Annotated in this window: 111 protein-coding genes and 1 pseudogene (2 of these 112 cut by a window edge); 81 read left to right on the top strand and 31 right to left on the bottom strand. The window is 71.0% G+C overall.

Going from position 1 to position 112,361, the window contains the following annotated elements:
* The 3 genes from ACYVAQ_RS11870 to ACYVAQ_RS11860 form a co-directional block, all read left to right on the top strand.
* On the top strand, positions 1-477 hold the 3' end of the coding sequence (locus tag ACYVAQ_RS11870; RefSeq protein ID WP_460789673.1) for a hypothetical protein. 1,014 nt of this gene lie to the left of the window's left edge; the window shows 477 of its 1,491 coding nt (coding positions 1,015-1,491); its start codon lies beyond the left edge, outside the window; its stop codon occupies positions 475-477.
* Between the two features lie 69 nt (positions 478-546).
* Positions 547-993 carry an RrF2 family transcriptional regulator gene (locus ACYVAQ_RS11865; protein ID WP_460789671.1) on the top strand — a complete coding sequence of 149 codons (447 nt, stop codon included), beginning with the start codon at positions 547-549 and terminating at the stop codon, positions 991-993.
* A gap of 19 nt (positions 994-1,012) precedes the next feature.
* A complete protein-coding gene (locus tag ACYVAQ_RS11860) occupies positions 1,013-1,312 on the top strand; it encodes a GNAT family N-acetyltransferase (protein WP_460789668.1) in 300 nt (99 codons plus the stop codon).
* Here ACYVAQ_RS11860 and ACYVAQ_RS11855 read toward each other — a convergent pair whose 3' ends face one another.
* Entirely contained in the window at positions 1,313-2,083 is a 771-nt protein-coding gene (locus tag ACYVAQ_RS11855) for an SDR family NAD(P)-dependent oxidoreductase (RefSeq protein WP_460789665.1), read from the bottom strand.
* Positions 2,084-2,114: 31 nt separating this feature from the next.
* Between ACYVAQ_RS11855 and leuS the strand changes: the two genes are divergently transcribed.
* From leuS to holA, 5 genes are all read left to right on the top strand, one after another.
* Complete coding sequence (gene leuS / locus ACYVAQ_RS11850) at positions 2,115-4,544, top strand: leucine--tRNA ligase (RefSeq protein ID WP_460789662.1); 2,430 nt, start codon at positions 2,115-2,117, stop codon at positions 4,542-4,544.
* 28 nt (positions 4,545-4,572) lie between these two features.
* Positions 4,573-5,424 (top strand): DegV family protein, encoded by an 852-nt coding sequence (locus ACYVAQ_RS11845; RefSeq protein ID WP_460789660.1) that lies wholly within the window; start codon positions 4,573-4,575, stop codon positions 5,422-5,424.
* Positions 5,425-5,558: 134 nt separating this feature from the next.
* Positions 5,559-6,506 carry a helix-hairpin-helix domain-containing protein gene (locus ACYVAQ_RS11840; protein WP_460789657.1) on the top strand — a complete coding sequence of 316 codons (948 nt, stop codon included), beginning with the start codon at positions 5,559-5,561 and terminating at the stop codon, positions 6,504-6,506.
* Positions 6,506-8,794, top strand: coding sequence for a ComEC/Rec2 family competence protein (locus tag ACYVAQ_RS11835; protein WP_460789655.1), 2,289 nt, complete (start codon positions 6,506-6,508; stop codon positions 8,792-8,794). Before ACYVAQ_RS11840 ends, ACYVAQ_RS11835 begins: the two co-directional genes overlap by 1 nt.
* Before the next feature lie 28 nt (positions 8,795-8,822).
* A complete protein-coding gene (holA, locus tag ACYVAQ_RS11830; protein ID WP_460789652.1) occupies positions 8,823-9,797 on the top strand; it encodes a DNA polymerase III subunit delta in 975 nt (324 codons plus the stop codon).
* 63 nt (positions 9,798-9,860) lie between these two features.
* Here the strand turns inward: holA and rpsT are convergent, their stop codons facing one another.
* The 3 genes from rpsT to ACYVAQ_RS11815 form a co-directional block, all read right to left on the bottom strand.
* Positions 9,861-10,121 (bottom strand): 30S ribosomal protein S20, encoded by a 261-nt coding sequence (gene rpsT, locus ACYVAQ_RS11825; RefSeq protein WP_460789650.1) that lies wholly within the window; start codon positions 10,119-10,121, stop codon positions 9,861-9,863.
* A gap of 121 nt (positions 10,122-10,242) precedes the next feature.
* Positions 10,243-11,196, bottom strand: coding sequence for a phosphotransferase family protein (locus ACYVAQ_RS11820; protein ID WP_460789647.1), 954 nt, complete (start codon positions 11,194-11,196; stop codon positions 10,243-10,245).
* A 39-nt stretch (positions 11,197-11,235) separates the two neighbouring features.
* A complete protein-coding gene (locus tag ACYVAQ_RS11815) occupies positions 11,236-12,816 on the bottom strand; it encodes an alkaline phosphatase D family protein (RefSeq protein ID WP_460789645.1) in 1,581 nt (526 codons plus the stop codon).
* Positions 12,817-12,937: 121 nt separating this feature from the next.
* Between ACYVAQ_RS11815 and lepA the strand changes: the two genes are divergently transcribed.
* From lepA to hemW, 7 genes are all read left to right on the top strand, one after another.
* Complete coding sequence (gene lepA / locus ACYVAQ_RS11810; RefSeq protein ID WP_460789643.1) at positions 12,938-14,821, top strand: translation elongation factor 4; 1,884 nt, start codon at positions 12,938-12,940, stop codon at positions 14,819-14,821.
* Positions 14,818-15,627, top strand: coding sequence for an aminoglycoside phosphotransferase family protein (locus ACYVAQ_RS11805; RefSeq protein ID WP_460789641.1), 810 nt, complete (start codon positions 14,818-14,820; stop codon positions 15,625-15,627). Before lepA ends, ACYVAQ_RS11805 begins: the two co-directional genes overlap by 4 nt.
* 21 nt (positions 15,628-15,648) lie before the next feature.
* Positions 15,649-15,837, top strand: coding sequence for a DUF3099 domain-containing protein (locus ACYVAQ_RS11800; protein ID WP_460789639.1), 189 nt, complete (start codon positions 15,649-15,651; stop codon positions 15,835-15,837).
* An 85-nt stretch (positions 15,838-15,922) separates the two neighbouring features.
* Complete coding sequence (locus ACYVAQ_RS11795) at positions 15,923-16,567, top strand: hypothetical protein (RefSeq protein ID WP_460789637.1); 645 nt, start codon at positions 15,923-15,925, stop codon at positions 16,565-16,567.
* A gap of 56 nt (positions 16,568-16,623) precedes the next feature.
* Positions 16,624-17,271, top strand: coding sequence for an MOSC domain-containing protein (locus ACYVAQ_RS11790; protein ID WP_460789634.1), 648 nt, complete (start codon positions 16,624-16,626; stop codon positions 17,269-17,271).
* A gap of 85 nt (positions 17,272-17,356) precedes the next feature.
* Positions 17,357-19,180, top strand: a complete 1,824-nt coding sequence (locus tag ACYVAQ_RS11785) for an AMP-dependent synthetase/ligase (RefSeq protein ID WP_460789632.1) — start codon at positions 17,357-17,359, stop codon at positions 19,178-19,180.
* The gene (hemW, locus tag ACYVAQ_RS11780; RefSeq protein ID WP_460789630.1) at positions 19,180-20,304 is read left to right on the top strand and encodes a radical SAM family heme chaperone HemW; all 1,125 of its coding nucleotides are present in this window, start codon (positions 19,180-19,182) and stop codon (positions 20,302-20,304) included. Before ACYVAQ_RS11785 ends, hemW begins: the two co-directional genes overlap by 1 nt.
* A gap of 71 nt (positions 20,305-20,375) precedes the next feature.
* Here hemW and ACYVAQ_RS11775 read toward each other — a convergent pair whose 3' ends face one another.
* A complete protein-coding gene (locus ACYVAQ_RS11775; protein ID WP_460789628.1) occupies positions 20,376-21,215 on the bottom strand; it encodes a DUF3097 domain-containing protein in 840 nt (279 codons plus the stop codon).
* A gap of 62 nt (positions 21,216-21,277) precedes the next feature.
* Entirely contained in the window at positions 21,278-21,547 is a 270-nt protein-coding gene (locus ACYVAQ_RS11770; RefSeq protein WP_460789625.1) for a hypothetical protein, read from the bottom strand.
* Positions 21,548-21,664: 117 nt separating this feature from the next.
* Here ACYVAQ_RS11770 and hrcA point away from each other — a divergent pair, with 117 nt between their 5' ends.
* Genes hrcA through ACYVAQ_RS11755 form a run of 3 tightly spaced genes read left to right on the top strand, consistent with a single transcriptional unit; the run spans position 21,665 to position 24,616 of the window.
* Positions 21,665-22,687, top strand: a complete 1,023-nt coding sequence (gene hrcA, locus ACYVAQ_RS11765; protein WP_460789623.1) for a heat-inducible transcriptional repressor HrcA — start codon at positions 21,665-21,667, stop codon at positions 22,685-22,687.
* Between the two features lie 20 nt (positions 22,688-22,707).
* Positions 22,708-23,874, top strand: coding sequence for a molecular chaperone DnaJ (dnaJ, locus tag ACYVAQ_RS11760; RefSeq protein WP_460789620.1), 1,167 nt, complete (start codon positions 22,708-22,710; stop codon positions 23,872-23,874).
* Position 23,875: 1 nt separating this feature from the next.
* Positions 23,876-24,616 (top strand): 16S rRNA (uracil(1498)-N(3))-methyltransferase, encoded by a 741-nt coding sequence (locus tag ACYVAQ_RS11755; protein ID WP_460789618.1) that lies wholly within the window; start codon positions 23,876-23,878, stop codon positions 24,614-24,616.
* A gap of 66 nt (positions 24,617-24,682) precedes the next feature.
* Here ACYVAQ_RS11755 and ACYVAQ_RS11750 read toward each other — a convergent pair whose 3' ends face one another.
* The gene (locus ACYVAQ_RS11750) at positions 24,683-24,886 is read right to left on the bottom strand and encodes a cold-shock protein (protein WP_460789617.1); all 204 of its coding nucleotides are present in this window, start codon (positions 24,884-24,886) and stop codon (positions 24,683-24,685) included.
* A gap of 278 nt (positions 24,887-25,164) precedes the next feature.
* On the opposite strand from ACYVAQ_RS11750, the gene ACYVAQ_RS11745 reads away from it, so the two are divergent.
* Together ACYVAQ_RS11745 and ACYVAQ_RS11740 are read left to right on the top strand one after the other, a co-directional pair.
* The gene (locus ACYVAQ_RS11745) at positions 25,165-25,977 is read left to right on the top strand and encodes a matrixin family metalloprotease (RefSeq protein ID WP_460789615.1); all 813 of its coding nucleotides are present in this window, start codon (positions 25,165-25,167) and stop codon (positions 25,975-25,977) included.
* Entirely contained in the window at positions 25,974-26,318 is a 345-nt protein-coding gene (locus ACYVAQ_RS11740) for a DUF2200 domain-containing protein (protein ID WP_460789613.1), read from the top strand. Before ACYVAQ_RS11745 ends, ACYVAQ_RS11740 begins: the two co-directional genes overlap by 4 nt.
* Positions 26,319-26,344: 26 nt before the next feature.
* Here ACYVAQ_RS11740 and ACYVAQ_RS11735 read toward each other — a convergent pair whose 3' ends face one another.
* The 5 genes from ACYVAQ_RS11735 to ACYVAQ_RS11715 all read right to left on the bottom strand — a co-directional run bounded on the left by ACYVAQ_RS11735 (position 26,345) and on the right by ACYVAQ_RS11715 (position 33,786).
* Positions 26,345-27,385, bottom strand: coding sequence for an NAD(P)-dependent alcohol dehydrogenase (locus ACYVAQ_RS11735; protein ID WP_460789746.1), 1,041 nt, complete (start codon positions 27,383-27,385; stop codon positions 26,345-26,347).
* A gap of 20 nt (positions 27,386-27,405) precedes the next feature.
* Positions 27,406-27,855 carry a MerR family transcriptional regulator gene (locus ACYVAQ_RS11730; protein WP_460789611.1) on the bottom strand — a complete coding sequence of 150 codons (450 nt, stop codon included), beginning with the start codon at positions 27,853-27,855 and terminating at the stop codon, positions 27,406-27,408.
* A 54-nt stretch (positions 27,856-27,909) separates the two neighbouring features.
* Positions 27,910-31,695 carry an nSTAND1 domain-containing NTPase gene (locus ACYVAQ_RS11725; RefSeq protein ID WP_460789609.1) on the bottom strand — a complete coding sequence of 1,262 codons (3,786 nt, stop codon included), beginning with the start codon at positions 31,693-31,695 and terminating at the stop codon, positions 27,910-27,912.
* A 213-nt stretch (positions 31,696-31,908) separates the two neighbouring features.
* Positions 31,909-32,736 carry a helix-turn-helix transcriptional regulator gene (locus ACYVAQ_RS11720; protein WP_460789607.1) on the bottom strand — a complete coding sequence of 276 codons (828 nt, stop codon included), beginning with the start codon at positions 32,734-32,736 and terminating at the stop codon, positions 31,909-31,911.
* A 141-nt stretch (positions 32,737-32,877) separates the two neighbouring features.
* On the bottom strand, positions 32,878-33,786 hold the full coding sequence (locus ACYVAQ_RS11715) for a Gmad2 immunoglobulin-like domain-containing protein (protein WP_460789606.1): 909 nt from the start codon (positions 33,784-33,786) through the stop codon (positions 32,878-32,880).
* Between the two features lie 172 nt (positions 33,787-33,958).
* Between ACYVAQ_RS11715 and ACYVAQ_RS11710 the strand changes: the two genes are divergently transcribed.
* The 4 genes from ACYVAQ_RS11710 to fdhD all read left to right on the top strand — a co-directional run bounded on the left by ACYVAQ_RS11710 (position 33,959) and on the right by fdhD (position 36,873).
* Positions 33,959-34,303: a histidine triad nucleotide-binding protein gene (locus ACYVAQ_RS11710; protein WP_460789604.1), complete on the top strand. Its 345-nt coding sequence runs from the start codon at positions 33,959-33,961 to the stop codon at positions 34,301-34,303.
* A 61-nt stretch (positions 34,304-34,364) separates the two neighbouring features.
* Entirely contained in the window at positions 34,365-35,465 is a 1,101-nt protein-coding gene (locus ACYVAQ_RS11705; RefSeq protein ID WP_460789602.1) for an S-(hydroxymethyl)mycothiol dehydrogenase, read from the top strand.
* A complete protein-coding gene (locus ACYVAQ_RS11700; protein ID WP_460789600.1) occupies positions 35,465-36,073 on the top strand; it encodes an MBL fold metallo-hydrolase in 609 nt (202 codons plus the stop codon). Before ACYVAQ_RS11705 ends, ACYVAQ_RS11700 begins: the two co-directional genes overlap by 1 nt.
* Positions 36,073-36,873 carry a formate dehydrogenase accessory sulfurtransferase FdhD gene (gene fdhD / locus ACYVAQ_RS11695; RefSeq protein ID WP_460789598.1) on the top strand — a complete coding sequence of 267 codons (801 nt, stop codon included), beginning with the start codon at positions 36,073-36,075 and terminating at the stop codon, positions 36,871-36,873. Before ACYVAQ_RS11700 ends, fdhD begins: the two co-directional genes overlap by 1 nt.
* A 565-nt stretch (positions 36,874-37,438) precedes the next feature.
* On the opposite strand, the gene ACYVAQ_RS11690 is transcribed toward fdhD, so the two are convergent.
* Positions 37,439-38,749 carry a D-arabinono-1,4-lactone oxidase gene (locus tag ACYVAQ_RS11690; protein WP_460789596.1) on the bottom strand — a complete coding sequence of 437 codons (1,311 nt, stop codon included), beginning with the start codon at positions 38,747-38,749 and terminating at the stop codon, positions 37,439-37,441.
* Positions 38,724-39,926: an MFS transporter gene (locus ACYVAQ_RS11685; RefSeq protein WP_460789593.1), complete on the bottom strand. Its 1,203-nt coding sequence runs from the start codon at positions 39,924-39,926 to the stop codon at positions 38,724-38,726. Before ACYVAQ_RS11685 ends, ACYVAQ_RS11690 begins: the two co-directional genes overlap by 26 nt.
* Before the next feature lie 32 nt (positions 39,927-39,958).
* Here ACYVAQ_RS11685 and ACYVAQ_RS11680 point away from each other — a divergent pair, with 32 nt between their 5' ends.
* From ACYVAQ_RS11680 to ACYVAQ_RS11670, 3 genes are all read left to right on the top strand, one after another.
* Entirely contained in the window at positions 39,959-40,975 is a 1,017-nt protein-coding gene (locus tag ACYVAQ_RS11680) for a ferrochelatase (RefSeq protein ID WP_460789591.1), read from the top strand.
* On the top strand, positions 40,972-41,763 hold the full coding sequence (locus ACYVAQ_RS11675) for an inositol monophosphatase family protein (RefSeq protein ID WP_460789589.1): 792 nt from the start codon (positions 40,972-40,974) through the stop codon (positions 41,761-41,763). The genes ACYVAQ_RS11680 and ACYVAQ_RS11675 overlap by 4 nt, the downstream gene beginning before the upstream one ends.
* A gap of 123 nt (positions 41,764-41,886) precedes the next feature.
* Positions 41,887-42,177, top strand: a complete 291-nt coding sequence (locus ACYVAQ_RS11670) for a DUF4193 domain-containing protein (RefSeq protein WP_460789587.1) — start codon at positions 41,887-41,889, stop codon at positions 42,175-42,177.
* A gap of 55 nt (positions 42,178-42,232) precedes the next feature.
* On the opposite strand, the gene ACYVAQ_RS11665 is transcribed toward ACYVAQ_RS11670, so the two are convergent.
* Positions 42,233-42,538: a DUF4235 domain-containing protein gene (locus tag ACYVAQ_RS11665; protein ID WP_460789585.1), complete on the bottom strand. Its 306-nt coding sequence runs from the start codon at positions 42,536-42,538 to the stop codon at positions 42,233-42,235.
* 9 nt (positions 42,539-42,547) lie between these two features.
* Positions 42,548-43,012 (bottom strand): DUF3093 domain-containing protein, encoded by a 465-nt coding sequence (locus ACYVAQ_RS11660; protein WP_460789582.1) that lies wholly within the window; start codon positions 43,010-43,012, stop codon positions 42,548-42,550.
* A 61-nt stretch (positions 43,013-43,073) separates the two neighbouring features.
* Here ACYVAQ_RS11660 and dut point away from each other — a divergent pair, with 61 nt between their 5' ends.
* Genes dut through ACYVAQ_RS11640 form a run of 4 tightly spaced genes read left to right on the top strand, consistent with a single transcriptional unit; the run spans position 43,074 to position 45,184 of the window.
* Positions 43,074-43,556 (top strand): dUTP diphosphatase, encoded by a 483-nt coding sequence (gene dut / locus ACYVAQ_RS11655; RefSeq protein WP_460789744.1) that lies wholly within the window; start codon positions 43,074-43,076, stop codon positions 43,554-43,556.
* Positions 43,553-44,116 (top strand): DUF3710 domain-containing protein, encoded by a 564-nt coding sequence (locus tag ACYVAQ_RS11650; RefSeq protein WP_460789580.1) that lies wholly within the window; start codon positions 43,553-43,555, stop codon positions 44,114-44,116. Before dut ends, ACYVAQ_RS11650 begins: the two co-directional genes overlap by 4 nt.
* Before the next feature lie 4 nt (positions 44,117-44,120).
* Complete coding sequence (locus ACYVAQ_RS11645) at positions 44,121-44,480, top strand: OB-fold nucleic acid binding domain-containing protein (RefSeq protein WP_460789578.1); 360 nt, start codon at positions 44,121-44,123, stop codon at positions 44,478-44,480.
* Entirely contained in the window at positions 44,477-45,184 is a 708-nt protein-coding gene (locus tag ACYVAQ_RS11640; protein WP_460789576.1) for a DUF3159 domain-containing protein, read from the top strand. Before ACYVAQ_RS11645 ends, ACYVAQ_RS11640 begins: the two co-directional genes overlap by 4 nt.
* A gap of 1 nt (position 45,185) precedes the next feature.
* Here ACYVAQ_RS11640 and ACYVAQ_RS11635 read toward each other — a convergent pair whose 3' ends face one another.
* Together ACYVAQ_RS11635 and ACYVAQ_RS11630 are read right to left on the bottom strand one after the other, a co-directional pair.
* On the bottom strand, positions 45,186-45,860 hold the full coding sequence (locus ACYVAQ_RS11635) for a potassium channel family protein (RefSeq protein ID WP_460789574.1): 675 nt from the start codon (positions 45,858-45,860) through the stop codon (positions 45,186-45,188).
* A 1-nt stretch (position 45,861) separates the two neighbouring features.
* On the bottom strand, positions 45,862-46,524 hold the full coding sequence (locus ACYVAQ_RS11630; RefSeq protein ID WP_460789571.1) for a potassium channel family protein: 663 nt from the start codon (positions 46,522-46,524) through the stop codon (positions 45,862-45,864).
* Positions 46,525-46,577: 53 nt separating this feature from the next.
* Between ACYVAQ_RS11630 and ACYVAQ_RS11625 the strand changes: the two genes are divergently transcribed.
* From ACYVAQ_RS11625 to ACYVAQ_RS11595, 7 genes are all read left to right on the top strand, one after another.
* Entirely contained in the window at positions 46,578-48,602 is a 2,025-nt protein-coding gene (locus ACYVAQ_RS11625) for an APC family permease (RefSeq protein ID WP_460789569.1), read from the top strand.
* Positions 48,599-49,714, top strand: a complete 1,116-nt coding sequence (locus ACYVAQ_RS11620; RefSeq protein ID WP_460789568.1) for a class I SAM-dependent RNA methyltransferase — start codon at positions 48,599-48,601, stop codon at positions 49,712-49,714. The genes ACYVAQ_RS11625 and ACYVAQ_RS11620 overlap by 4 nt, the downstream gene beginning before the upstream one ends.
* A gap of 131 nt (positions 49,715-49,845) precedes the next feature.
* Positions 49,846-50,568 (top strand): helix-turn-helix domain-containing protein, encoded by a 723-nt coding sequence (locus ACYVAQ_RS11615; RefSeq protein ID WP_460789566.1) that lies wholly within the window; start codon positions 49,846-49,848, stop codon positions 50,566-50,568.
* A 110-nt stretch (positions 50,569-50,678) separates the two neighbouring features.
* A complete protein-coding gene (locus ACYVAQ_RS11610) occupies positions 50,679-51,299 on the top strand; it encodes a hypothetical protein (protein ID WP_460789565.1) in 621 nt (206 codons plus the stop codon).
* Between the two features lie 21 nt (positions 51,300-51,320).
* Complete coding sequence (locus tag ACYVAQ_RS11605) at positions 51,321-52,295, top strand: ERCC4 domain-containing protein (protein WP_460789563.1); 975 nt, start codon at positions 51,321-51,323, stop codon at positions 52,293-52,295.
* 77 nt (positions 52,296-52,372) lie between these two features.
* Positions 52,373-53,926 (top strand): acetolactate synthase large subunit, encoded by a 1,554-nt coding sequence (locus ACYVAQ_RS11600; RefSeq protein WP_460789561.1) that lies wholly within the window; start codon positions 52,373-52,375, stop codon positions 53,924-53,926.
* A 52-nt stretch (positions 53,927-53,978) separates the two neighbouring features.
* Complete coding sequence (locus ACYVAQ_RS11595; RefSeq protein ID WP_460789742.1) at positions 53,979-55,847, top strand: ABC transporter ATP-binding protein; 1,869 nt, start codon at positions 53,979-53,981, stop codon at positions 55,845-55,847.
* A gap of 22 nt (positions 55,848-55,869) precedes the next feature.
* Here the strand turns inward: ACYVAQ_RS11595 and ACYVAQ_RS11590 are convergent, their stop codons facing one another.
* The 5 genes and pseudogenes from ACYVAQ_RS11590 to ACYVAQ_RS11570 form a co-directional block, all read right to left on the bottom strand.
* The gene (locus tag ACYVAQ_RS11590; protein WP_460789558.1) at positions 55,870-56,634 is read right to left on the bottom strand and encodes a maleylpyruvate isomerase family mycothiol-dependent enzyme; all 765 of its coding nucleotides are present in this window, start codon (positions 56,632-56,634) and stop codon (positions 55,870-55,872) included.
* Positions 56,635-56,656: 22 nt separating this feature from the next.
* The gene (locus ACYVAQ_RS11585) at positions 56,657-57,262 is read right to left on the bottom strand and encodes a TetR/AcrR family transcriptional regulator (RefSeq protein WP_460789556.1); all 606 of its coding nucleotides are present in this window, start codon (positions 57,260-57,262) and stop codon (positions 56,657-56,659) included.
* Positions 57,263-57,323: 61 nt separating this feature from the next.
* Positions 57,324-58,733: a carboxypeptidase-like regulatory domain-containing protein gene (locus tag ACYVAQ_RS11580; protein ID WP_460789554.1), complete on the bottom strand. Its 1,410-nt coding sequence runs from the start codon at positions 58,731-58,733 to the stop codon at positions 57,324-57,326.
* The gene (locus ACYVAQ_RS11575) at positions 58,726-58,926 is read right to left on the bottom strand and encodes an RNA polymerase sigma factor (protein ID WP_460789552.1); all 201 of its coding nucleotides are present in this window, start codon (positions 58,924-58,926) and stop codon (positions 58,726-58,728) included. The genes ACYVAQ_RS11580 and ACYVAQ_RS11575 overlap by 8 nt, the downstream gene beginning before the upstream one ends.
* A 112-nt stretch (positions 58,927-59,038) precedes the next feature.
* Positions 59,039-59,218, bottom strand: a pseudogene (locus ACYVAQ_RS11570) (RNA polymerase sigma factor); the annotation flags it as partial.
* 95 nt (positions 59,219-59,313) lie between these two features.
* Here ACYVAQ_RS11570 and ACYVAQ_RS11565 point away from each other — a divergent pair.
* Complete coding sequence (locus ACYVAQ_RS11565) at positions 59,314-59,745, top strand: hypothetical protein (RefSeq protein WP_460789549.1); 432 nt, start codon at positions 59,314-59,316, stop codon at positions 59,743-59,745.
* 128 nt (positions 59,746-59,873) lie between these two features.
* Positions 59,874-62,549: an aconitate hydratase AcnA gene (gene acnA, locus ACYVAQ_RS11560; RefSeq protein WP_460789547.1), complete on the top strand. Its 2,676-nt coding sequence runs from the start codon at positions 59,874-59,876 to the stop codon at positions 62,547-62,549.
* Positions 62,550-62,687: 138 nt separating this feature from the next.
* Here acnA and ACYVAQ_RS11555 read toward each other — a convergent pair whose 3' ends face one another.
* A complete protein-coding gene (locus ACYVAQ_RS11555; protein WP_460789545.1) occupies positions 62,688-63,092 on the bottom strand; it encodes an ester cyclase in 405 nt (134 codons plus the stop codon).
* A 79-nt stretch (positions 63,093-63,171) separates the two neighbouring features.
* On the opposite strand from ACYVAQ_RS11555, the gene ACYVAQ_RS11550 reads away from it, so the two are divergent.
* Positions 63,172-64,440 (top strand): helix-turn-helix domain-containing protein, encoded by a 1,269-nt coding sequence (locus tag ACYVAQ_RS11550; RefSeq protein ID WP_460789541.1) that lies wholly within the window; start codon positions 63,172-63,174, stop codon positions 64,438-64,440.
* Between the two features lie 10 nt (positions 64,441-64,450).
* Here ACYVAQ_RS11550 and ACYVAQ_RS11545 read toward each other — a convergent pair whose 3' ends face one another.
* Positions 64,451-65,626: a CopD family protein gene (locus ACYVAQ_RS11545; protein WP_460789539.1), complete on the bottom strand. Its 1,176-nt coding sequence runs from the start codon at positions 65,624-65,626 to the stop codon at positions 64,451-64,453.
* Positions 65,627-65,741: 115 nt separating this feature from the next.
* On the opposite strand from ACYVAQ_RS11545, the gene ACYVAQ_RS11540 reads away from it, so the two are divergent.
* From ACYVAQ_RS11540 to ACYVAQ_RS11505, 8 genes are all read left to right on the top strand, one after another.
* Positions 65,742-66,437 carry a hypothetical protein gene (locus ACYVAQ_RS11540; RefSeq protein ID WP_460789537.1) on the top strand — a complete coding sequence of 232 codons (696 nt, stop codon included), beginning with the start codon at positions 65,742-65,744 and terminating at the stop codon, positions 66,435-66,437.
* A gap of 49 nt (positions 66,438-66,486) precedes the next feature.
* On the top strand, positions 66,487-67,533 hold the full coding sequence (locus ACYVAQ_RS11535; protein ID WP_460789535.1) for a polysaccharide deacetylase family protein: 1,047 nt from the start codon (positions 66,487-66,489) through the stop codon (positions 67,531-67,533).
* A 14-nt stretch (positions 67,534-67,547) separates the two neighbouring features.
* Positions 67,548-67,979: an NUDIX domain-containing protein gene (locus ACYVAQ_RS11530; RefSeq protein WP_460789533.1), complete on the top strand. Its 432-nt coding sequence runs from the start codon at positions 67,548-67,550 to the stop codon at positions 67,977-67,979.
* Complete coding sequence (locus tag ACYVAQ_RS11525; RefSeq protein ID WP_460789531.1) at positions 67,976-68,926, top strand: SMP-30/gluconolactonase/LRE family protein; 951 nt, start codon at positions 67,976-67,978, stop codon at positions 68,924-68,926. Before ACYVAQ_RS11530 ends, ACYVAQ_RS11525 begins: the two co-directional genes overlap by 4 nt.
* A gap of 10 nt (positions 68,927-68,936) precedes the next feature.
* Positions 68,937-70,859 carry a 1-deoxy-D-xylulose-5-phosphate synthase gene (gene dxs / locus ACYVAQ_RS11520; RefSeq protein WP_460789529.1) on the top strand — a complete coding sequence of 641 codons (1,923 nt, stop codon included), beginning with the start codon at positions 68,937-68,939 and terminating at the stop codon, positions 70,857-70,859.
* Between the two features lie 188 nt (positions 70,860-71,047).
* Positions 71,048-72,088, top strand: coding sequence for a hypothetical protein (locus ACYVAQ_RS11515; RefSeq protein WP_460789527.1), 1,041 nt, complete (start codon positions 71,048-71,050; stop codon positions 72,086-72,088).
* A gap of 28 nt (positions 72,089-72,116) precedes the next feature.
* Positions 72,117-73,064 (top strand): PAC2 family protein, encoded by a 948-nt coding sequence (locus ACYVAQ_RS11510; RefSeq protein WP_460789524.1) that lies wholly within the window; start codon positions 72,117-72,119, stop codon positions 73,062-73,064.
* Complete coding sequence (locus tag ACYVAQ_RS11505) at positions 73,061-73,921, top strand: acyl-CoA thioesterase (RefSeq protein WP_460789522.1); 861 nt, start codon at positions 73,061-73,063, stop codon at positions 73,919-73,921. The genes ACYVAQ_RS11510 and ACYVAQ_RS11505 overlap by 4 nt, the downstream gene beginning before the upstream one ends.
* Positions 73,922-74,052: 131 nt before the next feature.
* Here ACYVAQ_RS11505 and ACYVAQ_RS11500 read toward each other — a convergent pair whose 3' ends face one another.
* Positions 74,053-74,898, bottom strand: coding sequence for a MaoC family dehydratase (locus tag ACYVAQ_RS11500; protein WP_460789520.1), 846 nt, complete (start codon positions 74,896-74,898; stop codon positions 74,053-74,055).
* A gap of 1 nt (position 74,899) precedes the next feature.
* Positions 74,900-76,234, bottom strand: coding sequence for a 3-oxoacyl-ACP reductase (locus tag ACYVAQ_RS11495; protein WP_460789518.1), 1,335 nt, complete (start codon positions 76,232-76,234; stop codon positions 74,900-74,902).
* Between the two features lie 155 nt (positions 76,235-76,389).
* Here ACYVAQ_RS11495 and ACYVAQ_RS11490 point away from each other — a divergent pair, with 155 nt between their 5' ends.
* Positions 76,390-77,670: an acetyl-CoA C-acetyltransferase gene (locus tag ACYVAQ_RS11490; RefSeq protein WP_460789515.1), complete on the top strand. Its 1,281-nt coding sequence runs from the start codon at positions 76,390-76,392 to the stop codon at positions 77,668-77,670.
* A 195-nt stretch (positions 77,671-77,865) separates the two neighbouring features.
* Here ACYVAQ_RS11490 and ACYVAQ_RS11485 read toward each other — a convergent pair whose 3' ends face one another.
* The 3 genes from ACYVAQ_RS11485 to ACYVAQ_RS11475 all read right to left on the bottom strand — a co-directional run bounded on the left by ACYVAQ_RS11485 (position 77,866) and on the right by ACYVAQ_RS11475 (position 80,753).
* A complete protein-coding gene (locus ACYVAQ_RS11485; protein ID WP_460789513.1) occupies positions 77,866-78,552 on the bottom strand; it encodes a TetR/AcrR family transcriptional regulator in 687 nt (228 codons plus the stop codon).
* Between the two features lie 70 nt (positions 78,553-78,622).
* A complete protein-coding gene (locus ACYVAQ_RS11480) occupies positions 78,623-80,143 on the bottom strand; it encodes an ATP-dependent DNA ligase (protein ID WP_460789511.1) in 1,521 nt (506 codons plus the stop codon).
* Between the two features lie 4 nt (positions 80,144-80,147).
* A complete protein-coding gene (locus tag ACYVAQ_RS11475) occupies positions 80,148-80,753 on the bottom strand; it encodes a TetR/AcrR family transcriptional regulator (RefSeq protein ID WP_460789510.1) in 606 nt (201 codons plus the stop codon).
* 111 nt (positions 80,754-80,864) lie between these two features.
* On the opposite strand from ACYVAQ_RS11475, the gene ACYVAQ_RS11470 reads away from it, so the two are divergent.
* From ACYVAQ_RS11470 to ACYVAQ_RS11325, 30 genes are all read left to right on the top strand, one after another.
* Positions 80,865-81,803: a DNA-3-methyladenine glycosylase family protein gene (locus tag ACYVAQ_RS11470; protein WP_460789507.1), complete on the top strand. Its 939-nt coding sequence runs from the start codon at positions 80,865-80,867 to the stop codon at positions 81,801-81,803.
* 126 nt (positions 81,804-81,929) lie between these two features.
* Positions 81,930-82,754, top strand: coding sequence for an MlaE family ABC transporter permease (locus tag ACYVAQ_RS11465; protein ID WP_460789505.1), 825 nt, complete (start codon positions 81,930-81,932; stop codon positions 82,752-82,754).
* Positions 82,754-83,623 carry an MlaE family ABC transporter permease gene (locus tag ACYVAQ_RS11460; RefSeq protein WP_460789503.1) on the top strand — a complete coding sequence of 290 codons (870 nt, stop codon included), beginning with the start codon at positions 82,754-82,756 and terminating at the stop codon, positions 83,621-83,623. Before ACYVAQ_RS11465 ends, ACYVAQ_RS11460 begins: the two co-directional genes overlap by 1 nt.
* Positions 83,624-83,630: 7 nt before the next feature.
* Positions 83,631-84,689: an MCE family protein gene (locus tag ACYVAQ_RS11455; RefSeq protein WP_460789501.1), complete on the top strand. Its 1,059-nt coding sequence runs from the start codon at positions 83,631-83,633 to the stop codon at positions 84,687-84,689.
* The gene (locus tag ACYVAQ_RS11450) at positions 84,686-85,690 is read left to right on the top strand and encodes an MCE family protein (protein ID WP_460789499.1); all 1,005 of its coding nucleotides are present in this window, start codon (positions 84,686-84,688) and stop codon (positions 85,688-85,690) included. Before ACYVAQ_RS11455 ends, ACYVAQ_RS11450 begins: the two co-directional genes overlap by 4 nt.
* A complete protein-coding gene (locus tag ACYVAQ_RS11445; protein WP_460789497.1) occupies positions 85,687-86,643 on the top strand; it encodes an MCE family protein in 957 nt (318 codons plus the stop codon). Before ACYVAQ_RS11450 ends, ACYVAQ_RS11445 begins: the two co-directional genes overlap by 4 nt.
* Positions 86,644-86,647: 4 nt before the next feature.
* A complete protein-coding gene (locus ACYVAQ_RS11440; RefSeq protein WP_460789495.1) occupies positions 86,648-87,676 on the top strand; it encodes an MCE family protein in 1,029 nt (342 codons plus the stop codon).
* A complete protein-coding gene (locus tag ACYVAQ_RS11435) occupies positions 87,676-88,872 on the top strand; it encodes an MCE family protein (protein ID WP_460789493.1) in 1,197 nt (398 codons plus the stop codon). Before ACYVAQ_RS11440 ends, ACYVAQ_RS11435 begins: the two co-directional genes overlap by 1 nt.
* A 1-nt stretch (position 88,873) precedes the next feature.
* Positions 88,874-89,962, top strand: a complete 1,089-nt coding sequence (locus ACYVAQ_RS11430) for an MCE family protein (protein ID WP_460789491.1) — start codon at positions 88,874-88,876, stop codon at positions 89,960-89,962.
* Between the two features lie 174 nt (positions 89,963-90,136).
* Positions 90,137-90,685, top strand: a complete 549-nt coding sequence (locus tag ACYVAQ_RS11425) for a hypothetical protein (protein WP_460789489.1) — start codon at positions 90,137-90,139, stop codon at positions 90,683-90,685.
* A gap of 33 nt (positions 90,686-90,718) precedes the next feature.
* On the top strand, positions 90,719-91,954 hold the full coding sequence (locus ACYVAQ_RS11420) for a phospholipase D-like domain-containing protein (RefSeq protein ID WP_460789488.1): 1,236 nt from the start codon (positions 90,719-90,721) through the stop codon (positions 91,952-91,954).
* A gap of 94 nt (positions 91,955-92,048) precedes the next feature.
* Complete coding sequence (locus tag ACYVAQ_RS11415) at positions 92,049-92,912, top strand: SDR family oxidoreductase (RefSeq protein ID WP_460789486.1); 864 nt, start codon at positions 92,049-92,051, stop codon at positions 92,910-92,912.
* On the top strand, positions 92,909-93,463 hold the full coding sequence (locus ACYVAQ_RS11410; RefSeq protein WP_460789484.1) for a carboxymuconolactone decarboxylase family protein: 555 nt from the start codon (positions 92,909-92,911) through the stop codon (positions 93,461-93,463). Before ACYVAQ_RS11415 ends, ACYVAQ_RS11410 begins: the two co-directional genes overlap by 4 nt.
* A gap of 41 nt (positions 93,464-93,504) precedes the next feature.
* Complete coding sequence (uvrB, locus tag ACYVAQ_RS11405) at positions 93,505-95,604, top strand: excinuclease ABC subunit UvrB (protein ID WP_460789482.1); 2,100 nt, start codon at positions 93,505-93,507, stop codon at positions 95,602-95,604.
* Positions 95,605-95,798: 194 nt separating this feature from the next.
* Positions 95,799-96,572 (top strand): MlaE family ABC transporter permease, encoded by a 774-nt coding sequence (locus ACYVAQ_RS11400; protein WP_460789480.1) that lies wholly within the window; start codon positions 95,799-95,801, stop codon positions 96,570-96,572.
* Positions 96,572-97,411 carry an MlaE family ABC transporter permease gene (locus ACYVAQ_RS11395; RefSeq protein WP_460789479.1) on the top strand — a complete coding sequence of 280 codons (840 nt, stop codon included), beginning with the start codon at positions 96,572-96,574 and terminating at the stop codon, positions 97,409-97,411. Before ACYVAQ_RS11400 ends, ACYVAQ_RS11395 begins: the two co-directional genes overlap by 1 nt.
* Entirely contained in the window at positions 97,411-98,727 is a 1,317-nt protein-coding gene (locus tag ACYVAQ_RS11390; protein WP_460789477.1) for an MCE family protein, read from the top strand. Before ACYVAQ_RS11395 ends, ACYVAQ_RS11390 begins: the two co-directional genes overlap by 1 nt.
* Positions 98,724-99,800 carry an MCE family protein gene (locus ACYVAQ_RS11385; protein ID WP_460789475.1) on the top strand — a complete coding sequence of 359 codons (1,077 nt, stop codon included), beginning with the start codon at positions 98,724-98,726 and terminating at the stop codon, positions 99,798-99,800. The genes ACYVAQ_RS11390 and ACYVAQ_RS11385 overlap by 4 nt, the downstream gene beginning before the upstream one ends.
* Entirely contained in the window at positions 99,797-100,792 is a 996-nt protein-coding gene (locus tag ACYVAQ_RS11380) for an MCE family protein (protein WP_460789473.1), read from the top strand. The genes ACYVAQ_RS11385 and ACYVAQ_RS11380 overlap by 4 nt, the downstream gene beginning before the upstream one ends.
* 1 nt (position 100,793) lies before the next feature.
* Complete coding sequence (locus ACYVAQ_RS11375; protein ID WP_460789471.1) at positions 100,794-102,029, top strand: MCE family protein; 1,236 nt, start codon at positions 100,794-100,796, stop codon at positions 102,027-102,029.
* A complete protein-coding gene (locus ACYVAQ_RS11370; protein WP_460789469.1) occupies positions 102,026-103,360 on the top strand; it encodes an MCE family protein in 1,335 nt (444 codons plus the stop codon). The genes ACYVAQ_RS11375 and ACYVAQ_RS11370 overlap by 4 nt, the downstream gene beginning before the upstream one ends.
* Positions 103,357-104,652 (top strand): MlaD family protein, encoded by a 1,296-nt coding sequence (locus ACYVAQ_RS11365; protein ID WP_460789467.1) that lies wholly within the window; start codon positions 103,357-103,359, stop codon positions 104,650-104,652. The genes ACYVAQ_RS11370 and ACYVAQ_RS11365 overlap by 4 nt, the downstream gene beginning before the upstream one ends.
* Positions 104,653-104,672: 20 nt before the next feature.
* Positions 104,673-105,290 (top strand): hypothetical protein, encoded by a 618-nt coding sequence (locus ACYVAQ_RS11360; protein WP_460789465.1) that lies wholly within the window; start codon positions 104,673-104,675, stop codon positions 105,288-105,290.
* A gap of 7 nt (positions 105,291-105,297) precedes the next feature.
* On the top strand, positions 105,298-106,062 hold the full coding sequence (locus ACYVAQ_RS11355) for a hypothetical protein (RefSeq protein ID WP_460789463.1): 765 nt from the start codon (positions 105,298-105,300) through the stop codon (positions 106,060-106,062).
* A 60-nt stretch (positions 106,063-106,122) separates the two neighbouring features.
* A complete protein-coding gene (locus ACYVAQ_RS11350; protein ID WP_460789461.1) occupies positions 106,123-107,085 on the top strand; it encodes an NAD(P)/FAD-dependent oxidoreductase in 963 nt (320 codons plus the stop codon).
* A gap of 1 nt (position 107,086) precedes the next feature.
* Positions 107,087-107,554, top strand: a complete 468-nt coding sequence (locus ACYVAQ_RS11345) for a pyridoxamine 5'-phosphate oxidase family protein (RefSeq protein ID WP_460789459.1) — start codon at positions 107,087-107,089, stop codon at positions 107,552-107,554.
* Positions 107,555-107,565: 11 nt separating this feature from the next.
* On the top strand, positions 107,566-107,766 hold the full coding sequence (locus ACYVAQ_RS11340) for a ferredoxin (RefSeq protein WP_460789456.1): 201 nt from the start codon (positions 107,566-107,568) through the stop codon (positions 107,764-107,766).
* 2 nt (positions 107,767-107,768) lie between these two features.
* Positions 107,769-108,674: a 3-oxoacyl-ACP reductase gene (locus ACYVAQ_RS11335; protein ID WP_460789454.1), complete on the top strand. Its 906-nt coding sequence runs from the start codon at positions 107,769-107,771 to the stop codon at positions 108,672-108,674.
* Between the two features lie 2 nt (positions 108,675-108,676).
* The gene (locus ACYVAQ_RS11330) at positions 108,677-109,432 is read left to right on the top strand and encodes an SDR family NAD(P)-dependent oxidoreductase (RefSeq protein ID WP_460789451.1); all 756 of its coding nucleotides are present in this window, start codon (positions 108,677-108,679) and stop codon (positions 109,430-109,432) included.
* Positions 109,433-109,605: 173 nt separating this feature from the next.
* Entirely contained in the window at positions 109,606-110,556 is a 951-nt protein-coding gene (locus ACYVAQ_RS11325) for a type IV toxin-antitoxin system AbiEi family antitoxin domain-containing protein (protein WP_460789448.1), read from the top strand.
* Positions 110,557-110,613: 57 nt separating this feature from the next.
* Here the strand turns inward: ACYVAQ_RS11325 and ACYVAQ_RS11320 are convergent, their stop codons facing one another.
* Complete coding sequence (locus tag ACYVAQ_RS11320; protein ID WP_460789446.1) at positions 110,614-111,234, bottom strand: TetR family transcriptional regulator; 621 nt, start codon at positions 111,232-111,234, stop codon at positions 110,614-110,616.
* 169 nt (positions 111,235-111,403) lie between these two features.
* Here ACYVAQ_RS11320 and ACYVAQ_RS11315 point away from each other — a divergent pair, with 169 nt between their 5' ends.
* Positions 111,404-112,361, top strand: partial view of a glycosyltransferase family 4 protein gene (locus tag ACYVAQ_RS11315; RefSeq protein ID WP_460789444.1) — the 5' portion only. Its footprint extends 329 nt past the window's final position; 958 of the gene's 1,287 nt are visible here — the first part of the coding sequence; the start codon lies at positions 111,404-111,406; its stop codon lies off the right edge, out of view.

Raw genomic sequence — 112,361 nt, 5'->3', positions numbered from 1 at the left:
GTCCCCGGCAGCGTCCTGCTGCTGGCCGCCGCGCTGCGCACCCGCCGGGTGCGCCTGCGCTGGGTCCTCGCCGTGCTGGGGTACGTCGCCGCCACGACCCTCCCGGCCACGATCATCACCTCGCAGCTGGTCCAGTCGGCCGACGACGTGCAGGTCGCGCGCTACCTGCGGGCGCACGCCCACCCCGGTGAGACCGGTGTCGTGGCGTTCGGCCACACCAACGTCTTCGAGGGCACCGGCCTGACGGTCCCCTACGACAACCTCTGGAGCCTGCCGGTGCGAGTACGCGACCCGCACCTGGTCGACTTCACGCGCGTCCTGCGGGAGGATCGACCCACCTGGCTCGTCGTCGACGGGCCTCGGATCGACACCTGGGCGATCGACGCGCACAGCGCGAACGCCGTGATCGCCCGGGACTACCGCGTCGTGACGCAGTTGGGGGACTGGTATGTGTTCCGAGCCCGTAGCGTCGGTTGATCATCGGCGTTGTTCGCACGGACGCTCCGCCCACAGGAGTCTCTCAGTGAAGGGTGCGACGATCTCGCGATGAAGTTGACGGCCTACTCGGACTACGGGTTCCGGATGTTGGTGTACTTGGCGGTCGCCCCCGGGAACCGGGCCACGGTGCGCGAGATCGCGGCGGCGTACGACCTGTCCCAGCACCACCTCGCCAAGATCGCGCAGCGCCTCGTGCACGCCGGCCTGCTCACCAGCTACACCGGTCGCAACGGAGGGCTCGCGCTCAAGGCCGACCCCGCCACCCTGCGCGTCGGCGACATCGTCCGGGCCGTCGAGTCCGACTTCGCCGTCGTCGAGTGCCTCGCCGACCACGGCACCTGCGCGGTGAAGGACCACTGCGGCGGCCGGCCCCTGTTCGAGCGCGCCCTCGACGCTTTCTTCGCGGTCCTCGACTCCCAGACGCTGGCCGACGCCGTCCGTGCCCAGCCGCAGCTGCGCAAGGACCTCACGATCCTGTCGCTCACCCCGGTCTAGCAACCGCGTCCGTGCTTGGATGGGCGCCGTGATCGACTACGTCCACGCGCCCGAGCAGCACCGCTACGAGATCCGTGACGACGACGCCCTGATCGGGCTCACGCAGTACCGCCTGCCCGACGACGTCCACGTCGACTTCGTGCACACCGAGGTCGACGACGCGTACGGCGGTCAGGGGCTGGCCTCCAAGCTGGTCGCCTTCGCGCTCGCCGACGTGCGCACCCAGGGCAAGCGGATCGTCCCGCACTGCCCCTACGTCGCCGCCTGGATCAAGAAGCACCCCGGACAGTACGACGACCTCACCGACTGGCCGAGCTGATCAGGTGATCGTGAGGCCGCCGTCGACCGGGAGCGTCTGGCCGGTGATGTAGCCGGCTGCGTCCGAGGCCAGGAAGACCACGGTCGCCGCGAGCTCGCGCGGGTCGCCCTTGCGCGCCATCGGGATCCGCTGGCCCATCGCGTCGAGGTAGCCCTCCGGGTACTGGTCGGTCATCTCGGAGGTGAAGAACCCGGGCGCGATCGCGTTCACGCGGATGCCCTTGCGACCGGTCCACTGCTGGGCCAGATCGCGGGTGAGCCCGATCAGCCCGGCCTTCGAGGCGGCGTACGCCGCCTGGGGGAGCCCCGCCGTGGTGATGCCCAGGACGCTGGAGATGTTGATGATGCTCGAGCCGGGCTGCATGACCCGGCCGCACGCCTGCGCCATCCAGTAGCAGCCGTTGAGGTTGATGTCGATGACGCTGCGGAACTGCTCGGGCGTCTCGCGGGTCGCGGGCACCGCCGTACCGACCCCGGCGTTGTTGACGAGCACGTCGACCCGACCGAATTCGGCCATGGCGGCGTCCACCAGGGCCTGGCAGCTCGCCGGGTCCGCCACGTCCGTGGCCACGCTGACGGCACGTCGCCCGGCCGCCTCCACGAGGGCCGCGGTGTCGGCCAGCCGCTTGACCCGGCGGGCCCCGAGCGCCACGTCCGCGCCGGCCTCGGCGAGCGCCTGGGCGAAGGCGACGCCCAGGCCGGCGGAGGCCCCGGTGACCACGGCCACCTTGCCCTCGAGGGTGAACAGGTCAGCGATCGGTCCCGTGGTCATGGGCCGACGTTATCGCCACTAAACTTCGCGTGTGAGTGAGCAGCCCCAGGAGCAGGTGACCGAGTCCGGTGCGGCGTCGTACGACGTGCACGCCGTCGAGGAGAAGTGGCTGCCTGTCTGGGACCGGCTCGAGGCGTTCCGTGCCGACGACGCGGTGGTGCTGGCGGGGGAGAAGCCCAAGTTCTACGGGCTGACGATGTTCCCCTACCCGTCCGGCGACCTGCACATGGGCCACGCCGAGGTCATGGCGCTGCACGACGTCATGTGCCGCTACAAGAAGTTCCGTGGCTTCGAGGTGCTCAACCCGATGGGCTGGGACTCCTTCGGCCTGCCCGCCGAGAACGCCGCGATCAAGAACGACGAGCACCCGGCGACGTACACCTACGCCAACATCGAGACGCAGTACGGCTCGTTCAAGAAGTACGGACTGAGCTTCGACTGGTCGCGCCGGCTGCACACCTCCGACCCGGAGTACTACCGCTGGACGCAGTGGCTGTTCCTCAAGCTGCGCGAGCAGGGCCTGGCCTACCGCAAGAACTCCCCGGTCAACTGGTGCCCCAACGACCAGACCGTGCTCGCCAACGAGCAGGTCCTGGCCGACGGCACCTGCGAGCGCTGCGGCGCCGAGGTGACCAAGAAGGAGCTCACGCAGTGGTACTTCCGCACCACCGCGTACGCCCAGGAGCTCTACGACTGCCTCGACGAGCTGCAGGACACCTGGATCGGCAAGGTCGTCAATGCCCAGCGCAACTGGATCGGGCGCTCCGAGGGGGCGCACGTCGCCTTCGACGTCGAGGGGCACGAGCCGATCACGGTCTTCACCACGCGTCCCGACACGCTGGTCGGCGCGACCTTCATGGTGGTCGCGGCCGACGCGAAGCTGGCGCAGCAGCTGGTGGCGCCGGACCGGGCGCAGGCGCTGGAGGACTACCTGGCCGAGGTGCGCAAGGCTTCCGACATCGACCGGCTCGCCACCGACCGGCCGAAGACCGGCGTCGACCTGGGCGTCACCGCCACCAACCCGCTGACCGGTGAGCAGATCCCGGTCTGGGCCGCCGACTACGTGCTGGCCGACTACGGCACCGGCGCGATCATGGCCGTGCCGGCCCACGACGACCGCGACCGCGAGTTCGCCGAGAAGTTCGGCCTCCCGATCGTGCCCGTGTACGACGAGGACGAGGCCTACGACAAGGCGGCGGCCGTCTCGGCGGCGATCGCCAAGATCGAGGCGAGCGGCCACGGCGAGGGCACCGTCAACTTCCGACTGCGCGACTGGCTGCTGTCGCGGCAGCGCTACTGGGGTGCCCCGATCCCGATCATCCACTGCCCCGTGGACGGCGAGGTCGCCGTACCGGAGGACCAGCTGCCGGTGCTGCTGCCGGAGCTCAAGGGTGCGGACCTGAAGCCGAAGGGCACCTCCCCGCTCGGTGGCGCGCGGGAGTGGGTCGAGGTCACCTGCCCGACCTGCGGCGGCCCGGCCGAGCGGGACACCGACACCATGGACACCTTCGTGGACTCGTCCTGGTACTTCTTCCGCTACCTGTCGCCCCGGGACGACACCCAGGCGTTCGACCCGGCGCTGGCCAAGGCCTGGGGCCCGATCGACTTCTACCTGGGCGGCGACGAGCACGCGGTGCTGCACCTGCTCTACGCGCGGTTCTTCACCAAGGCGCTGCGCGACATGGGCCTGATCGACTGGGACGAGCCGTTCTCGGCGTACCTCTCGCAGGGCAAGGTCATCAACAACGGCCGCAAGATGAGCAAGTCGCTCGGCAACGGCGTGAACCTGGGCTCGCAGCTGGACGAGTTCGGTGTCGACGCGGTGCGCCTGACGCTGGTCTTCGCGAGCCCCCCGGAGGACAACATCGACTGGGCGGATGTGTCGCCTGCCGGCTCGCTGCGCTTCCTGCAGCGCGCGTGGCGGCTCGCCGGTGACGTGACCTCCTCCGCCGGCGTGGACCTCGCCGGCGGCGACGCCGCGCTGCGCCGCGTGACGGCCCGGACGGTCCACGACGCCGAGCAGCTCGTCGAGAGCTACCGCTTCAACGTCGTCGTCGCGCGCGTGATGGAGCTGGTCAACGCGACCCGCAAGGCGATCGACTCCGGCTGCGGTCCGGCCGACCCGGCGGTGCGGGAGGCGGCCGAGACCGTGGCGATCCTGCTGTCGCTGGTGGCGCCGTACACCGCGGAGGAGATGTGGCAGCTGCTCGGGCACGAGCCGTCGGTGGCGCAGGCCGCGTGGCCGGTCGTGGACCCCGCGCTGCTCGTCGAGGAGTCCGTCACCGCGGTCGTCCAGATCCAGGGCAAGGTCAAGGGTCGGCTCGAGGTGGCGCCGGACATCTCCGAGGCCGACCTCGAGGCGCTCGCGCTCGCGGACGCCGACGTGGTCAAGGCCATCGACGGGCGCGAGGTACGTCGCGTCATCGTGCGGGCCCCCAAGCTCGTCAACATCGTCGTCTGATCGCGGCGGCCGCGAGTAGCCTGAAACGGTGCGCATCGGGATCGTGACCGACTCGACCGCCGAGCTGTCGGCGGCGGAGACGGAGGCGCTCGGCATCACGGTGGTGCCGCTGCAGGTGGTCGTCGACGACACGTCGTACGACGCGGGCTCACCGGAGGTCGCTCCGGACCGGCTCGCCGAGGCGCTGCGCGCCAAGCGCGCGGTCAGCACGTCGCGCCCGGCTCCCGCGGCGTTCGCCGAGGTCTACGAGCGGCTGGCCGCCGAAGGGGCCGAGGCGATCGTGTCGGTGCACCTCTCGGCCGAGGTCAGTGGCACGTTCGAGTCCGCCGAGCTGGCCGCCCGGTCGGCACCCGTCCCCGTCACCTGCGTCGACACCCGCCAGGTCGGCTTCGCCACGGGGTACGCCGTCGCGGCCGCCGCCGCCGTGGTGATCGCCGGCGGTTCGGCCGAGGACGCCGCGAAGGCCGCCGTGCTGCGGGCCGAGGCGGCGCGCACGCTGCTCTACGTCGACACCCTGGAGTACCTGCGCCGCGGCGGGCGGATCGGCGGTGCCTCCGCGGTTTTCGGGGGCGTGCTCGCCGTGAAGCCGCTGCTGGAGATCGAGGACGGCGTGATCGTCCCCGTGGCGAAGGTGCGCACGGCCGCGAAGGCCATCGCGCGGCTCGAGGAGCTCGCAGTGGAGGCCGCGGGCTGTGCCGCGGTCGAGGTGGGGGTGGCCCACCTCGCGTCGGCCGAGCGGGCGGAGGCGTTCACGGAGCGGCTCACCGCCCGGCTGGGTGACCGGGTCGTCGGTGAGGTGCGCTGCGTGGAGCTCGGCGGCGTCATCGGGGCGCACGTCGGGCCCGGGATGCTCGCCGTCTGCGTGGCGCCGGTGCTCTGACCGGTCGTCCCACCTGTCCCTGCCGTCACAAGGCGGGCCGTTCGTGGGCTGCCGGGCTGGGGAGGGCCGCGGCCGTCCACAGGCAGATCGCCGGGCCGGCGCGTGGTGTCGTCGGGCCTTCCTAGCGTGCTGGCATGCGTATCTCGCAGGGGAGCAGCGGTGCCGACTCCGCCGACCGGGCCGATCGGGCTGACCGGGCCGCCCAGCGGCTGGCCCAGCTCGCGGCCGCGATCGAGGGGCGTCCTCCCGTCGCCGAGGACGCCGAGGCCCGGCACGGACCGGACCTGACCGCGCCGCGGTGGGACGACCTGACCCGGGTGCGTGCCGCACCCGAGGAGCAGGCGGCCGAGCCGACCGTCGTACCCGAGCCGGGGCGGCACGCCACCCGCCGCCGGGAGACCGATCTCCGGGGTGCGGTGCGCTCGCGGTGGCCGGGCATCGCGGTGGTCGGTGCCCAGCACCTGGCCGTCCTGGCGCTCGCGGTGGCCGTGGTCATCGGCGGCACGGCGTGGTGGCTGCTGCGCGACCACGGCTCGGTGGTGCCGGTCGCGATGGCGAGCTCGTCACCGCTGGCGCCGGCGGATGCCTCGCCTGCCGCGCTGGAGCCGGCCGCGCCGACGGGTGCGACGTCCACGGCCACCTCCGCCGCTTCGGTGACGGTCGACGTCGTCGGCAAGGTCCGGCACCCCGGCATCGCGGTGCTGCGCCCCGGTGCGCGGGTCGTCGACGCGATCCGGGCTGCGGGTGGCGCACGCCGCGGGGTGGACCTGTCGTCGCTGAACCTCGCCCGGCCGCTCGTCGACGGCGAGCAGATCGCCGTGGGTGTCGCGGGCGCCGGCCCGTCGCCGGGCGTCGGTGGTGGAGCGGCTGGCGCGTCGGCCGCACCCGGTGCCCTGGTCAACCTCAACACCGCGACCCAGGAGCAGCTCGAAGCACTGCCCGAGGTCGGTCCGGTGACGGCGCAGGCGATCCTGGCCTACCGCGAGCAGAACGGCGGCTTCACCAGCGTGGACCAGCTCCTGGACGTCCAGGGCATCGGGGACAAGACGATGGCCCAGCTCGAGCCCTACGTCACCGTCTGATGCCCGACCGCCACGACCTGCGGATGCCGCTGCTCGGTGTGGCGGCGTGGGCGTCCGCCCTGGGCGCGTACGTCGGTGGGCCGGCGCCGTGGGTCGTGCTGGCCGTGCTGGCGCTGCTCGCCGGCCGCACCCGCGCTCCGCTGGCGTGCGCGGCGCTGGTGGTCGCGCTCGCCGTGGGCGGGGGAGTCGCGCTGCGGCACAGGGCCGTCGACACCAGCCCGCTGGCCGAGCTCGCGGCCCGGCGCGCGTCCGCCGACCTCGAGGCGACCGTGGTGTCGGACCCGCGGATCATCCACGGGACCTGGGGCGACACGGCCGTGGTGCGGATCCGTGTCCACCGGATCGGCGTCGGCGGAACGACGTACGCCGTGGGGGCGGCGGCGGTCGTGTTCGGCGACACCGACTGGGCCCAGGTCGGCTGGGGCGAGGTGGTCCGGCTGCACGGCCACCTCGCCCCCGCCGACGACCCGGACACCTCGGCCGTGGTCACCGGGCCCGACCCGCCGGTGCGGATCCGCGCGCCGGACCCGTGGTGGCGCGGCGCCGCGGCGGTGCGGCACGGCATCCGCGACGCGGTCGCCGGCCGTCCCGACCAGCAGGCCGCGCTCGTGGCCGGTCTGGTCGACGGCGACGACGCCGGGCTGACCCCGATCACCCAGGCGGACTTCCGCACGACCGGTCTGACCCACCTCACTGCGGTCAGCGGTACGAACCTCACCCTCATCGTGGGCTTCCTGCTGGTGGTGGCCCGGTGGGCGGGCGTCCGCGGCCGGTGGCTGCACCTGCTCGGGGTGGTCGGGATCGCCGGGTTCGTGCTGCTGGCCCGCACCGAGCCGAGCGTCCTGCGCGCGGCGGCGATGGGCACGGTCGGGCTGTTCGCGCTCGGCTCCGACGGTCGACGCCGTGGTCTGCGCGCCCTCGGTGTCGCGGTGGTCGCCCTGATGCTGCTCCAGCCTTCCCTGGCGGTGTCGGCGGGCTTCGCGCTGTCCGCTCTGGCGACGGCCGGGATCGTGCTGCTCGGCCCGCCGTTCCTCCGCGCCCTGGCGCGCTGGCTCCCGGCCTTCGCGGCCGAAGCGATCGCCGTTCCGCTCGCCGCCCAGCTCGCGTGCACGCCGGTGATCGCGGCGCTCTCCGGTCAGGTCAGCCTGGTCGCGGTCGCCGCGAACCTGCTCGCCGCTCCCGTCGTCGGGCCTGCCACGGTGCTCGGCCTGATCGGTGGGCTCGTGGACCTCGTCTGGCCGTGGGCGGGCCGGCTGCTGGCGTTCCCCGCCTCCTGGTGCGCCGGCTGGCTGCTGACGGTCGCACGACACGGCGCCGCTCTTCCCGGCGCCGCCATCGGCTGGAGCGCCACCGCGCTCTCGCTGATCGTGCTGACGCTGCTCTGCCTCGCGGCGGCGCTGGGTCTTCCGGCCCTGCTCCGGCGCCGACGATGGGCGCTGACCGCGTTCGTCCTCGGTGCTGCGTTCCTGGTCGGTCTCCCCGGCCGGATCTGGTCGCTGCCCGGGGGCTGGCCCCCGAAGGACTGGGTGATGGTGGCCTGCGACGTGGGCCAGGGTGACGGGCTGGCCCTGGCCGCCGGCCCCCATGCCGCGATCCTCGTCGACACCGGCCCGGACCCGACGGTCGAGGACCGCTGCCTCGACCGGCTCGGGATCCGCCAGGTCCCGCTGCTGGTGCTGACCCACTTCCACGCCGACCACATCGACGGGTTGAGCGGCGTGCTGTCCGGGCGACGCGTCGGCGAGGTCGAGACCACGGAGGTCCTCGACCCGCCTGCCGGGGTGCGGGAGGTCCAGGAGACGGCCGCGCGGGCCGGTGTCCCGGTCCGGCTGGCGCCGTACGGGCTCACCCGGCGCTACGGCGACGTGACCCTGCAGGTGCTCTACCCCGACCTCGCCCGTACCGAGCCCGGTGCGGGCGACGGCAGCTCGGCGAACAACGCCAGCGTGGTCCTGCTGGTCGAGTCGCACGGGCTGCGCCTGCTGCTCACCGGCGACGTCGAGCCGCCCGGCCAGGCCCAGCTCGCCCAGGCCTACCCGGGGCTCCACGTCGACGTGCTCAAGGTCCCGCACCACGGCTCCCGCTACCAGGACCCGGACTGGCTGGCCTCGCTGCATGCCCGGGTGGCCGTCATCTCGGTCGGCGCCGACAACGACTACGGGCACCCCGCGCAGAGCACCATCGACACCCTGCAGCGCGCCGGAGTCGAGGTCGCGCGCACCGACCAGGACGGGGGAGTCGCGGTGGTGGTCCGCGACGGCGGCCCGGCACTGGTCACCGGGAAGTGAGTCGGTGGTCGCCCCTAGACTTCGGGCCATGCGGGTCGACGAGGTGCTGGGGCGGATCATCCTCGTGACCGGCAAGGAGGAGTTCCTCGGGGCCCGGGTCGTCGCGCAGGTCAAGGAGGCCGTGCGCTCGCACGACGCCGAGGCCGAGGTCTCCGACGCGGTCGCCGGCGACCTCACCGGCGCCGGGCTGGACGAGCTGTCGGCGCCCTCCCTCTTCTCCGCGATCCGCTGCGTCGTGGTGCAAGGCCTGGAGAACCTCCCCGACGAGTCGGTCGAGGGCCTGCTGGCCTACGCCGCGGCACCGTCCGAGGACGTCGCCCTCGTCCTGGTCCACGGCGGTGGCCAGAAGGGCAGCGGTGTGCTCACCAAGCTGCGCAAGCTGGCTGCGGTCACCGAGCACAAGTCCGAGGAGCTCAAGCCCTCGGAGTTCCCGCAATTCGTGGCCTCCGAGCTGCGCCGGCACGGCGCGAGCGCCGACCGCGAGGCCGCCGACGTGCTGGTCGAGGCGGTCGGCCGCGACCTCCGGTCCCTGGCCGCCGCCGCCGACCAGCTGGCCAGCGACTTCCCCGGGGAGAAGATCACCGAGGAGAAGGTACGTCGCTACTTCGGCGGCCGCGCCGAGGCGAAGTCCTTCGCGGTCGCGGACGCCGCCTTCGCCGGGCGCACGCAGGTGGCCCTCGAGGAGCTCCGCTGGGCACTGGACACAGGCACCCCGGCGGTCCTGGTCACCTCCGCCTTCGCGGGGAGCGTCCGCGGCCTGGCCCGCTTCACCGGTGCCCCGCGGGGCATGCGCGACGCCGACCTGGCCCGCGAGGTCGGCGTACCTCCCTGGAAGCTGCGCACGATCCGCGACCAGGCCCGGTCCTGGAACGAGCCCGGCCTCGCCCGGGCGATCCGCGCCGTCGCCCAGGCCGACGCCGACATCAAGGGCGCCGCCAGTGACGCGTCGTACACGCTCGAGCGGCTCGTCCTCACCATCACCGGCCTGCGCTCCGGCCGCTGATCGCGCTACCCCACAAAAAGCAAGAAGCCGCCCCGAGGGGCGGCTTGATGCTGAAGAGCTACGTCAGAGGGACGCGGCCTTCTTGCTGATGGCCGACTTGCGGTTCGCAGCCTGGTTCTTGTGGATGACGCCCTTGGAGACGGCCTTGTCGAGGAGGCGGTTCGCGGTCTTGCCGGCCTCGATCGCGGTGTCCTTGTCGCCGGCCTCGGCCGCCTCGCGGAACTTGCGGACGGCGGACTTCAGACCGGTCTTGACGGCCTTGTTGCGCTCGCGCGCCTTCTCGTTCTGCTTGTTGCGCTTGATCTGCGACTTGATGTTCGCCATGAGGTTCCGGGTGACCCTTCCTTGATGCCTGAATTGCGGTGAGACGCGCTCTCCCGGCCACTCTGGGGATGAGAGGGGAGGGGCCTCGAACACGCAGCCAGAAACGTTACCAGCGCGAGCGTCAGTCTCCGAATCGCCAGCCGCGCCGCTCGGCCAGCCAGTCCAGGAGAACGTCACGCTGCCAGGCCTGCGCCCGCCGCACGTAGGGCGACGTCGAGGGAGCGGGCTGGGCGGCGCTGTGCGCGAAGTAGCCCAGCACCAGGGCCAGCACGGTGTCGATGTCGTCGGCCGCGACGGCCGACAGCAGCGGGTGGGCGGCGATGTGGGCCTCGACGTCGAGGCCGTCCCCGCGGGGGCCGACCAGCAGGATCAGCGAGTCCAGCCAGGCGGCGCCCATCACCGGCCAGTTCCAGTCGCACAGCGCCATCGACCCGTCGCGGCGGACGATCAGGTTGTCGTCGCGTACGTCGGCGTGGACGAGCGTGTCCCCGGCGACCACCTCCGCGAACCGCGTGGCGAGGGCCTGGCACTCGGCGGCGAACGGCAGGTCGATCCTGTCCCACAGGCCCGGCCAGTCCGCCCAGTCGTCCACCGCCCGATCCAGGCCCAGGCCCGGTGCCGGGGTGAGCAGGGTCGCCGCTGCGACCAGCAGGTCGGAGGCCGCCGCCAGCTCGGCCGGGTCCCACGGACGCTGCGGTGCCCGGCCGTCGACGTACTCGGTCTCCAGCAGCATCCAGTCCTCGAACTCCTCGGCCCACAGCAGGCGGGGAGCGAGCGACGAGGGCGGGAGCGAGCGGAGCCGACGGGCCTCGATCCGGTACGACTCGGCGAACGCCCGCTGGGCCTTCACCGATGCCGCCTTGATGAAGTGACGGGTGCCGTCGGTGCCCAGGAGCACCGAGGCGAATCCGGGCGTGTAGCCACCGCCCTGGGAGACGGCGTGCTCGACCGTCGTACCGATGCGGTCCTCGACCCGCCGGCGGACCGCCGGGGGGAGGTGCACCCAGTCGAGACGCCGGGCGGTGCGGCCGTGCGGCAGAGGGTCCGGGATCCGGGCGGCGCGCTCCGTGGTCACCCGGCCATCCTGTCAGGCCGGCCGCACGCCCCGCTCACCTCATCGGGGCGACGGGGACAGTGTCGTCGTGTGCAGGGCGGCGCCGTCGACGCCGCGGAGGGTCACGGTGAGCTCGCCGGACGCCGCGTCGATCGTGACCTGCCCGAAGTACTGGTAGCCCTCGAGCGGCGACACGCTCGGGCGCGGCGGCGCGGCGACGAAGACGGCCTCCGGGCCGAACGTCGGGTCGAGGGTGTTCGGCCCGAAGCCGCCGGCGTTGAGCGGACCCGACACGAACTCCCAGAACGGGTCGAAGTCCTGGTACGCCGCGCGGTCGGGCGAGTAGTGGTGGGCGGCCGTGTAGTGGACGTCGGCCGTCAGCCACACGTGGTTGCGGACGCTGGCGCGCTGGAACGCCGTCAGCACGCGGGCCAGCTGCATCTCCCGGCCGGAGGGGGCGCCGGCCACACCGTTGGAGATGCTCTCCTCGTTCGGCCTGCCCTCGGTCCCGTCGGGGACGACGAGCCCGAGCGGCAGGTCGTTGGCGATGACCTTCCAGGTGGCCCGCGAGGACGTGACCCCGTCGATCAGCCACTTCTCCTGCTCGGCGCCGAGGATGCCGCCGTCGTCGACGGTCTCGACGTCGGTCGTGTTGGGGTCCTTGTGGCTGCGCATGTCGAGGATGAACAGGTCGAGCAGAGGACCGAAGGAGAGCCTCCGGTAGACGCGGCCGAGCCGGTCCGGCGAGCCGCTCCCGACCGGGATCCACTCGTGGAAGGCCTGCCGGGCCAGCGGAACGAGGTCGTCGACCTTGGTGCCGGCCGGGAACCCGGCACGACCCTCGAGGACCTCGCCGGGGTACCAGTTGTTGAGCACCTCGTGGTCGTCCCACTGCGCGATGATCGCGGTCTCGCCCAGGAGTGCGCGGTAGTTGTCGGCCATCATGTTGTAGCGGTACTGACCGCGGAAGTCGGCGAGCGTGGTCGAGACCGCCGTCTTCTCCTCGATCACCAGGTTCCGCCAGGTGCGTCCGTCCGGCAGCGTCACCGTCGCGGAGACCGGGCCGTCGGCGTAGCAGTTGTCCCCGGAGCTGAGGAAGAAGTCGGCGTTCGCCGCGCGCATCGCGTCGGCGATCCGGTAGCCGCCGAGGTCGGGGTTGACGCCCCAGCCCTGGCCGGCGATGTCGCCGGACCAGATGAAGGAGATGTCGCGGCGGTCGGCCACACCGCTGCGGAAGGTGCCGCTGACGGCCTCCGAGGTCGCCCGGTGGTCGGACAGGTCGACGGCGGTGATGCGGTAGTGGAGCTGCTCGCCCGAGGGCAGACCACGCACCGGGATCCGGCCGGTGAAGTCGGTGTCCGGGGTCACGACCGGCCCGGACACGACCCGGGACCGACGGAAGTCGGGGTCGCGCGAGATCTCGGCGACCAGGCGCGCCGGGCGGTCGGCTCGCGACCACAGGGTGACCTGACCGCCGACCGGGTCGCCGGCCTGGACGCCGTGGGTGAGGATCGGCCGATCGGCCCGCACGAGGCCGGCCGCGGTCCGGCGGACGACCGCGTCCGCCGTACCGCCGATGAGGGTGGCGCCGGCTCCGAGGGCTGCTGCGCCGAGGACCGTCCGGCGTCCGAGTGTCGTCATGCGGCCCACCCAACCGAGCCGGGGAGAACGGCGGGCGAGCGCCAGTTGAACCGTCCGGGAGGTGTCGGCGTACGCCGGCGAATTCCTCCCGCCCACGCGTTGTTGCGACAATGGGCGGACCATGCCCGCTGTGCCTTCCTCCGCCGCCCCCCAGCCGGGCCGCACCGACCCGTCGGTCATCCGCAACTTCTGCATCATCGCGCACATCGACCACGGCAAGTCGACCCTCGCCGACCGGATGCTGCAGCTCACCGGCGTCGTCGGCGAGCGCGAGGCGAAGGCGCAGTACCTGGACCGGATGGACATCGAGCGCGAGCGCGGCATCACCATCAAGTCCCAGGCCGTCCGGATGCCGTGGGGCGTCGCCGAGGGCAACGAGCGGGGCGCCGAGCCCGGCACCTACGTGCTCAACATGATCGACACCCCGGGCCACGTCGACTTCACCTACGAGGTGAGCCGCAGCCTGCAGGCGTGCGAGGCCGCGATCCTGCTGGTCGACGCCGCCCAGGGCATCGAGGCCCAGACGCTCGCCAACCTCTACCTGGCGATGGGCGCGGACCTGCACATCATCCCGGTGCTCAACAAGATCGACCTGCCCAGCGCCAACGTCGAGAAGTACGCCGAGGAGCTGGCCCACCTGGTCGGCTGCGAGGTCGAGGACGTGCTCCTCACCTCCGCCAAGACCGGCCTCGGCGTCGAGGCGCTCCTCGACGAGATCGTCAAGCAGGTCCCTCCGCCGGTCGGCGACGCCGACGCCCCGGCCCGCGCGCTGATCTTCGACTCCGTCTACGACACCTACCGCGGCGTGGTGACCTACGTCCGGGTCGTCGACGGCAGCCTCAAGCACCGCGACAAGATCAAGATGATGTCGACCAACGCGCTGCACGAGATGCTCGAGGTCGGCGTCATCAGCCCGGAGCCGCTCAAGGCGACCGAGCTCGGCGTGGGGGAGACCGGCTACCTGATCACCGGGGTGAAGGACGTCCGCCAGTCCCGCGTGGGTGACACGGTCACGGTCAACAGCAACCCGGCGACCGAGCCCCTCGGCGGCTACGAGCACCCCAACCCGATGGTGTACGCCGGCCTCTACCCGATCGACGGCGACGACTACCCGGTCCTCCGCGACGCGCTCGAGAAGCTGCAGCTCAACGACGCCGCGCTGACCTTCGAGCCGGAGACCTCCGGCGCGCTGGGCTTCGGCTTCCGCTGTGGCTTCCTCGGGCTGCTGCACATGGAGATCACCCGCGAGCGGCTCGAGCGCGAGTTCAACCTCGACCTGATCTCGACCGCCCCGAACGTGGTCTACGCGGTCACGATGGACGACGGCACCGAGCACGTCGTGACCAACCCGAGCGAGTACCCCGAGGGGAAGATCGCCGAGGTGCGCGAGCCGATCGTGAACGCGACGGTCCTCTCGCCGAGCGACTACATCGGCACGATCATGGAGCTGTGCCAGCAGAAGCGCGGCACGCTGCAGGGCATGGACTACCTGTCCGAGGACCGCGTCGAGATGCGCTACATCCTGCCGATGGGCGAGATCGCGTTCGACTTCTTCGACCAGCTCAAGTCGAAGACGAAGGGCTACGCGAGCCTCAACTACGAGTTCTCGGGCGACCAGGCTGCCGACCTGGTCAAGGTCGACATCCTGCTGCAGGGCGAGCCCGTGGACGCGTTCTCGGCGATCGTGCACAAGGAGGCGGCGTACTCCTACGGCCTGATGATGGCCGGGAAGCTCAAGGAGCTCATCCCGCGCCAGCAGTTCGAGGTCCCGATCCAGGCCGCGATCGGCGCCCGGGTGATCGCCCGCGAGACGATCCGCGCGATCCGCAAGGACGTCCTCGCCAAGTGCTACGGCGGCGACATCACCCGCAAGCGCAAGCTGCTGGAGAAGCAGAAGGAGGGCAAGAAGCGGATGAAGATGGTCGGCCGCGTCGAGGTCCCCCAGGAGGCCTTCGTGGCCGCGCTCTCCACCACCCAGCCGAGCGGGGACAAGCCCAAGAAGTGAGCGCCCGGTCCGCCGCGATCCTCGAGGAGTGGCGGCTGTCGCCGGACGGCCCCGCTGTCGACGGTACGACGGCGGAGGTGCTGCCGGTCCTCACCGACACCGGAGAGCGGGCGGTCCTCAAGGTCGGCCGCGAGCGGACCGACGAGCACCTCGCCCTCCAGCGCTGGGCAGGCAGGGGAGCGGTCCGGCTGCTGCGCGCCGACCCCGGCCGTGGGGCGCTGCTCCTCGAACGCCTCGGTCCCGAGGACCTCGCGGAGCACTGGGACGTCCAGGCGTGCGAGTACGTCGGCGATCTCTACCGGTTGCTCCACGTGCCGGCCGGCCCGCAGCTCACCCGGCTGTCGTTCCTGTGCGCGAGCTGGGCCGACGAGCTCGCCGCTGCCGAGCTGCCGGTGCCACGCCGCGTGGTCGACCACGCCCGAGCCCTGGCGCGCGACCTCGCCCGCGACGAGGCGACCGACGGAGTGCTGGTCCACACCGATCTGCACGGCGGTCACGTCCTCGCAGCGGCGGACGCCGACGGCTGGCGCGCCATCGCGCCGCGACCGATCTCGGGCGACCCGCACTACGAGCCGGCCCCCCTGCTGTGGACGCGGTGGGACGAGCTCGAGGGCCGGGTCCGCGCCGGCGTACGCGACCGCTTCCTGGCCGTCGTCGACGCGGCCGGGCTCGACGAGGACCGCGCCCGGGACTGGGTGATCGTGCGGTCCGTCGTCGCGGTGCTGGACGAGGTCCGCGACAGCTCCACGCCGGACAAGGCACGGATCACGGCCATGCTGGCGATCGCGAAGGCCGTCCAGGACTGAGCGCGCGCTACCGTCGAAGGGGTGGCGACTCCAGGACGCAAGCGGGCCTACTTCGTGCTCATGGGGACGTGCGTGCTGCTCATCGTGCTCGCGTGGTTCGTGGTCCGGCTCTTCTCCACACCCGCGGCCATCGCGATGAGCGTGGTGGCGGCCGTGCTGCCTCCCATCGCTGCCATCACGGCGAACTGGCGCGAGGACAGCGACGGCTGAGAATTCCTCCGCGACGCTGCAACCGGGACCGGCGTCGGCGCGTCAACAGTGGTGTCCGCACAGACTTCCCGGGAGGAACCCCATGATGAGGAACGCGACCCGCGTCCTGCTCTCCACGCTCGCCCTCGGCGCCGTCGTGGCTGCCGCCTCGAGCGGTACGGCGAACGCCACCGACCAGACCCGGGCCTCGACGCTCGACCACACCGCCCGGGCCGTCGTCCGGCCCGTCACGAGCGCAGGCACGCCGGTCGCCGGCTACACGGTGCACCGCGAGGCGGGGTCCACCGACTGCTCGTTCCAGGCCACCACGTCGGTCAGCGGCAAGGTGGACACCTGCCTCCCGACGGCGTACTACTTCCCGTCCTGCTGGAAGTCCGCGAACCACACGGCGCTCTGCCTGCGCCACGTGTCGGACACCAGGCTGGTGCGGATCCGCTACAGCGGCACCTTCGCCGCAAGGACTGCGGTGCGGCACCCCTCGCCGCAGCGGTTGAGGCTGGTCGGCGGCGCGACCTGCGACGTCCGGATCGGCGGAGCGTGGGGCGTCGTGCCCAGCCACCCCGACTGGGTGGGCTGGTACTCCTGCACCAACGGCTCCGTCTACGGCCCGCCCGACGGTGACGGCGTCGACCGGTCGGAGCCGGTCTGGCGGGTCCACCTGGTGACCAACGACGGCACCGTGGTGACCCGCCGGGTCGCCAAGGCGACGTACGTCGGCACGGCGAGCTGAGCCGACACCCGAAAACCAACGAGAAGCCGCGCCATGCACTGAGAGAGAATCGGTGCATGGCGCGGATCGTCTCTGTGAATGTCGGTCGCCCGGTCGAGGTCGACTGGGCCGGATCGGTCGGTCGCAGCTCGATCGACAAACGGCCGGTCGTCGGCCCTGTCGAGGTCCTCCCGCTCGGGCTCGTCGGCGACTCGGTGTCCGACATCGACCACCACGGCGGCCGCGACCAGGCCGTCTACGCCTACTCCCGCGAGGACATCGACTTCTGGGTCGAGGAGCTCGGACAGCCGATCCGACCGGGCCAGTTCGGCGAGAACCTGACCACCGAGGGCATCGACCTCAACGCCGCGATCATCGGCACCCGGCTCCGGATCGGCACGGCCCTGCTCGAGATCTGCTCGATCCGCACGCCGTGCAACACCTTCAAGGGCTGGCAGGCCGCGAGCGGGTACGACGACACCCACTGGGTCAAGCGCTTCATGCAGGCCCGGCGACCCGGTCCCTACCTCCGCGTCCTCGAGACGGGCGCCCTCGCGGCCGGCGACCCGATCACCGTCGAGTCGGTACCGGACCACGGGATCAGCGTCGTCGACCTCTTCGTCGCGGTGAACCTCGACCACCGACGGCTGCCGGAGCTGGCCGTGATCGACGACCTCGCCGCCGAACCGAGCCGCAAGCTCGCCGCCCACCTCGAACGCGCCTGATTGCTACCGGCCGGTACAAAGAGCGCGCGGGTGCTCTAGGTTGGGGGCGTTGTCCCCCTCTCGTTCCGAACGTTCAGGAGCCTCAGTGGCCGTCAGCTTCGACACCAGCTTCCTCGACCGGATGCCGCAGAACTGCGCGGCGCAGTTCCTCGACCGCGTCGAGATGAACCCCGAGAAGGAGGCGTTCCGCTTCCCCGTCGGCGAGAAGTGGGAGTCCCGCACCTGGCGCCAGGCCGGTGACGAGGTACGCCGCCTCGCGGCCGGCCTGCTGTCGCTCGGCCTGCAGCAGGAGCAGCGCGTCGGCATCGCCTCGAACACCAACTACGAGTGGATCCTGGCCGACCTCGCCAACATGTGCGCCGGCGCTGCGACGACGACGGTCTACCCGTCCACCAACGCCGAGGACACGGCGTACATCCTCAGCGACTCCGAGTGCCGCTTCGCGTTCCTCGAGGACGAGTCCCAGCTGGCCAAGGTGCGCGAGCGCCGCGACGAGATCCCCGGCCTGGAGAAGGTCATCGTCTTCGACGCCTCGTGCGCCGACGGCGACTGGGTGATCGGCATGGACGACCTCAAGGCGCTGGGCGAGAAGCACCTCGCCGAGCACCCCACGGCCATCGACGACCTCGCCAAGGCGATCCCGGCCGACCAGCTCTGCATGCTCGTCTACACCTCGGGCACCACCGGCAAGCCGAAGGGCGTGCGCTCGGTCCACCGGGCCTGGGTCTTCGAGGGCGAGGCCATCAAGGCGCAGAACATCCTCAGCACCGACGACCTCGAGTTCCGCTGGCTGCCGATGTCGCACGTCTTCGGCAAGGTGCTGATGTCGAGCCAGCTCGCCTGCGGCTTCGCGTGCGCGATCGACGGCCGGGTCGACCGGATCGTCGACAACCTGGGCATCGTCAAGCCGACCTTCATGGGCGCCGCGCCGCGCATCTTCGAGAAGGCCTACGCCCGCATCATCACGATGCAGCAGGCCGAGGGCGGCCTGAAGGAGAAGCTGTTCAACCGCGCCTTCGCCGTCGGCCTGAAGTACGACGAGGCCGTGCGTGCGGGCAAGGTCAGCCCGCTGCTCAAGCTCGAGCACGACCTGTTCGACAAGCTGGTCTTCAGCAAGGTCCGTGAGCGCTTCGGCGGCCGCGTCCGCTTCTTCATCTCCGGTTCCGCGGCCCTCAACGCCGACATCGCGGCCTGGTTCCACGCGGCGGGCATCCTCATCCTCGAGGGATACGGCATGACCGAGAACGCCGCGGGCGCCACGGTCAACCACCCGGACCACTACAAGATGGGCACCGTCGGGCTGCCTATCCCGGGGACCGAGGTCCGCATCGACGAGAGCGGCGAGGTCCAGCTCAAGGGCCCGCACCTGATGGTCGGCTACCACAACCGCCCCGACGCCACGGCCGAGGCGATGACCGCTGACGGCTGGCTGCGCACCGGTGACAAGGGCGAGCTCGACGCCGACGGGTTCCTGCGGATCACCGGCCGGATCAAGGAGCTCTTCAAGACCTCCGGCGGCAAGTACGTCGCCCCGCCGGCCATCGAAGCCAAGATGAAGACGATCTGCCCCTACGTCAGCCAGTTCATGGTCTTCGGCGCCGAGCGCAACTTCGTCTCCGCCCTGGTGACCCTGGACCCCGACGAGATCGCCGGCTGGGCCGCGCAGAACGGTCTGGAGGGTGCGTCGTACACCGACCTCGCCCGCAACGCGAAGGTCAAGGAGATGATCGGCGAGTACGTCGACCAGCTCAACGCCTCGCTGAACCGGTGGGAGACCATCAAGAAGTGGGAGCTGCTCGACCACGACCTGACCATCGAGTCCGGTGAGCTCACCCCCTCCCTCAAGGTCAAGCGTGCCGTCGTCGAGGCGAACAACAAGGACCTGATCGACAGCTTCTACGGAGGCTGATGACCCTCGGGTTCTACGTCCACGTGCCGTTCTGCTCGGTGCGCTGCGGCTACTGCGACTTCAACACCTACACCGCCCTTGAGCTGGGCGGTGGCGGGTCGCAGGCCGAGTACGCCGGGCAGGCGGTCGCCGAGGTCGCGCTGGCCGCACGGGCGCTGGCCGGGCGGCAGGTCGACACCGTCTTCTTCGGGGGCGGTACGCCGACCCAGCTGCCCGCCGCCGACCTGGTGACGATCCTCGGGGCCATCGACTCCTCGGTCGGTCTCGCGCCCGGCGCCGAGGTGACCACGGAGGCCAACCCCGACTCGGTGACCCCGGAGTCGCTGGCGGCGCTGCGCGAGGGCGGCTTCAACCGGATCTCCTTCGGCATGCAGTCCGCCGTCCCGCACGTGCTGCGGGTCCTCGACCGCACCCACGACCCCGAGCGGGTGCCGCGCGTGGTCGCATGGGCGCGCGAGGCGGGCTTCGAGCAGATCAGCCTGGACCTGATCTACGGCACGCCGGGGGAGTCGGCCGACGACTGGCAGACGTCGCTCGATGCGGCGCTCGCCTGCGAGCCCGACCACGTGTCGGCGTACTCGTTGATCGTGGAGGAGGGCACCGCCCTCGGCCGGCGCGTCCGGAGGGGCGAGCTGCCGATGCCCGACGAGGACGACCTGGCGGACAAGTACGCCCAGGGCGACCGGGCCCTCCGCGCCGCCGGGCTGGAGTGGTACGAGGTCTCCAACTGGGCGCGCGACGACGCGGCCCGCTGCCGGCACAACATCGGCTACTGGCGCAGCGGCGACTGGTGGGGCATCGGCCCCGGCGCCCACTCGCACCTGGACGGCCGGCGCTGGTGGAACGTCAAGCACCCCCGTGCGTACGCCGAGCGCCTCGCCGCGGGGGAGTCGCCCGAGGCCGACTCGGAGGTCCTCGACGCCGAGACGCGACGGGTCGAGCGGGTCCTGCTCGAGGTCCGGCTGCGCGACGGGCTGTCGGTCGGCGTGCTCGACGACGCCGGCCGCGCCGCCCTTCCGGACCTCGCGGCCCGCGGCCTGATCCACGACCCCGCCGATGGCCTGGTCCGCCTCACCGACGCCGGCCGCTTGCTGGCCGACGGTGTCGTGCGGGAGCTGGTGTAGCCCCGTCGTACCTGACCAACGCGTTGGGTTCGTCGCCGAAATCCAACGCGTTGGTCAGGTACGACGCGACCTCAGGTGGTCACGAAGTCGATGAGCTCCTCGACCCGCCCCAGCAGAGCCGGCTCGAGGTCGTCGAAGGAGCCGACGCGGCCGAGGATGGTCTGCCAGGCGCGGGCGATGTCGGCCTGGTCGGCGTACGGCCAGCCGAGGTGGCGGCACACGCCCTTCTTCCACTCGATGTCGCGGGGGATGGTGGGCCACTCGCGCAGCCCGAGCCGGTCCGGCTTGACGGCCTGCCAGACATCGACGAAGGGGTGGCCGACGATGAGCACGCTGTCGCCGTACGGACCGCGCGCGATCGACTCGGCTATCCGCGACTCCTTGGAGCCCGCGACCAGGTGGTCGACGAGCACACCGACCTTGCGGTCCGGGCCGGGGCCGAACTCGGCGAGGTGACCGGCCAGGTCGTCGACGCCGCCCAGGTACTCCACGACGACACCCTCGATCCGGAGGTCGTCGCCCCAGACCTTCTCGACCAGCTCGGCGTCGTGCCGGCCCTCGACGAAGATCCTGCTCGCGCGCGCCACGCGCGCCCGGGCGTCGTGGACGGCGATGGAGCCGGAGGCGGTGCGGGCGGGCTTCGCCGGCGCGGCGAGCCGCACCGGAGGGGTGAGGATGACCGGCTTGCCCTCGAGCAGGAAGCCCGGCCCCAGCTCGAAGGTACGACGCTTGCCGCGCCGGTCCTCGAGCGTGACGGTGGCGATGTCCCGGTCGACCGCGACGATCTCGCCGCACCAGTCGGTCATGACCTCCTCGACGACCAGGCCGATGTCGGCGGGCATCTCGACCGCGCGCCCGCGCTTGGGCACCTTCCAGTCGCCGCTGAGTACGTCGGTGCCATAGCGATCCACGTCCGGAAACGCTAGGCGCTCGCGCGGGCGCTCCGGGGTCGGCGCGCCGGACGCGACGTGCGTCACTGCTCCTGCGGTGCGCTGCCGGTCTGGACCCCCTGCGCGCCGTCCTGCCCGTCCTCGTCCTCCGGGTCCAGCAGGCCGTCCGCCGTCTCGCCCGGCGGCAGCCCCTCCGCGAGCGGGTTGTCCTCGCCGGCGACGAGGTCCTCGGGCAGCGCCTCGTCGGGGACGCCCATCGGGGCCTCGCTCGAAGCCGCGCTGGGGTCGTCGGTGGGGTCGTCGGTGGGGTCGGTGGTCCGGTCGTCGGTCTGGTGCTCCTGGGGTTCGCTCATGTGCGGGGCGGTACCCGATCGCGCCGGCGGCAGTCGTCACGGTGAACCGTGGGACGTCACGCGATAGACTTGGCACTCGTTCGTGGTGAGTGCCAGGGTTGGAGGACGGAGGTGGGCATGCAGGAGGAACGACGGCTCGCCGTGCTCCGCGCGATCGTGGAGGACTACGTCGCGACCGAGGAGCCGGTCGGCTCCAAGGCGCTGGTCGAGCGGCACGGTCTCAACGTGAGCCCCGCGACGATCCGCAACGACATGGCGGCGCTCGAGGACGAGGGCTACCTCGCCCAGCCGCACACCAGTGCGGGCCGGGTGCCGACCGACAAGGGCTACCGGCTCTTCGTCGACCGGCTCTCCACGGTCAAGCCCATGAGTGCGCCGGAGCGGCGCGCCATCTCGGCCTTCCTCGACGGGGCCGTCGACCTCGACGACGTCGTCAACCGGTCGGTGCGGCTGCTGGCGCAGCTGACGCACCAGGTCGCCGTGGTCCAGTACCCCACGCTGTCGCGCAGCACGGTGCGCCACGTCGAGCTGGTCGCGCTCAACCCCGACCGCCTGCTGGTCATCCTGATCCTCAGCACCGGCCGGGTCGAGCAGCGGCTGGTCGAGCTCGGCCACGAGCTCTCCGAGGACGAGATCGCCCGGCTCCGCAGCCGGGTCAACCTCGCCGCCACCGGTGAGCAGATCGCCGACGCGGTGACGGCCCTCAACGCGCTCGTCGACGACGACGTACCCACCGACCAGGCGACCGCGGGCGTGGTGACGGCTCTGGTCGAGGCGATGAGCGACCACCGCTCCGACGCGCGGGTCGCCGTCGGCGGCACCTCCAACCTGGCGCGGTTCGGTGACAGCTTCGAGACCTCGGTGCGGCCGCTGCTGGAGGCGATCGAGGAGCACGTCGTGCTGCTCACGCTGCTGGGCGAGGCCACGACCGACGGCGCCGTGATGGTCCGTATCGGCGCCGAGGGACCCTACGAGCAGCTGTCCGCGACCAGCGTGGTCGCCAGCGGCTACGGCCCGTTGACCACCCAGGGAGAGGCCCTCGCCACGCTCGGCGTCGTGGGCCCGACCCGCATGGACTACCCCGGAACGATGTCGGCGGTGCGCGCCGTGGCCAGCTACGTCTCGCGCATCCTCGACTGAGCTCACGCAGAAAGAGAACCGTGTCCCAGGACCCCTACGAGCTGCTCGGCGTCGCACGCGACGCCGACGCGGACACCATCAAGAAGGCCTACCGGAAGCTGGCCCGTCAGCTGCACCCGGACGTCAACCCCGACCCCGAGGCGCAGGAGCGCTTCAAGCAGGTCTCGGTCGCGTACGAGGTGCTCTCCGACCCGCAGAAGCGCGCCGCGTTCGACCGCGGCGGTGACCCGTTCGGTGGCGGAGGGTTCGGTCAGGGCGCGGGCTTCTCCTTCACCGACATCATGGATGCCTTCTTCGGCGGCTCCGCCGGAGGCGGTGGGGGTGGGCGCGGCCCGCGCTCGCGGGTACGCCGCGGCCAGGACGCCCTGATCCGCCTCGAGATCGAGCTGGCGGAGGCCGCGTTCGGCGTCAACAAGGAGCTCAAGGTCGACACCGCCGTGCGCTGCTCCACCTGCAGCGGCTCCGGCGCCGCGCCCGGCTCGCAGCCGGTGACCTGCGAGACCTGCCACGGCCAGGGTGAGGTCGCGCACGTGCAGCGGTCCTTCCTGGGCGAGATCCGCACCCTGCGCGCCTGCCCGACCTGCCGCGGCTTCGGCACGGTCATCCCCGACCCCTGCCGGGAGTGCTCCGGCGAGGGCCGGGTCCGCTCGCGCCGCACGCTCACCGTCAAGATCCCCGCCGGCGTCGACACCGGCACCCGCGTCCAGCTCGCCGAGCAGGGCGAGGTCGGTCCCGGCGGTGGCCCCGCCGGCGACCTGTACGTCGAGATCCAGGTCGCCCCGCACCGGACCTTCACCCGGCACGGCAGCGACCTGCACTGCACCGTGGCGCTGCCGATGACGGCGGCCGCGCTGGGCACGACCATCAGCCTCCCGACCCTCGAGGCCGACCTGGAGACCAGCGCCGACTCCGGCGTCGAGACCGCGTTCGACCTGGCGGTGCCGGCCGGCACCCAGTCCGGGCACGAGGTCACGATGCGCGGCCGGGGTGTCCCGGGCCTGCGCGGCGGTCGCGGCGACATGATCGTCACCGTCGCCGTCGAGACCCCGACCCGCCTCGACCCGCGGCAGGAGGAGCTGCTCCGCGAGCTCGCGGCCGTCCGCGGCGAGGAGCAGCCGACCGGCGACGTACGACCGGCTCACAAGACGATGTTCGGCCGGTTGCGGGACGCGTTCGGCACCCACTGACATGACGCTCCCGCAGCACCTCGTGCCGTCCCTCGACGGCGTCGCGCCCGGCTCCACCGTGGTGGTGGAGGGCGACGAGGCCCACCACGCCGTCGTCGTACGACGGCTGCGGGTCGGCGAGGAGCTGCAGCTGTGCGACGGCCTCGGGCGGGTCGCGCTCGGCTCGGTCGCGGCCACGACGAAGCGGTCCTTCGACGTGACTGTCGCGGACGTCCGGGACCACCCCGAGCCGAGCCCGCGGATCACCGTCGTCCAGGCGCTGCCCAAGGGGGAGCGCGGCGAGCTGGCCGTCGAGGTGCTGACCGAGATCGGCGTCGCGCGGATCATCCCGTGGGCGGCGACGCGCAGCGTCGCGGTCTGGAAGGGCGAGCGGGCAGCGAAGTCCCACGCCAAGTGGGCCGCCACCGCTCGGGAGGCGGCGAAGCAGTCGCGGCGCGCGTGGCACCCGGAGGTGGACCCGCTGGCAGCCACCCGCGACGTCGTGGAGCTCGTCGCCCAGGCCGACCTGGCGGTCGTGCTGCACGAGGACGCCAGCGAGCCGCTGGCCGCGCTCGCCGTACCGGACCGTGGCGACATCGTCGTGGTGGTCGGGCCCGAGGGCGGGCTCACCGACGAGGAGGTCGCGCTCCTGGTGGGCGCAGGGGGAGTGTCGACCCGGCTCGGTGCCGAGGTCCTGCGGACGTCCACGGCCGGGCTCGCGGCGAGTGCCGCGCTGCTGGCCCAGACTCCGCGCTGGGGCTGATCTCGCTCGAAAAAGCAGAGCGGGCCGCGTCCCGGAGGACGCGACCCGCTCAGAGTCGAGCGAAGCTCAGATGGCGTGAACCTTCTCCGCCTGCGGGCCCTTCGGGCCCTGGGTGATGTCGAACTCGACACGCTGGTTCTCGTCGAGGCTCTTGTAGCCGGAGCCCTCGATCGCGGAGAAGTGGACGAACACGTCCGCGCCGCCGCCGTCCTGCTGGATGAAGCCGAAGCCCTTCTCAGCGTTGAACCACTTCACGGTGCCCTGGGTCATTTGGTATTTCCTTTGTTTCGATTCTTGTCACGATCGGGTTTTCCCGACCGGGGAGCTGATACATCCACTCGTGCGCCTGATGTCCAGCAAGAACCGAAAACCAAGACCAATGCGATTGTGATGCGTCCCCTCGCGGGGACCGGATGCCGCGTCTCCACGACGCTGCACCTTTCAACGTGAACCACGCTATCAGCGGATGCCCGTGCCGCGCATTCCCCTGAGTGCAACGATTACGTGAACAACATCCGCATTCCGTCCCGGACGGGCACACTTCTCGCGTGGGAGCTCGGGAGGAACGGCGCGCACGTCGCGAGCTGGAGCGGCGGATGCGGGAGCTCGACCGCCTGGATGCCCAGTTCGGCCTGGGCGCGGACCCGCGTCAGCACCGGGTCCGCCGACGCGCACGCGGCCCGTTCCGCCACCGCTACTGGCGCGAGGTGCTCGCCGGCGCGGTGTGTGCGCTCGTGCTCAGCCTGATGGCCTGGCAGCTCTACAACCTCTGGACGCCCGCCGGCGACGGGACGTACGCCTTCGAGGAGGTCCAGCCCACCACGCACAGCCCGGTCGGCTACGACCCGTGCGGGACGATCCACTACGTCGTGAACCCCGACAACGGCCCCGCCGACTCCCTCGACTTCATCCGGAAGGCGGTGGCGGAGGCGTCGCGGGTCTCCGGCCTCGACTTCCAGTACGACGGAACGACCACCGACCGCGACTTCGGGCGCGACCGCGGGCCGGTGCTGATCGGCTTCGCCGACCCCTCCGAGGTCTCGGACCTCGGAGGCGACGACGTCGTCGGGGTCGGCGGCTCGGTCTCGTACGTCGCTCCCGGCGACCGCCGCCGCTACTTCCACTCCGGGATGGTGGCCCTGAAGCCGAGCTGGTTCGCCGACCAGGACCGGCACCACCACCAGCGCGACGAGCAGGCCGTGGTGATGCACGAGCTGGGTCACGTGCTCGGCCTGGCGCACGTCAAGGACGAGCACGAGCTCATGTACCCCTCGCTGACCCGCACGACGTACGGGCCGGGCGACATCCGCGGCCTCGAGGCGCTCGGCAGCATCCCGTGCGGGCGTAGCTTCTCCCCATGAGCGAGCGCATCTTCGGCACCAGCGTCGCGTCGGTCTACCCGCACTACGTGACCAAGGTCGAGCGGAAGGGGCGGACCCGGGAGGAGCTCGACGCGGTGATCACGTGGCTCACCGGCTTCGACGAGGCGGCGCTGCGTCGGCACCTGGAGCAGGGCACCACCTTCGCGGACTTCTTCGCCGCCGCGACGCTCAACCCGCACGCCGGACTCATCACCGGCTCGGTCTGCGGCGTCCGTGTCGAGGCCGTCGAGGATCCGCTGATGCAGAAGATCCGCTACCTCGACAAGCTCGTCGACGAGCTCGCCAAGGGCCGGCCGATGGCGAAGGTCCTCCGCGCCTGACCAACCCCGGCGCCGGTGGAGTGAGATCAGGCCAGCGTCGACACGTCGATGACGAAGCGGTAGCGCACGTCCGAGGCGAGGACCCGCTCGTAGGCCTCGTTGATCGCCTCGGCGGAGATCACCTCGATCTCGGCGCCCAGGCCGTGCTCGGCGCAGAAGTCGAGCATCTCCTGGGTCTCGGCGATGCCGCCGATGGCCGAGCCGGCGAACGAGCGGCGGCCGCCGATCAGCGAGAAGACGTTGACCGCCAGCGGCTCCGGAGGGGCGCCGACGTTGACCATCGTGCCGTCGACGGCGAGCAGGCCGAGGTAGGCGTTGAGGTCGAGCGGGGCGCTGACCGTGTTGACGATGAGGTCGAAGCGGCCGCGCAGCGTGCGGAAGGTGTCCCGGTCGGAGGTCGCGTAGTAGTCGGTCGCGCCCAGGCGCAGCCCGTCCTCCTGCTTCTTCAGCGACTGCGACAGCACGGTGACCTCGGCCCCCATGGCGGCGGCGAGCTTGACGGCCATGTGGCCGAGCCCGCCGAGGCCGACGACCGCGACCTTCGTGCCGGGGCCGGCGTTCCAGTGCCGCAGCGGGGAGTAGGTGGTGATGCCGGCGCACAGCAGCGGCGCGGCTGCGGCGGGGTCCAGGCCGTCCGGCACCGACACGACGTAGTCGGCGTCCACGACCACGTGGGTGGAGTAGCCGCCCTGGGTGGTGGTGCCGTCGCGGTCGGTGGCGGCGTACGTGCCGACCATGCCGCGGCTGCAGTACTGCTCGTTCCCGGCGCGGCAGCTGTCGCACTCGCGGCACGAGCCGACCATGCAGCCGACGCCGACCCGGTCACCGACCGCGTGCTTCGTGACCGACGTGCCGACGTCGGTGACGACGCCGACGATCTCGTGGCCGGGCACCACCGGGAACGGCTGCGGGCCCCAGTCGCCGCGGACGGTGTGGATGTCGGAGTGGCAGATGCCGGCGTACTCGATCGCGATGAGCACGTCGTTGGCGCCGACGTCGCGGCGCTCGATCGTGGTGGGGGCCAGCGGGGCGCCGGCGGAGGGGGCTGCGTAGGCGTTGACCTGCATGAGACGTCCGTCCTGTCGGTTCATCGGTGGTTCGGCTTGAGGGCATCGGCGAGGCGTGCCGCCTCGGTCCCGATGTGGTCGGCGCGCTCGGTGTCGCCGTCCTGGACCGCGCGCCAGTAGTCGACCTTGAGGGCGACGTAGCGCTGGCGTACGACGAGCTGCTCGGCCTCCTGGCGCAGCCGCTCGGCCTGGGCCTCCAGGAGCGCGACCTGCTCGCCGGCGGCGCCCAGGTCGCGGTTGGCGACGTACTGCTTCATGTCGGCGACCGACAGCCCGGTCGCCGCCATGCAGGCGATGCCCATCAGCTGGTCGAGGTCCTCGTCGTCGTACACCCGGTGGCCGCTGCTCGCGCCGCGGCTGACCGGGGTGATCACGCCGATCGACTCGTAGTAGCGCAACGTGCTCGCCGGGAGCCCGGTGAGCGCCGCGGCCTCCTTGATCGAGTAGGTGCGGTGCGAGGTCGTGGTCACGTCGTCGACGTTAGGAACTTCAAGTACTTGAAGTCAAAGGTGACGTGGCGCACCTCAGCCGCAGGGGTCGGCGTACGCCGCTCCCGGCACGAACTGCTTCCACTCCGCCTCGCTGATCGGGGTGCCGCGCCCGCTGCAGATCAGTGCTCCGGCGGCGTCCGTCCTGGTCACCCAGGCGCCCACCCGACCGGACAGGCCGGCACCGTAGACCGTGCTCGAGTCGGCGCTGAAGGTCGTCTGCGTCGCGGCGGCGCCGAGGTTGTCGAGCGATGCGTACGCCGCTGCACCGTCGCTGCTCACCTGCCAGAGCCACACCCGACCGTCGGAGCTCGGCGTGGCGAGCATGGTGCCGTCCGGGCTCCAGGTGGTCGCGTAGAGCGTGTCGGTCGGGCCCTGCAGTGGTGAGCCGATCTCGGCGGGGTGACTCGGATCGGACACGTCGAAGAGCCGCACCGTGCGGTCGGCACCGCCCGCGGCCAGGCGGGTGCCGTCCGGGCTGAACCCGACCGCGTAGACGGCGTTGTCGAAGCCGTCGATGGTCGCGAGCTGCTGGTCGCTCTCGAGCGAGTACAGGTGCACCTGGTCGTCGGCACCACCGACGGCGAGCACCGAGTCGTCGGGGCTGAACGAGGCGCCGATGGCCAGGCCCTTGATCAGGAAGCGGTGTTGGAGGCGCGGTCGGTCGCCGCTCATGTCGTAGACCGCGGCGCTGCCGTCGTCGGACGTGATCGCGAGGTGCTTGCCGTCCGTGCTGAACATCGAGTTCTCCACCAGCTGGGTCGTGGCCGGGAGCAGCATCGGATGCGTGGGCGGGGTCGTGCCGAGGCGCCAGACGGCGATCGCGCCGGAGGCCGTGCCGTCGACGAGCCACCTGCCGTCCGGCGACACCCCGCCCGCCCCGTCGAGGACTCCGGCGCTCGCCGGTGCGGTGTACGTCGGACCGACGGTCCGCAGCGACAGCGGGTCGTGCGCGTCGAGGACCCGCACGGTCGGGTCGGCAGCACCGACGCCGACGTACAGGCGCTTGTCGGCGAGGGTGAGCGACCAGATGCCGTCGGCGTACGGCGTGGGCTGCGGTCCGGTCGTCGGCCAGATCCGCGTCACGCCGTCGACGCCGGCCGCGACCAGTGCGCGGTCGTCGTGGGTGTAGCCCACGCGCGTGACGTTGGACGGGGTGGCGTGGGTGGACACGAGGGCCCAGTCGGAGGTACGCCAGGTCTGGATCAGGTCACCGGAGGCGCCGGCGGTGAGCAGGCGGCCGTCGTGGCTGAAGGCGACCGCGTTGACCCACGAGCTGAAGCCGCCCGTCAGCTGGGCGAGGCGGCGTGGGTGGGCGGTGGTGGTCCACACCCGGACGGTCTTGTCCTTCGCGGCGGCAGCGACCTGCGCACCGCTGGGGGAGAAGGCCACCGCGAAGACGTAGTCGGAGCTGATGCCGACCCGGAGCGTGGCGGTCAGCGAGAGCCCACGAGGGGTCTGCCGCCACAGCCGCATGGCGCCGTCGGCGCTGCCGGTGGCGACCTGACCGGTGCGGCTCACCGCCACCGACTGGACGGCGCCGTCGAACCCGGCCGTGGTGCCGGTCGCGCGGAGGTGCCGGCCGTCCCACGAGTAGCGGCGGACGACCCCGTCGGAGGAGGCGGCGTACAGCGTGTGCCCGCTCCAGGCCAGGTCGTAGGCGCTGACCTTGTCGCCGAAGGTCGTCCTCCCGAGGATCCGGGGGTGGGCGAGGTCGGTGACGTCGAGGACGCCGACCACGCCGGTCGCACCGCCGTACGCGAACTGCTTGCCGTCGGCGGACCACGCGCCCGCGAACAGCCCGCTCGTCGAGACGGTGGTCGAGCTGGCCAGGGTGGGCGCCGCTGTGGCGGACGTGGCGTACAGGTAGACCTTGCCGTCAGCCCCGATCGTGGCGATCGCCCGGCCGTCGGGCGACGCGTCGGCGTGCGTCGCGCCGGCCGGTCCGACGAGGCGGGTGGACAGCGGTTGGCCGGTCACGTCGAGCAGGGCGCTGCGCGCCTCGACCGACGGGAACACGCGGTAGCCCGCGAGGGCGAGCTGGGCGGCGAGCGCGGGGTCGGTCTCGGCGAGCTTGCTCGCCTGCACTGCGATCTGCCGGGACAGCGCCTGGTCGCGCTGGGTCTCGGCCGCCGTGCGCTCGTGCGCGAGGGTCCGGCTCGCGGCGATCAGGTAGCCCGCGGTCACCGTCGCGACCACGGACAGGACCACCGCCACGGCGAAGAGGGTGTTCATGACCCGCCGACGGCGGCGCTCGCGATCGAGGCCGAGCTGCTCCTGCGCGCGGCTGAGCGCGAGGAACTGCTGGTCGCCCTCCGACAGGCGTACGGCGGAGGCGGGGTCGGTCAGCCGGCCGGCGATCTCCAGCAGCGGCCCGCGCAGCAGGGCGGACTCGTGCCGGCCGTCCTCCTGCCAGACGGTGGCGGCGTCGCTGATCCGGCGGCGCAGCCGCAGGTCGTTGCGGTTCTCGTCGATCCAGGACCGCAGCCGGCTCCACGCCGTCAGCAGGATCTCGTGGCTGACCTCGAGCGAGTGCTCGGTCGTGGTGAGGATGCGGGCGTTGACCAGTGCGCCGATCGCCTCGACGCCGCTGTCGTCGTCGGTGTCGGGGAGCTCGCGGTGGCTGATCCGGCGCCGGGTCGCCAGGCCGTCCTCGTCGACGGTCACGAGCAGGCCGAACAGGTCGCGCACGTAGGTCTGCTGGGTCGGGCTGAGCCCGTCGTACGTCTGCTCGGCGGTGCGCTGGACCGCCTGCCGCACGCCGCCCACGGCGACGTAGTCGGCCACCGTCAGCGTCGAGCGCGCGGACCGCTCCCACGCCGTGAGCAGCACGTGCGAGAGGAGCGGCAGGACCGCGACCTCGTAGCTGTCCCGGTCGTCGCGGCGGGCCAGGTCGTCCAGGATGACCTCGACGAGCTCGTCCGCCACGGTGCACCCCGCGGCGCGGGCAGGCTCGGTGATCGCCCGCCCCAGCGCGTCCTTGCCCATCGCCCCGACCAGAAGCTGCCGGTCGCGCGCGAGCTCGAGGAGGACGGGGTCGGCGATGCAGCGGTCGAAGAAGTCGGCCCGCAGCACGGTCACCACGACGATGCCGCCGGCCCGCGCGGCGGCGTCGATGCGGCTGACCAGCTGCTGTCGCTCGGTGTCGCTGACCCGGTTGTCGAAGATCTCCTCGAACTGGTCGATGACCACGACGGCCTCGTCGGCGCCGGGCGGCAGCTGCGCGAGCGCCCCCTCGAACGCCGCCAGCGGCTCGGCGCCGGGCTGGCAGAGCGCCCACGGGAGCCCGCGCGCGGCCAGGTCGGCGAGCAGGCCGGCGCGGACCAGGGACGACTTGCCCGAGCCGGAGGCACCGACTACGGCCAGGAAGCCCACGTCGTGGTGCGCGAGTGCGTCGACGCGCCCCGCGAGCTCGGCCACCAGGTCCTCGCGTCCGAAGTAGCGGGCCGCGTCCTCGACCTGGAACGCCCGCAGCCCGAGGTACGGCGCCGCGACGGCTCCGGTGCGGGGCGCCCGCCCGGAGCGCACCCGCTGGAAGGCGTCGCGCCACGCGTCGAGGTCCTCGTCGAGGCCGAGCGTGACGAGCAGGTCCCGCATCGCCTCCCACTGGGTGAGCTGGGGGAGGTTGCGGCCGCTGAAGTACCCGCCGAGGGTGGCCGTGGGGATCGAGGTGCTCCGGCTGACCTCGCGGATGGTCAGACCGGCACGGACCCGCGCCTCGGTCAGCGCCGCGGCGAAGTCGGCGCGGGTCGTCAGGGAGCGCGGGTCCGGCGGGTCGGGTCGGCCGGCGGGGGTGGATGCAGCGGCGTTGGGGGACGTCACAGCCGGTGAGGCTAGGGGTTGCGTGGCCCTGGCGTCCGCTGTCTCAGGTCAAGTTTTCCGCCGCGTGCGGGCCGCTCTCGGCATTGTTTGTCGACCGCGGACCGAAACGGCCGCGGCCGACAAACAACGCGCTGTCCGGAGTCCCCCCACATGACCCCGGACCGCTCCGTGCGCCGAGTGGCGTCCGGAGCGCGTCGAGACGGGCTCAGCCCGTCACCACGTCCACCGCACCCCGTGGACCAGCGCGATCGCGGCGCCGGGGAACCTGACGGTGACGTCGTGATCCACCTCGACCGGTCGATAGCGGACCATCGCCTCGGGGGCGTCGAGCAGAGCGCGGTCGGCCACCGGCCCGAAGCTCTCGACGCCGGTCGGGAGCGCCCCTCGGAACCGCAGCCGGATCTCGGCCTCGGTGGTCGTCGACTCCGGGACGAGCAGGGCCGTCGTGGTGGTCCCGCCGTGCACCCGGCTGCGGGTGGTGAACTCGTGGGTCTCGCCGCGCTGCAGCGGCGACGCGAAGGCGATGTGGCACAGCACGGTCGTGCCGGCGGGGTCGGCGACCAGGTCGGTGGCACGCAGCTCGCCCCCGGCCGTGACCTCGTGCTCGGCCTCGAAGCCGGGACCGGTGATGAAGCGGGCGACGTACCCGGTCACGCCGGAGCTGGTCGCCCGGATCCGCCGGGACTCCACGACCTCGGCGGAGCCCGGACCGCCGTCGACGACGTACGTCGTCCGGAGCTGCTCGACGACCGCGCGCCCACCCAGCGGTCCGAGAGTGGTGCGTTGCGGATCGCGTCCCGCGGTGACGTGGCGGGCGAGCCTCTCCCGGGCGTGCCCGAACGGCTCGCTGAGCGCGGAGCCCCACTCCGGGAACCGTCCGCTGACGGCGCGGAAGAAGCGCACCGAGGGCACCTCGCGCCCGGCCTCGATGTTGGCGAGCGTGGACCGCGCGAACTCACCGTCGAGGGCCTTGATCAGGCCCTCCTGCGTGAGCCCCGCGGAGTGCCGGAGCTGGCGCAGCGCCGGAGCGAACTCGCCCATCCCAGTCTCCTCACCTCGGCGGTCCCGTCGAGGCAGACTCTGGTGGGCGGCAGGGCCCCTGACCAGCGTGTTTGTCGGTTCTCGTACAACTCCGTACAAACATTCACGCTCCCGCGCGGTGCGCGGGAGCGTGAAGGCAGGTCAGCTGATGGAGAAGGTCTTGGTGTCAGTGACCGCTCCGCCGCCCTCGCCGCCCGACGGGTCGTCGGTGCTGGCGGTGAAGGTGTAGGTCCCCGGGCTCAGCTTGGACAGGTCGACGGTCACCTTCCACGGCCAGAGGTGGTTCATCCAGCCCTTGGTCATGGTGCTGTTCGTCATCAGCGTCTTGCCGGAGGAGTCGGTGATCTTCCAGGCGACCGTCGCCTCGAACGAGCTGCCGACGCCCGTGAACGTGGTCGTCGTCGCGGACAGGGTCGTGCCGTCGGCGGGGGAGAGAACGCTCATCAGCGCGAGGGTCCGCAGCTGTGGGCCGGGCTTGGCGAGCGACGGCTGGCCGAGGTAGGTGCTCGGCTTGCCGTGGAGGGTGAACCGGACCGGGAGCGGCTTCGCGGCCGTGCCGTTGATCGCGTTCGCCGAGTAGACGATCTGCTGCACCGCCTGCTTGGCCTCCGCCGCCGGGACGGCGTTGAGCGGCCCCGCGAAGGCGCTGCCGTGGACCTCGATCGTGATCTGCGTCGGCGAGGCCTTGCCGCTGAGCAGGCTGTCTGCCGGCACCAGGTTGCGGTAGTCCGGGTCGACGGGGGCGGCACGCTGGATGTCGACCAGGCTGGAGACGCCGGTGTGCTGCTCGGCGGTGATCCGCTCACCGAGCGGGGTCTTCACGGCGAAGTACAGCAGCGTCGGGGTGGCGGCCGCGGGATCGCTCGTCGCGGTCGCGGCCGACGAGGTGGTGGACGACGCCGCGACCGGTGTGGTCGGGGTCGTGGCGGTGGTCGCCGGCGTCGTACCGCCGTCGCCGGCGGTGGTGTCGTTGCTGCCGCAGCCGGCCACCAGCGCGAGGCCCACGAGGGCTGCGGCGGCGGGCACGGTACGGCGGAGCGGGCTGGTCATGGGGGGTCCTCCCTGGATCGTTCGCGGCCCGAGCACCGCGTGCCTGTTGGACGCGCGGATCAGCCGGGAAGTTGCGGCGACAGCGGGCTGTCGTATCTGCACCAAGTTAGTGGTCGATCGTCGTTCGGCAGGGGGTTGACGTCGGCGTGCCGGGTTCTGAAAGGCTCGGTCCGTGACCGACGCATGCCTGTTCTGCAAGATCGTCGCCGGGGAGATCCCCGCCGAGATCGTCCACGAGTCCGAGACCACGATCGCCTTCCGCGACCTCAACCCGCAGGCCCCGACGCACGTGCTGGTGATCCCGCGCAGCCACTACCCGAACGCGGCGGCGCTTGCCGAGGGTGAGCCCGCCACCGCGGCCCACCTGTTCGACTCCGCGAAGGCGGTGGCGGAGAAGGAGGGCCTCGACAACGGCTACCGCCTGGTCCTCAACACGGGCGCGGACGCCCAGCAGACGGTGTTCCACGTGCACATGCACGTGCTGGGCGGGCGTCCGTTCGGGTGGCCTCCGGGCTGACCGGCGCCGGCTTGGTGTCACCGGCCTAGTGTCGTCAGCAGGAAACCCCCAGGAGGTAGCAGTGCAGCAGGTGAAGGCGGTCGTCGCGCGGAGCAAGGGTGCGCCGGTCGAGCTGGTCACGATCAACGTGCCGGCGCCGGGTCCGGGCGAGGCGGTCGTGAAGGTGCTGACCTGCGGGGTGTGCCACACCGACCTGCACTACCGGGAGGGCGGCATCAACGACGACTTCCCGTTCCTGCTGGGCCACGAGGCCTCCGGTGTGGTCGAGGCGGTCGGGCCGGACGTCACGTCCGTGGCGCCCGGCGACTTCGTGGTCCTCAACTGGCGGGCGGTCTGCGGCGACTGCCGGGCCTGCCGGCGCGGCGAGCCGCAGTACTGCTTCGCCGCGCACAACGCGACCCAGAGGATGACGCTGGAGGACGGCACCGAGCTGTCACCGGCGCTCGGGATCGGCGCCTTCGCGGAGAAGACGCTCGTCGCGGCGGGCCAGTGCACGAAGGTCGACCCCTCGGCCCGACCCGCGGCGGTGGGCCTGCTCGGGTGCGGCGTGATGGCCGGCATCGGCGCCGCGATCAACACCGGCGCGGTGGGCCGCGGGAGGTCGATCGCGGTCATCGGCTGCGGTGGTGTGGGGGTGGCCGCGATCGCGGGTGCCCGGCTGGCCGGGGCGAGCCCGATCATCGCGGTCGACATCGACGCCAAGAAGCTGGCCAAGGCCGCGGAGATGGGCGCCACGCACACCGTGGACTCCTCCCAGGTCGACCCGGTGGAGGAGATCAAGCGGATCTGTGGCGAGGTCTACGCCGGTGCCGAGGGCGCGGACGTGGTCGTCGAGGCGGTCGGCCGTCCGGAGACCTGGAAGCAGGCCTTCTACGCCCGGGACCTGGCCGGCACCGTGGTGCTGGTCGGCGTACCGACCCCGGACATGAAGGTCCCCGACATCCCGCTGATCGACGTGTTCGGCCGCGGCGGGGCGCTGAAGTCGAGCTGGTACGGCGACTGCCTGCCGAGCCGCGACTTCCCGATGCTGGTCGACCTCTACCAGCAGGGCCGGCTGGACCTGGATGCGTTCGTCACCGAGGAGATCGGGATCGGCGACATCGAGGCCGCCTTCGAGCGGATGCACCACGGCGACGTGCTGCGATCGGTGGTCGTGCTCTGATGTCCGCGCGGGTCGACCACGCGGTCACGTCGGGGACCTTCAGCCTCGACGGGGAGACCTTCGAGGTGGACAACAACGTCTGGGTCGTGGGCGACGACGCCGAGTGCGTCGTCATCGACGCCCCGCACTCGGTCGAGGACATCCTCGCGGTCGTGGGGGAGCGGAAGGTGCGGGCGATCGTCTGCACCCACGCCCACGACGACCACGTCCTGGTCGCGCCCGCGCTGCGGGAGGCGGTGGTCGCACCGATCCTGCTGCACCCCGACGACAAGCCGCTGTGGGATCTCACCCACACCGACCACCTGTGGGACGTCGACCTGACCGACGGCCAGGTCCTCACCGTCGCCGGCACGACCCTCGAGGTGCTGCACACGCCCGGGCACGCGCCCGGAGCCGTCTGCCTGTACGCCGCCGACCTCGGCTGCGTCTTCGCCGGCGACACCCTGTTCCAGGGCGGGCCGGGGGCGACCGGGCGGTCGTTCAGCTCACGTCCGGTGCTCGAGGAGTCGATCCGCGAGCGCCTGTTCGCCCTGCCCGACGACACCGTGGTCCACACCGGCCACGGCGCCGACACCACGATCGGCGCCGAGCGCGCCACCCTCGGCTGATGGGCAGGGTCACGGCCCGGCGGCCGGTCGTCAGGATCACCCCGAACGGGCAGGTACGCCGCCCCGACTCGCTCGCCGTCGAGGAGCCGCTCGAGATCCGGGTCGACGGATCGGCGTACTCCATCACGATGCGGACCCCTGGCGCCGACGTGGACCTGGCCCACGGGTTCCTGTCGGCCGAGGGCGTCATCTCCGGCCCCGAGGACGTGGTGCTCGCCAAGCACTGCACCGACAGCGACCTCAACGTCCTCGAGGTGACGCTGCGTGCGGGCGTCTGCCGGCCGGTCGAGCGGCGCAACCTGCCGATCACCAGCGCCTGCGGGGTGTGCGGCAAGGAATCGATCGCCGACGTGGAGCAGAAGGCCCGCTGGCCCCTGCCGCCCGTCGAGCCGATGGTGGACGCGGAGATGATCTCGTCGCTGCCCGACCGGCTCCGTGCCGAGCAGCGGGTCTTCGACCGCACCGGCGGCCTGCACGCGGCCGGCCTGTTCACCGCCTCCGGCGAGCTGCTCGTGCTGCGCGAGGACGTGGGCCGCCACAACGCCGTCGACAAGGCGATCGGCTGGGCCCTGCGCGAGGGCCGGCTCCCGCTCTCGTCGGCGATCCTGATGGTGTCGGGGCGTGCCTCCTTCGAGCTGGTCCAGAAGGCCGTGCTGGCCGGCATCCCGATGCTCGTCGCCGTCTCGGCGCCCTCGTCCCTGGCCGTCGACCTGGCCGCCGACAGCGGCCTGACCCTGGCCGGCTTCGTCCGCAACGGTTCGATGAATCTCTACAGCCACCCGGAGCGGGTCACGCTCTGACGAGCGGCGCTGTCGCGGGATGCGGGGCAACCGTCATGAGGCCCGTCGGTGTTCTGCCGGGTTGGTGAAGGCGTGGCGGGGTTGGTCGGTCCGGGCCGCGGCGGCCACCTGCGGCTCCCGAGGCTCTACCGTCGGGGCGAGAGTGGGGTCCCCGCCCGGCAAAGCAGTTCCTGTTTGCTTCTCGACTGCGCTGCGTTTGCCGGGCACCCCAATCGCCCCGACGGCAGACCTCGTCCACCGCAGGTGTCCGCCGCACCCCGGAACGGGGTGGATGTTGCTGCGCGGCCGGCCCCGCGATCAGCGATTCGGCCGCAGGACGTCAGTCGTTCTTCTTCACCGACCCGAGCGGGGTGGGGGTGGCGCCGGGCGCGGACGAGGTCTGCCTGCCGGGGCGATTGGGGTGCCCGGCAAACGTGCAGGAGTCAGCGACTCAGAAGAAATGCCTTGCCGGGCGGGGACCCCACTCTCGCCCCGGCAGGCAGAGCCTCGGGAGCGTCCGGTGACACCCCCACCCCGCACACCAACCCCGCGACGACTTCACCGACCCCGCAGCGGAGCCGAGCCCTCAGCCCAACACCCTCCGCAGGTACGCGTTGGTGAGAACACGATCGGGATCCAGCCGGTCCCGCAGCGCGACGAAGTCGCCGAACCGCGGGTAGAGCGCGGCGAGGTCCGAGGCGCCCAGGGTGTGCAGCTTGCCCCAGTGGGGGCGGCCCTCGTGCTCCGTGAGGACCTCCTCGATCACCGAGAAGTACGCCGAGTGGTCCGCGTCGCGGTGGGTGTGGAAGGCGAGGTAGAACGAGTCCCGCCGGTACGCCGTCGACAGGGGCACCTCGTCGGCGGGAGCGACCCGGATCTCGACCGGGAAGGACACCTTCAACCCGGACTTCTCGAAGGCGCGGCGGCACTCGGCCAGCACCGACAGGCCGGCAGCGCGCGGAACGGCGTACTCCATCTCGCGGAAGACGACACGGCGCTCGGTGGTGAAGACGCGGTGCGCGACGTCGACGTACGTCCGTGGGCCGAGGAGCCGCGCGGCGAACCGGTTGGCCGCCGGGATCGCGGGCGGCACCCGGTTGAGGCCGGCGGTCTGCAGGCCGAAGACGGTGTTGGACAGGAAGTCGTCGTCGAGCCAGGATCGCCACCTCGGCAACGGCCGAGCCAGGGACAGATCGGTGCCGAGCCGCGTGTTGCGCTTGGTGAGCATCCGGTCCGTGTGCGGGAACCAGTACATGTCGACGTGGTCCGCGCCGGCCACCATGTCGTCGAAGGACGCCAGCGCGTCGGACCAGGACATCGGCCGCTCCTCGGCGCGGAGCAGGAACAGCGGCTCGACCGCGAAGGTGATCGTGGTGATCACTCCCAGCGCGCCGAGCCCGACCCGTGCGAGGTCGAGCACGTCCGGGTTCTCGGCGGCCGACGCCCGCAGCAGCTCGCCGGTCCCGGTCACCAGCTCCAGCCCGACCACCTGTGCGGCGAGGCCCGATGCCCGGCCGCCGGTCCCGTGCGTGCCGGTCGAGATCGCGCCGGCCAGGGTCTGCTCGGCGATGTCGCCCATGTTGTGCAGGCTCAGCCCGAGACCCTCGAGCGCGGCGTTGAAGACCTTGAGCGGAGTGCCGGCCAACGCGGTGACCGTCATGGCATCGCGGTCGACGGCCACGATCCCGGTGAGCCCGGCGGGCCGCAGCAGGGTGTGCTCCGGCCGCGCGATCCCGGTGAAGCTGTGCCCGGTGCCGGGCATCTTCACGGTCTCGCCGGCGGCACGCGCACGCACCACCTCGGCGGCGACGTCGTCGGCGGTCCCCGGAGTCACGACCCGCAGGCCTGCTGTCTCCTCGAGCCCCGACCAGTTACGCCAGCTCTGCGACCCGCTCATGGTCCGAGACGTTAGTCGGCATCCGCACGGCCAGCGCGGCCAGGAGCGCGACGACGCTGCCCCCCACGCTGACGAGGTACGCCGTCGACGCACCGTGCGCGTCGATGACGACCCCGGCGAGCGCGGCCCCGGGCGCGATGCCGAGCGCGAGCCCGGTGTTGAGGAACGCCATGCCCTCGGTCATCCGGCTCTGCGGGAGCGCCTGCTTGGCCAGCGACATGGCCGCGATCATCGTGGGGGAGATCGCGAGGCCCCCGACGAGCATCGCGACGACCATCCACCCGATCGATGGGATCCACACCAGCGGCACCGACGCCAGGGACATCCCGAGCGCTCCGACCCAGAGCATCGTGCGCTGGTCGACCCGTCCGGCGTACGCACCGGAGACCAGGCCGGCCACCAGGCTGCCGAACGACCAGCAGGCGAGCAGCAGCCCGGCCGCCGACGCGTGCCCGTGCTCCTGGGCGAACGCGACGGTGACGACCTCGGCCGCCCCGAACAGCACCCCGAGGGCGCAGGTCTGCACGGTGAGCGCCCCGATCGCTCCCCAGGGAATCGGCGCACGGGCACCGCTCGCGCCGGCTCGCGGGTGCGCGGGCGGCTCGCTCGATCGCAGGCCCGCGAAGACGTAGGTGCCGCCGAGGCCGGTCGCGAGCGCCGCGACCAGCCCGGCGACGGGTGCGAGGCCGGTCGCGAGGAGGGTCACCGCCACCGGGCCGACCATGAAGACCACCTCGTCGAAGACCGCCTCGAGCGAGAACGCGGTGTGCAGCGCGGCCTCGTCGCCGGCGAGCACGTGCGCCCACCGCGCGCGGGAGCAGGTGCCGACCGACGGGAGGGCGGCGCCCGACACGGCCGCGAGCACGTACGCCGTCCACCGCGGCCAACCGGCCTCGAGGCTCGCCATCGCGCCGGCCAGGCCGATGCCCCAGACCGTGATGGCCACGCGCAGCACGACGCCCTGGCCGAGCCGGTCCATCAGCCGCCCCTGCGGGATGGCGAAGACGGCAGCGGCGATCATGGCCGTGGCCGAGAGCGAGCCGGCGACCGTGTACGAGCCGGTCGCGTTCTGCGCGAGCAGCACGATCCCGAGCCCGACCATCGAAATGGGGAGCCGGCCGATCAGGCCGGCGAGGCTGAACCACACCGTCGCGCGGGTGAAGATGCGGCGGTACATCGCCGTGCTCCTGTCCTCCCTACGATGGTCGCGTGACCAGCGTTCCGCCCCCGTCCGGGCAACCGTACGACGCCATCCTCCTGCTGTCCTTCGGCGGTCCCGAGAAGCCCGAGGACGTCGTTCCGTTCCTCGAGAACGTGACCCGCGGCCGCGGCATTCCGCGCGAGCGCCTCGAGCAGGTCGGCGCCCACTACTTCCAGTTCGGCGGCCGCAGCCCGATCAACGACCAGAACCGCGCCCTGATCGCCGCGCTCGAGGCGGACCTCGCCGCGAACGGCGTGGACCTGCCGGTCTACTGGGGCAACCGCAACTGGGAGCCGTACGTCGCCGACACGGTCGCTCGGATGGCCGCGGACGGTGTACGCCGTGCGGTCTGCATCACCACGTCGGCGTACTCCTCCTGGAGCAGCTGCCGGCAGTACCTCGACAACCTCGACGAGGCCCTGGCGGCGCTCCCCGAGGACAACCTGACGATCGACAAGGTCGGTGCCTACTACGACCACCCCGGCTTCGTGGCGGCGTCGGTGGACCGGACGGTGGCGGCGCTCGCCGACCTGCCCGACGACGTCCGGGATGCCGCGCACCTGGTGTTCGTGACCCACTCCATCCCGACGGCGATGAACGAGGAGAGCGGGCCGGAGGGCGGCAGCTACCTCGCGCAGCACCTGCAGGTCGCGGCTCGGGTCGCCACCGACGTCGCGAAGGCGACCGGCGTGGAGCGCCCGCACGAGCTGGTCTTCTGCTCGCGCTCGGGATCGCCCCGCACTCCGTGGCTCGAGCCCGACGTCAACGACCGGCTCGAGGAGCTCGCCGCCGCCGGAGCGCCGGCGGTCGTGCTGATCCCGGTCGGCTTCGTCTCCGACCACATGGAGGTCGTCTACGACCTCGACACCGAGGCGCTCGCCACGGCCGAGCGGCTCGGCCTGCCCGCCCGGCGAGCCGGCACGGCGGGCACCGACCCGCGGTTCGTGGCCGCGCTCCGCGAGCTGGCGCTGTCCGGCGAGCGGTGCGCGCGCTGCCCCGACGGCTGCTGCTTCCCGCGCGCATGACCTCGCCGCTCGCGCTCCGCGCCCTGGCCGCCGAGGTCGCCCAGCAGGCCGGTGCCCTCATCGAGAAGCAGGCGGGAGCCGTCGACGTCGCGGCGACCAAGTCCAGCGAGGTCGACGTCGTCACCGTCACCGACCGGGCCGCCGAGGAGCTGATCCGCTCCTTGCTGCTCGCCGCCCGGCCGCACGACTCGATCCTGGGCGAGGAGGGCGACGACGTCGTCGGCACCAGTGGCGTCCGCTGGATCGTCGACCCGATCGACGGCACCGTCAACTTCCTCTACGGGCTGCCCGAGTACTCCGTCTCCATCGCGGCCGAGGTCGACGGCGAGGTGGTGGCGGGCGTGGTGCTCGACGTCGCCAAGGGTCACCTGTACGCCGCCGACACCGAAACCGGCGTCGCGACCTGCGACGGTGCGCCCCTCGGCGTACGGGGTCCGGCGCCGCTGGCGCAGCGGCTCCTGCTCACCGGCTTCTCCTACCGGGCCGAGGTCCGGACGATCCAGGGGGCCGCGGTCGCCCGGCTGCTGCCGCACGTCCGCGACATCCGCCGGCACGGTTCGTGCGCCCTCGAGCTGTGCCACGTCGCCGCCGGACAGGCCGATGCGTACGCCGAGGAGGGCGTCAACCTCTGGGACTTCGCCGCCGGCGGCCTGATCGCCAGGACGGCCGGTGCACGACTCGAGGTCCTGCGCGGCGCGGGTGGCGGGGACCTGGTCGTGTGTGGCCCCGATCACGGATTCGACGAGCTCCGTGACGCCCTCAGATCCGCTGGATTCGAGCGGGAATAGCCTGCGCGCCATCGCTGTTTCCGGACACGCGAGAGCACCGGTGTCGCAACCCGTCGCCGGATAGTGCACAATCTGCCGCGCTGAGGCCACTACACCTCCGGCAGACGAGGGAGAGGACACGTCATGGCAACCGACTACGACGCGCCGCGCAAGAACGAGGACGAGCAGTCCGAGGAGAGCATCGAAGAGCTCAAGGCGCGCCGTCACGACAAGAACTCGGGCAAGGTCGACGAGGACGAGGTCGAGGCGGCCGAGTCGTTCGAGCTCCCCGGTGCCGACCTGTCCCACGAGGAGCTGGCGGTCGAGGTGAAGCCGAAGCAGGAGGACGAGTTCACCTGCATGAGCTGCTTCCTGGTCCACCACCGCTCGCAGCTGGCCGACCCGAAGAAGATGATCTGCCGCGACTGCGCGTGAAAAAACAGGACCGGGCCCGTCGACACTCGACGGGCCCGGTCCTGTTTTCAGATCCTCAGGCGTCCTTGCGCAGCGGCGGCGGGAGCTCGCCGGTGGACTTCAGGTAGTAGTTCGCGGCCCGGCGCTGCAGCAGCATCTTGACGAGCGCGACGAAGGTGCCGCTCGCCGCGGCCCATGCGACGGCCTCGCGCAGCTGGACGTCCGGGTCGGCCGGGTTCTCCGGCGGCTGCTTGCCGGTGGCTGCCTTCCAGCCGGCGTTGAGGCCCTTCTTGGCCACCGCCGCGCCGCCGACACCCGAGACCAGTGCCATCAAGGACCAGACCTTGGAGCTGTCGCCCTTGCTCTGCTTCTTCTTGCCCATGGCCCGAGCCTAGGGCACGGGGTGTGCGGCGGTCAGTGCGCTGGCGAGCCGGTCGGCGTGCCGTGAGCTGACCAGCCAGTACGGCGCCGGGTCGGCCGCGTCGGTGATCTCGACCTTGACGGCCCGCTTCAGGTAGGGCCGCAGCAGCAGGAACGCCCGGGCGTCGGCGTCGCGACCGGCCGCGAGCCGGGTCTGCTCGGCGTCCAGGGCCGCCACCTGGCCGACGTACGCCGTCTCGATGCGGGCCCGCCCGGCCTGGAACCAGCCGTCGGAGACGATCACCCGGGCGTCGCCGTACCAGAACAGGCAGGCGGCGAGGAGGGCGAACGCGAGGCCGGTCGCGATCCAGGCGGTGGGGCCGGGGACGGCGACCACGATGGTCAGCCACAGGATGGCCACGGCCATGGTGCCCTGGGCCCACCAGCGCAGCGGAACGCCGAGGCGCTCGTGGTAGGTGTCCGGGGCGCCGCTCACGGAGGGAATGATCCCATCCTGCTCGTCATGCGGATGACCTAGGGTTCCGTGCGTGCCTGAGATCCCCGACCTCGAGATCGCCGTACGCCGCCTCGACAGCGCCCTGCCGCTGCCGGCGTACGCCCATCCCGGCGACGCCGGAGCCGACCTGCTGACGACCGTCGACGTCCACCTGGCGCCGGGGGAGCGGGCGCTCGTCCCGACCGGGATCGCGATCGCCCTCCCCGACGGGTACGTCGCCCTGGTCCACCCGCGCTCCGGCCTGGCGGCCAAGCACGGCCTGTCGATCGTGAACACGCCCGGCACCATCGACGCCGGCTACCGCGGTGAGATCAAGGTGCTCCTCATCAACCACGACCCGGTCGAGGACATCGAGCTGAGCCGCGGCGACCGGATCGCGCAGCTGGTGATCCAGCGCTTCGAGCGGGCCCGCTTCGTCGCGGTCGACGACCTTCCGGACAGCGTGCGTGGGGCCGGCGGTTACGGTTCTACCGGGGTCGGCGCGGAGGTGCCGCGCACGGCCGGAGGAGTGGTGACGAAGTGAGCGACGAGGCCGCGACGGGACCGTACGACGTCGAGGACCTGCCGGACGACGGGCTGGAGCGGATCGACCTGGGGTCGCTGCTCATCGCGCCGTTCGTGGGCAACGACCTGCGGCTGCAGGTCGACGAGCAGACCGGAGAGGTGCGGGCCGTGCTGCTCGCGGGCGAGCAGGGAGCCGTCGAGCTGCGGGCCTTCGCCGCGCCGCGCCACGGTGACCTGTGGGGCGAGATCCGGCCGCAGATCGCGGCGGAGACCTCCCGGCTCGGTGGCACCGCGACCGAGCGCGAGGGGCGGTTCGGCACCGAGCTGCTCTGCGAGCTGACGGTCCAGCAGCCCGACGGCAGCCACGCGCAGCAGGTGTCGCGCGTGGTCGGCATCAACGGCTCGCGCTGGCTGCTGCGCGCCACGTTCCTCGGTGCGCCGGCGGTGGACGAGCAGGCTGCCCAGCCGTGGGACGACGCGGTCGCGCAGGTCGCCGTACGCCGTGGCGGGCACGCGATGCCCGTCGGAGAGCCGCTCGCGCTGAAGCTGCCCGAGGGCTTGCAGCAGGTGGAAGGCTAGGAGCATGGGCGAGAAGCGCGGACTCCTCCACTCCTTGAACAAGTGGGCCAACACCCAGGAGATCGACGCGCGTGACCTGCAGCAGGCCACGGGTGAGGCGGGCTGCACCTCGGTGGCCGATGCCGCCGACCGGGTCCCGGTGCGGCTGCGTGGCGCCCTGCGCACGGTGACCCTGCGCCCGCGCGGCGGTGTCCCCGCGCTCGAGGCCGACCTCTTCGACGGCAGCGGCTCGATCACCGTCGTGTGGCTGGGACGGCGCCGGATCGTCGGCATCGAGCCCGGCCGCTCGATCGAGGTCACCGGCCGGATCGGCCGGCACGACGGCACGCGGATCATCTACAACCCGCGCTACGAGCTCCTGTGACGGAGAACGACGCGACGGCGGCCCCGATCGGGGCCGACACCGTCGAGGCACTCGTACGCCGTCAGCTCGCCGACTCCCTCGGCGGACGGCGGGGGATCCTCGAGGCGGCGATCCCCGGCCTGATCTTCACGGCCGTCTGGCTGCCCACCAAGCACCTGCAGATCGCCCTGATCGCGAGCCTCGCGGTCGCGGCGGTCGCGCTCGTCGTCCGGATCGTGCAGAAGAGCCCCACGCAGTACGTCTTCAACGCGATCTTCAGCATCGCGCTCGGCTGGATCTTCGTCCGGCTGGCGGCCAGCCACGGCGGCAGCGCCGACGACCAGGCGCTGGCCTACTTCCTGCCGGGGATCCTGATCAGCCTGGGCTACTCGATCGTGCTCGGCCTCAGCTGTCTGGTGCGCTGGCCGATGCTCGGCTTCATGCTCGGCGCGGCCACCGAGGACCCGATCGGCTGGCACGCCAACCCGCAGATCGTGCGGCTGTGCAGCCGGCTGACCTGGGTGATGCTGCTGCCCGGCGCGATCGGCGTGCTGCTGCAGGGCCCGGTCTGGCTGCTCGGCCACCAGGGCACCATCGGCGCCGGCACCGCGGTCGGCATCATCGCCGCGCTCCGCTACGGACTGGGCTGGCCGCTGCGGATCGGCAGCTGGGCCGCGATGATCTGGCTGCTCGCCCGCAACGCGACCCCGCTGGAGCGGGCCTGAATCAGGCTTCGGGGTGGCTGGCCGGGGCCAGCAGGCTCTCGAGCGCGTCCTCGGCCTCGGTCGGTACGACGAACAGCAGCTCGTCCCCGGCCTCGACCGGCTGGTCCGGCGTCGGCGCATAGACCTGGCCGTCGCGCAGGATGGTCACGAGCGCGCAGTTGTCCGGCAGCGGCACCTGGCCGCTGGGCTTGCCGACGTACGGCGAGTCCGCGGGCAGCGTCATCTCGACGAGGTTCGCGTTGCCCTTGCGGAACTCGAAGAGCCGCACCAGGTCGCCGACCGTGACGGCCTCCTCGACGAGCGCGGACATGATGCGCGGGGTCGAGACGCTGACATCGACGCCCCAGGCCTCGGTGAACAGCCACTCGTTGTTCGGGTGGTTGACCCGGCCGACCGTGCGGGGGACCCCGAACTCGGTCTTTGCGAGCAGCGAGGTGACCAGGTTGACCTTGTCGTCACCGGTCGCGGCGATCACCACGTCGCAGTTCTCCAGCCGCGCCTCCTCCAGCGAGGACAGCTCGCAGGAGTCGGCGAGCAGCCACTCGGCGGCCGGGACCCGCTCCGGACGGATGGAGGTCGGCGTCTTGTCGATCAGCAGGACGTCGTGACCGTTCTGGATGAGCTCCCGGGCGATCGAGCGACCGACCGCACCGGCTCCGGCGATGGCGACGCGCATGTCAGTGACCCTCCGGACCGTGCTCGAGGACTTCGTAGACGTGGGCGGCGTTGTCCTCGCGCATCGCGAGGTGCAGCATGTCGCCCTCCTGGACCCGGGTCTCGCGGGTGGGCAGCATGCCCTCGCCGAGCCGGTCGATCCAGGCGATGCGGCTCTGGGTCTGGATCTGCAGGTCGATCATCAGCTGGCCGATCCACGGCTCCGGGACGGTGATGTGGTCCACGCGGATCGTGCCGGACGGGTCACGGAAGTCCGGCTCGGCCCCGGCGGGCAGCAGGCGCCGCAGCACCTGGTCGGCCGTCCACTTCACGGTGGCGACCGTGGTGATGCCGAGCCGCTGGTAGACCTCGGCGCGTCCCGGGTCGTAGATGCGGGCGACGACGGACTGGATGCCGAAGGTCTCGCGCGCGACCCGCGCGGCGATGATGTTGGAGTTGTCGCCGCTCGACACGGCGGCGAACGCCTCGGCCCGTCGGATGCCCGCCTTCTCCAGCACCTGCTGGTCGAACCCGACGCCGGCGATCTTGTCGCCGTTGAAGCCGGGACCGAGCCGTCGGAAGGCGTCCGGCTCGGTGTCGATGACGGCCACGGTGTGGTTGCGGTCCTCGAGGCTGCGCGCGAGGGTCGAGCCGACCCGGCCGCATCCCATGATCACGACGTGCACGGCTTCAACCTAGGCCATGAAGGTGCCGAGGGGGTGCCGTAGGGTGTCGGCCCGTGGGCGTCGCCGATCTCTCCAAGCGCATCCTGTTGGGTCGCAAGCTGCGAAGCGCCCAGCTCGGGGACACGTTGCTCCCGAAGCGGATCGCACTGCCGGTCTTCGCGAGCGACGCCCTGTCCTCGGTGGCCTACGCGCCGGACGAGGTCTTCATCATGCTGTCGATCGCCGGCCTGAGCGCCTACGCGTTCAGCTGGAAGATCGCCATCCTGGTCGCCCTCGTCATGCTGGCCGTGATCGCGTCGTACCGGCAGAACGTGCACGCCTATCCCTCCGGTGGCGGTGACTACGAGGTCGCCACCGTCAACCTCGGCCCGTACGCCGGCTTGACGGTCGCCGCCGCGCTGCTGGTCGACTACGTCCTCACCGTTGCGGTGTCGATCTCGTCCGGGGCCAACTACGCCGGGGCGCTGATACCGGGGCTCCACGCGCACGTGGAGCTGCTCGCGGTCGGGCTCGTGGTGCTGCTGACCGCGATGAACCTGCGCGGCATCCGCGAGGCGGGCACCGCGTTCGCCATCCCGACGTACTGCTTCATGTTCGGGATCATCGCGATGGGTGCGTTCGGGCTCGTGCTCCTCGCGACCGGGCACCTGCCGCACGTCGAGAGCGCGAAGTACGGCCTCGTCCCGGAGAACGGCGGCACCAGCGACCTCGGCGGGATCGCCCTCGTCTTCCTGCTGATGCGCGCGTTCTCGTCCGGTTGCGCGGCCCTCACCGGCGTCGAGGCGATCAGCAACGGCGTGCCCGCGTTCCGCAAGCCGAAGAGCCGCAACGCGGCGACGACCCTGGCGATGCTCGGCGCCATCGCCGTGACGATGATGATGATGATCATCGTGCTGGCGCAGCGGATGGGGCTGCGCTACGTCGACCCCGATGAGATGCACCGGCTGACCCTCAACGGGAAGCCGCTGCCGGACGGCACCGTGCAGGACGCCGTGATCGCGCAGATCGCGAAGGCGCTCTTCGCCGACTTCCCGCCGGGCTTCTACTTCATCGTGTCGGTTACCGGGCTGATCTTGGTGCTCGCCGCGAACACCGCGTTCAACGGCTTCCCGGTGCTCGGCTCGATCCTGGCCCGCGACGGCTACATGCCGCGCGCGTTCGGGTCGCGCGGTGACCGGCTGGCGTTCAGCAACGGCATCCTGTTCCTGTCGGTGATGGCAATCGTGCTGATCGTCGCGTTCAACGCCCAGACGACCCGGTTGATCCAGCTCTACATCGTCGGCGTCTTCGTGTCCTTCAACCTCAGCCAGCTCGGCATGATCCGGCACTGGACCCGCAACCTGAAGACCGAGACGGATCCCGCCGTACGCCGTCGGATGCAGCGCTCGCGGATCATCAACGCCGCCGGCCTGACCATGACGGCCGCGGTGTTCGTGGTCGTCCTGATCACGAAGTTCCTGGCCGGTGCCTGGATCGCGATCCTGGCCATGGCCTTCTTCTGGGTGCTGATGGCGGCCATCAAGAGGCACTACTCCAACGTCGCCGACGAGCTCGCGGCCGACGACGAGGACAAGGTGATGCCGACCCGCGTGCACGCGATCGTGCTCGTCGCGAAGCTGCACAAGCCGACGCTGCGGGCGCTCGCGTTCGCGAAGGCGACCCGGCCGAACACCCTCGAGGGCATCTACGTCTCGACGGATCCCGAGGAGACCAAGCGCCTCACCGAGGAGTGGGAGATCCGCAACATGGGGATCCCACTCAAGCTGCTCGACTCGCCGTACCGCGAGGTGATCCGGCCGATCATCGAGTACGTCCGCTCCATCCGCCGGGAGAGCCCCCGCAGCGTCATCGCCGTCTACATCCCCGAGTACGTCGTCGGCCGATGGTGGGAGCACCTGCTGCACAACCAGACCGCGCTGCGGCTCAAGGGACGGCTGCTATTCACCCCGGGTGTCATGGTCACGTCGGTGCCGTACCAGCTGCAGTCCTCGAAGATCGGCCTCGAGCGGACCGAGCGCGACGAGCAGCGCGTCCACCCCGGCGACCTGCGCAGCGGCCGGCTCCGGTCGCGCCGGTGAGCCGCCGCGGTCCGCGTCGGCCCTCCCGTCGTCCGCGGTCGCGGCAAGGCCGCGGCGAGTCGGTCGTCGGGCGTCGGTTCGAGGTCGAGGTGGGGCCGGTCGCGCACGGTGGCCACTGCGTCGCCCGGATCGAGGGGCGGGCGGTCTTCGTCCGGCACGCCCTGCCGGGGGAGCGGGTCGTCGTCCAGATCACCGAGGGCACCGAGGGCGACCGGTTCTGGCGCGGCGACGCCGTCGAGGTCCTGACGGCGTCGCCCGACCGCGTCGCGGCACCCTGCCCGTACGCCGGACCCGGCCGCTGTGGCGGCTGCGACTTCCAGCACGTGGCGCTCCCCACCCAGCGGTCCCTCAAGGCGGCCGTCGTCCGTGAGCAGCTCGCCCGGCTGGCCGAGGTCGACGTCGCGGTGGTCGTCGAGGCCGTGCCCGGGGACGTGGACGGCCTGCGCTGGCGCACCCGGCAGCGGTACGTCGACCTCCCCACCGGCCGCGGCATGCGGCTGCACCGCTCGCACGAGGTCATCCCGGTGGAGGAGTGCCTGCTCGAGGCGCCCGCCGGTCCGTCGAACTCGGTGCGCGGGGTGGACTTCCAGGTCGCCGACGGCGGCTTCTGGCAGGTGCATCCGGGCGCCCCGGAGACCCTCGTCGCGGCCGTGCTCGATGCGCTGCGGCCGGCCGCGGGGGAGTCGGCGCTCGACCTCTACGCCGGCGTCGGCCTGTTCTCGCGGTTCCTGCTCGACGCCGTCGGGCCCGACGGCCACGTGCTCGCGGTCGAGGGCGACCGGCAGGCGTCGCGGCTGTCGGAGACGAACTGCCCCGAGGCCGAGGTCGTCGCCGGTGACGTCGCGACGGTCCTGGCGAGCCGCCCCGCCGAGCACGTCGACCTCGTCGTCCTCGACCCGCCCCGGACCGGTGCCAAGCGCGCCGTCGTCGAGCAGGTCGTCGCCCGCACCCCGCGGGCCGTCGCGTACGTCGCCTGCGACCCCGCCGCCCTCGCCCGCGACGTCGCGATCTTCGCCGAGCACGGCTACCGGCTCAGCGGGCTCCGGGCCTTCGACCTCTTCCCGATGACAAGTCACGTGGAGTGCGTCGCGACGTTGGTGAAAACCCGCTGACCTGCGGTTCTACGGCGAACTACTCGCTATGGCCACGCTTGGGGCACGGTGTGACGTCGTGAGGAGACCACAGGCGTGACTTTCGGAAACTATGCCGCCAGCGGTATGATTTACGAAAGGAGGTGGGGTCGATGTCGATCAGCGTCAAGGAAGCGTCGCATCGACTCGGGGTCAATGACTCCCGCGTCAGGCAGTTGCTTCGCTCGGGGGACCTGCGTGGTCGCCGCCTGGGCAACTCCTGGCTCGTCTCGTCTCAGGATGTAGCTCGGCTGGAACTGCAAGGACGTCCGCCGGGCCGCCCGTTGGCGCCCAAGCGCGCCTGGGCAGTCATCGACCTCCTCGACGCGGGGCGGGCAGCCTGGTTGTCGGACTCAGCGCGTTCGCAGGTACGCCGCTATCTCGCAGATCTGGAAGATCCGGGACCGGACGGCTGGCGCGCCGCTCTGCGCGGACGCAGCAACGTGCTCGATGTTGTCGCGCACCCTGCGGCTGTCCAGCGACTCCGGCGGGCGGGTGGTGTTCGTGCCGTTGGGGTGGATGAGGCAGCGAGCCGTGGGTTCGATGTCGTTGCTCTGGCGCACCCGATCCCCGAGTTCTACGTCGAGGAGTCGCACTGGCCCGAGTTGTCGCGGTCACTCGCGCTGCGCGAAGGGGCGGAACCCAATCTCAGGGTCCGTGTTCCGAAGGAGGTCTGGCCGTTCGCGGGGGACAGGGTCCAGGCGCCTGGCCGGGTGGCTGACGCCGTGCTCGCTGCTGACCTTCTCGAGAGTAGGGAGCCTCGTGCTGTCGCCGCGGGTGCCGCACGTCTGGCGGAACTGCTGTCGGCCTGGCGGAGCGAACGGTCAGGCGCATGACCGTGGTCATCGAACTCCCGAGCCTGCCGGCGCCTGTCGACGAGTTGTGGCACACGCTCCTTGACCTGGGCGAGAGCCTTGACGTGCCTTAGGCCCTGATCGGCGGTCAGATGGTGCTGCTGCATGCGCTCGAGCACGGCCAGGTTCCGCCGCAGATCAGCCAGGACGGCGACGTGATCGCGGACATCCGGGCCGTCCCCGATGCCTTGACCCGGGTCGTGGCCAGCATCGAGAACCTCGGATTCTCGCTGCAGTCCATCAGCGCAGATGGACTCGCTCACCGCTACATCCGGGCCGCGAAACCACGCCCGGTCGTCATCGACGTCCTGGCACCGGAAGGTCTGGGGGAGCGGGCCGACCTGACGACAACGCCTCCCGGGCGGACCATCGAAGTGCCTGGTGGCACTCAGGCACTGAGTCGAGCTGAGCGGATCACCGTCGTGCACGAAGAGCGCCGCGCAATGCTTCCGCGGCCCACGCTGCTCGCAGCGATCGTCGGCAAGGCGGCCGCGACGGCGCTGCCTGGTCCCGAGCGTCACTACCGGGATCTCGCGCTGCTTTGCGCGCTCGTCCCGGACCCTTTCGACGTCGCGAAGCAGGTGACTCGCAAGGACCGGCGCCGGGTACGTCAGGCGAGCAAGCTCCTCGACGACCCCCACCCCGCCTGGGCGCTTGTGCCTGAAGCGATCAGGAGCGCCGGGCAGATCGCCTACGCCGTCATTCACGGATGAGTCGTCGCTATCGTGGCCGGCGTGCCGGAGGACTTCGTCATCGCCCGCAACACTGAACCCGGGTCGACGCTGCCCTACCTTCTTAGGATCCCGCTCGGGGACGGGATCATCCTGAAGGCGAAGGACACCTGGCCACGCACAGGCAAGGTCTACTGCCACCGAACAGAGGAGTGGCCCGCGGACGCAGAGATCCTCGAGCGCGTGCCCGTGCGCTCGTGCGTACGCCGAGGCGCCGCGATCGACCTCGTGCTCGACCGCGGTCGCGAGAACCGGTCTCAGATCGTCGTCACGAATGCCCGTGGCCGGCAGATGATCTTCTGGCAGACCGCCCGCACTTCGAAACAGGCACGACCGGCGGTGACCCTTCCGGGCGCCCGCGCCAGCGGAGTCGCCGACCTGGAGATCGCGGTCGACATTCGCGAGCGCTACCCGTTCACGTTTGCTGACCGGCAGGCGACAACCCGCCGTGAGCGGCTCAACGCCGGTGACTACGGCCTCGTCGTCGACGGGGTGCTGCAGGCCACGGTGGAGCGGAAGTCCCTGGCCGACCTCGTTTCCTCGCTGACCACGGGAAAGCTGAGGTTCCAGCTGACCGAGCTCTCCGCGATCGCCCGCGCCGCCGTCGTCGTCGAGGACCGCTACTCGCAGATCTTCAAGCTGGACCACGTTCGGCCCAGCGTGGTGGCCGATGGCGTCGCCGAGTGTCAGGTCCGGTTCCCGACCGTCCCGATCGTCTTCTGTGAGACCCGCAAGCTGGCCCAGGAGTGGACCTACCGCTTCCTCGCTGCCGCCCGGGTCGGGTTGTCGGAGGAGATGGTCGGCGACCTCGCCGTGCGCGGGCTCGAAGCGCCCCCGCCGCTGGCGCCTGCGCCGCCGACGCCGGCCGACGTGCGCCGATGGGCGGCGCGGGCGGACATCGTGGTCTCGGATCGGGGCCGGATCCCGGCTGTCGTGATGGATCAGTACCTGGCGGCCCGCCTGCGCGGCGAGACCTGATCGGCCCTTTACGAGCGACGCCCGGCGCGGGCAGGGTGGCCCCACCCAACGAGGTCACGACGTCATGAGGTGAGGCAGTGAACGGAGCCCAGTCGCTCGTCCGGACATTGGTGGATGCGGGTGTCGAAGTCTGCTTCGCCAACCCGGGCACCTCCGAGATGCACTTCGTCGCGGCACTCGACGCCGTACCCGAGATGCGAGCCGTGCTCGGACTCTTCGAGGGCGTCGTGACGGGTGCCGCCGACGGCTATGCCCGGATGGCCGGCAAGCCGGCCGCGACCCTGCTGCACCTGGGCCCGGGCCTCGGGAACGGCCTGGCCAACCTGCACAACGCGCGGCGCGCCCACAGCCCGGTCGTGAACGTGGTCGGCGACCACGCGACGTACCACCAGCAGCACGACGCACCGCTCCAGTCGGACATCGAGAGCATCGCCGCGAGCCTGGAGGGCTGGGTACGCCGTACGAACTACGTGGGTGCCGTCGGCTCCGACGCCGCCGAGGCCGTGCGGGCGGCCCAGGAGCTGCCGGGGCAGGTCGCGACGCTGATCCTCCCGGCCGACGTGTCCTGGGACGAGGGCAGTACGCCGGCGCAGCCCGCCCCGCCGCGCCCAGCCCCGGACGTCGACGGCGCGGTCGTCCAGCGGATCGCCGACGTCCTGACCGGAGGTCAGCCCGTGGCGTTCCTGTTCGGCGGGCGGGCCTGCGGGGAGGCTGGTCTGCGGGCGATGTCCCGGATCACGGTGGCGACCTCGGCGCGGGCGTACGTCGAGACGTTCCCGGCCCGGCTCGAGCGTGGCGTGGGCCTCCCGACGTTCGAGCGGCTCGCCTACCTCGCCGAGCAGGCGGTGCAGCAGCTGGACGGCGTCGCCCACGTGGTCCTGGCCGGCGCGAAGGCGCCGGTGTCGTTCTTCGCCTACCCGGGCAAGCCGAGCACGCTCGTGCCCGAGGGCGCTCAGGTGCACGTGCTTGCGGAAGGGACCGAGGACGTCGTCGGCGCGCTGGAGGCCCTCGCCGACCTCGTCGCTCCCGACACCGCGCCGGCCCTGCAGGCGCCGGCACGTCCCGACCTCCCGTCCGGGCCGCTCACCCTGCAGAGCTGGGTGGACGTGGTCGGCGCCGTGCTACCGGAACGGGCCATCGTCGTCGACGAGTCGAACACGTCGGGCCTGCTCCTCGCCGGTGCGACCGCCGGGGCCCCGCGCCACGACGTCCTCACCCTGACCGGAGGCTCGATCGGGTTCGGGATGCCGGTGGCGGTGGGTGCTGCTGTCGCGGCGCCGGACCGGCCCGTCGTCAACCTGCAGGCCGACGGCAGCGCGATGTACACGATCTCGGCGCTCTGGACGCAGGCCCGCGAGAAGCTCGACGTCACCACGGTCGTGCTGAACAACAGCGCCTACGCGATCCTGCGGCTCGAGCTGCAACGGGTCGGCGTCGAGGACGGCGGCCCGCGGGCGAACGAGCTGCTCGACCTGAGCCGCCCGGACCTCGACTTCGTGAAGCTCGCCGAGGGCATGGGCGTCCCGGCCACGCGGGCCACCACGGCGGAGGAGCTGGCCGACCAGCTCCGGCGCGCCCTGGCCGAGCCGGGCCCGCACCTGATCGAGGCGACTGTCCCCCCGCTGCTCTAGATTCACCGGCGCGGGAATCCTTCGGAGCGGAACGGGTTGTGCTGACGTGAGCATGGAGCAGATCGCCTGGAACCAGGTCTACCGGAGCATGCACGGCCCCGACGAGCAGCGGGCGTTCAACCGGGCGACCGCGGGGCGGATCCTGCGGTTCGCGCGCCCCCACCGCAGCAAGCTGATCGGCTTCGTCGTGCTGAGCGTGCTGACGGCCGGGCTGGCCGTGGCCACCCCGGTGCTCGCGGGTCGGGTGGTGAACGCGATCGTCGCGGGCGACTCCCGACGTACCGTCGTCGTGCTGGCGCTCGCGATCGCCGGCCTCGCGGTGGCGAGCGCCGCGATGGGCCTGATCTCGCGCCTGCTGTCGGCACGGATCGGCGAGGGGCTGATCCTGGACCTGCGCACCAGCGTCTTCGACCACGTCCAGCGGATGCCGATCGCGTTCTTCAACCGCACCCGCACCGGCGCGCTCGTCAGCCGGCTCAACAACGACGTCATCGGCGCCCAGCGCGCGTTCAGCTCCACCCTGTCGGGCGTGGTGGCGAACCTCGTCTCCCTGGTCCTGACGTTGGTCGTGATGCTGGGCATCTCGTGGCAGGTCACCCTGCTCGCGCTGGTCCTGCTCCCGGTCTTCGTGGTCCCGGCCCGGCGGATGGGCCGCCGTCTCGCCGGCATCCAGCGCGAGGCCGCCGGTCACAACGCCGCCATGGGCGACCAGATGACCGAGCGGTTCTCGGCCCCGGGCGCGACCCAGGTCAAGCTGTTCGGACGGCCCGAGCAGGAGTCCGTCGAGTTCGCCACGCGCGCGGAACGGGTCGCCGAGATCGGCGTCCGCACGGCGATGGTGCAGACCACCTTCGTCACCGCGCTCACCCTCGTCTCTGCGCTCGCCGTCGCCGTCGTGTACGGCGTCGGCGGCTCGCTCGCCCTCAGCGGCTCGCTCGACGCGGGCGACGTCGTCGCCCTGTCCCTGCTGCTCACCCAGCTCTACGCACCCCTGACCGCACTCGCGAGCGCGCGGGTCGACATCATGAGCGCCCTGGTCAGCTTCGAGCGCGTCTTCGAGGTGCTCGACCTCCAGCCGCTGATCGTCGACCGCCCGGGCGCCGGCGAGGTGCCGGACGGTCCCGTCGAGGTCGTGCTGGACGACGTGCACTTCGCCTATCCGAGCGCGGACAAGGTCTCGCTGGCCTCCCTCGAGGCGGTCGCCCACCTCGACACCCGGGGCGGGGTCGAGGTGCTCCACGGCATCTCGCTGCGCGCGGAGCCCGGCCAGGTCGTCGCGCTCGTCGGCTCCTCGGGAGCGGGCAAGTCGACGATCGCCCAGCTCGTCTCCCGCCTGTACGACGTGGATGCCGGTGCCGTGCGGCTCGCCGGCGTCGACGTCCGCGACCTGACGGCCGAGTCGATCCGTGCTGCCGTCGGGATGGTGACCCAGGACGGCCACCTGTTCCACGACTCCATCCGCGGCAACCTGCTGCTCGCCCGGCCCGAGGCGACCGAGGACGACCTCTGGGACGCGCTAACCCGCGCCCGGCTGGCTGACATGGTGCGCAGCCTCCCCGACCGTCTGGAGACGGTCGTCGGCGAGCGCGGCTACCGGCTGTCCGGCGGCGAGCGGCAGCGGCTGACCATCGCCCGGCTGCTGCTCAAGCAGCCCCGCGTGGTCATCCTCGACGAGGCCACGGCATCGCTCGACTCGACCTCGGAGGCGGCGGTGCAGGCCGCGCTGGACGAGGCACTCACCGGTCGGACGGCCCTCGTCATCGCCCACCGGCTCTCGACGGTCCGCGCTGCCGACGTGATCCTCGTGGTCGAGGACGGCCGGATCGTCGAGCGCGGCACGCACGAGGAGCTGGTCGGTGCGGGCGGTCGCTACAGCGAGCTCTACCGCACGCAGTTCGCCGACGACGCGCTGCCGGCCTGACCGGACGGACGGGCCGTCCCAGTCAGAACGGGACCTGGGTCTCCAGCAGCCCCTCGCCCGACCCGCGACCCGACAGGATCCGGCAGAACTCGATCGCGTCCATCTCGATGGCGGGGCCGCCGGACCCGGAGGACCAGATCCCGCCGGCCGGACCGGTGAGCTCCAGCCGGAAGGGCTGTCCGTGCCGGTCGGCCCACTCGGCGACCACGCCGGCGACGATCCGGCCGTCGTGCTCGGGGGCCAGCGTCGGTTCGCGGCCGACCGCGTCGGCGATGTCCATCCGGTGCATCCACGGGTCGCGGGTGAGGATCGTGTCGATGAGGAAGCCGATCCGCCAGGTCTCCAGCCGACCGTTGATCTCGAAGCTGTCCGGCAGCCGGCGGGCGCGCACGAAGCCCGGCACGCGCCGACGCCCGGCCGCGGCCCGCGGAGCGACGGCCCGCATGCCCGCGATCACCTGGGCGGGCGTCCAGTCGGCCCGTTCCCGCACCTGGAGCGCGGTGAGGGCGTCGAGCGGCGTACCGCCGTTGCGGGCAGCATCGCGGTTGGCGATCCGCTGCTGGCGCATCGTCTCGCGCATCCCGGAGGCCATCGCCGCCATGCCGACCGTGTGGCACGCCATCTGACGGACGTCCCACTCAGGGCACGCGGTGGGTCGGGACCAGTCCTCGGGCCTCAGTGCGGCCAGGGTGTCGGCGAAGCGCAGGTACTCGTCGGCGGCGAGCTGCATCGCCTCGGTGCGGTCGCCGCGGGGTCGGCGAGGGGTGGTGTCGGTGGTGACGCTCATGGCGCTGCTCCTGGGTTCGGGATCAAGCCGTGGTTGCGGGAAGGCCGACACCGTCAGCCCACATGTCGATGGCGCGGGGGAGGACCCGGGCGAAGCGGTCGCCGCCCGGGTCGTTGGCGTGCTGCTGGTCGATCAGGCCGCCGACGAGAGCGATGAAGATGTCGAAGTCGGCGCGTTGGTGGATCCCGAGGGACACCATGAAGGCGAGCCCCCGCTCGAGGACGCGCACCGCGGGCGCGTACGACTCGGGACTCGGCTCGAAGCCCGGGATGATGCGCTGGTTCATCAGCTGGTAGCGGGGCAGGTCGGCGACCGCGAAGTCGAAGAAGGTCCGCGCCACCTGGTGCGCGGCCGCTCGCGCATCGGTCGGCGGATCGGCGAGCCGGCCCGCCATGTGCTCCTCGTAGTCGCTCCAGGCCTGTCCGAACATGGCGTCGTAGATCGCGTGCTTGGAGGGGAAGTGCGTGTAGAGCGACGGCGCCTGCATCCCCACCCGCCGCGCGATCTCACGGAGCGTGATGCCGGCGAGCCCCACCTCGCCGGCCAGGGTCCACGCGGCGTCGAGGATCTCGGCGCGGGTGGCTGCTTGTCGGACGGCGACCCTACTGCCGTTCGGATCTCCTAACACAGTTAGGAGAATGCGCGCGGGTGCGGCGGATCGTCAAGTAAAGAATCCGAGCCGACGACGACTACTTCATCGGCAGGCTGACGTCGGCCGTCGTGACGGCGCCGCCGGTGACTCCTGCCCGGTCCTTGAACAGGGCGCCCCCGTTCCACTGCGGGGTGCGGACCACCAGCGTGTAGGCCCCGGCAGGGACGTGCGCGGTGTAGGTGCCGTCCGCCGCGATGGAGGCGACCCGCCGGGTCCCGTCGTCGCCGACGAGGGTCACGGTCCCGGAGGTGACCTTGGTGCTGGTCCCGGGCGCGGGTCCGCCGTCCATGGTCACCACGCCGGTCAGGGTGCCGTCGGGCTGGGCCGTGCCGACCGTGAGGACGCCGCCCAGGGCCGGCAGCGTGGGCGGCGCGAGCAGCTCCCACTCCAGCTTCGGTACGTCGACCGCGGGTGCCGTCAGCTGCATGGCGAACGTGACGGGCACGCCGGCGGGGAGGTACGGCGTTCCGGCGGCTGCGCGGTACGGCACCTGGGCGCAGTTGAGTCCGTACGTCGCCACCCGGCTCTCCGACTGGATCGGCGTGTAGGCGCCGATCCGGTAGTCCGGACACGGGTCCAGCACCAGGTCGCGCCGGCTGGTGAGGGTGATCGTGAAGTCGACCGTCTGGCCCGGTCGGCCGGTGAGCCGCAGGTCGCCGCTGACCCGGACGCCGTCGTACGGCGAGACGCGCTGCTGGGTGTAGCCCGGCTGGATCGCCGGCAGGTCGAGCGGCTCCGTCATCGGCTCGCCCGGGTTGCACGTCGTCCGGCCGAAGCCCGGGAGGTCGAACGTGCCGGCCTTGATGAGGCTGACCCGGATCGTGGTGTTGTCGACGTGGCCGCACACATGGGTGACGCTCCAGCCGACGCTGAGCTCCGCCGGCCATGCGCGGGTGATGAGCACCGGCACGGGTCGGCGCCCTCCGAGTCCGCTCGGGCCGGTCGGGATCGGGGTCCCGTGGTCGAGCAGCCTCGCGCCGAAGCTCGCGGGCAGCCGGCACGACGAGTGTCCGGGTGCGAGGGACAGCCGGGTCGTGACGTACGCCGTCCCTGCCGCTCCTCCGCCCACGGCCTTTCCGTGATCGACGTCCCCTGTGCCGCACGGTCGGGCGGCGTAGATCGTCGCCGCCGTCGGGCCGACCCAGCGCACGGGCAGGCGCGGGTGGGTGGCCGGCAGCGCCGCCCACGGCACGACACCGGCGGCGCTGGACGAGGCCCCCGGCAGCGGAGCGTCGGCGCCTCCGCCGTGCCCGACCAGCCCGACCACCCCGCCGACGACCAGCGCCACCGCGGCCGCCGCGGCCGACGGCACCAGCCAGCGCGCCCGGTGGCGGCCGGGCGCGACGAGGTCCGGCTCGCGTGCTGCCGGGAGCGACTCCCGCCAGACCCGCCCGGCCCGGGCCAGCCGCTCGTCCATCCTCCGGTCGAGGTCGTCGTGCTCATCCATGGTCGTCTCCGTCGGGTTCGCCCAGGGCGGTCCGCAGCGCGGCGCGCGCCTGGTGCAGGGTGGCGCGGACCGTCCCGGGCGCACAGCCGAGCAGGGCCGCGATCGTCGCGACGTCGAGGTCCACGAAGTAGTGGGTCGACGACCTCGCGCTGCCGCGGCGCCAGGGCCCGCACGGCTCGCTCGAGGTCGACATCGGGGACGGCCGGCCCGACCGGACGGTCGGCGTCGACCAGAGCGACCTGCGGCCGCCGCCCGCGCAGCAGCCGCATCGCCCGGTCCCGCACGATCGCCAGCAGCCAGGGGAGTGGCTCACCCCGTTCCGTGTCGTACGTCGATCGGCGGCTCCACGCCCGGGCGAGCGCCTCCTGGACGACGTCGTCGGCGTCGCCCGGCCCGACCAGGCGGGCGGCGTACCGGTGCAGCGCGGGGAGGTGCGGGCGCGCCCAGGCGGCGAACTCGTCGGGCGAGCCTACCGTCCCGTGCATGCGCCCTCCGACCGTCAGCGTCTCCACGAGAGGTCTACACCCGCAGCGGCCCCGTCCGCTTAGTCCCGTGGAGCCACCTGGGAGGATCAGTCCTCGTGGTGCGTCGCGTGGTGGGTCTCGTCGGTCTCGTGGTTGTCCTGGCGCTGGCGGGGTGCGGGGGACCGCCGCACTTCGTGCCCGGTCCGGGCAAGGTGCGGGCCTCGCCGATCCCGCACGGGCACGGGCAGGTCAACTACCCGGCCAACGTGACCGTGGACGGAACCGGCCTCTTCGTCTTCACCCACGGTGTCCGACCGTTCGGCGACGCCTACCAGGTCAACCTCAGCGCGGTTCCGAACCCGACCGGGGACCGGCCCGGCGACAACGCCGGCCAGGCGTGGCTCGGCAAGGGACAGTCGATGCGCGTCGCCGGGCTCACGGTGACCGTCCTCGACGTCTACCCGGGTCAGGGCGAGGCGGGATCGGCCGACGTGCAGGTGACGAGGGCGTCCGGCGATTCCACCACCACGACCGCCACTACTCCGTGATATCTTGATATCAAGATAAATCGGGATCAGGGTTTAGGTTCGCCTCACTTCCCACGCCGCCGCGCCCGGCGGCAGGATGGGCGCCAGACCAATCCCGACTAGAGAAGTCGACGAGGACGGAGACGCGGATGGCCAGCGTGAACAGCTTCGGTGCCAAGGGCACCTTGGACGTGGACGGAAAGTCCTACGGCATCTTCCGGCTGGACGCCGTGACCGGTGACGGTCTCGACGTCGCGAGCCTGCCCTACTCCCTGAAGGTGCTGCTGGAGAACCTGCTCCGCACCGAGGACGGCGCTGACATCACCGCCGACGACATCAAGGCGCTGGCCGGCTGGGACGAGACCGCCGAGCCCGACAAGGAGATCCAGTTCACGCCCGCGCGCGTGATCATGCAGGACTTCACCGGCGTGCCGTGTGTCGTCGACCTCGCCACCATGCGCGAGGCCATGGCCGACCTGGGGGGCGACGCCTCCAAGATCAACCCGCTCGCTCCGGCCGAGATGGTCATCGACCACTCCGTCATCGCCGACGTCTTCGGCACCCCCGAGGCGTTCGAGCGCAACGTCGAGATCGAGTACGAGCGCAACCGCGAGCGCTACCAGTTCCTGCGTTGGGGCCAGGGCGCCTTCGACGACTTCAAGGTCGTCCCGCCGGGCACCGGCATCGTGCACCAGGTCAACATCGAGCACCTGGCGCGCGTCACCTTCACCCGTGAGGTCGACGGCGAGTTGCTCGCCTACCCCGACACCTGCGTCGGCACCGACTCGCACACGACCATGGTCAACGGCATCGGTGTGCTCGGCTGGGGCGTCGGCGGCATCGAGGCCGAGGCCGCGATGCTCGGCCAGCCGGTCTCCATGCTCATCCCGCGCGTCGTCGGCTTCAAGCTGACCGGCGAGCTGCCGGCCGGATCGACCGCGACCGACCTGGTGCTCACCATCACCGAGATGCTCCGCCAGCACGGCGTCGTCGGCAAGTTCGTCGAGTTCTACGGCGAGGGCGTCTCGGCCCTCCCGCTGGCCAACCGCGCGACGATCGGCAACATGAGCCCGGAGTTCGGCTCGACCTGCGCGATTTTCCCGATCGACGGCCAGACCACCGACTACTTGCGTCTCACCGGCCGCTCCGAGGAGGAGATCAGCCTGGTCGAGGCCTACGCCAAGGAGCAGGGCCTCTGGCTCGACCCGGCCGCCGAGCCGCGCTACTCCGAGAAGCTCGAGCTCGACCTGTCGACGATCGTGCCGAGCATCGCCGGTCCGAAGCGCCCGCAGGACCGCGTCGAGCTGGCCAACGCCGCATCGGCGTTCGCCGAGGCGCTGCCGACGTACTCCAAGGACCCGGGCATCAAGGTCGAGGTGCGCCTGGAGGACGGCACCGAGTTCGAGCTGGAGAACGGCGCGGTCACCATCGCGTCGATCACCTCCTGCACCAACACCTCGAACCCGAGCGTGATGATCGGCGCCGCGCTCCTCGCGAAGAAGGCCGTGGAGAAGGGCCTCCAGCGCAAGCCGTGGGTCAAGTCCACGCTCGCGCCCGGCTCGAAGGTCGTCTCGGACTACTACGAGAAGGCCGGGCTGACGCCGTACCTCGACAAGCTCGGCTTCAACCTGGTCGGCTACGGCTGCGTCACCTGCATCGGCAACTCCGGCCCGATCATCCCCGAGGTCTCCGCGGCGGTGAACGAGCACGACATGGCCGTCGTCTCGGTGCTGTCGGGCAACCGGAACTTCGAGGGTCGGATCAACCCGGACATCAAGATGAACTACCTGGCGTCCCCGCCGCTGGTCATCGCGTACGCACTGGCCGGCAACATGAACGTCGACCTGTTCAACGACGCCCTCGGCCAGGACCAGGACGGCAACGACGTCTTCCTCAAGGACATCTGGCCCACGCCGCAGGAGATCGAGGAGACCATCGCCTCGGCGATCACCTCGGAGATGTTCACCAAGGACTACGCCGACGTGTTCGCCGGCGACGACCGGTGGCGCTCGCTGCCCACGCCCGAGGGCAACACCTTCGAGTGGGACGAGGACTCGACCTACGTCCGCAAGCCCCCGTACTTCGAGGGCATGCCCGACACCCCGAACCCGGTCACCGACATCGAGGGCGCTCGGGTCCTGCTCAAGCTGGGCGACTCGGTCACCACCGACCACATCAGCCCGGCCGGCGCGATCAAGAAGGACTCGCCCGCGGGCCAGTACCTCACCGAGCACGGCGTCGAGCAGCGTGACTTCAACTCCTACGGCTCGCGCCGCGGCAACCACGAGGTCATGATCCGCGGCACGTTCGCCAACATCCGGCTGCGCAACCAGATCGCGCCCGGCACCGAGGGTGGCTTCACGCGTGACTTCACCCAGCCCGACGGCCCGGTCTCGTTCGTGTACGACGCGTCGGTGAACTACCAGAAGGCCGGCACCCCGCTGGTCGTGCTGGCCGGCAAGGAGTACGGCTCCGGCTCGTCCCGCGACTGGGCGGCCAAGGGCACCTCGCTGCTGGGCGTGAAGGCCGTCATCGCCGAGAGCTACGAGCGCATCCACCGCTCCAACCTGATCGGCATGGGCGTCATCCCGCTGCAGTTCCCGGCCGGCCAGAACGCCGAGAGCCTCGGCCTGACCGGTGAGGAGACCTTCTCCATCACGGGCATCACCGCGCTCAACGACGGTGTCACCCCGAAGACGGTCAAGGTGAAGGCCGGCGACGTCGAGTTCGACGCCGTCGTCCGCATCGACACCCCCGGCGAGGCGAACTACTACCGCAACGGCGGCATCATGCAGTACGTCCTGCGAAACCTCCGCAAGGCCTGAGGTCTCGATACGCCGCTCGCTGGCGCTCGCGGCTACTCGACCAACGTCGTTGGTCGAGTAGCCCGAGCCGCGAGGCGAGGACGTATCGAAACCAACCGAGAGCCCGTCCTCGATCGAGGGCGGGCTCTCGTGCTCTTGTCAGGCCGGCTGCGGAAGCAGCCCGAGCTGGCCGAGCATCGCCAGCTGGTCGACCACGTGCCAGTGCTCCGCGAGCAGGTCGCCCTCGATGCGGTAGATGTCGATGCCGCCGATCGTGAACGTGCCGCCGGTCGCCGGGATGCCCGCGAACTCCCCGACGTGGGTGCCCGCGTTCGTCCAGCGGACGACGACCTTGTCGCCCTCGCAGACCACGTCCTCGACGGTGAAGTGCGGCGCGAGCGCCCCGACGATCATCGAGAACCGATCGACGACGCCCTCGCGTCCGGTGCCCTGCCCGGGGAGCGGGTCGTGCTCGGCGTACCCCTCGGTGACGAGCTCGCCGATCCGCTCGACCTGTCCTGCGTTCAGCAGCTCGTAGAGCCGCAGTGCTGTGTGCTTTCCCATGCGTCCAGCGTGGTGGCAGGCGGTCCTGGCCACCACGAAAAGTCACCCACCGACTTCGTGACGCGGCTACCGTGCGCTCATGGGCCACCTCGCCGGTGTCCTCCGCTCGCTGCGCGACGACGCGGCGATCACCCAGGAGGAGCTCGCCGAACGCGCCGGGTTGAGCGCCCGGACCGTCAGCGACATCGAGCGCGGGCTCCGTCGCCGGCTGTACCGCGACACCGCGGAGCGCCTCGGGTCGGCGCTCGGGCTGACCGAGGAGCGCCTCGAGGAGTTCGTGGAGCTCGCCCGCGGTCGCACCGCGGACCTCCGGCGCGAGCTGGACACCGAGTTCCGTCGCCGGTTCGTCGCCTGGCACGTCGATCGGGTGTCCGCGCTGGCGGGCCACGTCGGCAGCGAGGAGCAGTGGTACACCGTCCTCGACGCCGACGGCCCCAACCTGGCCGTCGCGTTGCGCTGGGCGGAGAAGTCCGGCGACACCGAGGTGTTCCTGCAGCTGTGCGTGGGTCTGTGGCGGTACTGGCAGGCGCGCGGTGACCTCGCGGGTGGCAGGGAGTGGCTCGAGCGCGGGCTCGCCGGCGTACCTCCGGCGACGGTGGGGACGCGCACCGACGCGCTGTGGGGTCTCGCCTGGCTCTCGCTCCAGCAGGGCGACGACGATGCCGCGGCCCGGTGCGGAGCCGAGCTGGCCGCGCTCGCCCGGGAAGCCGACGACCCCGCCGTACGACGCAATGCCGCGACGGTCGCCGGCATGGTCGCCCTGGCCCGGGACGACGTCGCCGCGGCCGGTCGGAGCCTGGACGACGCACTCGCCCTGGCCCGCGACCTCGACCAGCCGTGGCTGCTGGCCACCTCGCTGCTCAACGTCGGCATCGTGCGCATCGCGGCCGGGGACACCGGCGGGGCCCGCGCGGCACTGGCGGAGGCGTTGCGGGAGTACGCCGAGCTCGGCGACGAGCGCTTCCGGGCGCGCTCGCTCGGTTACGTCGGACTCGCCGCGGTCGTCGACGGGGACCCCGCCCGTGCGGAGACCCTCTACCTGCAGAGCCTCGTCACCTTCGACGAGCTGGTCGAGCCGAAGGGCATCGCCGAGGCCGTCGTCGGTCTCGCGATGGCCGCCGCGCTGCGCGGCGACCGGGCCCGTGCGGCCGAGCTGGCCGGCGCCGCCGAGCGCACCTGGGAGTCCTTCGGCGGCCAGCCGCTCCCGGTCGAGCGGCGGATCGCCGCGGCCGTGCTCGCCCGCGCGGAGGCGGACGGCGATGCGCGGGCGTGGCACGAGGCCTGGACCCGCGGCCGGGCCCTGCGCCAGGACGACGCGATCGCCCTGGCCCAGGACCTGCCCGGCTGAGCGCGCCCGCTCAGGCCGACGCCGGTTCCGCCGCCGGCCGCTCCGCGAGGAACGCGGCGACCCGTCCGGTGATCCACAGCAGACCGACCATCGCGACGACGAACCCGATGCCCCAGCCCCAGATCTGGCCGGTCAGGACCGGGTCCGGGTCGCCGGCCTCGCTGCGGGCGGAGCCGCCGAGGAAGCCGACCGTGACCAGCACCGCCGCGCCCAGCGCCACCTCGATCCGGACGACGCGACCGAGGTGCCGGACCGCCAGTGCGAGCACGGGTTCGTCGTGACCTGCCCGACGCAGGCGGAGCAGCTGGGGGAGGACGGCGACCTGGTTCCAGGCGCCGAGCCCGAGGAGGGCGCCGACCACGAGCAGCTTGACCAGCAGGACCACGCCGTACGTCGTCGTGACGAGCTCGTCGAGCGACCCCATGTGCCGCCAGGCGAGCCACAGGCCCGAGACGGCGAGCGCCGCGACGCTGAGGGTGGCGAGCAGGCTGAACCGCTGCCACGCCGCGGTCCAGAACGCGACGCTCGCGTCCGCCAGCGACCGGTGCCGCGCCGTCACGACCGCGAGCAGGAGCAGGCCGCCGAGCCAGGCCTCGGCTCCGACGACGTGGAGCTGGTCGAACAGCGTGCCGAGCCATGCCTCGCCGGTGAGGTCCTCGCTGCTGCGGGGCACGGCCTCCGCCAGCCCGATCCCGAGCACGAGCACCGTTCCCGCGCCGAGCAGGCCGGTCAGCCGCGCGGGCGCCATGGCGCCGCGCCGCAGCAAGGGACCGAGGACCACGATCGCGGCGACCACCAGGACGAGCTGGCTCAGGGTGATCCATCCGTCGGCGATCCACTCGCCCGCCTCTCGCGGCGCGGTGAGCTGCCCCCAGAGGGCCGAGGGTGCCAGCGCCGCACCGAAGTCGCCGTCGCCGTGGCGGGCGGCGCGGGAGGCGGTCTGGAGGACGAGGAAGGGGAGCAGCAGCAGGGCGCCGATCGCCGCCACCCGTCCGGTGAGCCGTCCGGTGGTCGTGGTCGCCGCGTCAGGCTCCCCGCGGAGCGGCGGTCGAAGCGCGAGCCAGTAGGTCAGCAGCGGGCCTGCTGTGGCGCACAGCGCGGTGAAGTAGCCGGCCTTGCTGGTCCACCGCCAGACCGGCGGCAGCGCGGTCAGCGTGGTGGTCGTGGAGGTGAGGAGATCGCCCATCGTCTTCCTTGTCTTAGGTAAACCTAAATGAGGTAAGGCAAACCTAAGCACATCTCTCTCGGCGGTGCCGCCGTGCCTCCACGCTCCGGACCTGTCGACGCGCAAGAATGGGGCAGTGCGTTTCCTCGTCATTGCCGCAGCCCTGCTCGGATCGATCTCCCTCGCCGGGTGCGACGCCGGCAACCTGGATGCGAGCAACTTGCCCCCGAGCTCGCCGTCGATGTGGGCGCCCACCCCCGGATGGTCGATGTCCATCCCTGACTCGATGACGCACCCCTCGCACACCACGGCGCCCGTCCCGGTCACCCCGACCACCACGGCGCCCACCCACCCGTCCGGTACGCCGACGATCGCCGCGGTCCCCACCAACACCGCCAACGGGTCGGGCTCGACGGCCGGCGTCCCGACGACGTACGCCGCCGCCTCCGCGCGCCTCGGGGCCCTCAAGGGCGCGCCCCGCCGGGCGCTGAGCCGCTTCTCCACCAGCGGCGACGTCGTTTACTGCGTGCTCCGCAGCTCCACGATCCCGACGTCCTGCGAGCTGCGCACCGGAGCGATCCAGGACCCGGGCGTGTGCGGGCAGTCCATGGCCGGCGCCGTGGGCCGGATCCAGCTCGGTGACGACGGAGCCGTGCCGGAGTGCAACACCGACACCATCCGCGAGCCGGGTGCGACCGTCGTGCCCGCGCCCGCCGTGGTCACCAGCGGGAGCCTGGAGTGCGCGGTCGAGAAGATCGGCGTCACCTGCGTCAACACCCGCACCCGGGCGGGCTTCTTCCTGACCCCGCACCGGTACGCCACCTTCTCGTAGCACCGCAACCAGCGCGTTCCTCCGCGCGTCAGACCGGGTGGAGGAACCCATGCTGGCACCCGTACGCCGCGTCCTCGCGGCACTCATCCTCACGACGTCGTTCGCGCTCGTGACGGCCTGCGCCCCGACCGTCCGCACCACTGCCGCCGGAACGGTCGCGCCCGTGGCCGCCGCCCCGACGACCACGCCCGCCACCGCTGCGCCGCACCTGGTCGCCTGGCACGGCGCGGTCGAGGCGGTGTTCGTGCACCCGCTGGTGCTCGAGCCGCGTCTGGCGTTCCGGTCCGACACCCTCGGCAAGGGATTCGAGGACTTCTTCGTCACCGCCCGCGAGTTCCGCGTCCTCCTCGACCAGCTGTGGCGGAACCGCTGGACCCTGGTCGACCTGCACGACGTCGCAACCGGCACCGTCCGGGTGCCCCGTGGTCGCAAGCCGCTGGTGCTCATCGAGGACGACGCCAACTACTACCGCTACTTCGAGGGCCGAGGCCTGGCGCGGCGGCTCACCCTCGACCCCGGCGGCCGGATCCGCGCGCAGCTGGACGACGGCCGCCTGACCGACCAGGACGTCGTACCGATGGTGGACGCGGAGGTGGCCGCGCACCCGGAGTTCTCGGCGCAGGGCGCCAAGGGCCTGCTCGCGGAGACGGCGTTCGAGGGGCTGCTGGGGGAGCGGGACGCCGGTACGACGGCCGGCCGCGCCCGGCTGGCTCCGCTCGTCGCCGCCCTGAAGGCCGACGGGTGGACCTTCGCCAGCCACACCTACGGCCACATCGACCTCACGACCACCTCGCCCGCGGCCATCCGCGCGGACCTCGCGAAGTGGCACGCCGTCGCCGACCCGGTCTTGGGCCCGGTCGACGTGCTCGTCTACCCGTTCGGGGCCCCGCCGTCGACCGCGATGACCGAGGAGCTGGCCCGCGAGGGCTTCCCGCTCCAGATGGACATCGACATCCGCGCCACGCTGCGGCACGTGGGTCCCGCGACGATCATCAGCCGGCGGCACGTGGACGGCCTGGCGTTCGACGTACCGTCCCGGCAGGCGCCGTTCTACAGCGTCGCGGCCGTGCGCGACCCGCTGCGGCCGGGGGACTGAATAGGGTTGTCCCCATGACGACCCGCTTCGCCTGCGTGATCCTGGTCGACGACGAGGGCCGCGTGCTCCTGCAGGAGCGCGACGAGCACGCTCGGATCGCTCCCGACAAGTGGGGCCTGTGCGGCGGCCACCTCGAGCAGGACGAGGTCGCCGTCGACGGCGCGGTCCGCGAGCTCGCCGAGGAGACCTCGATCGAGCTGCTCCCCGCTGCCGTCCGCTACTTCGACACCTTCGAGGTCTTCCACCCGGAGACCGACTCGCTCGACACCCTGGCGGTGTACGCCGCCGCCACCGACCTGGGGGACGCCGACATCGTCGTGGGCGAGGGCCGCCAGATCGTCTTCGTCGCCCCCGAGCGGGCGCGCGCCCTCGACCTCACCGACTCGGCCGCGCTCGCCCTGCCGGCGTTCCTCGACTCCGACCTGTACCAGGAACTCGCCCCATGACCCTTTCGGTGATCCCCGTGCCCAGCCCCGGTGCCGAGGACGTCGTCGTCGGCACCAGCGGCCGCGACGAGGGCGCCGTCTTCACCGGCACCGAGGACGGCCTGATCTACCGCGTGTCGCACGACGGCACCAACGTCCGGAGCGTGGCGCACACGGGCGGGCGGCCGCTCGGCATCGAGATCGCCCCCGACGGCCGGCTGCTCGTGTGCGACGCGCGCCGGGGCCTGCTCTGGGTGGAACCCGCCCACGGCCGCATCGAGCCGATCGTCGACGCCGTCGCCGGCACCCCCATGAAGTTCTGCAACAACGCGGCGATCGCCTCCGACGGCACGGTCTGGTTCTCCGACTCCTCGCTGAAGTTCGGCATCGAGCGGTGGAAGGACGACTTCGTCCAGAACACCCGCACCGGTCGCCTGCTCCGGCTCGACCCCGACGGCACGCTGACGACCGTCCTGACCGGCCTCGCCTTCGCGAACGGCGTCGCCCTCGCGGCCGACGAGTCGTTCGTCTGCGTCGCCCAGACCGGCGCGCGCTGCGTCACCCGCCACTGGCTGGCGGGGGAGCGGGCCGGCACCACCGACCTGTTGTGCGAGGACCTGCCCGGCTACCCCGACAACATCGCCCGCGGCTCCGACGGCCTGGTCTGGGTGACCATCGCCTCACCGAAGGACCCGCTCGTGGAGCGGCTGCAGACCGCGCCGATGCCGCTGCGCAGGCTCGCCACCACGCTCCCCGAGGCCGTCCAGCCCAAGCCGAAGCGCACCGTCCGGGTCCAGGCGTACGCCGCGGACGGCCGGCTCGTCCACGACCTCGACCTGCCCGCGGACGGGTCGCCGGGGGCGGCGTACCACATGGTCACCGGGGTCCGGGAGTTCGAGGGCCGGGTCTGGATGGGATCGTTGCACGAGCCCGCCGTTGCGTCGTACGACCTGTCACCCAGCACCTAGACTCCTCCCTATGGCTCTCCTCGACTCGATCACCGGTCCGCGCGACCTGCGGAACCTGTCCGGGGACCAGCTGGCCGAGCTCGCCGCGGAGATCCGCGACCTCCTGATCCGCACCGTCGCCACCAACACCGGGCACCTCGGGCCCAACCTGGGCGTCGTCGAGCTGACCCTCGCGATCCACCGGGTCTTCGACTCCCCGAACGACAAGGTCGTCTTCGACACCGGCCACCAGTCCTACGTGCACAAGCTGGTGACCGGGCGCGCGAAGGACTTCGGCACGCTGCGCCGTGAGGGCGGCCTGAGCGGCTACCCGAGCCGGGCCGAGTCCGAGCACGACCTGGTCGAGAACTCGCACGCCTCCACCGCGCTGTCGTACGCCGACGGGCTGGCCAAGGCCTTCCACGTCCGGGGTGAGGACCGGCACGTCGTGGCCGTGATCGGCGACGGCGCGCTGACCGGCGGCATGGCGTGGGAGGCCCTCAACAACATCGCGATCGCCAAGGACTCGCGGCTGGTCATCGTCGTCAACGACAACGGCCGCTCCTACACGCCGACCATCGGCGGTCTCGCGACGGCGCTCGCCGGGCTGCGCACGAACCCGCGCTACGAGCAGGCCCTCGACCTGGTCAAGAAGCGGCTCAACGCGGTCCCCGGGATCGGCCACGCGGCGTACGACGCCCTGCACGCGGTCAAGAAGGGCCTCAAGGACGCCCTCGCCCCGCAGGGCCTGTTCGAGGACCTCGGCCTCAAGTACGTCGGCCCGATCGACGGCCATGACCAGCACGCCATGGAGCAGGCGCTCACCCAGGCCAAGCGGTACGGCGGCCCGGTGATCGTCCACGCCATCACCCGCAAGGGGATGGGCTACGACCCGGCCGAGCGGCACGAGGCCGACCAGTTCCACGCGCCTGGACCGTTCGACGTGCAGACCGGCCTGGAGAAGCCCAAGGGCAAGATCTGGACCGACCACTTCGCCGAGCACATGGTCGAGCTGGGCGCGCGGCGCCCCGACGTCGTGGCGATCACCGCGGCGATGATGCACCCCGTCGGCCTCGACAAGTTCCAGGAGGCCTACCCGGAGCGCACCTTCGACGTCGGCATCGCCGAGCAGCACGCCACCACGTCGGCCGCGGGCCTGGCGATGGGTGGCCTGCACCCGGTGTTCGCCGTCTACGCGACCTTCCTCAACCGCGCCTTCGACCAGGTGCTGATGGACTGCGCGCTGCACCGTTGCGGCGTGACCTTCGTGCTCGACCGGTCCGGCGTGACGGGTGACGACGGTGCCAGCCACAACGGCATGTGGGACATGTCGCTGCTGCAGGTGGTGCCGGGCCTCCGCCTCGCCGCGCCGCGCGACATCACCCGGATGCACGAGCTGCTCGACGAGGCGGTCGAGGTCGACGACGCGCCGACCGTCGTCCGCTTCCCCAAGGGTCCGCCGCCCGAGGACGTCGCCGCGATCGACACCATCGGCGCGGCCGCAGAGCGGATGGACGTGCTCCTCCGCGAGGGTGATCAGGAGGTGCTCGTGGTCAGCGTCGGCGCGATGGCGACGACCGCCGTCGAGGTCGCCCAGCGGCTGCACGCCCAGGGGATCGGTGTCACGGTCGTCGACCCGCGCTGGGTCAAGCCCGTCAACGCCGCCCTGGTCGACCTCGCTCGCGTCCACGACCGCGTGGTCACGATCGAGGACAACGGCCGCGTGGGCGGTGTGGGCGCCGTGCTGATGCAGGCGCTCAGCGACGCCGACGTGCAGCGTCCGGTCCACGTCCACGGCATCCCGCAGGAGTTCCTCGACCACGCCAAGCGGGCCGTCATCCTGGACCGGATCGGCCTCAACGCCCAGGCGATCGCACTCGACACCCTGCACGCCATCGCGGCGACGACCGAGACACCCACCGTCGACCTCATCGACGCGGACGGTTCCCGCTGAAGCCCCTGCTTCGAGCGGCGCTCCTGGTCGGCCTGCTCCCGCTGACCGCCTGCTCCCACTCCGACCCCGGCGCCTACTACGGCACGCTCGACGACGTCGCGTACTCGATCAACCAGAACCTGCACCGGCGTACCCGCGCGCTCGACGAGGACGACCTGCACGCCTTCCAGCGCACCCTCGGCGGTGGTGTGGTCCGGCGCCAGCAGCGGACCTACTTCAGCAACATCCAGGACCTGCCGGTCGAGAGCCTCGGCTACCAGATCGTGCCGAACACCCTGGTGGTCGGTCCCACCCAGGGCAGCTACTGGGCGGAGATCCGGACCACCACCGAGCTGCAGGGGTACGACGCCAAGCCGATCGCCAGCTACGACCGCTGGTTGTTCCGCCCCTCCACCGACGGCCAGCGCTACGTGCTCGTCTCGACGACCGACAAGGGCTGGGAGAACAGCCACGACACGGCCACCCAGCCGTGGGAGGTCGAGCACGTCTACGTCGACGAGTACGGCAGCGTGCTGGGCATCTTCGACTCGCGCACCGCCGCGCAGGCCGACCGGCTGATGCGCATCCTGTCCGAGGGCAAGGACGACGACTCGCTGACCATCCCCGAGTCCGAGCAGCCCTCGACCGGCTGGGGCACGCTCGTCTACGTGCTCGGCGACCAGACGATCATCAACGGGCTCAGGGCAGACACGGTCGGCGACCCCGGCCGCGCCGACGGCCTGACGATCGCCCTGCCCGCGGACGTGAACGACCCGAGCAAGGGCACGGCGTCGTACCGCGTCTCGATCAACCCCCGGGCCCTGGCGCAGCCGGCGTCGGTGCTCGGCCGGCTGGTCCGGCACGAGATGACCCACGCGACGCTCGGGGCCCGCGGCCAGGGCGCGCCGCTGTGGCTCACCGAGGGCATCGCCGAGTGGGTCTCGGTGCGACCGATGGCCCGCAGCGAGCGGCGCCTGCCCGCGTCCGCGATGACGGTCGGGCTGCACGCCACCTCGCTGCCCACCAGCGCCGACTTCGCCGGCAGCGACGCCGAGGGCTGGTACGCCGTGTCCTGGTGGGTCTGCGAGTACGTCGCCAACACCTACGGTGCGCACACCCTGTGGACCCTCCTCGACCGGCTCGCGGGCGGGGCGAACCAGGACCAGGTCCTGCAGCAGCTGTTGCAGATCACCCCGGACGTGCTGGTGCGTCGCGGCGTCGCGTTGATGTCGGCCACCTACGCGTCCTGAGCGGCGGCGCAGCCTCTAGGCTGGAGCCGTGACCGCCCCCTCCAGCCAGCCCAAGCTGGTGCACATCGTCGACGACGTGCCGGAGCTCGAGGGCGTCGAGGACCTCCGCATGCTCGTCGCGCTGGACGGCTTCCTCGACGCCGGCAACGCCGGCGCCCTGGCCTGCGCGCACCTGGTCGGCACCGGCGCGCCCGGCGGTGGTGTCGTCGTCGCCACCTTCGACGTCGACCAGCTGCACGACTACCGTGCTCGCCGTCCCGCGATGTCCTTCGTGCGTGACCACTACGAGGCGTACGACGCCCCGCGGCTGGTCGTCCGCCTCCTCCACGACGCCGGCGGTACGCCGTACCTGCTGCTCCACGGTCCCGAGCCCGACACCCGCTGGGAGGGCTTCTGCCGCGCCGTCCTCGAGGTCGTCGAGCGGTTCTCGGTCGACCTCGTGGTCGGCCTCGGCGCCGTGCCCATGGCGGTGCCGCACACCCGACCGATCGCGATCACCCACCACGCCAACCGGCCCGAGCTGCTCACCGGAACCAGCCCGTGGCGCGGCGAGCTGCGGATCCCGAGCAGCGCCCAGGCGCTGCTCGAGGTGCGGCTCGGCGAGTGGGGCCACGACGCGCAGGGCTTCGTCGCGCACGTGCCGCACTACCTGGCGCAGATGGACTTCCCGGGCGCCTCGGTCGCACTGCTCGAGCACGTCGAGCGGGCGGCCCGGCTCACCATCGACCTCTCCGACCTGCACACCGCGACCGCTGACCGCCTCGAGGAGATCGGCCGCCACCTCGCCGCCAACGACGAGGTGCGCGAGGTCGTCGAGGCGCTCGAGGCGCAGTACGACACCTTCGCGCGTGCCGAGGCCGAGGGCAGCAGCCTGCTGGCCGAGGACGAGCCGCTCCCCACCGGTGAGGACCTGGGCCGGCAGTTCGAGCAGTTCCTGGCCGGCCTCGACAGCCCCGACGACGGAGAACCCAGATGACCGGCGAGCCCGAGGCGACCAAGAAGCTGGTCGAGCTGCTCGACCTGGAGCAGCTCGACACCGACCTCTACCGCGGCATGCAGCCCGAGACCACCCGGCAGCGCGTGTACGGCGGTCAGGTGGCCGCGCAGGCGCTCATCGCCGCGTCGCGCACGGTCGACCCCGAGCTGCACGCGCACTCGCTGCACTCCTACTTCCTGCTGCCCGGCGACTACTCCATCCCGATCATCTACGACGTGGAGCGGATGCGGGACGGCAAGTCGTTCGCGACCCGTCGCGTGGTCGCGCGCCAGCACGGGCGGCCGATCTACTACCAGTCGGTGAGCTTCCAGCGACACGAGGAGGGGTTCACCCACCAGGACGTCATGCCGCAGGTGAAGTCGCCTGACGAGGGGCTCGACATGTTCGAGCTGATGAAGGAGCGGGGCACCGACGACGGCCTGAGCAAGGAGTGGGCCGCCCTCGACGTGCGGTGGATCGGCAGCTCGCGCCACGGCCTCGAGCCCGACCCGCTGCACCCCTCGCGCACCCAGGTCTGGATCCGGATCGACGGCACCTTGTCCGACGACCCGCTCGAGCACACCGCCCTGTTCACCTACGCGAGCGACGTGTCCCTGCTCGGCGCGACCCTCTCCGCGCACCGGGGCACCGACCCGCTCAACGTCCAGATGGCCTCCCTCGACCACACCATCTGGTTCCACCGGCCCTTCCGCGCCGACGAGTGGTGGCTCTACGACCAGTGGTCGCCCTCCGCCAGCGGCGGCCGCGGCCTCGCCATCGGCCGGGTCTTCACCCAGGACGGCAAGCTCGTCGCCACGGTGGCCCAGGAAGGCCTCATCCGCCCCAGCAAGTTCTGATCGCCGAGACCCGGGCCCTGGCGCGCCGAGACCCGGGCCCTGGCGCGCCGAGACCCGGGCCCTGGCGACCAGAACCCGGGTCTCGTTGGACCAGAACCCGGGCTTCGTTCGACCAGAACCCGGGTCTCGCGTCAAAGGCTGGTGGTGCGGCCGAGCAGGTGAGGGGCACCCGACTTCGGGTTGACCAGCGCGAACTTCCAGCCGGTCTCGGTCTCCTCGGCGCCGAACTGGGCCTTGCCGGGCAGGAAGATCGGCTTCTTGAAGGCGACGTCGATCCGCACCTGGTCGGGAAGCCGGTTCTCGAGGGCCGCGATGCAGCGGGCCTTGCTCCACATGCCGTGCGCGATGTGGCGCGGGAAGCCCAGCGCCTTCGCCGTGATCGGGTAGAGGTGGATCGGGTTCCGGTCGCCCGAGACCGCGCCGTACCGGCGGCCCAGGTTGTCGGGGAGGCTCCAGACGGCGCCCTTCACGTCGACCGGCTCCAGGCTCATGCCCGGGTCGCCGTTCTCCTTGTCGCCCTTGCCCACCCGCAGGTACGTCGATGTCGACTCCCACACGACCTCGTCGCCGACCGTCGCCGTGACGTTCATGTCCCAGGCGCGGCCCTTGGTGCTGGCACGCAGGTTCGCGGCCTGCAGCGCCAGCGACACCGTCTCGCCGATGGCGACCGGGCGGTGCTGGGTCATCGAGTTCTCCAGGTGCACCGTGCCGATGGCCGGGAACGGGAACCGGCTGTCGGTCATCAGCTGCATGTGCAGCGGGAACGCCAGCATGTGCAGGTAGGGGATCGGCGCCACGTCGCGGATGCGGAAGCCGCACACCTCGTCGTACCGCTCGACCGCGGAGCGCTCGACGACCACGTCGTCGCGCCGGAGCACCACGTCGGGCAGGTCGCCGCCGGCCTTCTTGATGCCGGGCAGCTGGTTGACGCCCGGCACCATGGGCAGTGCCGCCTTGACCATCACGGGGAGGGCCATGTCAGGCACCCAGCATCATCTGGCCGCAGACCCGGACCACGTTGCCGTTGACGGCGGTCGAGGCGGGGGAGGCGTACCAGGCGATGGTCTCGGCGACGTCGACCGGCAGACCGCCCTGCGCCATCGCGTTGAGGCGCTGGCCGACCTCACGGGTCGCGAACGGCACGGCCGCGGTCATCTGGGTGATGATGAAGCCCGGCGCCACGGCGTTGATCGTGATGCCGTCCTCGAGCTCGGTGGCGAGCGAGTCGACGAAGCCGATCACGCCCGCCTTGGAGGCGGCGTACGACGTCTGGCCGAGGTTGCCCGCGATGCCGGCGATCGACGCGACGCCGATGATCCGGCCGTTGTCGTTGACGACACCCTGCGCGAGCAGCTCGGCGGTGATCTTCTCCGGCGCCTCGAGGTTGATCTGCAGCACCTTGCCGAACCGCTCCGGCGTCTGGTTCGCGAGCTTCTTGTCCATGGTGACGCCGGCGTTGTGCACGACGATGTCCACGCCGCCGTGCTTCTCCTTCAGGTGGTGCGCGATGCGCTGTGGGGCGTCGTCGGCGGTGATGTCGAGGGTCAGCCAGTCGCCGTCCAGCTCGTTCATGACCTTGACCAGGTCGTCGGCCGCCTGCGGTACGTCGAGGCCGACGACCGTCGCGCCGTCACGGTGCAGCACGCGGGCGATCTCCTCGCCGATGCCGCGGCTCGCGCCGGTGACGAAGGCGATCTTGCCGGCGAGCGGCTGGCTCCAGTCGGCCACGTCGGTGGCCTTCTTCTCGTGGTGCGCCCCGATCCGGACGACCTGACCCGAGACGTACGCCGACTTCGGGCTCAGCAGGAACGCCAGCGTCGAGGTCGCGGACGCCTCGTAGCCCTCGGCCACGTAGACCAGCTGGACGGTGCCGCCCTTGCCGATCTCCTTGCCGACGCTGCGGGTGAAGCCCTCGAGTGCGCGCTGCGCGACCCGCTCGCCGCCCTCGACCAGCTCCGGCGGCGTACCGATGACGACCACGCGGGCGCAGCTCTTCAGGTTGCGCATCAACGGCGTGAAGAACTCCTGCAGCGCGACCAGGTCGGCGGTGGAGGTGATGCCGGTGGCGTCGAAGACGAGGCCCTTGTACTTCTCGCCCTCCACCTGGGTCGTGGCGCTCGCGATGCCGAGGCCGTCGAGCAGGCCCGGCAGCGACTCGGCGAGCCGGCCGCGACCGCCGACCAGGACGGTGCCCTGCACCAGTGGGTCGCCGGCGGAGTAGCGGTCCAGCTTGACCGGGCTCGGCAGGCCGAGGTTCTTGACGAGGATCTTGCCGATCGGCGAGCTCACGAAGCCCTGGTACTTGTCGCTCATGGGCGAGTGCCTCCGAAGTCTTGTGTGGGTGGTCCGTCCACGGGTCGAGCCCGCTCCGAGACTTATGTAACTAGATGTGTAACTCTGCGTCCACATTTCGTGACTTGGCTCCCAAAGGGTTTGCTGCCAGGTCTGCACACACGAGGATAGGAACCATGGCTAACTCTGTACGTCGGGCCGCTGTCATCGGCGGTAACCGCATCCCGTTCGCGCGCTCCAACGGCGCCTACGCCACCGCGTCCAACCAGGAGATGCTGACCGCTGCCCTCGACGGCCTGGTCGAGCGGTTCGGCCTCGAGGGCGAGCGGATCGGCGAGGTCGCCGGTGGCGCGGTCCTCAAGCACGCCCGTGACTTCAACCTGGTCCGCGAGTCGGTGCTCAGCACCAGGCTCGCGCCCGAGACGGCGGCCGTCGACCTGCAGCAGGCCTGCGGCACCGGCCTCCAGGCGATCAACTACATCGCCAACAAGATCAAGCTCGGCCAGATCGACTCCGGCATCGGCGGCGGCGTGGACACCACGTCCGACGCGCCGATCGCGATCTCGGAGAAGCTGCGCAAGAAGCTGATCCAGCTCAACAACGCGCGTTCCACCAAGGACCGGCTCGCCGTCCTCGCGACGATCCGCCCCGGCGACATCGGTCTCGCGATCCCGTCGAACGGCGAGCCGCGCACCAAGCTCTCGATGGGTGAGCACCAGGCCCTGACCGCCCTCGAGTGGCAGATCGCCCGTGAGGCCCAGGACGAGCTGGCCGTCACCTCGCACCACAACCTCGCCGCGTCGTACGACGAGGGCTGGCAGGACGACCTGATCACCCCGTTCCGCGGCCTGGAGCGTGACAACAACCTGCGCGTCGACTCCTCGCTGGAGAAGCTCGCCAAGCTCAAGCCGGTCTTCGGCAAGGGCGAGGCGGCCACGATGACCGCCGCCAACTCGACGCCGCTGACCGACGGTGCGTCCGTCGTGCTGCTGGGCTCGGAGGAGTGGGCGGCCGAGCACGGCCTGGAGACGCTGGCGTTCTTCGTCGACTCCGAGGTCGCCGCCGTCGACTTCGTCAACGGCAAGGAGGGCCTGCTGATGGCCCCGGCGTACGCCGTCCCGCGGATGCTCGAGCGCAACGGCCTCACCCTGCAGGACTTCGACTTCTACGAGATCCACGAGGCGTTCGCCTCGCAGGTGCTGTCGACCCTCGCTGCGTGGGAGAGCCCGGTGTTCTGCAAGGAGCGCCTCGGCCTCGACGCGCCCCTGGGGTCGATCGACCGCAGCAAGCTCAACGTCAAGGGCTCCTCGCTCGCCGCGGGTCACCCGTTCGCCGCGACCGGCGGCCGGATCGTCGCGAACGCGGCGAAGCTGCTCAAGGCCAACGGCGGCGGCCGCGCCCTGATCTCGGTCTGCGCGGCCGGCGGCCAGGGCGTCGTCGCGATCCTCGAGGCGTGATTGAGCCTCGCGTCCGCGAGCTTGCTCGCGTGACCGGGGCGATTGAATGCCGCGGCGCGTAGCGTCGCAGGCCTGATCCAGGTCTGACTCCGGAGCGGCGGTCCACCTTCGGGTGGGCCGCCGCTCTCGTCGTACCTGACCAACGCGTTGGTTCCGGCGCGAAAACCCAACGCGTTGGTCAGGTACGACGCAGCCTCAGGCGGTCACCAGGGCGAGGGCCGACCGCACCATGTACGACCGCACCTGCTCGGGGGAGATCGCACCCACGGTCGGGACGCCGGGGGCGATCTCGCTGACCAGGATGCCGAGCCGCGCGAGCTGGAGCGCGCCGAGACCGCTGGCGTAGAGCGCGTTGGCGAGCAGGACCGGGTCGTCGGACAGCTTGAACGCGCCCTTCTCCACCCCGGCCGCTAGCGCGCTGGAGAGCACGGTCATGCAGCCGGTGATGCCCCGGCCGAGACGGAACAGCGCGCCCTCGGTGACCTCGTCGAGCAGCTCGTCACCGGGGCGGACCATGAGGGCCTGCGCGCAGTCCACGAACGCCGGGTGCGCGACGCCGTAGTCGACGAACGCGCCGACGATGGCGGCCAGCTGCTCGGTCGGTACGTCGGAGCTGTCCGCGGCCTCGGTCATCAGCCCCTGCAGCTCCTCGAGGTAGCCCACGAGGGTCAGCGCGAAGAGCTCCTCCTTGCCGGAGAAGTGCCGGTAGACGATGGCCCGGTTGATCCCGACGGCACTCGCGATCTCCTCGATCTGGACGTCGCGGACGCCCTTGGAGTCGAAGATCTGCCGCGTGGCCGCGATGATCTCGGCCTGCCGGGCGCGCCGTCGCGCGGCCGCTGCCGTGCGACGGCCGTCGGTGGGCGGTGCGGTGCTCGCCATGGCTCGAAGTGTACGTGATGTGCAACTCGGTGTTGCAACATGCGTGACGAAATGCCCGCGCCCGGCCGCCTCAGCTGAGCAGGGAGCGCACCGTGTCGATCGTGTCCGCCTCGTCCGCAGCCTTGTCGTCGCGGTAGCGGACCACCCGCGCGAACCGGAGCGCCAGCCCCCCGGGATAGCGGGTCGATCGCTGCAGCCCGTCGAACGCGATCTCCACGACCTGCTCGGGCCGCACCGTCACGACCCAGCCGTCGTCGGCGACCTCGAGCTCGCGGAACCGCTCGGTCTGCCAGGCCAGCATCGCGTCCGTCATCCCCTTGAACGTCTTGCCGAGCATGGTGAAGCCCGTGGGGGAGGACGGGTCGACGGCGCCGAGGTGGATGTTGGACAGCCAGCCGCGGCGACGCCCGGACCCGTGCTCGATCGCGAGGACGACGAGGTCGAGCGTGTGCACCGGCTTGACCTTCACCCAGGCTGAGCCGCGACGGCCGGCGTCGTACGGCGCCTCGACCGACTTCACGACGACGCCCTCCTGACCGGCGGCCAGCACCGAGGACGTGAAGGCATCGGCGGCGTCCGTGTCGCTGCCGACCCACCGCTGCACCCGGTGCTCGGCAGGGACGAGCGCGTCCAGCACCTGCCAGCGCTCGCGGGCGGGGAGGTCGAGGAGGTCGCGGCCGTCGAGGTGCAGCACGTCGAAGAAGTACGGCGTCACGACCGTCGCGCCGTCGCCGACCTCGCTGGCCGTGCGCGACGCCGTCTCCTGGAACGGCCGGGGTCGGCCGTCCTCGGCGAGCGCCAACGCCTCACCGTCCAGCACGAAGCGCTCGGCCGGGAGCGACCGCGCGATCGCCACCACCTCGGGAAGACGGTGGGTGATGTCGTCGAGGCTGCGGGTGGCGACGACGACGTCGTCGCCGTCGCGGTGCACCTGGATCCGGATGCCGTCGAGCTTGGCGTCGATGCCGACGACGCCGTCCGGGCCGGCGGCCTTCGCCATCGCCGCCGCGACGTCGGGCGCGGACGACGCGAGCATGGGGAGCACGGGGCGCCCGACGGTCAGGCCGACCTCGCCCAACGCGCCGACCCCGGCGAACGCAGCGTCGACGACGTAGGTCGCCCCGCCGGCGAGCATCGCGGCACGACGTACCGCGGCCAGGGGGACCCCGGCCGCCGCGGCCACCGCCTCGGTGACCACGGCCTCGAGCGCGCCCTGCCGCACCTCGCCGACCGCGATGGCGCGCAACCAGGCCTGCTCCGACGCGGTCGCGGCGCCGAACAGGTCCGCGACCTGCAGCGCACGCGTCCCGGCCGACCCCGGGCCCGCCAGCTCCGACATGCGCTGGAACGCCGCGTCGACGGCGACGACCTCGAGCGTGGGCAGCTCGGCGGGGGAGGGAAGCGCCTGCAGGCTCCGCCACCCCAGTCCGGTACGCCGTTGCCGCAGCCGCCCGCCGAGCAGGTGGGCCACCAGCGACCGCTCGGCCGGATCCGCCTCGAGCAGCAGCTCGGAGATCAGCCGGGTCTTCTCCTTGCGGGAGCGCGTCGCCGCGACGGCGCCCGAGAGATCGACGAGCCGCTGCAGCAGCATGGCGTCAGTGGGTCGCCTCGAGCACGGCTGCCGTGACGGCGCCGCGGATGACCAGCTCGAAGACCTCGTCCAGGTCGAACGCCTCGCCGGTGGGGCCGAGGTCGCCGAAGTAGCCGGCGACCTCGAGGCTCACGAAGCCGTGCAGCGCCGCGAACACCGCGGTCCCGGTCGAGAGCATCCGCTCCTCGGGGAGGCCGGCCGAGCGCACCATCACCGACAGCGCCTCGATCGCGGTGAGGGCGGCCGCGAAGAACTCGTCGCGGTCGATGGGCGGTCGGGTGAGGGCGGCGTACCGCTGCGGGTGCTGGCGCGCGAAGGCCCGCAGCTCGTGGCTCAGCGCGCGCAGCCCGTCGGCGCCGGCGTGACCCATGGCGGCGGTGCGCACGTGCTCCCCGAGGAGACGCATCGCGCGGACCTGGATGTGGGCCCGCAGGTCCTCGAGGTTGGCCACGTGGTTGTAGAGCGAGGACACGCGGGTGTCCAGCTCGGCCGCGAGCGAGGTCATCGTCAGCGCGTCGTACCCGTCGCGGTCCACGAGGGACTCCGCCGCCTGCAGCACCGTCTCCTGGTCGAGCCGGGGGCGCCGACCGCCCGCACTGTCGATGCTCACGCGGCCTCCTGTCCCGACGTCCACCCGTCCGCGCCACCTTAGTGCCACGAACCGGCAACGATCCGGAGCAGAACGTTACGCAGGACCGACCGAGGTCCTAGAGTCGGCCGCGTGCAACCTGCCGATGGGGTGCGTGTGTGGCGTCCGGAACGCTCCGTCCCGGTCGGGGCACTCCTCGCCCCGCACCGTCACGGCGGCGCAGATCCGACCCACCGCACCGACGAGACCGGTCGCCACTGGCGCGCGAGCCGTACGCCGGAAGGCCCGGTCACGCTGCGCATCGGCAACCAGGACGGCGCCGGTGAGATCCGGGCCGAGGCATGGGGACCCGGAGCCGCATGGGCGCTCGAGCAGCTCCCGGAGCTGCTCGGCGAGGCCGATGACTGGAGCGGCTTCGAGCCGCGCCACCCGTTGCTCGTCGAGATCCTGCGGCGGTCCCCGCACCTGCGCCAGGGCCGCAGCGGGCGCGTGCTCGAGGCCCTGGTGCCCGCGATCATCGAGCAGAAGGTCACCGGCCAGGAGGCGTTCGCCGGCTTCCGTGCGTTGGTGCGCCGGCACGGGGAGCCCGCTCCCGGCCCGGGGGAGACGCTCGGCCTGATGCTCCAGCCGACCGCGACGGTCCTCCGCGCCATCCCGTCGTGGGAGTGGCTCCGGCTGCACATCGACCCGGCCCGCTCGCGCGCGATCGTGCGGGTCGCGCACCACGAACACGCCTGGGAGAAGTTGACCCAAGTGCGGCCGGAGGAGGCCGACCGTCGGCTACGCTCCGTGTCCGGCATCGGGGTGTGGACCAGTGCTGAGGTGCGTCAACGGGCCTTCGGAGACCCGGACGCGGTGTCGTTCGGCGACTACCACGTGGCTCGGGACGTGGGGTGGGCGCTGGAGGGCGAGGAGTTCGACGACGAACGACTCGCCTCGTACCTGGAAGCCTGGCGACCCCAGCGCGGACGGGTGCCCTTCCTGATCGGAGCCGCCGGTATGCACCGTCCCCGGCGCGGTCCACGGATGGCACCGCGTGGACATTTCCCCATGCGTGACCAAATTGCGTGATATCTGTTACATCGAGAAACAGGCAGTCGTGTGGCTCCACGACTGACCGGTGGGAACCGGTCGTGCCTGCAAGAGACAGGGGTGTCTGATGGGACTCGCGAGACTCCGTAGGACGGAGGTACGCCGATGAGTGCGGTCGTCGCGTCCGGACGCTCGTTCGTGGACAACATGACAGGCCGGTTCAAGGCCGGCGTCGTGACCACCGGTGAGCTCGTCAAGCTCGCCGTCGAGTCGCTCCAGTGGGGGTTCTCGGACATCCTCGCCCGGCGCTTCTCGTGGAGCGAGTTCCTTCTCCAGGCATGGTTCATGACGCGGGTGTCGCTGCTCCCGACGATCCTGGTGGCGATCCCGTTCGGCGTCATCACCTCGGTCCAGATCGGCGGCGCGGCCAACCAGATCGGAGCCAACTCGTTCATCGGTGCCGTCAACGGCATCGGCGTCCTCCGCCAGGGCGCGCCCCTGGTGACCTCGCTGATGATCGCCGGCGCCGTGGGCTCGGCCATCTGCGCCGACCTCGGCGCCCGCACGGTGCGTGAGGAGACCGACGCGCTCATGGTCATGGGCATCTCGCCCATCCAGCGGCTCGTGGCGCCGCGCATCCTGGCCGCGCTGCTCGTCTCGGTCCTGCTCACCGTCATCGTCACGATGGCGGCGATGATCACCGCCTTCGTCGTGGTGGTCGGGGGCGGCCAGATCTCGGCCGGCACCTACATCGACTCGTTCGTCGGCCTGAGCCAGCCGCTGGACTTCGTGGTCGCCGAGGTCAAGGCGTTCATCTTCGGGTTCGTCGCCGTGATCGTCGCCGCGCAGAAGGGCCTGAACGCGCGCGGTGGTCCGAAGGCCGTCGCCGACGCGGTCAACCAGGCCGTCGTCCTGTCCGTCATCCTGCTGGCCTGCATCAACGTGGGTCTCACGCAGGCGTACGTGATGCTGTTCCCCGGGGGCGCCTGATGTCCGAGGTCCGACTCGGTCGCAGCTTCGGCGACCGCTTCTCCGACGCGCTGGTCGGGCTCACCGACGGCGTGATGACGCTGCTCGCGCAGCTCGGTCACTTCCTCACCTTCGCGTGGGAGATGTTCCGCAACATCCCGGCCACGATGGCGCTGTACCCGAAGGAGATGCTGCGCCAGCTCAAGGACATCGCGTGGGGCTCCGGCGCGCTGCTCGTCGGTGGCGGCACCGTCGGCGTCATGGTGCTGCTGTCGATCGCCGCCGGCACCTCGCTCGGCATCGAGGGCTTCAACGGCCTCGAGATCGTCGGCCTCGCGCCCCTGACCGGCTTCATCTCCGCGAGCGCGAACACGCGTGAGCTCGCGCCCCTGATCGCGGCGCTCGCACTCGCCGCCCAGGTCGGCTGCCGCTTCACCGCGCAGATCGGCTCGATGAAGATCTACGAGGAGATCGACGCGCTCGAGGTCATGGCCGTGAGCGCGATGCGGTACGTCGTCACCACCCGCGTGATCGCGGCGATGATCGCGATCCTCCCGCTCTACCTGGTCGGCCTGATCGGCAGCTACATCGCCTCGCAGTGGTCGGTCGTGATCCTGTTCGGTCAGTCGCCGGGCCAGTACGAGCACTACTTCTCCGCGCTGATCCAGGGCAGGGACATCCTGTTCTCGGTCGTCAAGATCCTCGTCTTCGCCCTGATCGTCGCGCTCATCCACTGCTGGTACGGCTTCAAGGTCGGCGGCGGTCCGCAGGCGGTCGGTGAGGCCACCGGCGCCGCCATCCGCGCGAGCATCGTCGCGGTGGTCCTGCTCGACATGATCATGACGCTCATCTTCTGGGGCGGCGACCCCGGCTTCCGGATCGCGGGGTGAGGTAGCAATGGCTCGCGACATCTCGCGCAACACGCTGGCCCGACGGGGCCTCATCGGCCTCGTCGCACTGGCCGTGATCGGTGTGTTCATCACGCTGCGCAGCAACGGCACCTTCGGTACGACGCCGCACGTCGCCGCACTCGTCGACAACGCGGGCGGCGCCCTGGTCAAGGGCTCCGACGTGAAGATGAACGGCCTGATCATCGGCAAGGTCGCCTCGATCACCCGCGACCCGAGCGGGCAGGTCAAGGTCGACATGGACATGGTCAAGGACGACCTCGGGGCGATCCCGTCCAACGTCGTGGCGCGGATCCTGCCGGCCACGGTGTTCGGCAAGACCTTCGTCGACCTGGTCGTCCACGGCCAGGCGTCGTCGGCGCACCTGAAGGCCGGCGACACCGTGCACGCCGACGCCACCCAGGGCACGCTCGAGCTGCAGAACGCGCTCGACGACATCGACAAGCTCGTCAAGGCCCTCGGTCCGGCCGAGCTGGCGTCGGCGATCGGGTCGGCGGCGCAGGCCCTCGACGGTCGAGGCGCCCAGATCGCCTCGACGGTGCACACCTTCAACGGCTACCTCGACAAGCTCAACCCGCGGATGCCCGCGGTCCGCAGCGACCTGGAGCAGCTCGCGAACGCCACCGCGGTGGTCAACCGGGTGGCCCCGGACCTGCTGGACGCCACCGACGACGCGCTCGTCGTCGCCGGCACACTGGTGAAGAACCAGTCGGCGCTGGCTGCACTGCTCTCCGGCGGCACGACGCTCGCCGACACGGCCACCGGGTTCCTGAACAGGAACGAGGCCAGGCTCGTGACGTTCATCCGGCAGTCCTCGGACCTTCTCGACGCGGTGTACGACAACCGGGTGAAGGGCATCTCGGGCTCGATCGCGGTCAACGGCGTCGCGGGCCAGATCCTGCCGAGCGTGATCTCGGGCGGCTTCGCGAGGACCGACGGCAACCTGAGCCTGTCCGCCCCGCCGTACTACTCGTCGGGCCAGCGGCCGTCGTACCGCACGGCCAGCGGCGACGCGGGCATGAACGCACTTCTGGGAGGAGCCCGATGACCGGCCTGAGGTCGATCGCGATCAAGTTCATCGCGTTCGGTGTGGTGAGCGCCTTCCTGGGCGTCCTCCTCGTCAACACGATGCTCAACGGCGTCAGCGGCGACAAGCAGGACTTCACGGCCAACTTCACCGACGTCAACGGTCTGCGGGTCGGTGACGACGTGAAGGCGGCCGGCGTCCGGGTCGGCAAGGTCAGCTCGATCACGGCCACGTCCAGCGGCGCCGAGGTCAAGATCGAGGTGCTCAAGCAGCAGCCGATCTACGACAACACCCAGCTCGTGATGCGGTACCAGAACCTGCTCGGCCAGCGGTACCTCTCGCTGCTGCAGAAGGGCAAGCCGGGTCAGGAGCTCGCCGGCGGGGCGACCATCCCCGAGTCGCGCACGGACCCGGGCTTCGACCTGACCGCTCTGCTCAACGGTTTCCGCCCGCTGTTCAACATCCTGCAGCCCGAGGACGTCAACAAGCTGGCGACCTCGCTGATCAAGGTCCTGCAGGGCGAAGGTCCGGCGGTCGAGCAGCTGCTCGGCCAGACCGGTCAGCTCACCAACTTCCTCGCGGACCGCGACAAGGTGGTGGGTGCGGTGATGACCAACCTCCAGCCGGTCCTCGACAACCTCGCCGGCCAGGGCGGCGAGCTCAAGTCCACGATCAAGGAGCTGGAGGCGCTGATGAGGGGCCTCGCCAAGGACCGCAAGTCCATCGGCGCGTCCATCGACGGGGTCAGCCAGCTGGTCGGGAGCACCAGCTCGCTGCTGCGTGACGTGAAGGTGCCGTTGATCGGCGCCACCAACCAGTTCGTCACCGTCGCGTCGATGCTGAACAGCTCGAGGTCGGAGCTGTTGCGGACGGTTCCCGCGTTCTCGACGCTGTTCTCCTCGCTGGGGCGCGCGACGTCGTACGAGAATGCGCTGAACGTCTACGTGTGCTCGCTGGCGATCGGGGTCGGTGGTGCCACCGTCCCGCTCGGCGGCAACAACTACTCGGCGGTGTGCCGATGAAGCCGATGAACGAGCGCAACCCGTTCCGGGTCGGCCTGGTCGGTATCGCGATCGGGCTCCTGCTCGCCCTGGGCATCGTGGTCATCAGCACCGTGAACTTCGGGACCAAGACCTACACCGCCGAGCTCGCCAACACCGGCGGCCTGCGCAAGGGCGAGGACGTCGAGGTGCACGGCGTGCACGAGGGCAAGGTCACCGGCATCACCATCAAGGGTGACCACGTCGAGGTGAAGTTCGCGCTGTCGAAGGACATCGACCTGGGGTCGCTGTCCACCGCGTCGGTGAAGGTGGCGACGCTGCTCGGCACGCACTACCTGCAGGTGGAGCCGCAGGGCTCGGGCACGCTCGCCGGGGACACCATCCCGGTCGACCGGACCACCGTCCCGTACAACCTGCAGGACGTCATCCAGAAGGGCTCGCACTCGCTGGAGAAGCTGAACGCACCGGTGCTCGCCAAGGCGCTGACGCAGATGGCCGACACCCTCGGTGCCAGCCAGCGATCCATCGGCCCGGCCCTGCAGGGTGTGGCGCGGCTGTCCGAGGCGGTCGCCAACCGCTCCGGCCAGCTCGGTCAGCTGCTGACCTCGGCCCGCAACGTGAGCGCCCAGCTCTCCGACAGCAGCCAGGACATCATCGGCCTGATGAAGCAGACCAACCTGGTCGTCGCCGAGGTGACGGCACGGAAGGTCGCGATCCACCGGCTGCTCGTCGAGACGACCGGGCTCTCGCGGGCACTCACCGCGATCGTGCAGGCCACGAACGGGAAGCTGAAGCCGGCTCTGGCGGACATCAACGACGTGATCAGCGGGCTGAACCAGGACAAGGCGCAGCTGCAGCAGGTCCTCACCGTCATGGCGCCCGCCGTGCGCTACGTCGCGAACGCGACCGGCAACGGTCCGTACCTCGATCTCTACGTCAAGCCGCCGGCGCTTCCCGCCGACAACATGAGGTGATCCGATGAATCAGAAGATCATGCGCATGTTGTGCGCCGCCGTGCTCGCCGCGGGCCTGATGTTGGCCTCGGGCTGCGGCATCGGCAGCAAGACGATGACGGTCAAGGCCTACCTGGGCGACTCCGCAGGTCTGTTCGTCGGCAACGACGTCGGCGTCCTGGGCGTCCCGGTCGGCAAGGTCACCGCGATCACGCCGGTCGGCAACCAGGTCGAGGTGACCATGGAGGTCAACACCGACCAGCCGATCCCGGCGAATGCCTGGGCCGACGTGGTGTCCCGCTCCGTCGCCACCGACCGGTACGTCGAGCTGACCCCGATCTACAAGGCCGGCGAGCCGAAGATGGCCGACGGGGGACAGATCCCCGAGAGCCGGACCCAGACGCCGGTCGACTTCGACGAGGTCCTCGCGGCGCTCAACACGTTCGCGACCGGCATCGGCGGATCCAAGTCGACCACGGCCGCGATCCGGCACTTCCTCAACGCCGGCACCAACGCCCTCAACGGCCGAGGTCCGCTGCTCAACCAGACGATCCACTCGCTGGCCAACGGCATCAACGGCCTCGCGGCCCAGCGCGGCAACGTCTCCGCGACGCTGACCTCGCTGGACAACCTGGTCGGCACCATCGCCGCGAACCAGGGGACCGCCAAGCAGTTCATCCGGCAGGTGTCGGCGGCGAGCTCGCTGCTGGCCGCCGAGCGGGTGAACTTCCGGTCGGCGCTGCGCAGCCTGAGCAAGGCCGTGCAGACGGTGGCGCAGTTCGCCGTCGACAACCGGGCGCAGCTGGTCAAGCTGCTCGGTGGCTCCTCGCAGGTCATGAAGACCGTGCTGTCGCGCCAGAAGCAGCTCGCCGAGATCCTCCGGGTCATGCCGCTCGCGCTGCAGAACCTCGAGCGGCTCAAGGGCAACCGCCTGCCGGTCCGGATCGACCCGTTGATCCTCGACCCGCTGGGTGGCGTGCTGCAGAACATCTGCGCGCAGCTGCCGGGCAACCTGTGCGACATCCTCGACGGCACCCAGCCAGGAGCGAACTGATGACGACGCGATTCCGAACCGCCGTCGCCGGGGCCGTGGCACTGGTGCTGGGCGTCATGCTCAGCGGCTGCGGGCTGACCATGGGCGACCTCCCCATCCCGGGCACCGGGGTGTCGGGCGACACCATGCAGGTCCAGGCCGACTTCCGCGACGCCCTCAACCTGGCGCACGGCGCGCCGGTCAAGGTCAACGGCGTCGACGCGGGCAAGGTCGACTCGATCAGCGAGAAGAACTTCACCGCCGAGGTGACGCTCACGATCCGCAAGGACGCCCAGTTGCACCAGGGCGCCACCGCGCGGCTGCGCTACACCACGCCGCTCGGTGAGCTCTTCGTCGACGTCACCAACCCGACCAACGGCCCGCTGCTCTCCGACGGTGCGCAGCTGAGCCTCAAGGACACCGACACCGCACCGACGGTCGAGGACGCGCTGTCCGAGGCGTCCCTGCTGATCAACGGCGGTGGTCTCGGCCAGCTGCAGACCGTGACCGAGGAGCTCAACACCGCGCTCAACGGCCACGAGGGTGACTACCGTGCGCTGCTGGAGAAGGCGCGGACGTTCCTCACCCAGGCCAACGCGACCACGGGCAGCGTCGACAAGGTGCTGACCTCGCTGAACTCGCTGTCCAAGACGCTCAACGCCCGCAAGGACACGATCAACCGGGCGGTCCGCGAGATCCGGCCGGCCGCGCACGTGCTGCGCCAGCAGACGCCGGCCTTCACCAAGCTGCTCAAGGCACTCGACCGGTTCGCCGGTGCCGCGAACACCACGGTGAACGCCACGCGCGGTCAGCTGCTCCGGATGCTCAAGGAGCTGCAGCCGGTGCTCGCCGAGTTCGCGAAGAACAAGGGGCGTTGGCGCTCGTCGCTGCTCTCCCTCATCAACGCGTCGAAGGCGGCCGACAGGCTGATCGCCAACGACTACCTGAACATCCACCTCAACCTGCACCTGGACGGCATCACCGGCACGACCGGGCTGCTGGCGGGTGTCGCCAACCTGCTGAACACGCTGGGCCTGGGTGGGCTGCTGAACAGCACCGGCTCCGGCCTGCTCGGCGGGCTGACCGGTGGGCTGCTCGGCGGCACGACGGCGTCCCACCACTCGGGTTCCGGGGGCAAGGGATCGGGCGGTACGGGCGGCACGAACAACACCGGACTCGGTGGACTGCTGGGCAACCTGCTGGGCGGAGGACTCTGAGATGGTGCGCAAGATCCTGACCGACAAGCTGTACCTCAGCGTCGTGGGCATCGTGCTTGTGTTCGTGTTCGCGGTGGCGTACATCTTCTCCGCGGTGCTCTCGCAGCCGCTCACGTCGCGCCCGGACACGATCAACGTCGAGCTGCGCCAGACCGGTGGCCTGTTCGCCGGCTCCCAGGTGACCTACCGCGGCGTCCGCGTCGGGCAGGTCTCGAAGATCATGCCGTCAGCCACCGGGGTCGTCGCCACGATCAAGCTGACGTCCAGCACGAAGATCCCGGCCGACACGATCGCCAAGGTGCGCAGCCTGTCGCCCGTCGGTGAGCAGTACCTGGACTTCCAGCCGAAGAGTGACAGCGGCCCGTACCTCCAGGACGGCGCCACGATCGCGGCCAGCTCGACGGACATCCCGAAGAGCCTGACCTCCACCGTCATCGCGATCAACAAGGTCCTCGAGCAGATCGACGACAAGAAGCTGCGGATCGTCCTGGGCGAGCTCAGCACGGGTCTGGCCGGCACCGGCGACGACATCGGCCAGGTGCTCGACCAGGGCACCCAGCTGCTGGACACGCTGGTGAAGGTCTGGCCGCAGACCAACCGGCTGATCACCAACGCCGGTCCGGTGCTGTCGATCGTCAACGACAACAGCGGGTCGCTGCAGCAGCTCGCGCGGACGTCGAAGACGCTCGCCGCGTTCCTGAAGAACTACGACCCGGAGCTGGTCCACACCCTCAAGACGGCGCCCTCGCAGATGCAGCAGATGATCAAGCTCATCAACGACGCCAACGACGTCCTGCCGGGCTTCCTCAGCACCGGCGTCAGCTTCACCGACGTCTTCGAGTCCTACAACCCGCACCTGCGGGCGCTGCTGGCGGCGTACCAGCCGGGTCTGTCGACGCTGCTGAACAAGGTCCGCAACAAGACGCTGTACCTGACCCTGATCGCGGACAAGGACTCGCGGTGCCGCTACGCCACCACGATCCACGACCCGCGCGGATCGCGGCAGCCGTTCCAGATGAACGGGTCCTGCTCGGCGTCCTTCACCCACCTGCAGCGCGGCGCGGCGCACGCTCCCGGACCGGTTCGGTAGGTTCTCGGGAATGGGCATGTCCTCCACGCCACCGCCTACTGCGCGGCGTTTCCGACTCGATCCGTCTGCGTTGGAGCCGCTCGACGGGCGATCCAGCATGCCTTCGCGTCTCCGCCTTGCCGGATCGGCCGCAAACACCGCTCGCTACGGCGCTGACGTGGAGGACATGCCCGCGTGAGCACCGAAGACAGCGACCGCGGCGCGGCCGCCCGGATCACCGTGATCCTGGCGGCCGCGTCGGCCGTCCTCCTCGTCGCGCTGGTGGTGCTGGGCGTCCTCGCGTTCCGGCCCCACGGCTGGTACGACCAGGCGCAGACGGCGAGGCAGGACAGCGCGGCCGGGCAGGCGGCGCTCGACGCAGCACGCGCCGACCTCATCGACATCACGACCTACGACTACAAGACGGTCAACACCGACAAGGGCTGGCTGTCGGACTTCAGCGACCCCAAGGTGGCTCAGCCGTTTGCGTCGAACGCGCAGGCGCTGGAGAAGGTCGTCAAGAGCTCGAAGACGGTGGCGAGCGGGACGGTCGTCGACGCGATGTCGCGGGTCGTCAGCGACACCCAGGTCGAGGTGCTCGCCTTCGTCGACCAGGTGCTGAAGTCGAACATCGCCAAGGGTGTCAACCTCCAGCAGCACCGCGTGACGATGACGATGACCCTCGTCGACGGCGCCTGGAAGATCTCGCGGCTGGATCTGCTCGGCAGCGGCAACGCCTCCTGAGGGTGCGATGACCGGTCACGCTAGATTGACCGCGTGGGTGTGAGGACGGCTCTGCGGCGGGTGCTGCTGACGCTGATCGGGGTGCCGTTCGTCGTCGCGATCGCGATGTCGTTGGTCGACTCCTACCGGCGTCGCGGCAAGCGGCCGAAGCCCTTCCCGACCCGGCCGCCGGGCTCGGTCGCGGTCGGCGACGGGTCGGTGACGACGTACACCTACGGCTTGGACCTGTACGACGACATGCTCGCGGCGATCGACGCCGCCGAGCGGCAGATCCTCTTCGAGACCTACATCTGGAAGGGCGACGAGACCGGCGAGCGGTTCAAGCGCGCGCTGGTCGCGGCCGCGGACCGCGGCGTCGACGTCTACCTGATCTACGACGCGTTCGCGAACCTGGTCGTGTCCCCGCACTTCCAGCGGTTCCCACCGCACGTGAAGGTGCTGCGCTACCCCGTGTACGCCGCCGGGTGGCGCTTCTTCGACCTGCGCCGCTACGGCCGCGACCACCGCAAGGTCCTCGTCGTCGACGAGGAGGTCGGGTTCATCGGCGGCTACAACATCGGGTCGGCGTATGAGACCGAGTGGCGCGACACGCACATGCGGATCACCGGGCCGGCGGTCTGGGACCTCAAGCGTGCCTTCGCGGACTTCTGGAACCTCAACCGGCGCCGCCGGCTGCGGGCCTCGGAGCGGCCGCTGCTGCTCGAGACGGCCTCGACCTGGGAGCCGCGGGTGCGGTTCCAGCGCAACGTGCCGCGGCTGTGGATGTTCCCGATCCGGGGGATGTACCTGGAGGCGATCAACCGCGCCAGCAGGAACATCTGGCTGACCACGGCGTACTTCCTGCCCGACCAGGACTTCGTCGACGCGCTCAAGGCGGCCGCCGGTCGCGGCGTCGACGTGCGCCTGCTGGTACCGCTGAAGTCGAACCACGTCGTCGCCGACTGGATCTCGCGCGGCTACTACGGCCAGCTGCTCGCGGCCGGTGTGCGGATCCTGCGCTACCGGGACGCGATGATCCACGCGAAGACGGCGACCGTCGACGGCAACTGGTGCACGGTGGGCACGGCCAACATCGACCGGCTCAGCCTGCAGGGCAACTACGAGATCAACATCGAGGTCATCGACAGCAGGCTCGCTGCCGAGCTGGAGGAGGTGTTCCGGGTGGACGAGTCGAACTGTCTGGAGCTCACGATGGGGGAGTGGGAGGCGCGCGACCTGCACCGCCGCTTCACCGAGCTGGTGCTGTCCCCGCTGAGGCCCTTGCTGTGAGCGCGCAGCGCGGCCGCCTAGATCCGCAGGCCGACAACGGACTGTGCCTTGAGGCCGCATGCGGGCGAACGAAACTGGTGGACCTGTGAGGCCCGTGCGTGACCTGCAGGGCAAGCACGTGCTCGTGACCGGAGCCGCCAGCGGGATCGGGCGGGCGGTCGCCGAGCAGGCGGCCGCGCAGGGCGCGCTGCTGCACCTCACCGACGTCCAGGTCGAGCCGCTCGCCGACGTCGCCGCCGCGATCCGCGCGCGCGGCGGCACGGTGGTCACCGCCGAGGCGGCGGACGTCTCCGACCACGCGCAGGTACGCCGGCTGGCCCAGTCGGTCACGGCGCGCAGCGGCCCGATGGACGTGGTCCTCAACGTCGCCGGCATCGCGGTGTGGGGAACCGTGCGCAGCCTGGAGCCCGAGCACTGGCAGCGCCTCGTCGACGTCAACCTGATGGGCCCGATCCACGTCATCGAGGAGTTCCTGCCGCCGATGATCGACGGCGGACGTGGCGGGCAGCTGGTCAACGTGTCCTCCGCCGCGGGCATCATCGCGATGCCGTGGCACGCGGCGTACAGCGCGACGAAGTTCGGGCTGCGCGGCGTCTCGGAGGTGCTGCGCTACGACCTGCGCAAGCACCGGATCGGCGTCAGCCTGGTGTGCCCGGGCGGCGTCGACACCGGGCTGGTCGAGACGATCCGGATCGCCGGGATCGACCAGCAGAGCAAGGCGTTCGTGCGCGCCCGACGGGGCTTCCAGAAGCGGGCGGTCTCGCCGGAGCGGGCGGCCGAGGCGATCTGGAGGGGCGCGCTGCGCAACCGCTACTGGGTCTACACCTCGGCCGACATCCGGCTGGTGCACCTGCTGCAGAGGTACTGCCCGCCGGCGTACGCCCTCGCCATGCGGGCCTTCAACTACGGCGCCAACCGGGTGCTGCCGTCGGTGGAGCGGGCGCGGAGGCAGGGATGAGCGGCCCGGTCGAGCCGCGGGTCGAGCCCGGCACCTGGCGCGAGGTGGGTCCGTTCATCGCCGGCTTCGCCCGGATCGCCGGGCGCGTCACCGGCACCCGACCTCCGGCGGTGTTCCTCACCCTGGGCCGGCACCGGCGGCTGTTCTGGGGCTGGCTGCACTTCGCCGGCCGGCTGATGCCCGGGGGCCGGCTCGCACGCCGCGAGGCCGAGCTGGTCATCCTGCGGGTCGCCTCGCTGCTCGGCTCGGACTACGAGCTCACCCAGCACCGTCGGCTCGGCCGACGGGCGGGTCTCAGCGCGGCCGAGGTCGCCGTGGCGGAGCGGCGTCCCGAGGCGGTCCCGGACGGCCTCAGCGAGCGGGAGCAGCTGCTGCTGCGCGCTGCCGACGAGCTGGTCGCCGAGCAGGACCTCTCCGACGCGCTGTGGGCCGAGCTCGGCCGTCTGTTCGACACCCAGGAGCGGATCGAGGTCGTCCTCCTGGTGGGGCACTACGCGATGCTCGCGACGGTGCTCAAGGCGTTCCGGGTCCAGCCGGACCAGCCGCGCTGAGCCAGTCCCCGGCTGTCGGTGCCGGTCCGTAGGCTTGCCGCATGCGTCCGGTCACCGATCTCGAGCGTCGTGTCGCCCCGTTCCACGTGGAGTCCGACTACCAGCCGTCCGGCGACCAGCCGGCCGCGATCGCGGAGATCACCAAGCGCATCAACGACGGCACCCGGGACGTCGTGCTGCTCGGCGCGACCGGCACCGGAAAGACGGCGACGGTGGCATGGGTGGCCGAGCAGGTCCAGCGGCCGCTGCTGGTGCTCCAGCCGAACAAGACGCTGGCCGCGCAGTTCGCCAACGAGCTGCGCCAGCTCTTCCCGAAGAACGCGGTGGAGTACTTCGTCTCCTACTACGACTACTACCAGCCCGAGGCCTACGTCCCCCAGACCGACACCTACATCGAGAAGGACTCCTCGATCAACGAGGAGGTCGAGCGGCTGCGGCACAGCGCCACCAACAGCCTGCTGACCCGCCGCGACGTGATCGTGGTGTCGACGGTCTCCTGCATCTACGGCCTCGGCACCCCGCAGGAGTACGTCGACCGGATGGTCCGCCTCCGGGTCGGCGAGGAGCACGACCGGGACGCGGTGCTGCGCCGGCTGGTCGACATCCAGTACACCCGCAACGACCTGGCCTTCACCCGCGGCACCTTCCGGGTCCGGGGCGACACCCTCGAGGTCTTCCCGGTCTACGAGGAGCACGCGGTCCGCATCGAGTTCTTCGGCGACGAGATCGAGCGGCTGATGACGCTGCACCCGGTGACCGGCGAGGTCCTGACCGAGGACGAGGAGCTCTACATCTTCCCCGCCAGCCACTACGTGGCCGGCCCGGAGCGGATGGAGCGGGCCATCAACGGCATCGAGGCCGAGCTCGCCGAGCAGCTGGAGACCTTCGAGCGGCAGGGCAAGATGCTGGAGGCCCAGCGGCTGCGGATGCGCACGACGTACGACGTCGAGATGATGCGCCAGGTCGGCAGCTGTGCCGGCATCGAGAACTACTCGATGCACATCGACGGTCGCAGCCGGGGGAGCGCGCCGAACTGCCTGCTCGACTACTTCCCCGAGGACTTCCTGCTGGTCATCGACGAGTCCCACGTCGCGGTGCCGCAGATCGGCGGCATGTACGAGGGCGACATGTCCCGCAAGCGCAACCTGGTCGAGCACGGCTTCCGGCTGCCAAGCGCCATGGACAACCGCCCGCTGCGCTGGGAGGAGTTCCTGGACCGGATCGGCCAGACCATCTACCTGTCCGCGACCCCGGGCGACTACGAGCTGGACAAGGTCCAGGGCGACGTCGTGGAGCAGATCATCCGGCCCACCGGCCTGGTCGACCCGGAGGTCGTCATCAAGCCGACCAAGGGTCAGATCGACGACCTGATCCACGAGATCAAGGAGCGCACCGAGAAGAACGAGCGGGTCCTGGTCACCACGCTGACCAAGAAGATGTCGGAGGACCTCACCGACTACCTGCTCGACGCCGGCATCCGCACCCGCTACCTGCACAGCGAGGTCGACACGCTGAAGCGGATCGAGCTGCTGCGCGACCTCCGGCTGGGTGCGTACGACGTGCTCGTCGGCATCAACCTGCTCCGCGAGGGCCTCGACCTCCCCGAGGTGTCGCTCGTCGCCATCCTGGACGCCGACAAGGAGGGCTTCCTGCGCTCGGACAAGTCGCTGATCCAGACGATCGGCCGCGCGGCCCGCAACGTGTCCGGCCAGGTGCACATGTACGCCGACCGCATCACCCCGTCGATGGAGTCGGCCATCGACGAGACCAACCGTCGCCGGGCCAAGCAGATCGCCTACAACGAGGCCCACGGCATCGACCCGCAGCCGCTGCGCAAGAAGATCGCGGACATCACCGAGATGCTGGCGCGCGAGGAGGAGTCGACCCAGCAGCTGCTGGAGTCGCTGCCCGCGGGCCGGGGCAAGAGCCCGACCCCGCACCTGCGCAGCACCGACGTCGGGGGTCACGCCCGCGAGCTCGCGGGGCTGCCGAGCGGCGAGCTGGCCGCCCTGATCCAGGACCTCACCGACCAGATGAAGGCAGCCGCCGCGGAGCTCCAGTTCGAGCTGGCCGCACGGCTGCGGGATGAGATCGGGGACCTGAAGAAGGAGCTGCGCCAGATGATGTCGGCGACCCAGTAGGGTCCCGGAGGTCCCCTGGTCCGACGTAACTCCGGTGAGGCCGCTCGCGGTGCCGATCGGTCGCCCTGTTCGCGTGACGCCGCCTACCCGCTCGAGTTAATTACATGTGGCGGTGGCCACAGGGTGTCGCTATGCAAGAACGAGAACACGTTCTACTATTGGCCGGGCTTCGACCGGACAGATGAGGTGATCGAATGGCGTTGAGCGCCGCTGCCGTGGTTCGAGGACCCGGCGAGATCGCGATCATGGTGGTCGAGGTGACCAAGCGGATCTTCACCCGGCCTTTCCAGTTCCGGGAGTTCCTGGAACAGGCCTGGTTCGTCACGAGCGTGACGCTGATGCCCACGATCCTGGTCTCGATCCCGTTCGGCGCGGTCATCTCGCTGCAGGTCGGCAACCTCACCGGCCAGCTCGGCGCCCAGTCGTTCGCCGGGGCCACGGCGGTGCTGGCCACCGTCCGTGAGGCGGCGCCGATGGCGGCCGCCATGATCATCGCGGGCGCGGCGGGATCCGCGATCTGCTCCGACATGGGCGCCCGCAAGATCCGCGAGGAGATCGACGCCATGGAGGTGCTCGGCATCGATCCGCTCGAACGGCTGGTCGCGCCACGCGTCGTGGCCACGATGTTCGTGGCGGTGATGATCAACGGCATCGTGATCGGCACCGGCATCGGGGGCGGCTACTTCTTCACCGTCATCGTCCAGGGCGGTTCCGCGGGTGCCTTCCTGTCCTCCTTCACGGCGCTCGCGTCGCTGCCGGACCTCTACATCGCCATGATCAAGGCGGCGATCTTCGGCCTGCTGGCCGCCGTCATCGGTGCCTACAAGGGCCTCAGCGCGGGCGGCGGTCCGTCGGGTGTCGGTCGCGCGGTCAACGAGTCGGTGATCATCGCGTTCATGGCGCTGTTCTTCCTCAACGCCGTCATCACCGCCATCTACTTCCAGATCGCACCCCCGGCAGGTATCTGATGGCGACCCTCACCTCGTTCGCCGGCGACGTCATCAAGGCGCGTCGCCGCAGCCTGGAGGAGTACGGCGACCAGCTGCTCTTCTACGTCAAGGCGCTGATCGCCGTCCCGACGACCGTCCGGAAGTACCCGCGCGAGGTGTTCAACACGCTCGCCGAGGTCGCGTTCGGTGCCGGCGGCCTGACCCTGATCGCGGGTTCCGCGGGTGTCATCGCGTTCATGGCGTTCTTCGCCGGCACCGAGGTCGGCATGCAGGGGTACGCCTCGCTGAGCCAGATCGGGGTGGCGAAGTTCAGCGCGTTCATCTCGGCGTACTTCAACACCCGTGAGGTCGCCCCGCTGGTGTCGTCGATCGCGCTCGCGGCGACGGTCGGCTGCGGCTACACGGCCCGGCTCGGCGCGATGCGGATCTCGGAGGAGATCGACGCCCTCGAGGTCATGGGCATCCCGTCGCTGCAGTTCCTGGTGACCTCGCGGATGGTGGCGGCGTTCATCGCGGTGATCCCGCTGTACATCGTGGCCCTGTGCGCGTCGTACCTCTCGCCACGGCTCATCGTCACGCTGATCTACGGGCAGTCGCCGGGCACCTACGACCACTACTTCCTGGAGTTCCTGCCTCCGGTCGACATGCTGTGGTCGTTCCTCAAGCTGCTGTTCCTCGCCGTCGCGGTCATCCTGATCCACTGCTACTACGGCTACACCGCCTCCGGCGGCCCTGCCGGCGTCGGCCGCGCCGTCGGTCAGGCCATCCGCACCAGCATCGTCACCATCGTCGTCGCCGACTTCTTCCTCAGCTTCGCGATCTGGGGCTCGACCACGACGGTCAGGATCACCGGCTGATGCTGATCAACATCCACCACGACAGCCGTGGGGAGCACAACCGCCTCCTCGTGGCGGGCATCGTCTTCCTGCTGTCGATCGCCCTGCTCATCTGGCTGTCGATCGCGATCTACGCCAAGAAGTTCGACCACGTGACCTGGGTGACGATCGACGCGGACCGGGCCGGTCTGCAGCTGGCGAAGTTCGGCGACGTACGCCTGAACGGTGCGCTGGTCGGGCAGGTCCGCGAGATCAACCAGGTCGGCGACCACGCGGAGATCAAGGTCGCGCTCGACCCCGCGGAGGCGAAGTCGATCCCGTCGAACGTGTCGGTCCGGATCATCCCGACGACGCTGTTCGGGCAGAAGTTCGTCCAGCTCATCGTCCCCAGCGCGCCGGCCAGCACCTCGCTCACCGACGGGTCCGTCATCCCGACGTCCCGCGTGACCACGAACGTGGAGCTGAGCCAGGTCCTGGCCAACCTGTTCCCGCTGCTGCGCGCCGTGCGGCCGCAGGACCTCAACGAGACGCTGAGCGCGATCGCCACCGCGCTCGAGGGCCGCGGCGAGCAGATCGGTCGCACCATGGACCAGCTCGGCAGCTACCTGGGCGCCATCGACGGCCACCTCCCGACGCTCAAGCAGGACCTGATCCAGCTCGCGAAGGTGTCCAAGGACTACGACGTGGCCGCGCCCGACCTGCTGCACACGCTCGCGAACCTCACGGTCACCAGCCGGACGATCGTGCAGGAGAAGGCCGACATCGACGTCTTCTTCTCCGACCTGACCGGCCTGAGCGACACCGCCACCCGGTTCCTGCAGGCCAACGGGCAGAACCTGATCGAGATGAGCCGGCTGACCGTGCCGATGGCCGACCTGCTCGCGCGCTACTCGCCGGAGTTCCCGTGCCTGATCAAGGGCGCGGCGGCGTACGCGCCGATCCTGTCGAAGACCTTCGAGGGCGGCTGGGTCAAGCAGTTCATCGAGTTCTTCAACCCGCAGTACCACGTCTACCGCAAGTCCGACGCGATCCAGTTCGGCGAGGTCGGGCACGGGCCGTGGTGCCTCGGTCTTCCCAACTTCACCGTGCCGAGCCCCAACTGGAAGCTCAAGCAGGGCATCCAGCAGGTGCAGAACCCGCCGAGCGACATCACGCCGCTGAGTCCGTGGATCCCCTCGGCCTCGATCGACAGCGGCACGGCCGGCACGCCCGGTGACCGCCAGGTCATCGACGCGATGCTCGCCGACAGCTCCGGCCACCAGCCGTCGTCGTACGGCGCCCTCGGCTCGCTCCTCTACGGCCCGGTCGTCCGGGTGGGTCGGAGGGCGGGCTCGTGAACCGGCGCAACGCAGCAACCCTGTCGGCGGGCATCAAGCTCGGCGTCTTCACCCTGGTGTCGCTCTTCGTCACCGGCGTGCTCACCGTCGTGATGGGCCACATCGGCATCGGCGCCTCCCACGACTACAAGGCGATCTTCACCACCGCCAGCATGCTCAAGAGCGGCGACGACGTGCGGGTCGCCGGGGTCAGCGTCGGGTCGGTCAAGAGCGTGGACCACTACGACCGGACCATGGCGCTGGTGAAGTTCAGCGTCCGCGACGGCGTCGACATGACGACCGCGACGACCGCGCACATCAACTACATGAACCTGATCGGCGACCGCTACCTGTCGCTGCAGGAGGGCACCGACGCGAAGGACGCGGCGGCCCTGGCGCCCGGCGGGACGATCCCGGTCTCCCAGACCAAGCCCGCGCTCGACCTGACCGTGCTCTTCAACGGCTTCAAGCCGCTCTTCGCGGCGCTCACCCCGAAGCAGGTCAACGACCTGAGCGTGAACCTGGTCCAGGTGCTGCAGGGCGAGGGCGGCACGGTGCGCAGCCTGCTGCAGCACACCGCCTCGCTCACGAACACGCTGGCGGACCGCGACCAGCTGATCGGCCAGGTGGTCACGAACCTCACCTCGACGCTGTCCACGGTCAACCAGCACCACGAGCAGCTCAGCACGCTGGTCGTGGAGCTGAAGGACTGGATGACGAACCTCGCGCACAGCCGCAGGACCATCGGCGGCTCGCTCGGGAACATCTCGAAGCTGACCGTGGCCGTGGCCGACCTGCTGCACCGCGGCCGGCCGCTGCTGAAGACCGACATCGCGGCGCTGCGCCGGCTGGCGACGCTGATGAACGACCCGAAGCAGCGGGCCAGCATCGTCGACCTGCTCAACCGGATGCCCGAGGTGATGAGTGACCAGGTCCGCACCGGAACCTACGGCTCCTGGTACCAGTACTACATCTGCGGCATCACGGCCCAGATCAAGCTGCCCCTCATCGGCAACCTGCCGATCGTGAAGCAGATCCAGGACTACATCACCCACGTCGACTTCCATTCGACAGCTCCAAGGTGCAACTCATGAGGGCCGCCAGCGACGCGCGCGTGATGCGTCTGGGCGTGATCAGCCTCGTCGTCATGGCGCTGATCTCGGCCGCGACGTTCAACCTCTCCAAGCTGCCCGGTCTGCGCGGGACGACGTACTACGCGGCGTTCCACGACGCCAGCGGCCTGCACAAGGGCAACGTGGTGCAGGTGGGCGGCATCCGGTCAGGCCGGGTCACCGGCGTCGACCTGGACGGTGACCACGTCGTGGTGACCTTCGAGGTGGACGGGGGAGTCGACCTGGGCAGCGACCCGCACGCCTCGATCGAGGTCTACAACCTGCTCGGCGAGAAGTTCCTCAACCTCGAGCCGTCCCAGGGTGACGACATCAGGAGCGGGTCCACGATCCCGATCGACAACACCACGTCGGCGTACGACATCGTCGGGGTGTTCAGCGACCTGTCCGACACCACGCAGAGGATCAACACCGACAACCTCTCGAAGGCGCTGAACGTCGTGGCGGGCACGCTCGACGACGCCGCGCCGGAGGTGCGCCAGTCATTCCGCGGGATCGCCCGGCTGTCCCAGTCGATCGCGTCCCGCGACTCCGAGCTGCAGTCGCTGTTCACCAGCTCCCAGCAGGTCAGCAAGGTCCTCGCGGCGCGCGGCCAGGACATCGTCGACCTGATGAAGAACAGCGACCTGGTGTTCAAGGAGCTGCAGCGGCGCAAGCTGGCCATCCACCAGCTGCTCATCAACGCGCGGCTGATGGCCAAGGAGCTGCGCGGGGTCGCGACCGACAACCAGGCGCAGATCGGCCCGGCGCTGCAGCAGGTCCAGGGCCTGCTGGGGATGCTGGTGCAGCGCAAGAAGCAGCTGAAGTCGGTCCTGCACCAGCTCGGGCCGTACGTCTCGATCCTCTCCAACATCCTCGGCACCGGGCCGTGGTTCGACGCGTACGCGTCCAACCTGGCGGCGGTCGCGAGCGGCGAGTTCGTCCCGGGCTTCCCCGACACGAGCGGGGGCAACTGACGTGGTGAAGAGCATCTGGAAGCGGATCGACCGCCGGATCGTGGTCCTGGTGGCCGTGCTCGTGGTGATCGGCGGAGCGTTCAACGTCGTCTGGTCGCCGCACGACATGAAGACGGTCACCGCGCACTTCTCGCGCACGGTGGCGGTCTACCCGGGCACCGACGTACGCATCCTCGGCGTCACGGTCGGCAAGGTCACCGCGGTCACACCAGAGGGCAACTCGGTGCGCGTCGACATGGAGTACGACGCGAAGTACCGGGTGCCGGCCGACGCCAAGGCGGCCATCGTGACGCCGACCCTCGTGGCCGACCGGTTCGTCCAGCTCACGCCGGTCTACACGCGTGGTGCGGTGATGGCCTCGGGTGCCGACATCCCGATGCCCGACACCGCGGTGCCGGTCGAGCTCGACAAGATCTACAGCAGCCTGGAGACGCTGACCACGGCGCTCGGACCGAACGGTGTCAACAAGGACGGCACGCTCAACCACCTGCTCAACGCCGCCCACAACGCGCTCGGCGGCCAGGGTGCGCAGGGCAACCGGATGATCCAGCAGCTGTCACAAGCCGCGCAGACCTTCGGCAACGGCGCCGGCCCGCTGTTCGACACCGTCACCCAGCTGGCCGAGTTCACCCAGACCCTGGGCAGGAACGACAAGCTGGTCCGGGCGTTCATGAAGGACCTCGCCGGGGTGTCCCGCACGCTGTCGGCGGAGAGCGGCAACCTGCAGAAGGTCATCGCCTCGGTCGCGCAGGCGGTGGGCAGCGTCAAGGGCTTCGTCCACGACAACCGTGACGCGCTCGTCAAGCAGGTCAAGAACCTCACGACGGTGATGTCGACGATCGTCTCCGAGCGGCAGAACCTGGAGACCGTGCTGCGGGTCGCGCCGGTGGCGATGAGCAACCTGCAGGCCAGCTTCGACCACCAGACCGGCTCGGAGAACTCCCGGATCACCATCGCGGGGGTCGCCTGGGACGCCGACGGCTTCATCTGCGCGATCATCATGCAGAAGCAGGGCATGCCGGCGTCGCTGAAGAAGACCGCGTGCGACCTGATCAGCCAGCTGATGCGGCCGATCCTGGACAAGGTGCCGTACCTGCCGCCCAACTACAGCCAGTTCACCCCACAGGGGGCGAGCAGCCGAGGCGGCAACAGCCCGCTCAACCCGAAGGTGACGCCGGTCTACCAGGGCGACGCGTCGAACCCGAGCATGGAGTCCCTGCTGGGAGGTGGGTCGTGAACCGCCGTACCGCCAAGGCGCTGGGCGCCCTCCTCGTCTCCGTGCTGCTGCTCGGCGGCTGCACGTTCAACGGTGCCTACGACCTGCCGTTGCCCGGGCACCCGGTGTCCGCGGACGACTCCTACACCGTCACCGCCGACTTCAAGGACGTCCTGAACGTCGTGCCGCGGTCGACGGTCATGGTGGACGACGTGGTCGTCGGCGAGGTGACCGCCGTCGAGCGGGTCGGGTGGCACGCCCGCGTGACGATGCGGGTCCGCGACGACGTCGACCTGCCCGACAACGCCATCGCGGAGATCCGCCAGGTCTCCCTCCTGGGCGAGAAGTACGTCGCCCTGCTGCCGCCCACCAGCGTCCCGCCGGAAGGTCGCCTCGCGAACGGCGACAACATCCCCTTGACGTCGACCAACCGCAACCCGGAGGTCGAGGAGGTGCTCGGCGCGCTGTCCTTCCTGCTGACCGGCGGTGGCGTCGCGCAGCTCGGCACGATCACCAAGGAGGCCAACGCGGTGATGTCCGGTCGCACCGACCGGCTCCGCGGCGTCCTGCAGAACCTCAACAGCGTCGTCACCACCATCGACGGCCAGAAGACGCAGATCATCACCGCGCTGTCCTCGCTCAACAACCTCGCGAAGACGCTGAACGGTGAGAAGAGCACGATCGCGGACGCGCTGCAGGCCACCGGCCCCGCCATCCAGGTGCTCAACAGCCAGCACACCGAGATGGTGACGATGCTGCGGTCGCTGCAGCGCCTGGGGGCCGTCGGCACCCGGGTGATCAACGCGAGCAAGGACAACGTCGTGCGGATCCTCAAGGACCTCGACCCGGTCCTGAACCGAATCGCCGACGCCGGCAACAAGCTCGGCCCGGGCGTGAACCTGCTGGCGAGCTTCCCGTTCCCGAAGTCGGCGAACGCGATCGTCAAGGGCGACTACGCGAACACCATCGCGCGGGTCCAGATCGACTTCGACAACCTGTACTCGGCCCTGAAGCTGCCGAACATCAACCTCGGCAAGGCCGCCACGGGGCGCACCGCCGTCCGGCAGTGCGTGAACAGCGGTCGGGTGCTGAGCATCAACTGCTCGGCCGTCCTCGCGAGCAAGCAGATGACGCAGTCGCTGAAGAGCCTGTGCCAGCAGAAGTCGCTGCTCGCCAACGCGGTGTGCCAGCCGCTCAACGCGGCGCCGAACCTCGACCTGGGCCAGCTGATCGGCGCGGGAGACGTGCTCGGCAGCGTGTTCAGCGGGTCGGCGGGCCTGTCGCGCGGGCTGGTGGACGCGTCCTCGGACCAGCCCGGGTCGACCGACCAGCTGCTGGGAGGTGCCGCATGAGCCGCGGCGTACGCATCCGGCTGATGGCCTTCGTGGCGCTCAGCGCGATCGGCATCGTGTACATCACGGCGTCGTACCTCGGCGTGATCGACAAGGTCACCGGCCGTGAGCTGACCGTGGAGGCGACCCTGCCCAACTCGGGAGGCCTGTACGTCGGCAGCGAGGTCACCTACCGCGGCGTCAAGATCGGCAAGGTGACCAAGGTCGTCCCGACGACCGACGGCATCACCGCGACCCTGACGCTGCAGAAGGACACCAAGCTGCCCGCGAGCTCGCCGATCCAGGTGCACAACCTGTCGGCCGTCGGTGAGCAGTACCTCGACTTCACGCCGGCCAGCGACGCCGGCCCCTACGCCCAGGACGGCACGGTCTTCCACGGCTCGGCGGCATCGCTGCCGGTCGACGAGGGCGACCTGCTGGTCACCCTGAACGACTTCGTGCAGTCGGTCGACAAGAAGGACCTGCAGAGCAGCGTCAAGGAGCTCGGCGCGATGTTCCACGGCACCGGCCGTGACCTGCAGAAGCTCCTCGACAGCGGGTCGACGTTCATCCGTGAGGCGTCCCAGCACACCCAGGCGACCATCACGCTGCTCGACAGCGGGCTGAAGGTGCTCAAGACCCAGAGCGGCCAGAAGGAGAACATCCGCTCCTTCGCCAAGGACCTCGACCACCTCACCGGCGCGCTGCGCCGGAGCGACGGCGACCTGCGCACGGTCATCCACGAGACCCCGTCGGCCGCGCGTGAGCTGCAGGCGCTGCTCGAGGACCTCGGCCCGACCATGCCCACGATGCTCAGCGACCTGATCTCGGTCGGTCAGGTCTTCGACGCCAACCTCGCCGGCATCGAGCAGCTGCTGGTCACCTACCCGGCGCTGATCGCGGGTGGTCCGACCGGCTCGACCCGGGATGGCTGGGGGCACGTCAACCTGCAGTTCGACTACAGCGTGCCGCCGTGCACCGACGGCTACCTGCCGCCCTCGCAGTGGCGCTCGACGCAGGACGTGACCGACGAGGACAGCGCGTACGGCGGGCTCGGCCACTACCCGGCGGTCTGCACGTCGCCGCTGCCCTACGAGCGGCGCGGCACCAACCAGGCGATGGCGTACACGGCGGGCACGAACTCGTCACCCGCGCGCAACTACAGTGTCACGAGCAACGAGGAGTCCGGCGTGCTGCCGTACACCGATGACGGTCACGGCAGGCCGGTGCGGTTCCAGAAGCCGCAGAACCTGTCGGTCCTTGGAGGAGATGCGTGGAAGTGGCTTCTGGTCGGTCCGGTGGTCCAGAGGTGACCGATGCCTTCGGGTCCCAGGTGAACAGTGATCGCACGAGGCTCAACATCGGGTTGTGGCTGGCCGCGTTGGTCGCCGCCGCCGTGGTGCTCTTCCTCGGGTCGCAGATGTGGCACCTCCACTCCGGCGACGGCGGCACCGTGCTGGACCGTGCCGGCAACACCCTGATCGACAAGCACGACCAGGCGGCGGCCGGGCTCGGTGCCGACGTCGGCGCCGGCGTGGTGACCTCGGTCCCGGAGGCGCCGAGCGGTGACCAGCAACGGCTCGCGGACATCCTCACCGCCGGCACCCGGATGGTCACGTCCTTCCTCAACGTCGACTGGAAGAACCCCGACGCGAGCTTCGCCGCCGTGCGTGCCGCGTCCACGGGCGCCTTCCGGACCCAGTACGACAAGTCGACCGCGGCCATCGCCAAGCTCGCCCGACGGATGCACTCGACGGAGCGCGGCGAGGTGATCTGGGCGGGGTACGTCGCCGGCGACGCGGACTCCGCGACGGTCATCGCCGTCACCAGCGGCACGGTCGCCAGCAAGGCCACCAAGTACCAGCCCCACGCGCGGTTCTACCGGATCCAGCTCGACCTGCAGAAGGTCGGGCAGGACTGGCTGGTCAACAACCTGCAGTTCGTGAGTTGAGAGACCGATGAGCCCACAGCAGCCCCGACGTCCCGCCAGCTCGCGCGGGGGGACGCCGCGCCCGCGCAAGATCGCCGGCCGTACGACGGAGCCGGAGCAGCCGGTCGAGGAGACCCCGGCCGACGCCGCGCCCACCACCGCGCCCACCGCCGCGGCGCCGGAACGCGTGGCCGACCCCGCTCCCGCGGGGGAGCCGGCCGCGACCTGGTCGTCCCTGTTCGCCGGCGCCCGCCTCACGCGGGGCCTGGTCGTCGTCCTCGCGGTCCTGGTCGTGCTCCTGGTCCTGCAGGGGGCGTGGTTCCTGCAGCACAAGCTGCGCGAGCCGAAGACCACGGCGCAGGACGCGATGGGCCAGGTCGTCGTCCCACCCGGCCGGCCGGTCGTCATGAACCAGTCCGACGTGGACCAGGGCGTCGACGAGGCCGCCAAGGACGCGGTCCTGCTGATCAAGCGCGACTACCGCACCTACGACGCCGACGTCGCGAAGGGCGTCGACGTGCTCACGAGCCGTTTCGCGCCGCAGTTCAGGTCGACGACCTCGGACGTGAAGCACGACTTCATCGCCGCGAAGACCAGCGTGGACGCGAAGGTCGTCGCGCAGGGTGTCGTGCGCGCCAACGACACCCAGCTGCAGGCACTGTTGTTCCTGGACCAGTACGTCACCAAGGGCACCGGCAAGCAGCGCAGGCTCACCTACACGCCGTACAAGGTGCTGGTGACCATGGTCCACACCGATCACGGGTGGCTCGTCGACCACCTGGACACGCAATAGACCACAGGAAGTTGGTGCCCGGTGCAGACACAGGAAACTAGAACACGTTACAGTTCTGCTGTGGACTGCGACCTGGTGATCGTGGGGGCCGGGCCGACCGGCCTCTTCGCGACGTACTACGCCGGCTTCCGCGGGATGCGGGTCGCGGTGGTCGACTCGCTGCCGGAGCTCGGTGGCCAGATCACCGCGATGTACCCCGAGAAGCAGATCCTGGACGTCGCCGGCTTCCCGACCGTCAAGGGGCGCGACCTCGTCGCGGGTCTCGTGGCGCAGGCGGACACCGCGGGAGCGACGTACCTCCTCGGCCGGACGGCGACCACGCTGGTCACCGACGACGACGGGCTCACGCTGACCCTGGACGACGGCACCGAGGTGCGCGCCAAGGCCATGCTGATCACCGCCGGCATCGGCAAGTTCAGCCCGCGCCCGCTGCCGGTCGGCGACGACTGGCTGGGGCGCGGGATGGAGTTCTTCGTCCCGAGCTTCGAGCCGTACGCCGACAAGGACGTGGTGATCGTCGGCGGTGGCGACAGCGCCTTCGACTGGGCCGTCAACCTCGAGCCTGTCGCCCGCTCGATCACGCTGGTCCACCGGCGGGACGCCTTCCGGGCCCACCAACGGACCGTCGACCAGGTCAGGGCCTCCAGCGTGGAGATCCTGACCAAGGCGGAGGTCACCAAGATCATCGGTGGCGAGACCGTCGAGCAGGTCGAGATCACCGTCGACGGCGAGCCTCAGACCCGGCCCGCTCAAGCGGTCGTGGCGGCGCTCGGCTTCGTCGCCGACCTCGGCCCGCTGCAGCAGTGGGGGATCACGACCGAGAAGCGGCACCTCGTCGTCGACCCCTCGATGCGCACCAACCTGGAGCGGGTCTTCGCGGCCGGCGACATCACCGAGTACCCCGGCAAGGTGCGGCTGATCGCGGTCGGCTTCGGTGAGGCGGCCACGGCCGTGAACAACGCCGCGGTCGTCGTCGACCCGACGGCGCACGTCTTCCCGGGGCACTCCTCGGAGGGCAGCTGAGGTGGCGTCGGGTCGCGCTGCCGTCCGGTTGGACGAGGACGAGGTGCAGCAGCTCCTCGGGGAGAACCTGAAGGTCCAGGTCGCCTCGAACGGGCACGACGGCTTCCCGCACCTGACCACGCTGTTCTACGTCGTGCGCGACGGGAAGATCGCGTTCTGGACCTACGGGCGCAGCCAGAAGATCCGCAACCTCGAGCGCGACCCGCGGGTCACGGCGCTGGTCGAGGACGGCACCGACTACTTCGAGCTGCGCGGCGTCTCGATCCGGGGGCGGGCCGAGATCATCACGGACCGCGACCGGATCTTCGACATCGGCTCCGCGGTCGCCACCCGGATGCTGAACGCCGAGTCCTTCGAGGCGCTCGGCGACTTCGGTCGGCAGACCGTCGAGAAGCAGGCGACCAAGCGGGTCGCCGTGATCATCCATCCCGAACAGGTGGCCACCTGGGACCACCGCAAGATGACCTGAGAGGACTGGAGATGACCCTCAAGATCAAGGTCGACTTCGACCTGTGCGAGTCCAACGCGATGTGCGAGGCGCTCGCGCCCGACGTCTTCGAGCTGGACGACGACGACTTCCTGCAGCTCAACACCGACGAGGTGACCGCGGAGAACGAGCAGCGGGTGCGGCAGGCCGCCGCGGCCTGCCCGCGCAACGCGATCTCGCTGGTCGAGGAGTGAGCGTGGGGGTCTCCACGGATCTCGACGGCAAGGTCGCGATCGTCACCGGCGCGGGTGCCGGTCTCGGGCGCGCCGAGGCGCTCGCCCTGGCGGCCGCCGGCGCGCGGGTCGTCGTCGCGGACCTCCCGGGCGGCGGCGACGGCACGGTCGAGGAGATCCGGGCGGCCGGCGGCGAGGCCGTCGCCGTGGGCGGCGACGTCTCCGAGCGGGCGACCGCCGACGCGATGATGGCTGCCGCCGTCGAGGGGTTCGGCCGGCTTGACATCGTCGTGAACAACGCCGGCATGACCCGCGACAAGATGCTCTTCAACATGTCCGACGAGGAGTGGGACGCCGTCATCGCGGTGCACCTGCGTGGGCACTTCCTGCTGTCGCGCAACGCGGCGGCGTACTGGCGCGAGCAGGCGAAGGCGTCCGAGTCCGGGACGGTCTACGGCAGCATCGTCAACACCGCCTCCGAGGCGTTCCTCGGCGGCTCACCCGGGCAGGCGAACTACGCCGCGGCGAAGGCCGGCATTGCCGCGCTGACCCTGTCGACGGCGCGCGGGCTGTCCCGGATCGGCGTACGCGCCAATGCGATCTGCCCCCGCGCGCGCACCGCGATGACGGCGGCCGTCTTCGGCGAGGACCAGTCGGGCCGCGCGGTCGACCCGTACTCCGCCGACCACGTCGCCCCGCTCGTCGCCTACCTCGCGTCGCCGGCCGCTGAGCGGATCACCGGGCAGGTCTTCGTCGTGTACGGCGGCATGGTGGCCCTCGTGGCCGCGCCGGTCGTCGAGCAGCGGTTCGACGCCGCGGGCGACCTCTGGTCCGCCGAGGACCTCGACAAGCAGCTCGGCGGCTTCTTCTCCGACCGCGACCCGTCGGTGGGCTTCGCCGCCGACTCGATCATGAAGCTGACGGTGTGACGATGGGACGTCTCGAGAACAAGGTCGCGATCGTCACCGGCGGCGCGATGGGGCAGGGCGCCGAGATCGCCCGCGCGTTCGTGGCGGAGGGCGCCAAGGTCGTCATCGCGGACGTCGCCAAGGAGCAGGGACAGGCGCTCGCCGACGAGCTCGGCCCGGCCGCCCACTTCGTCGCGCACGACGTCAGCGACGCCGCGTCCTGGGAGGCGCTGGTCGAGGACACCAACACCCGCTTCGGGCCGGTGAACGTCCTCGCCAACAACGCCGGCATCCTCCGCTTCGGCGACATCGAGCGGATGCCCGCCGAGGAGGTCGAGCTGCTCTGGCGGGTCAACCAGCTCGGCTGCTTCCTCGGCATGCAGGCGGTCACCCGGACGATGCGCAAGAACGGTGGCGGCTCGATCATCAACGCGTCCTCGGTCGAGGGCCTGGCCGGCATGCCCTCCTGCACGGCGTACGCCGCCACCAAGTGGGCGATCCGTGGGATGACCAAGTGCGCGGCCATGGAGCTCGGCCCGAAGGGGATCCGGGTCAACTCCGTGCACCCCGGCATGATCGACACCCCGATGACGCGGGTCCATGGCGGCGACGCCGCGATGGAGTACGGCGCCAGCAAGGTCCCGCTCCGCCGCGTCGGCACCCCCGACGACATCGCCCCCGTCTACGTCTTCCTCGCCAGCGACGAGTCCGGCTACGTCAACGGTGCCGAGATCGCCGTGGACGGGGGAGTCACCTCCACCCACGCCTTCGGCGCCTGACCGCGAGTTCAGCCTTGTGGTCGACCGAATCCAGGGTTTCGGTCGACCACACGTGGCAACTCGCGCACCATGCCGAGCCAGAATCGCATCCACAGACCGGACTTCGCGCTCCTTGTCCACAGGAGGCTGGGCGGATGGCGTCGTGAACGGGGGCACGCCGCGACCATCGACGGATGCCCGAACCTGACCTTTCCCAGCCGTTCACCTCGAGGGACCTTGCTCGTGTTGGACTCACTCGTGCCGCGTTGCGGAGACTGGTGGACCAAGGGGTCGTGCGACGTGTCGTGCGTGGCGTGTATGCCGCCGCCGACCTGGGGGATGACGTGGCGGTGCGGGCCAGCGCCGTCGCGTTGCTGCTCGGTGAGGGACATGTGGCCTGCGATCGAACGGCAGCATGGCTCCATGGGCTCGACCTCTACCCGTATGCGGGCCGCGACGTGGCTCCGGTCGTCGAGATGTGCGTGGGTCCCGCACGGGCGGCATCGATCGGGTCGGGCATCGGTGGCCATCGGAGAGACCTTCTCCCGGAAGAGGTCACCGAGGTGCATGGCGTCGCCGTCACCACGCCACTGCGCACCGCACTCGACCTCGCATGTGTGTTGGAACGTCGCGATGCCTTGGCGGCACTGGACGCATTCCGTCGCTGCTACGGGCTCTCCATGGCCGAGCTCGCTGAAGCGGTGCGACGCAGGTACACCGGGCGCCGCGGAGTCGTGCAGGCGCGCAACCTGGTCGAGCACAGCGACCCGCGCGCGGAGTCGATGCGTGAGTCCTGGGTCCGGATCGCGATCATCGACGCCGGCCTTCCCGTACCCGACCTGCAGGTGTGGGTCATCGATGACGGCGTTCCGCGGTACCGCTTGGATCTTGCCTACCGTCGGCGCAAGGTCGCCGTTGAGTACGACGGCGAAGACGGTCACCTGCAGACCGAGGAGCAGATCGAGGACGATGAGGCGCGCAGGGCGTGGTTGCGGGCTCGCGGTTGGACGGTGATTGTCGTCCGCAACGGCGACTTCACGGGCGCTCGACTCGACAGGTGGCTCAACGAGCTGAGGGTCGCGTTGCGCCCGTCGTACTCGAACCGACGCAGGCTCGAGAGGGGAGACCGTGACCGCGAGTCCTGACTTCTGGTCAGCCGAAACCCTTGATTCGGCTGACCAGAAGCCAGAACTCGCGCTGAGTCAGTCGCGGAGGACCAGGCGGACGGCGTTCTCCATGTGGGCGGCGGTCTCGGCGGCGGTGGTGCGGCCGGTGACCCAGCCGACGAGGGCGGAGAGCCAGATGTCGCCGATGACGCGGGCGACGGCGATGTCGTCCTCGGTGATCTCGGCGTCGTCGGCCTCACGGCCGTGCATGGCGTGGGTGACGATGGAGGTCATCGACATGCCGACGGAGTGGATCTCGTTCTTGACCGAGGAGTCGGCGAACATGAAGGCGCGGGTGAGGGCCTCGGTGAGCTTCGGGTCGCCCTGCATGCCGCGGGTGAGGCGCTTGAGCACGTACAGGACGCGGTCGGCCTGGGTGTCGCCGGGGATCTGCCGCTCGAGCAGCCGCTTGGAGGCCTCCTCGAACTGCCGGTCCAGGCCCGAGACGAGCAGGTGGATCTTGGACGGGAAGTACCGGTACAGCGTCCCGAGGGCGACGTCGGCCCGCTCGGCCACCGCGCGCATCTGGACGGCCTCGAACCCGCCGGTGGCCGCGAGGTCGTACGTCGCGTCGAGGATCCGCTTGCGGCGGTCGCGCTGCGCGGCGGACCCGCCGTTGTCGCCGGTGGTGTCGGACGTCAGCGAGTGGGTGGTCACGTCAACTCCTCGTTGCTCGGAGGGTGGGCCGTAGCGACTAGGCTACTAACAGGTAGCGCATAATAGAAACACGTTACAGTTTTGTTCCGGCCCTGCTCCTGGTGAGCCTGGCGCCGTGACTCGATGGTTTGAGCCGGCGACGGGCAGACACCTTGGAGGAGATTCGGTCATGCGGATCGCGATGCTTTCCTACCGCAGCAAGCCGCACGTTGGCGGACAGGGTATCTACATCCGGCGCCTCAGTCGCGAGCTGGTCGCGCTGGGGCACACCGTGGAGGTGTTCTCCGGGCAGCCGTACCCCGAGCTCGACGAGGGTGTCACGCTGACGAAGGTCCCGAGCCTGGACCTGTACCGGCCCGGCGACGAGTTCCGGAACCCGCGCCCGCGCGAGTTCCGCGACCTGATCGACGTGGAGGAGTGGCTCACGATGCGCAGCGGCGCCTTCCCGGAGCCGCTGACGTTCAGCAAGCGGGTCGTGAAGCTGCTCCGCGCCCGCCGGGACGACTTCGACGTGGTCTTCGACAACCAGACGCTCGCGACGCCGCTGCTGCAGATCGAGGAGGACGGCCTCCCGCTGGCGGCCGCCATCCACCACCCGATCACCATGGACCGTGCGATCGAGCTCAGCACCGCTCCATGGGTACGCCGGAAGGCCGGCAGCCGGATCAAGGTGGAGCTGCCGAAGGCCGGCGTGTGGCGCTGGTACTCCTTCCTGCGCCAGCAGAAGCTCACCGCTCCCCGGATCCGCCGCGTGATCGTGCCCTCGGAGTCCTCCAAGCGCGACGTGGTGCGTGAGTTCGGCGTCGACCGCGACCGGATCGACACGATCCTGCTCGGTGTCGACGACCGCTTCCGCCCGCCGACCGAGCCGCGCGTGCCCGGTCGCATCCTCGCGATGGCCAGCGCCGACGCCCCGCTCAAGGGCATCCACATCCTGCTCGAGGCGTTCGCCAAGCTGCGCACCGAGCGCGAGCTGGAGCTCGTCCTGGTGACCAAGCCCAAGGAGGGTGGCGTCACCGAGAAGCTGATCGACAAGCTCGGCATCGCCGGCCACGTGACCTTCGCCAACGGCCTCACCGACGACGAGCTCGTCGCCCTGATGGGCTCGGCCGAGCTGGCCTGCGTGC

The sequence above is a fragment of the Nocardioides maradonensis genome (genome assembly GCF_054777115.1).
The sequence above is the reverse complement of the archived record's forward strand: the minus strand, read 5'-3'. Positions and strand labels throughout refer to the sequence as shown.

What these genes read in the sequence shown, in the direction of transcription:
- ACYVAQ_RS11865 (WP_460789671.1), top strand. Translation starts at nt 547, where the DNA reads ATGAAGTTGACGGCCTACTCGGACTACGGGTTCCGGATGTTGGTGTAC.
- ACYVAQ_RS11860 (WP_460789668.1), top strand. Translation starts at nt 1,013, where the DNA reads ATGGGCGCCGTGATCGACTACGTCCACGCGCCCGAGCAGCACCGCTAC.
- ACYVAQ_RS11855 (WP_460789665.1), bottom strand. Translation starts at nt 2,083, where the DNA reads ATGACCACGGGACCGATCGCTGACCTGTTCACCCTCGAGGGCAAGGTG.
- ACYVAQ_RS11840 (WP_460789657.1), top strand. Translation starts at nt 5,559, where the DNA reads ATGCGTATCTCGCAGGGGAGCAGCGGTGCCGACTCCGCCGACCGGGCC.
- ACYVAQ_RS11835 (WP_460789655.1), top strand. Translation starts at nt 6,506, where the DNA reads ATGCCCGACCGCCACGACCTGCGGATGCCGCTGCTCGGTGTGGCGGCG.
- holA (WP_460789652.1), top strand. Translation starts at nt 8,823, where the DNA reads ATGCGGGTCGACGAGGTGCTGGGGCGGATCATCCTCGTGACCGGCAAG.
- rpsT (WP_460789650.1), bottom strand. Translation starts at nt 10,121, where the DNA reads ATGGCGAACATCAAGTCGCAGATCAAGCGCAACAAGCAGAACGAGAAG.
- ACYVAQ_RS11815 (WP_460789645.1), bottom strand. Translation starts at nt 12,816, where the DNA reads ATGACGACACTCGGACGCCGGACGGTCCTCGGCGCAGCAGCCCTCGGA.
- lepA (WP_460789643.1), top strand. Translation starts at nt 12,938, where the DNA reads ATGCCCGCTGTGCCTTCCTCCGCCGCCCCCCAGCCGGGCCGCACCGAC.
- ACYVAQ_RS11795 (WP_460789637.1), top strand. Translation starts at nt 15,923, where the DNA reads ATGAGGAACGCGACCCGCGTCCTGCTCTCCACGCTCGCCCTCGGCGCC.
- ACYVAQ_RS11790 (WP_460789634.1), top strand. Translation starts at nt 16,624, where the DNA reads ATGGCGCGGATCGTCTCTGTGAATGTCGGTCGCCCGGTCGAGGTCGAC.
- hemW (WP_460789630.1), top strand. Translation starts at nt 19,180, where the DNA reads ATGACCCTCGGGTTCTACGTCCACGTGCCGTTCTGCTCGGTGCGCTGC.
- ACYVAQ_RS11770 (WP_460789625.1), bottom strand. Translation starts at nt 21,547, where the DNA reads ATGAGCGAACCCCAGGAGCACCAGACCGACGACCGGACCACCGACCCC.
- hrcA (WP_460789623.1), top strand. Translation starts at nt 21,665, where the DNA reads ATGCAGGAGGAACGACGGCTCGCCGTGCTCCGCGCGATCGTGGAGGAC.
- ACYVAQ_RS11755 (WP_460789618.1), top strand. Translation starts at nt 23,876, where the DNA reads ATGACGCTCCCGCAGCACCTCGTGCCGTCCCTCGACGGCGTCGCGCCC.
- ACYVAQ_RS11750 (WP_460789617.1), bottom strand. Translation starts at nt 24,886, where the DNA reads ATGACCCAGGGCACCGTGAAGTGGTTCAACGCTGAGAAGGGCTTCGGC.
- ACYVAQ_RS11740 (WP_460789613.1), top strand. Translation starts at nt 25,974, where the DNA reads ATGAGCGAGCGCATCTTCGGCACCAGCGTCGCGTCGGTCTACCCGCAC.
- ACYVAQ_RS11735 (WP_460789746.1), bottom strand. Translation starts at nt 27,385, where the DNA reads ATGCAGGTCAACGCCTACGCAGCCCCCTCCGCCGGCGCCCCGCTGGCC.
- ACYVAQ_RS11720 (WP_460789607.1), bottom strand. Translation starts at nt 32,736, where the DNA reads ATGGGCGAGTTCGCTCCGGCGCTGCGCCAGCTCCGGCACTCCGCGGGG.
- ACYVAQ_RS11715 (WP_460789606.1), bottom strand. Translation starts at nt 33,786, where the DNA reads ATGACCAGCCCGCTCCGCCGTACCGTGCCCGCCGCCGCAGCCCTCGTG.
- ACYVAQ_RS11700 (WP_460789600.1), top strand. Translation starts at nt 35,465, where the DNA reads ATGTCCGCGCGGGTCGACCACGCGGTCACGTCGGGGACCTTCAGCCTC.
- fdhD (WP_460789598.1), top strand. Translation starts at nt 36,073, where the DNA reads ATGGGCAGGGTCACGGCCCGGCGGCCGGTCGTCAGGATCACCCCGAAC.
- ACYVAQ_RS11690 (WP_460789596.1), bottom strand. Translation starts at nt 38,749, where the DNA reads ATGAGCGGGTCGCAGAGCTGGCGTAACTGGTCGGGGCTCGAGGAGACA.
- ACYVAQ_RS11685 (WP_460789593.1), bottom strand. Translation starts at nt 39,926, where the DNA reads ATGTACCGCCGCATCTTCACCCGCGCGACGGTGTGGTTCAGCCTCGCC.
- ACYVAQ_RS11675 (WP_460789589.1), top strand. Translation starts at nt 40,972, where the DNA reads ATGACCTCGCCGCTCGCGCTCCGCGCCCTGGCCGCCGAGGTCGCCCAG.
- ACYVAQ_RS11670 (WP_460789587.1), top strand. Translation starts at nt 41,887, where the DNA reads ATGGCAACCGACTACGACGCGCCGCGCAAGAACGAGGACGAGCAGTCC.
- ACYVAQ_RS11665 (WP_460789585.1), bottom strand. Translation starts at nt 42,538, where the DNA reads ATGGGCAAGAAGAAGCAGAGCAAGGGCGACAGCTCCAAGGTCTGGTCC.
- ACYVAQ_RS11645 (WP_460789578.1), top strand. Translation starts at nt 44,121, where the DNA reads ATGGGCGAGAAGCGCGGACTCCTCCACTCCTTGAACAAGTGGGCCAAC.
- ACYVAQ_RS11635 (WP_460789574.1), bottom strand. Translation starts at nt 45,860, where the DNA reads ATGCGCGTCGCCATCGCCGGAGCCGGTGCGGTCGGTCGCTCGATCGCC.
- ACYVAQ_RS11615 (WP_460789566.1), top strand. Translation starts at nt 49,846, where the DNA reads ATGTCGATCAGCGTCAAGGAAGCGTCGCATCGACTCGGGGTCAATGAC.
- ACYVAQ_RS11610 (WP_460789565.1), top strand. Translation starts at nt 50,679, where the DNA reads ATGGTGCTGCTGCATGCGCTCGAGCACGGCCAGGTTCCGCCGCAGATC.
- ACYVAQ_RS11595 (WP_460789742.1), top strand. Translation starts at nt 53,979, where the DNA reads ATGGAGCAGATCGCCTGGAACCAGGTCTACCGGAGCATGCACGGCCCC.
- ACYVAQ_RS11590 (WP_460789558.1), bottom strand. Translation starts at nt 56,634, where the DNA reads ATGAGCGTCACCACCGACACCACCCCTCGCCGACCCCGCGGCGACCGC.
- ACYVAQ_RS11580 (WP_460789554.1), bottom strand. Translation starts at nt 58,733, where the DNA reads ATGGATGAGCACGACGACCTCGACCGGAGGATGGACGAGCGGCTGGCC.
- ACYVAQ_RS11575 (WP_460789552.1), bottom strand. Translation starts at nt 58,926, where the DNA reads ATGTCGACCTCGAGCGAGCCGTGCGGGCCCTGGCGCCGCGGCAGCGCG.
- acnA (WP_460789547.1), top strand. Translation starts at nt 59,874, where the DNA reads ATGGCCAGCGTGAACAGCTTCGGTGCCAAGGGCACCTTGGACGTGGAC.
- ACYVAQ_RS11555 (WP_460789545.1), bottom strand. Translation starts at nt 63,092, where the DNA reads ATGGGAAAGCACACAGCACTGCGGCTCTACGAGCTGCTGAACGCAGGA.
- ACYVAQ_RS11550 (WP_460789541.1), top strand. Translation starts at nt 63,172, where the DNA reads ATGGGCCACCTCGCCGGTGTCCTCCGCTCGCTGCGCGACGACGCGGCG.
- ACYVAQ_RS11545 (WP_460789539.1), bottom strand. Translation starts at nt 65,626, where the DNA reads ATGGGCGATCTCCTCACCTCCACGACCACCACGCTGACCGCGCTGCCG.
- ACYVAQ_RS11535 (WP_460789535.1), top strand. Translation starts at nt 66,487, where the DNA reads ATGCTGGCACCCGTACGCCGCGTCCTCGCGGCACTCATCCTCACGACG.
- ACYVAQ_RS11530 (WP_460789533.1), top strand. Translation starts at nt 67,548, where the DNA reads ATGACGACCCGCTTCGCCTGCGTGATCCTGGTCGACGACGAGGGCCGC.
- ACYVAQ_RS11525 (WP_460789531.1), top strand. Translation starts at nt 67,976, where the DNA reads ATGACCCTTTCGGTGATCCCCGTGCCCAGCCCCGGTGCCGAGGACGTC.
- dxs (WP_460789529.1), top strand. Translation starts at nt 68,937, where the DNA reads ATGGCTCTCCTCGACTCGATCACCGGTCCGCGCGACCTGCGGAACCTG.
- ACYVAQ_RS11505 (WP_460789522.1), top strand. Translation starts at nt 73,061, where the DNA reads ATGACCGGCGAGCCCGAGGCGACCAAGAAGCTGGTCGAGCTGCTCGAC.
- ACYVAQ_RS11500 (WP_460789520.1), bottom strand. Translation starts at nt 74,898, where the DNA reads ATGGCCCTCCCCGTGATGGTCAAGGCGGCACTGCCCATGGTGCCGGGC.
- ACYVAQ_RS11495 (WP_460789518.1), bottom strand. Translation starts at nt 76,234, where the DNA reads ATGAGCGACAAGTACCAGGGCTTCGTGAGCTCGCCGATCGGCAAGATC.
- ACYVAQ_RS11490 (WP_460789515.1), top strand. Translation starts at nt 76,390, where the DNA reads ATGGCTAACTCTGTACGTCGGGCCGCTGTCATCGGCGGTAACCGCATC.
- ACYVAQ_RS11485 (WP_460789513.1), bottom strand. Translation starts at nt 78,552, where the DNA reads ATGGCGAGCACCGCACCGCCCACCGACGGCCGTCGCACGGCAGCGGCC.
- ACYVAQ_RS11480 (WP_460789511.1), bottom strand. Translation starts at nt 80,143, where the DNA reads ATGCTGCTGCAGCGGCTCGTCGATCTCTCGGGCGCCGTCGCGGCGACG.
- ACYVAQ_RS11465 (WP_460789505.1), top strand. Translation starts at nt 81,930, where the DNA reads ATGAGTGCGGTCGTCGCGTCCGGACGCTCGTTCGTGGACAACATGACA.
- ACYVAQ_RS11460 (WP_460789503.1), top strand. Translation starts at nt 82,754, where the DNA reads ATGTCCGAGGTCCGACTCGGTCGCAGCTTCGGCGACCGCTTCTCCGAC.
- ACYVAQ_RS11455 (WP_460789501.1), top strand. Translation starts at nt 83,631, where the DNA reads ATGGCTCGCGACATCTCGCGCAACACGCTGGCCCGACGGGGCCTCATC.
- ACYVAQ_RS11450 (WP_460789499.1), top strand. Translation starts at nt 84,686, where the DNA reads ATGACCGGCCTGAGGTCGATCGCGATCAAGTTCATCGCGTTCGGTGTG.
- ACYVAQ_RS11445 (WP_460789497.1), top strand. Translation starts at nt 85,687, where the DNA reads ATGAAGCCGATGAACGAGCGCAACCCGTTCCGGGTCGGCCTGGTCGGT.
- ACYVAQ_RS11440 (WP_460789495.1), top strand. Translation starts at nt 86,648, where the DNA reads ATGAATCAGAAGATCATGCGCATGTTGTGCGCCGCCGTGCTCGCCGCG.
- ACYVAQ_RS11435 (WP_460789493.1), top strand. Translation starts at nt 87,676, where the DNA reads ATGACGACGCGATTCCGAACCGCCGTCGCCGGGGCCGTGGCACTGGTG.
- ACYVAQ_RS11430 (WP_460789491.1), top strand. Translation starts at nt 88,874, where the DNA reads ATGGTGCGCAAGATCCTGACCGACAAGCTGTACCTCAGCGTCGTGGGC.
- ACYVAQ_RS11410 (WP_460789484.1), top strand. Translation starts at nt 92,909, where the DNA reads ATGAGCGGCCCGGTCGAGCCGCGGGTCGAGCCCGGCACCTGGCGCGAG.
- uvrB (WP_460789482.1), top strand. Translation starts at nt 93,505, where the DNA reads ATGCGTCCGGTCACCGATCTCGAGCGTCGTGTCGCCCCGTTCCACGTG.
- ACYVAQ_RS11400 (WP_460789480.1), top strand. Translation starts at nt 95,799, where the DNA reads ATGGCGTTGAGCGCCGCTGCCGTGGTTCGAGGACCCGGCGAGATCGCG.
- ACYVAQ_RS11395 (WP_460789479.1), top strand. Translation starts at nt 96,572, where the DNA reads ATGGCGACCCTCACCTCGTTCGCCGGCGACGTCATCAAGGCGCGTCGC.
- ACYVAQ_RS11390 (WP_460789477.1), top strand. Translation starts at nt 97,411, where the DNA reads ATGCTGATCAACATCCACCACGACAGCCGTGGGGAGCACAACCGCCTC.
- ACYVAQ_RS11380 (WP_460789473.1), top strand. Translation starts at nt 99,797, where the DNA reads ATGAGGGCCGCCAGCGACGCGCGCGTGATGCGTCTGGGCGTGATCAGC.
- ACYVAQ_RS11365 (WP_460789467.1), top strand. Translation starts at nt 103,357, where the DNA reads ATGAGCCGCGGCGTACGCATCCGGCTGATGGCCTTCGTGGCGCTCAGC.
- ACYVAQ_RS11355 (WP_460789463.1), top strand. Translation starts at nt 105,298, where the DNA reads ATGAGCCCACAGCAGCCCCGACGTCCCGCCAGCTCGCGCGGGGGGACG.
- ACYVAQ_RS11340 (WP_460789456.1), top strand. Translation starts at nt 107,566, where the DNA reads ATGACCCTCAAGATCAAGGTCGACTTCGACCTGTGCGAGTCCAACGCG.
- ACYVAQ_RS11330 (WP_460789451.1), top strand. Translation starts at nt 108,677, where the DNA reads ATGGGACGTCTCGAGAACAAGGTCGCGATCGTCACCGGCGGCGCGATG.
- ACYVAQ_RS11325 (WP_460789448.1), top strand. Translation starts at nt 109,606, where the DNA reads ATGCCCGAACCTGACCTTTCCCAGCCGTTCACCTCGAGGGACCTTGCT.